Raw genomic sequence first — 115,343 nt, 5'->3', positions numbered from 1 at the left:
ACCACGACACCAGGCATCCTTTCCTTATCCTTTTTCATCAATACGCTAGTTGTCGGGAACGGTATCTCAATACCCTCTTCAGGGAAGCGCTTAAGGACTTTTCTCATGACTCTGTCAGGTATGTCCCAGTTCTCCCTGAAATTCTTGCCCCAGACCAGCAAAGTGAGATTTACGGAATATTCCCCGAGCTCGCTTATGTATGCCTTTGGTTTCGGGTCCTTCATTGCGCCGTCCATGCTTCCTGCGATCTCCTCAAGGATCCTTATCGCCTTTTCCGCGTCAGAATTATAGGATATGCCTACCCTTATGGTATATCTCAGCTTATAGTCAGGCTCGGAATAATTATTGATCCTGGACTTAGACATATCCGAGTTCGGTATCACTATGATCTTATTGTCCAGCGTCCTCAGCCTGGTGCTTCTCAGGCCTATGTCGACAACGTCCCCATATTCGCCGCTGGAGAGCTCTATCCTGTCGCCGACTTTATACGGCCTGTCCGAAAGGATCGCGAACGCTCCAAAGATGTTAGAAAGTAATTCCTGTGCTGCGAGCGCCACCGCGATACCTGCAACTCCCAGGCTTGCCAGCATAGGGGTTATCTCTATCCCCAGCTGGCTTATGGCGGTCAATATTGCGATAGAATATATGACGACGCCTATGAACCTGTTGAAGAACTGCATCACAGAGTTGTCAAGTTTCGTGTCGCCCTTCGATGAGAATTCGTTCCTGTACCATTTTATGATGGCGTTGATCAGATTCGATATGAAATATGCGGCTATGAATATCAGCACTATTATCAATATGGCGCCAATATTGTCCGATAAGGATACCGGGAGCTCTTTTATCGTCCCTATCGCGATGTATGTGCCCAGCACTATTATGGATACCTGGGCAGGGCCGTTCAATGCCTTGAGGATCTCGTCGTCCAGCGTATTGTTTGTCCTGGACACTAACTTCGGCGCTATCTCCGCGATGAAATATTTTACGACCATCGCCATGGCGACGGATAAAGTGATCACGGCTACCGCTATCAATATGTCCACGACAGAGGTGCTAAGGCCTGTCATGTTCGAGATGTCCGATTCAAGACTTTTTAAGACCTCCAGATCGCTTATTTCCCTTAAAAAACTCGAGCTAGTGGCGTTCATCTTAAGAAATTATGACCTTACCATATTTAAATTTGGTGTAGCCATTGTTTTATTTATTATAAATGATAAAAAAGGCGCTATCATGATATCGGAAACCCGGCGAATATAAATTATCGGTGACAGTCCCGTTTATTGTTAATATTTATTAAGTAAATAAACCTTATATAGTATAGTAAATAAAATAACTAAACAAATATAAAATTAATTTTGACGTATGTGGAATTTTCCGGAGGGATATAATTATGGGTATCGGCAAAGACTCTGACCCTGTCAGGAAGAAACAAAGGAATTTTCTTGTCATGCTCTACGAAATGTCAAGAGGCGATATCTGCGCTTACGTCAATAAGATCGACCTGAGAAGGTCGCTGAATTTCACTGAAGATGAAATAGAAAACATAATGTTATGTATGAAAAGCCTGGGATTTGCGAAAATAAAATCTGACGGTGACCGGGTAGGTATAACCTACAGAGGTTTAAAAAAGGCAGAAGAAATTATTTTACAATGCTGATGGTATCCAGCGTTTGAACATAAACTATCATGAAAGTATGTTTTTTAAAAATGCCAATTACCTGTTAGGAGAAGAGCGTGATGAACATTGACGACAAACCGGAAAAAGCGACATTCGGCGCAGGCTGTTTTTGGGGTGTAGAAGCCGCTTTCAGGCGGGTCAGCGGGGTAATATCCACGTCCGTCGGATATATGGGCGGAACGACAGACAACCCCACCTATAAGGATGTGTGTACGGATAAGACCGGCCATGCCGAAGTCGTAGAAGTGACCTATGATCCTTCAAAGGTGTCCTACGAAGACCTGTTGAACGTTTTCTGGGGAATACATGACCCCACGAAAGTGAACCGCCAGGGGCCGGATATCGGGACGCAGTACAGGTCAGTGATATTTTACCATAATACCGCACAGAAAGAAGCTGCCATTGCGTCAAAGGAAAGGCTTCAAAGGTCGGGCAAATATGAAGACGGGATAGCGACAGAGATAGTTCCGGCACAAACATTCTGGCGGGCTGAAGAATATCACCAGCGGTACCTGGAAAAACACGGAGGGGCTCATTGCGGGATATAGGATACTAATATAAAAAAATTTATGTTTTTCTATCCAGGAACTGGTAAATTTCAGTATACAGGCGGTCCATGTTCTCATTATAATACAGGTTCTCACTGACGTATCCCGGTGACGGCTCTGCATATACAAGATGGTATTTTTTATCATCTGCTTTAGTCCATTTTCCTTTATAATTTTTAATGCCGTTAGCGCTGTCGTATCTGGTGAAAGTGCCGTCTGTCTTGAAAACGTATTCCACTTTGTTATCGATATTTCTGTTATCTATCCACTGCCATGTACCTATGATCACATCCCCTTCATTGATCGCCGGCATTACCGTGGCTTTTACTGTGGCCGTGGCCTCCGGGGTGATCGACACTTTTTTATCCGGGGCGTCCAGACATCCGGAAAGACATATTCCGATGACTAAAGAGATCAGGATGATTGACTTGCGAGGTCTCATATAAAATGTAATCTTTATTTTAACACTATATCAATCATTTCCTGTGCTTCCGGACATAAGTTTACTTATCGGGAGAGAAAGTTTTTATCATAATATCGTAAAAATATTGTAGGGGAAAGATCCGGAAATTTATAACCACCTCAATCGTTTTGACGATATCTCATCTTTTCTCCTTTATATTATGATTTTTTAAACGATTTCGAATATTTACATATTTTACTTTATCTTTTATACTTACAGAATAACTCTTGAGTAAAAATCCGTACGGTCCAAGCCTTTCTCCAAATAGCTTTGCAAGGTTTTAACCCGTATCGTTTTTTCAGTCATGTTGAAGCTCAGCGGAGACGGCTACAGATGTCGTTGTTTTGATATCGGCCACGGCCATGCTCATCATAGCCGCTTCTTCAACCGGCCGGTTCCATGTACCTTAGGCATCTATGACAGCATATACATCATATCCGGCCCATGTCGCGGATATCGAAAGAAAAGCGGGACAGACGTCAGTTGTTTTGCATGCCATTATTATCTTTATGCCAGTTTTTTCAACCATTCTAACGATCCTGTCATCTTCCCACGCATTAATGATAGTGCGGTCGATCACTTCATTATCCGGGAACGCTCTACAAACTCTTTTATCAGAAGCCCGTTCAGTCCATTGCTTCCTCTCGTAATAAGTATGCAGGGGATCTTACGGATAAATCATACCGGGAAGAATATGGCAACGTGACGAAAAACTGTCAAATGTGACTGCAAAATAACAGGACACGACATATTTGTGACATTAAAAAATGAGCTTTATAGCTCAATGAACACGATTTCTTTTTCATCTACTCTGTTTTTATTGATGAACTTTATTTATATATCGATTATAATATAATAAAAAATTGAAATTATCCATGATGCCCGACACAGTATCTTTGCTCTGCGATCCCGACACCTATGAGCCTCTGGAATTAACCACGATCAGAGGGGCCGGGAAGGTTAAAGAAGCATTAGTTAACCCCGTTTCAGGAAAAATATTCCCGATACGTGACGGTATACCTATTTTTGTAGAAGACCATGAAATATCCGGCCTGAATAAAAAGCTCCGGCGATTTTATGATCGCTATGCCCCGTTTTACGATATTGCGATAAAACTGTACGGTTTTCTAAATAGGAAAAATTTCAATGAAGTGCGCAAAGAATATCTCAAGAACCTCGGGATAAAAGGCGGGGATAAAGTACTTGAAGTGTCAATAGGCACAGGGGCCAATATAAGATACCTGCCTGAAACCTGCCGTTTTTATGGTCTCGACCTTTCATGGGGCATGCTCATGAAGTGCAGGAGAAACATGAAAAAATGGGGACTAAGATCCGAACTTTTTCTTGGTAACGCAGAGCGGCTCCCATTCATGGACGGGTCGTTCGACTCCGTTTTTCATGTCGGCGGCATAAATTTTTTCAACGACAGGACAAAAGCGATAAGTGAAATGATACGCGTGGCAAAACCCGGGACTAAGATATTGATCGCCGACGAGTCTAAGAAAGCAATGGAGGCGGTAAGTAAGAACGTCGTATGGAGCTCTATCTTCAAAGACCTCGGGCAGCTTGAAGAACGGGCAGAGGTACCTGTGGATCTTGTACCGGGAGAAATGCAGGATGTAAAAGTCGAGTATATGATGGACGGTAATTTTTACTGCTTATATTTCAGGAAGCCCGGTTAAATTCTCTGCAGCCGGAAGGCTTTTCCATGTGCCTGTATATCTTACCCATCAAGCTCCGGGGGATATAACATTTTTTTATGACAAATTCGGGTATTGGAAATTAAACCTATTATTAAAACAGGTATCATTCATAAAGTCATAATCATAAAATCCTGATTATGGGCACTGGTGAAGAGATATATTACGCAAAGACGATCGATGAGATCTTCACCGAATTAAAGACAGGGCATTCGGGTCTTTCGCAGGAAGAAGCTGAAAAAAGGCTCGAGACCTATGGTAAGAACTCGATCGAAAAAGGCCCTGAGTTCAGCATTTTTAAGATCATTGTCCACCAGTTCATGGACCCTCTTATATATGTTTTGATCATCGCGGCAGTGATAACCACTCTGCTTGGAGATCTGCTGGATACGGCAATAATACTGGCAGTCGTCTTCATAAACGCTATCATAGGCGTTTTCCAGGAGTTCAAGGCTGAAAAGGCGATAAGCGCCCTGAAGTCCCTGGCGGCTCCAAAAGCTTCGGTCGTCAGGGATAACATCGTCGAAGAGATCGATAGCGAAAACATCGTACCGGGAGACATAGTGCTTCTGGCCTCGGGCACAAAAGTGCCGGCCGACATGAGGCTGTTCGAGGTGATCCGCCTGGAAGCGGACGAATCCGCTTTGACGGGCGAATCCGAACCTGTTAGAAAAAGTACTGCCCCTATAGCCGATAAGAACGCGCCCGCAGGAGAGATCATAAATTCCGCGTTCATGGGTACGATCGTGTTATCCGGGAGAGGAAAAGGTGTCGTGATCGCGACCGGCCTGAAGACACAACTTGGGCAGATATCCTACCAGGTCGCAAGCGTAAAGCCCGCGGAGGCTCCTATCAAGGCCCGGCTTGAACGCATGAGCCAGAAGATCGGCCTGGCTATCGTGGGCGTATCTGTGATCGCGATAATCATAGGCATGCTGTCCGGAAAATCGTTCGCTGAAATGCTTCTTACCGGCATAGCCCTGGCAGTAAGCGCGATCCCGGAAGGCCTGCCCATAGTGGTCACTATCACAATGGCAATAGGCGTAAACAGAATGGCCGAAAGGAATGCCATAATAAGAAAACTTCCGGCCGTCGAGACGCTCGGCAGCACTACTGTCATAGCTTCCGATAAGACCGGTACGATGACAAAAAATGAGATGACCGTCGTAAAAATATTTTCCGGAGGCCGGTTCTATGACGTAAAAGGTACCGGATTCTCTCCGGACGGCGAGATAGTGCCCGAGAATGCTGCAGCCGGAGGTGTGGAAAACGCCGCATTGGAAATGTGCCTGAGAGCAGGCCTTCTTTCCAACGAATCGCGTCTGGAGTTCGATGAAGAGCAAGAGATGTATAAGCCCAGGGGAGACCCGACAGAGGTCAGCCTTATCGTCTCTGCTATGAAATTTGGGTTGCGGGAAGGTGTCGAGCTGATCGATTATACCTGCGTTGACGAGATACCCTTCGAATCAGAGCGAATGTATATGGCAAGCCTGTTCCGTAACAAAAACGTGGACTATAACATCGCGTTCATCAAAGGCGCGCCGGACCGGATAATAAAAATGTGCGACAGCGCATTAAACCCGGACGGCAGGCAAGCCCCTCTGGATATGAAAAAGCTTGAAGACATCAACGATGAAATGGCAAGAGGGGGACTGAGGATTCTTGCGATGGCATATAAGCGGTTTCCGGAAAAGGTCATCGATATAGAGCCTCATATGATCGAAGAAGGCGCTGTTTTCCTTGGCATGCAGGGCATGTATGACCCGCCCCGAGAAGAGGTCTACACCGCTATAGAACAGGCAAAGTCCTCGGGCATACGCGTCATAATGGTCACAGGCGACCACAAGGTCACCGCAGTTTCTATCGCAAAAAAACTAAATATCGCGGAGGAAGGCAAGGCAGAAGCGTTTACGGGCCAGGAACTGGAATCCATATCCGATGAGGACCTCTATTCAAAGCTGGATAAAGTATCGGTATATTCGCGCGTATCACCTATACACAAGCTAAGGATCGTACAGCAGCTTATAAAAAAGGGGGAGATCGTAGCAGTCACAGGGGACGGCGTTAACGACACTCCCGCTTTAAAAGCTGCACATATCGGCATAGCCATGGGAAGGAGCGGCACCGACGCGGCAAAAGAGTCAGCAGAGATGGTCATAACGGATGATAATTTCGCGAGCATCTTTTCGGCCGTTAAAGAGGGGAGGGTCGTATTCTCCAATATAAGAAAGGTCATTCTTTTCCTGCTGTCGAGCGGCCTGGGGGAGGTTATCCTTATACTTTCGACGCTTGTCATGAGGCTTCCTTTACCGCTTATCCCGGGTCAGATCATATGGATGAACCTGGTGACTAACGGCATTCAGGACGTGGCCATGGCCTTCGAGCCTGCGGAGAAAGGAATAGAGTATCAAAAGCCAAGGCCTCAGAAAGAGCCTATAATCTCCCGGCTGATGATGGAGAGGCTTATTGTGATAGGCATCGTGCTAGGGCTGGGGACTCTGGCCGCATTTGTCTGGCAGCTTAATTCGGGGGCCAGTATCGACAAAGCCCGGACAGTGGCTCTGACAACGATGGTGTTCTATCAATTATTCAACGTGTTCAACTCCCGCTCAGAAATGATCTCGGCGTTCAGGATGGACCCGTTTTCAAACAAATTCTTGTTTTTTAGCGTGGTCGCTTCCCTGATAGCACAGGTAGCGATAATATACTGGGAGCCGATGCAGTTCATCTTCAGGACAACGGCTTTAGAGCTAAATGATTGGCTGGTGATCATACCTGTAGCGTTTACGGTCATCATAGTGGTCGAGATAGAAAAAGCGCTCAGGCAATATTTATCGCCAAGATAATAATCGAGAGATACGGTATTCATGGATACCTCCCGGGTCTTAGTTGTGTCCTGATAATTTATAGTTTAATTATATCTTCTATTTCACCACTAAGGCAACGAGGGAACACGGTTTATCACCATGAAATCTTTGATGTGGGGGTTCTTGCTCGGGTTTTAAGGATGGAGAAACTTATTGTTCCTCCCCGATCATTGGAATGAAGTTTTTTAGGTTATTCCTTCCGGATGGCAGGCGGACACATAACCTCACAAAAACATGGAAACACTAAAATTTTTATATTATTTTTTAAGGTCTCAAAAGCACCAAAAACTTACTCACGAAACCACTAAAGCTCTAGTATCACCGTCAACGCACTAAGGTCTCAAACGCTCGACTCAACGCACTAAATTCCCAAATCCACTAACGCTAAAACAAGACACGAACCTTCCCAAAACCACCAAAGTTTAATAACGCGGTTGACGTATGGATCGACTGAAGCATACCGGATATGAGGATCAATCAGGTACAACACAAACCGGGGTTTAAAATTTCGTGGTTTGGGGAGATTCGTGTCTTGTTTTAGCGTTAGTGACTTAGTGCGCTTCGAGCGTTGAGTCGAGCGTTTGAGACGTTGGTGCGTTGACGGTGATACTAGAGCCTTTGTGATTTGGTGAGCGAACCTTTAGAGCTTTAGTGCCCTTAAAATCTGAAAAATTTTTGTGGTTCCGTGTTTTTGTGAGGTTATGTGTCCGCCTGCCATCCGAAAGGAACAACACAAAAAACAACATCCCAAAAAAGCCGAATAACTAAATGTATTACTTGATCGCCTTTGTGTCTTATGTGGTTATGCTTGTGTTCCTTTGTTGCCTTTATGGTGGAGTTGATCAAAGATGAAATGACCTATTTATTTAAGAAGCTGCGGGACAGAGCACCCGAGGTTCTAATATGTTCTATGCGCGAGCAATACAAAACCCTTAAGCTTTTCGGAAGAGCTTTTCAGGACCATATATAACAGTCACTACGACCGCCGCGATACTTGCCGTATGGAACGATATGACCATTAACGGTCTCATAAGTAAACTGTTATGGTAAAGCTTATTAATCAAAGAATGCTAATAAAAATCTTTTATAATATCATTTCTTCGGAGAATTGAAGGCGTGTATACATGTCTGAAAAAATTGATAAACGTATCATAATCATTATCACCGGTCTGGCTTCCTTTATAACGCCGTTTTTATCGTCGTCCGTCAACGTCGCGCTCCCTGTCATGGGCTCCGAGTTCAGCGCGGATGCGATACTTCTCGGCTGGGTTGTGACCTCATATCTTTTATCCGCCGCCATATTCATAGTCCCGTTCGGGAAGATAGCCGACATGTACGGCAGGCGGATAGTATTCATCAGCGGCCTTGCCATTATCGCTATTTCGACGCTGCTGGCCGCATTATCCTATTCGGCGCTGATGCTGATAGCCTGCAGGATATTGCAGGGGATAGGAAGCGCTATGATATTCGGCACGTCAGTCGCCATACTGACGGCGTCCTTCCCTCTCAAGGAAAGGGGTAAGGTGCTTGGCATTAACGTGGGCATAGTGTATTCCGGCTTATCACTGGGCCCGTTCTTAGGCGGCATCATAACCCAGTATGCCGGATGGAGGTATATCTTCATCCTGAACGTCCTCATATGTATGGTCTCTCTGCTTCTGGCACTTCGCAGGCTGAAGGAAGACTGGCATGCTGAACGGTCCGGCAGGTTTGATACGGCAGGCTGTGTGCTTTATGGTGTTATGCTGTTCGCTTTGATGTATGGCTTATCAGTGCTTCCTGACATATCCGGCGCATACTGGCTTCTGGCAGGGCTTGTGGGCATGATCATCTTCGCCTGGTGGGAACTCAGGAACAGTAACCCCGTGCTGAACATACGCATATTCCGGAACAATATCACGTTCACGTTCTCAAACATGGCAGCCCTGATAAACTATAGCGCGACGTTCGCGATAAGCTTCTTACTGAGCCTGTATCTGCAGTATATTCAGGGCTTAAGCCCTCAGATAGCGGGACTTGTCCTTATTTCTTCTCCCGTGGTACAGGCTATACTCTCTCCTGCCGCAGGCAAGCTTTCGGACAGGATCGAGCCCAGGATAGTTGCTTCGACGGGAATGGGGATAACGGCCGCAGGGCTGTTCCTGTTCATGTTCCTTAACGAGAGCACTCCTCTTGTGTTCATTGTGGCGATATTGATGCTTATGGGCCTTGGCTTCGCCCTGTTCTCGTCGCCTAACATGAACGCGATAATGAGTTCGGTCGATAAGCGTGACTATGGCGTGGCATCGGGCATGGTGAGCACGATGAGGCTGACAGGGCAGATGATGAGCCTCGGGATAGCGATGCTGACGATGTCGGTCTTTATCGGAAGGGTGCAGATAACGCCGGACATGCACGGCCAGCTAATGTCCAGCATAACCGCGTCGTTCTCGATATTTGCGGTCCTTTGTGTGGCAGGCCTGATAGCGTCGCTGATGAGGGGAAAATTAAGACCGGAACAACCTCCTGTGATATTACAGAGGACTTAGTCCTCTTTCCTGTAATTTTTTAATATACGCCTGATCATTTTTAATCAAGTCTATCGCAAAGGTACACAAAGGTCCACTATTCTTCACCACAAGCGCTCGAGGGGCTCGAAGGTCCATTAAAATTTTTTATTGTATGATATAACCTTCTAAATGTATCCGGTTAACTTTATCTTTGTATTGCTGGTAGGCGGCGGAAACGAAGAGCCCGGATGGAGGGGTTTTGCTCTTCCAGGGATTCAGGAAAAATATGGCCCGCTTATATCCAGTCTTATCTTGGGGCCGATCTGGCTGTTATGGCGCGTCCCGTTATTCTTCTCGCCATATACGTCACAAAGTGTGATCCCCTTTGAATGGTACGTCCCGAACATAATCGGTATCGCGATAATAACGACCTGGTTATATAACGGCACCAGCAGGAGCGTTCTCCTCGCCTCTATGCTGCATGCCGGGTTAAACGCACTGGCGGCATTTTATCCATGCATGATCAATATAGGGCCGTTCCCTGCGTATGCATTCCTGACCATGGGTGCCTGGATAATAGTAACCTTTATATTCCTGATGGATAGGGCTGCATTAACGGGTCTGGTAAAAACCGAAATTAAAATGACGGGGTAATCATAAGACCTTAAGATTGGGAACGTCCCGATCTCTTTTGTATTTTTTTTGTAAAACGGTTTTATTCATTAATTATCTTCTTTTATTGTTGTTTCGCGCTGAATGGATGAAAATAAATGTATGGCCCGATAAAAGTTAAAAATACGGTTAATAAAGCTAAATTATTGGTTTTTATGGAAGCAGAAAGATTTAAAAGATTGAGTATATTACTGTATACCTTCGTTAAGAGGGGGTTGCAGATAATAATAAGGGACTATCTCCGTGTAATAAGCCGATTCAATCTTAATGTTAAGCTCTTGTTATTCCGTACGTTCCTGGTAAGCCTTTATACGGGTATTTACGGTATAATATTCAACCTGTACATACTCGAACTGGGATATCCGGTGACCTTTTTAGGCTTAGTCTTAGCGCTGCATACTTTTGCGCTGTCAACGGCTTCCATACCGGCAGGTATACTTTGTGACCGGATGGATAGAAAGACGCTAATGGTGGTCTCAGGGCTACTGCTTGTCATAGCCACGCTGCCGATGTACCTTACAACATCGCCTTACGTAATGATATTTTCGCCTATCGCTACGGGAATATTCATATCGGTGGCGGCTGTTTGCGTCACTCCCATGCTTGCAGAAAACTCGAGCAAGGAGAATATCGTCCACGTATACAGCATTAATGCGACGCTGGGGTGGGTGGCATCAATAGCAGGATGTGCCGTGGGAGGGTTCGTTCCGGGATTATGGAGGCAACTCTCAATTACGGGTAACATATATCAGATGACGCTTATAGCCTCCGTGCTTTTACTGGCCATCGGCTGGCTACTGATGCTGGTGCTGAGAAACAATAATGCCGAAAGAATAACCAGTGATGAGCCGTTTTCACTAAAGAACATCCGCATTTCGCGGGACGTATCCAGATTTGTCATCACCTGCATAACATTCGGCATCGGCTCGGGCATGATAGTCCCGTACTTTAACATATACTTCCTGAACGTCCTAAAAGTGGGCGTGTTCGAGATAGGCCTCGCATCAGCCTTTGCAGGCGGGTTCATGATGTTCGGCCTGATAATAAATCCCTATCTTGCATCCCGGATAGGAAAAGTCAGGTCCGCGGTAGTAACAAAAGTGATCTCAGTGCCGTTTTTGATCCTGATGGCTATCACCACTAATTTTGTGGTAGCTTCCTGCTCATACATTTTCTATATGTTCTTCATCAACATGGCAGGGCCGGCGACGACCAGTTTCCAGATGGAACAGATACATCCCAGGGAGCATGGCCTGGCCCTTGGATTGATGTCTACGGGCACTTACCTCGCAATATCCGCAAGCACTTATATTAGCGGTATTCTAATTGAGAACGGTAATTATCTGCTTACGTTCCTCGGTACTTGCGGCGGGTATATACTGACGGCCATACTCTTATTCCACTACTTCAGGGACCGTGAAAAAGAGCATGTAGGCTCGTTAGGGTTCAACACTTTAAAAAGTAGATACAATATTTTTTAAGACATTAATATTTAACATATTTTTATCCAACATATTTTTATTATATTAATGCTTATTATTCAATAATAAGCATGAGGCCTGCATATGTTCAGATTGGTATACAATGGCCATTCCATCGAGGTTATTATACACCCCGAGCAACAGGTTTTTTATGACGGCAGAGAGGTCTCCAGGAAAAACAGGATGCTAAGAACATCTCATCATGAATTTAACGTTACCGAGAACGGTAAAGATGCCAGATATTCCGTTATTATTAAATCCTTTATCGGCGGGACCACCTTTTGCGGCATAGGCGGGGGATACAAGGTGATCAGGGATGGAGAGGCCATCTTTAACTGTGACGCAACTACGTTTTCCATGATATATAACGGCCATCGTATCGAAGCTTTAGACAGTATGCCTCTTCCCGTATGGTTTAAAACCATACGTATCGATGGTGAAAAGGTCATTAGAAAACTTCAGAAACCGATCGGTACTATGACTTTTGACATTTTTGTCCCGGAAAATAGCAATGAGGTCAATTATGAGATAAGGATCACCCACAAGGCGGGCATTACGATGGCACATTATACGCTTCATAAGAACGGGAAATTGATATTGACCAGCGATACGGGTTTCGAGCCGCCAGAGATCATATATTGATCAGGCTTTTTTATATAAGGCGACAAAAAAGATTGCGCAAGTTAACCACAAAGGGCTCGAAGTACACTAATTTGTTAACCACGAAGCGCACGAAGGCGAATAAGGACCACTATCATTCACCACGAAGCGCACGAAGGCGAACAAGGTACACCAGTTTCCACTACGAAGGGCGCGAAGGGCTCGAGGGTTCACAAAGGACTTCTTTTTAAATGTTATCATATTTTAAAAAAAATTTGTGGATCCTTGAGCCCTTTGAGCGCTTCGCGGTGAAAAATGGTGTACATTCGTTGCCTTTGTGTTAAGTTTGATCAATTATCAATTGACGTATACATTAAATAACTCCCCCGACAGAGAATGGATGACACTATAGATCTATCTTATAGAGGCAGGAAGAATAAAACCCTGTGATAAAAGTCATAACATACGCAAAAACATTTGTCGAAGTGTATAAAAAAGTATGGCATCTTAAATATTTTAGGCTTATACCTGATCAAATATCTCTGGCATCTTTCCAGACATAACACTCAATAGCTTTGATCGATTTACCTGAATAGAAAATCATTTAGATGATAAGGATAAAGTCATAATGTTCAATTAAACCTTCATCGGGATATTCAGGGTGTTCATGCATGTTTAAGATACTCGGAAAAAACGTGGACAGGATAATCAGGATCGACGGAGTGGTGCCGATATATGATAACGGCGATCTGATCGGATATCGGGATGTCGCCTACAGCTATCTTATATATGACAAAAAAGAAAATTTTGACGAAATAAAGCTTACCGACGGCGAACAGTATGAAAACATGAGATGGGATTACCGCGGGGATAACGGCAACAGCTTTTTCGGAAAAGATAAAGTAAAGGATATGCTCGTTGACATTCAGGATAAGATCGCTGCAGGGTATCGAATGGAGATAAACCAGTCCTGACTACTTGTTCCTCGATCCACTGCCTTTAAAATATTCTCTTGTCTCTGACACGACCACTCCGCTCAGTCCTATTAGCCCGATAAGGTTCGGGATCGCCATCATCCCGTTGAAAGTGTCCGATATTTCCCATACAAGCTCCACTTTTGTTATAGCTCCAAAAAGGACGGCGCATAGAAATAGCACTTTATAGAGATACTTCATCCTGCTGCCGAAAAGATAATCGAAACATTGCTCCCCGTAATACGACCATCCCAGGATGGTCGAATATCCCAGTAATATCGCAGAAATCGTAACTATTGCCACCCCGAATATGCCAATGCTTTCCGAAAACGCTGCGATGGTAAGGGTAGTGCTCGTATAGACCCCGTCGTCCCAAAGGCCGCTGTTCAGGATGACAAAACCCGTGATCGAGCAGAACACCAGTGTATCTATAAAAACTTCCGTTATGGCTATCAGCCCCTGGTCCACCGGGGTTTTCGAACGTGCGGCCGCGTAAGCTATCGGCGCGCTCCCCAGTCCCGCCTCGTTCGAAAATACACCGCGGGCCATGCCGTATCTCACAGCCTCGGATACCGCATATCCGATAACACCCCCCGATAATGCATAAGGTGTGAATGCATACTTGATCACCATAAAAAACGTATCCGGTATCCTGTGATAGTTCATTAAAAGCACGATAAGCCCACCTGTCACATAAAAAAAGGCAAGGAAGGGTATGATGACCGATGTCACCTTCCCTATCTTCTTGATACCTCCAAAAATGACCAGTGCAGTCACCAGGACCAGCGCAAGACCTATGGTAAAGCTCAGCGTCAATATTTCGCCTATGACCGGGAGATGGATAGAGCCTTCGTGTTGAACGAGGGACGTTACGGCGAGCATTATCGAGTTAGCCTGGGCCATGCTGCCTATTCCGAAAGAGGCTATCATGCCGAACAGCGCGAATATCCCTGCCAGCCATTTTACACCGAGGCCTTTGTCTATGTAATACATCGGCCCGCCCGACATGCTGCCGTCAGGGTTTTTCGTCCTGAACTTTAACGCAAGCACGGCTTCCGAATATTTCGTCACCATGCCCACTACTGCCGTGATCCACATCCAGAACAGCGCTCCGGGCCCGCCTGCAACTATAGCGGTCGCCACGCCCGCAAGGTTCCCCGTGCCCAGCGTTGCGGACAAAGCCGTGCTCAGCGCCTGGAACGCAGGTATGTCTCCTTCAAGTTTAGTCTTTTGAGTAAAGAATGAATTTACCAGAGTTGAGAACGCAAGGGGCAATCTCCTGAATTGCAGGCCCCTTAAAAGTATCGTGAAAAATATGCCGGTGCCAACAAGCAATAATAGCATCGGGATGCCCCAAACGATGCTGTTTATCGCAGTGATGACGTCCCCGAGCAATTCAAGAGTTCCCATATAATTCCTCGATACTCTATAATGTATTTAAAATATAATTTTATAAAAGATATTGTTTAAAATGAAAAATTTTAAACTTTCATTCTCATGACAATAAGGTCATAATATTCGGGGCATCCGGAAACTTTTATCCATATGGTGGATATAACATTACCATTTACTTTCCACTTGCGCATAGGATATCAGCACTGCCTCTATGCACATGTTAAACGTATCATATTGTGATAGGATGGGGGTATCATACCTGATAAACATTAGGAAATACGGGAACTCGCCCTTTACAGTAGCTGTCGTTCACGGAGGCCCGGGAGCTCCGGGAGAATTGGCGCCGGTGGCAAAGGAGCTATCCCTTATCACCGGCACGCTGGAACCGTTGCAAACATCCGCGTCCATAGCCGGACAAATTCAAGAATTACATGATGTCTTGAAGGAGCACGGGGATCTTCCTCTGACCTTGATCGGTCATTCATGGGGAGCGTGGCTGAGTCTTATGTTCGCTGCCCGTTATCCTATTTTTGTAAAAAAACTAATACTCATAGGAAGCGGCCCTTTTGAAGAAAGATACGCATCTAAGATCATGGAAACACGGCTAAACCGCATGAATGAAGAAGAAAGGTCAGAAGTCCGTGCCTTGACTGAGGCGTTGAACGATCCGTGCACAGGAAGCAAGGCCGCTGCATTATCCCGACTTGGAAAGTTAATGTCAAAAAGCGATTCTTTTGAGACTCTACCGGATAATGGCGAGGAAATATTGTGCCAGGACGAGATCTTTCAGAGTGTGTGGAATGAGGCTAAAAAAATAAGACAAAGCGGTGACCTTTTAAAAATTGCAGAAAAACTCAGGTGTCCAGTAATAGCGATACACGGCGACTATGACCCGCATCCCTATGAGGGAGTTGAAAAGCCATTGAGCCGGATATTAAATGATTTTAGATTCATCCTGTTAAAGAACTGCGGGCATGAACCATGGAAAGAACGCGCTGCAAAAGACCGGTTTTATCTGCTCCTGAATGAAGAGCTGATTTAAAAGGCATTATCCAGTATGAATTCAGTAGAAATAAAATATTGCCGACGATATTTAAAAGAGAGAAATATCCGGGTATAATTATCTTACAAAATCCCGGGATCTATCTCATAGTAAGCTTGATCGGCTCTTTCGAGGGATGCTCGAAATGACTGAAAAAATCCTTAACGTCCTCAAGTTTACCTTCTATTTCGATAGAGCCGTTTTTGGCCGATTCTTCCAGTGTAGCCTCTCCCAGCAAGATCCTGATAAGCGTATCTTTCGTCGCGATGATCGTCGCACTCGTCTTTGCCGGTAGTTCGGAATGGAACTGGCATACGCCTCTTCTTATCTCCAGGCCGTACCTATCGCCTGTGTCCGCAAGGCTAATACCCAGAATTTTATGGACATTCATGGTCTCTTCGGCCTTTAACTTCATAGTAAGCCCTTCCAGCATCCCCCGGGCAGGAAGAGATTTTATGATATCAGTCGAGCCGAAGCCATGTTTTTGGCTTATATCCAGTTCTCCTTCGAGCTCTAATGCGGCCGTAAGGGCCCAGTTACGCCAGTTTATGCTTGTTTGTAAGTATCCCCAGTGGCGGAGGGCTTCAGCTTTTAGTTTTCGGGCTTCCATATCGTTATAGTTCATTCGGATCACCCATGTCAGTATATCCATCGCCCATCCATACCGCTTCTCCATTATGGCCTTCTGTGCTGTCTCGATAATGTTATCCCTGCCGCCCATGATCTCAACGTACCTGACAGCCCTTTCAACATGCTCTGGCTTTGCCAGGTATGTCATATCGCCGTCGAAGAAGCCCAGATAACCATTATATATCTGACGTACAGAGTGATCCACGGTACCGTAGAACTCTCCGAGCCACGGATGCCCTGCAAGATATTTCGGCAACTTTACGACCTCTACAAGCTCGTCAGGCGTCAGCCCTTTATTCATGAACCTCACAGTCTGGTCGTGGACGAACTGTATGGCGTCGCGATATGCAGTAAGTATGCCCCTGATGTTTTTATTTCCTGAGACAGGCCTGCCATGCGAAGGCACCATATGCTTTGCCGGGAACTCCCGAAGCTTATCGATGCTCTTGAACCATTTGACCGGGTCCCTGAACCTTGAGCCTCGTATCGAATAGATGTTAGGGAACGTCTCCCCCTGGATGATCTCAGCAGTATGCAGCACAGCCATGTCCGGGAACCATACCGCTATCTCATCGCTTGCTTCGCCCGGCACATGGAAAAGATGCATTCTTATGCCTGCAACCTCAACGTCTAGCGTATCGCGAAACGTTTTTGTCGGCCGTATGAAGGTAAGGCTCCCTTCACGCCATTCCGGCCCTATGCCAGCCTCGACGGCTCCGCCGGGACCTTTTTCCAGAAATGTGCCCATGCTATAAAATGCACGCACTGACATGACCGGCGCAAGGTCAATGTCTTTCGTTAAATTTTCCAAAAGCGATTCATGGGCGTATATCTCCGTTTTACCTTCCCTTGCATCGTTCTCGGATATGAATGCCTTCACTCCGAATATGTGATCGGGATGGTGATGAGTGTATATTATCGCTTTTATGGGCTTATCCGTAATCTTACGGAATTCCTCAAGAACCTCTCTGCCTGATTTCTCGTTTTCCATCGTGTCTATTATTATTACGCCGTCATCCCCCACGATCATCGCCGCGTTTGCCAGTCCATATCCATACGCCAGATAGACATTATCGCGTACTCTGTAGATCTTTTTCTGCATTATTTTACTGTGTTCTGCAAGCTGGGGGTTTACAGTGGTCTCTTCCTCTTCTCTCGATACGGTTTCCGACCATGATCCTCCTTCATAGACCCCAAGCCCGAATAAAGTTAAAAGACCAGATGAAAGATAGGGCATAGTTGATCTCAAGCTATTTTTTCGCATCCCCGCCACCTCTTAGTATCAAATTAAGATTATTTATATTATTGATTCTCTAAAAAAATTAGATCGGTTTGTTTATATCCCTATCTTCAGTTTTATACGGTACTGAATGCCGCTTATTTTATACTAAAATTTGAAAATATGGGTTATTGGCATATTTTATATCCCACTCCCTAAAATCGGTCGGAGGATTTTATTATATGATAATTCTATCATATAAGTTATTTATTCCCTGTTATAACTACTTGTAATTGCCCATTGTCTGACTAAGAAAATCGTTGTATAGAAAGCTAATAATGTTCAGTTTTAGAGTATGTTGTTCAAGAAAAATATTATTATTTTAATTTTATATATATAATATTGTGATATTATGGCAGAGAATGTTGAAGATATAATAAGGTTTCACTGGGGCAATCTATGGTGGGACACGCTGCTCCGCGGTTTCGTGGCGATAGTGTTCGGCCTGCTGTTGCTCTTCTTGCCCGGACTATCAATTTCGATCTTTGTAATGCTTTTCGGTGCTTTCGCTTTCTTCGATGGGATACTGTTAGTTCTTCAGTCAATATCGTCAAGGACTGCAGACCCCAACTGGTGGGTAAGGATCTTACAGGGAATTATCGGCATACTCGCAGGTATAGCCGTGTTCGTATACCCGGGTATATCGGCGCTGGTATTGCTATACTTCATAGCGTTTTACCTGGTATTCACCGGCATCCTTCAGATAGTCGCCGCCATAGGCCTTCGTAAAGTCATCAAGGGTGAACTCCTGCTGATAGCCAGCGGCATTCTGGCTATAATCGTTGGCGCAATATTGATAGCGAGGCCAGGCGCAGGCGCTCTGGCACTTGCTCAGACCATAGGTATATTCGCTATCGCATACGGCATCCTGGAGTGCATTCTTGCATTCAGGCTAAGGTCAGCGGTGTCTAAACCCGAAGTAGCTTAAGTCGGCGATCTGCCGAACGGGCATATTGTAAACTCGTATAATAAAGATAGCCCGCGATCAGGGGATCCCGGGCGATCTACTTTTTATTAAGAGAGCGCGAAATGGTATCTTCATATCGTTACTGCGCCATCCGACGATCTATCATGTTAAAAGAGAAATTGCATGAACTATGGGGAAACCTTGGGCTAAACCTTATACTTAGATGCATACTTGCCATGATCTTCGGAACACTTGTATTCCTCTACCCTGACATATCCCCTAAGGTCTTCTTCATGATATTCGGTACTTTTGCCCTTATGGACGGATTGATACTTATTATGCATTCCCTGTCAGTCAGGGCGATTGATATGGTATGGCCGGCAAGGCTTATCAGGGGTCTGCTTGGCATAATTACGGCTTTTACAGTGTTTATCAGGCCTGATCTTCTAATGCCATTACTGATATACATTATATCCGCATATGCGATCTTTAGCGGGCTCTTACAAATATACACCGGCATACGTATCAGAGAGTCAATCCGGTGGGGATCTTTCATTATATTGAGCGGGATCCTGGTCGTATCTATCGGTATAATAATCGTCATTGAGCCTGTGTCCGGATTCTTTAATACGGAACATTTGATAGGCCTGTTTGCCATCGCATACGGGATCATGCTGGGCGTGAACGGGCTCAACTGGGAAATACTGATCAGTAAAGAGCTATTTCAAAAAGGGAAATGATATATCATCCCGATAACTGGATCTTCTTTTCGCTTATTATCTCACCGTTTTTAATCTCATACTTATATATGCATTTAGTGTTGATACAGTGAATTTCAGAGACCTGGGCGCTCTTTTTATTCTTTTTGTTTATAAAGGGCTTATCTTTTTTCATTATATCATCCATTATCATTTAATAGGAAATTACTTTCCTAATTATCATATTTATAATTATCTATTGTTTGGTAATTGGTTAAAAAATAAGTTTTTAATATACAAAACTTGCCGATAAATTTATCAAGTCGATATTACTTTAAAGGTCTAAAATATGGCTATGATAGGATACCGGGGTTTTCTCCTGAGTATCCAGCCGGCTGTCAGTGATGATCATGATAATGATGATAGAGCAGTTTATATTCGAGTTCTTCGCGGCTATCGGTACCATCGCTTTCGCTGTATCGGGCGCATTTAAAGGCATACGCCACAGGCTTGATGTACTTGGCGTGCTGGTGCTGGCCTTCGTGACAGCGATCGGCGGAGGGCTTGTCCGTGACGCTCTATTACACCGTACTCCGGCCGTATTCATCGATATCTGGCCAGCGCTGTTCGCTCTGGTCGGATGCCTGCTTGCGCTGCTCTCAAACATGTTATCAAAAGAGCGCATCTTATCATGGACCAATCCCGAAAGCAGGACTTTCCTGATACTTGACGCCATAGGACTGGCCGCCTTCACGGTGACCGGCGCGAAGCTGGGGGCAGTCTCGGGGCTTAACATATTCGGCATAATCCTGCTCGCCGCGATCACCGGCGTAGGCGGAGGTGTCATCAGGGATATGCTTGTAGGGGAGATCCCTCTGGTATTGAACGCGGATTTCTATGCGACTGCGACATTGATAGGCGGTTTTGTATTCGGGGTCCTTTACATGTATAATTTTGCGACTCCGTGGCCATCCATTTTGTCGTTCATTGTGACTTTGTCGCTTCGCCTGCTCGCTATATGGCGCGGCTGGAAATTACCTGTGCTGTAGGTTTTAGAAAAATGACATAAAAGTGATGTTAGCCAAAGTTCGGCTAATGTTAACCTATCTTTTTAACTGCCCAAAAAAGCGATCATATCGATTTTACCGATTTGTTGATGATATTAAAGGAATTTACATTTATTTTTGCTATTTTTTAAGATGAAATTATCATAGTATTAACTCAAAAGTAAAAATAATGGACAAAGGTTTCCTGGACCTATCCGAACTTGGCAGCTTTACCGCTTCTGCCGTAGAGAATGATACTGTATCTTTTGTAGCCACTTACGAAGATGGCCAGGTCTTTACATGTAATCAGGCATTCTGCAGGCTGACAGGCTATTCGAAAAACGAGATCAGTAGAATGAGGTGGCCCTATGATTTTACGCCGCCCGAGATCAGCACCGACATGTATCGTCTCGTCGACGCTGTGGCATGTGATGCAGCCCCATACAAGTTTGAAAAAGAGACCGTCAGAAAAGACGGATCCAGGGTGCCTGTAGATATTTTCATACACAAGTTTTGCGACGTCCTTGGAAAGCCAAAGTACTTTTATGCATTTATCACTGATATAAGCGAGCATAAAAAACTGGAGAATGAGCTAAAAGAGAGCGAAGCAAAATACCGTGAGCTCGTCCAGAGCGCGAACAGCGTTATACTTCGAATGGATGTAGCCGGTAATGTTACATTCTTTAATAAATATGCTATAAAATTCTTCGGCTACACCGGGGAGGAGATACTGGGTAAAAATGTTATAGGGACGATCGTGCCCGAGACAGAATCATCCGGCAGGGACCTGAGCGCGCTTATACGGGACATCGGCATTCACCCCGAGCTTTATGTGAATAATGAAAACGAGAATATGCGTAAAGATGGAAAACGCGTCTGGGTATCATGGACAAATAAGGCCATAAGGGACGCGGCCGGTAACATAATCGAAATACTATGCATCGGCAATGATATAACCGGCAGAAAAGAAGCGGAGAATGAGCTTATAAAGGCGCGTAATGAGCTGGAGAAAAGGGTGGCGGACAGGACTTCCGAGCTGACCAGATTGAACGAAGCCCTTACAAACGAGATCAAGGATCGCACGGTAGCTGAACAGGCGTTGATAGATAGCGAACAGAGATTTCGGGCGACGTTCGAACAGGCCGCCGTCGGTATAGCGCATGTATCCACTGATGGGGATTTTTTGCGCGTAAATGAAAAGTTTTGTGAAATTTGCGGATATACCCATGATGAGTTCGTCGGCCTCAAGTTCCATGACATCACCTATCGTGATGACCTTAAAAAAGACCTTGAATCAATAGATCGCTTACTTGCGGGAGATATACAGACCTATACAATGGAAAAAAGATACATTAAAAAAGACGGCAATATCATCTGGATAGACCTTACCGTATCTCTTGTAAGGGATGCTGAAGGAAACCCAAAATATTTTATTTCTGTCATAGAGGACATCACGGAGCGTAAACATGTCGAGGAAGAGGTCCGTAAGTCACAGGAAATGCTGCGTCTGGTCATGGATAACATACCGCAGGCGATCTTCTGGAAAGATATAAACTCCGTATATCTGGGATGTAACGCGATCTTTGCAAAATTTGCCGGCTTAGAAGATCCTGAAGATATTGTCGGAAAGACTGATTATGACCTTGCCTGGAAAAAAGATGAGGCGGACTCCTATCGTAAATTCGACCGGCTTGTGATGGATCATGACACTCCTGTATATCATATAATCGAGCCTCAGCTACAGGCCGACGGCAAGGAAGCCTGGCTTGATACAAATAAGATACCGATGCATGACACAAATAGAAATGTGGTCGGCATCCTCGGGACATATGAGGACATCACGGAACGTAAAAAAGCCGATGAAGAACTTAAAAAGGCTAAGAGCGACGCCGAGATGTACGTGGACATGCTTAGCCATGACATAGGGAACATGAACCAGGCGATTTTGGGCTACCTTGAACTGGCGCTGGATGTTATTGACCCGAAGGGCGATGACCGGAAACTGCTTACAAAGCCCATCGAGATAATCTCATACAATACCAGGCTTATAGAGAACGTAAAAAAGCTGAGCCGTATCAGAGAATGCGACCTCCAGGCCTCTGAAATGGACATTGGCGAGATATTGTCCGAAATAAAGGAAAAGTACGCCGGTTTTCCCGGCAGGGACATCACGATAAATTACGCTCCCGTAAAAGGATTTAAGATCATAGCATGTGAAATGCTCAGGGATATGTTCGACAATATCATAGAGAACGCTATCAGGCATTCGACGGGGCCGCTCACGATCAACATCTGGCTCAAAAAAATATCGATAGACGGTAAAAAGTATTATAAGGTCGCGATCGAGGATACGGGCCCCGGTATCTCAGAAGAATTAAAGGGAAAAATATTTTCTTATATGGGTAAAGAGATGATCAAAGGCGGCCGAAGGGGACTGGGTCTCCATATAGTAAAGACCCTTGCGGATGTCTTTAAAGGCAAACTATGGGTCGAGGACAGGGTGCCGGGAGACTATACAAAAGGTGCCAGGTTCGTGGTGATACTGCCGGCGACCTATGAAATGTAGAATATCCGCCGAAAAATCCTTACAAAAAACTAAATATTTTCAAGCATCAATCCAAACAATAATGTTCCGCAAAGATGTTTTTTACAAATTATTTAATCTTATCACGCTCATCTCAATAATATTAATAAGCGGCTGCATCGGGAATAATAGATCACCTTTGCCGGCTTCCGGTGACGGCTCGCCGACATTATCCCCGTCTGGCTCAAGGTCTTTTTATATGGGCATGACGCCATTTCCGTACGATAACACTATCGATGCCCGGATAGAGACATACCGGTTCATAAAAGAGCATAGCGACCTTGCCATACACCACTTTGACAGCGGCGTGCCATGGCCGGAAGCGTTCAATAACACTCCTTACAGGCCGAACGTTGAAAACGACCTTAATTACCGTGTGAGCCAGATCAAGAAAGGCCAGCAGGTCTACGTGGCCGTTACGCCCATCATAATAATGCGCGACGGCCTCACCGGATACAGAGGCGATAGCGACAACATGGAAAGGCAGGGAAAATGGAAAGATAAAGGCTTCACAGATGCCGATGTCATACAGGCATATACGAATTATTGCAAATATATGATAAACAAATTCGAGCCCGATCATTTCGCATATGCGATCGAGGCCAACATACTTGCCGATAAAGATCCTGCGGAGTTCGAAAAGTTCCCGGTCATGGCCGAACAGGTCTACAGTTCACTTAAAAGCGAATACCCTGACCTTCCTGTATTCCTGACGCTTCACGTCGATACTTACGCCCTTAATAAGAATGAGCAAACTGAAGCTATTAAAAAATTACTTCCTTATACGGATTACATAGCAGTGAGCACGTATCCATATACGTATAAGGCAAACCCGGCGGACATACCTCGCGACTGGTTCTCGCAGATGCATGACCTCGCCCCTGAAAAGCCGTTCGCTATAGCTGAAACAGGATATGCGGCCGAGGATCTGATACTGGACCAGTATGGCGCGACCATAAATGGAAGCGAGGAATGGCAGGCGGAATATGTAAACTTCATGCTTACAGGCGCCAGCGATCTTGACGCGAAGTTCGTCGTATGGTTCGTCTCAGGCGACTATGACCGCCTGTGGGATAAAATGGAAAAAATGGGCGTCGACGAACTGTTCAAGCTATGGAAAGATAACGGCCTGATGGACGGCGACAGGAAGCCGAGGAAATCTCTGGACGCGTGGGATAAATGGCTTACTGGAAAGCCATGATGCCCTTTACAGCATAGATCCGTTTCTTATCTGAAAACCGATCATGCGTGATATTCGCCAGCGTTGCTTTATCCATTCTGGCTGATCTTTTTTCTCAAGCCGCTCTTTAGCTTTCTCCGGCAGGTTCTCAAATATACTGTTCATTCTTTTTTATCGCCTTTCTCTCCGGCGATCTCCTCAAGCGAGCGCCCTGTTTTTGCCGAATCAGGTTCCGTGCTTACCGGATCACGCCGCGGATCCGCCATATCATCTTTCATCTTTTTAAGAAGCCAGCTCTCTTTACCGCCCAGGTTTGTGCGTATAATGACATAGCCGCCTTTCAATTTTTTACCGTCCAGCCATACCTCTATCTTTCCCTTATTTATGGAATCTTCCATCGAGATCTCATTATTTTCTTTGTCATGCCTTAAATTACGATACGTTCCGGTATCCCACACCATGACGGTGCCGGCGCCGTAATGGCCTTCAGGTATCACTCCTTCAAACCCGGCATACTCTAAAGGATGGTCTTCGGTAGGCATTGCCAGCCGTTTAACATCCGGGTCTGTCGACGGCCCTTTCGGGACTGCCCAGGACTTAAGGACGCCATTGACCTCAAGTCGAAAATCGTAGTGCAGGTTGCTGGCGTCATGCTTCTGGATCACGAATATGTGTCCTTTCGATGTTTTATTATCGTCGCCCTCAGGTTCAGGCGTAGCAGAGAGATCCCGCTTTTTGCGGTATCTTTCAAGGGATTCTTTAGCAGGCATCATGACCACATTAATTCATATGGTAATTTATGTTAAATAATATTTATATGAGCCATTTTATTGTTGGTATGTATAAGAAAAATAGAAAATTTATCCGGATAGGTCCGGCTTTAAAATCTTTATAGGCAGTTACCTGGCTATCTTCGTTATGCTTATTGTCCTCGACCTTAAGGATCCCAGGATAAGCGGCGCCAGCACTGCCAGGCCCAGCATACCGCATAAAACAAAACCTGCGGTCAGTGATATGAACTGGGATATTAACCCGATGGCCAGCGGGCCTGCCATATCTCCTATCTCTTTATAAGACCCGAGATTACCCATCGCAAGACCCATTTCTCCCTCATATGCCGCTTTAGCTACTGCGACCGCGCCAAGCGTCCATATGACTCCTATTGCTGCCGCATCCAGGATCGATACAATTACTGTTAGCCATCCCGAAGTAAATGGTATGATCATCAAAAATAGCGCCTCTGCAGCCAGGCCTGCCAGTATGGTCCTTGAAAAACCCAGTCTTTTTGAGATTACTCCTGAAAGGGGCTGTATCGTCAGGAACGCTAAGGCAACGGCGGCCATTACGGATCCTGCCATCAGCGGATCGAAACCCGAAACATTCAGGTATACCGGTAAAAACCCGAATAGTATGGCCATTAGCATCATATTTACCATGGTGACAAGATACCACGGCAAGAACCTGGAATCCTTGAACGACCCGATAAAGCGCATAATATCATCGTCGTCATCGTCATCGAACTTTTTGTTCCCCGAGTCTCTTTTGATAAATAACCCCACGAACATGACCGCGATCCCTACAAAGAAACATGCCACGAATAAATATGAAAAATCCGAATAGAGCACAATGGCGCCGCCTACCACCGGGCTGATAACGTATCCCAGGCCTTTTATTGCATTGTATATGCCCATAGGTCCTTCAAGGTCATTCTTGAAATATTCTGCCACAAGAGCCATTGAAGCTACGGAAAACGCGGCAGCACCGATACCCTGCAATAATCTTACCAGTATAAGCAACGCCGGGTCCAGTACAATGTACAAAAGGGACGATAAAGAGAACACCAGAAGGCCGGCGATCATCGTCACTTTCATGCCTTTTTTATCGGCCACGAACCCGAACACCGGTTTCGCTATGACCTCCGCAAGATCATATATCGCGATGAGCACGCCGATCCCGAAAAATCCCGTACCTGCCATTTTTGCATATGAGGGGAGGTTGACTGCTATTATATGGGCGCCAAAAGACGTCACGAAACCTGCAAGGCTCAATATCAGGAGATAGACCATAAGCCTTGATCTCGGGATATTCAAGAACATTTTACCGGCGTCAGACATTGTCCAGCCCTTCAGCCCTGTATACTTCCTGCTCAAAGGCCTCCAGGTCTTTCCGGCAGCGTTCAAGTTCTTTATCAGCATCGTCCGCCTTAAGGCCCTTAAAGAAATCACGTGAGCGGATCTTTCTAAGCCAGCCTGTCAGCTTTTGCAGGTCTTCCTCATTTTCGTCAAGCTCGGCGAATGTGAACTTTTTCTGTCGAGTCTCCTTCTCAAGCTCTGAACGAAGATCTCGACAGCGGCTTATTAATTCGATATATTCCTCGTCGATATTATTCCGGAACATATCTGTTATGGATCGGTTTTCATCATCTTCCGCGGATGTGACAATAAAGACAAAGGCATTGCCGCCTTCCGACCTTATGAACGATGCAGTATCTTTCGCGAACTGCCCGTTCTTTGGCGAGTCCGGCAGGGCCCATGCCCCGTTCTGAAGGCTTACCGCGCCTTTCGCGCGCATGCGGCGCCATACGCCGACTCTCAAGCTCGAGAGAGATGACGGCGTTTGTGAGAGAAGTAATAACCATTTGTTGCCCGACATATTTTCTATGTAACAGTTGTTACAAACTATATTTAACACTTATCACAAAAAAGGATTTTAAATAATTATAAATATATTCACTTAGTTCCAAATATATATTTTATTCATAAATAAATTAAATTATGATTAAATTTTATTATGTATTATTTAAGGGGGGTTTGCTATATATCCCGGTAAGAGTCCATCAAAAAGATCCCCGGAGGATAAGATAAGATCTTTAAAAAATGATCATAACGATCTTAGCAATGGTCTTGATTTTTTAATATTCGTGCTAAAGGACACATCACAGCCATTTGCAGCTGCGTACACAGACGGTCTTTTATTCGATTGCAACAGTGCATTTTGTGAATTGATCGGTTATGATAATCAAGAATTGAAAAAAATAAACTTATGTAAAGATCTGACACCAGTGGAGTGGCAGGATATAGAAGCAAAGATCATAGAAAAAAACCTCTGTGATAAGAAACCTGTAAAATATGAAAAGGAATATTTTAAAAAAGATGGCACCCGTATCCCTGTAGAGTTAAACTTTCATACAATATTTGACGGATCCGGCGATCCGTTATATCATTATGCATTTTTTACCGATCTTACGGCATACAAAAATACAGTTAAGGCATTAAGAGATGGAGAAGAATTGTTCCGCATTTTAGCCGAAACATCATCGACCGGGATATGCCTGCATCAGGATGGCAAATTATTATATGTAAATCCCGCTGCTGAAAAGATATGCGGGTACAAGAAAGAAGACCTTGACAATATGTCTTTTTATGACATCATTTCTCCTGAATATGGTAAGATCTTGAGCGATCGCCGCAGTGATAAACTGGCCGGGAAAGATGTGTCTTCAGGATATGAAATTAAATTTGTCACCCGGGACGGAAAAGAGAAATGGGCATTTATAAAGATAGGTGATATAGAATTTAAAGGTAAACCAGCGACCATAGTGACTGGACTGGATATTACACAGCATAAAAAAATGGAAGATGATTTAAGTCGCAGCGAAGAACGATACCGGCTTCTGGCCGAGAACGCTGAGGATTTTATTTTTATCATTGACAGGAGACTGTATGTAAAATATTTGAACCGTTCCGCGGCGGCCGCGCTGGGTATGGGCCAGGAAGAAGCCATAGATAAACCTCTGAAAAGCTTGTTTCCCGGCCAGACATTTCAACATATGAAAAAAGGGTTGTGTACGGTCTTCGGAACTGGCAGGCCGTATAAATCGGAGCATGTGCATGATTTCTATACGAGGGAATACTGGCTTCATGTAAAACTTGCCCCTATCTTCGATAAACATGGCAACGTGACATGCGTTATGGGTATTTCCAGGGACATCACGGATATTAAAAAGACGGAAGAAGAATTACGCAAGAGCGAGGCGAACTTGCTTAAAGCCCAGAAAATAGCCCGCATAGGAAGCTGGGAGTGGGATTTAAGAAATAACCGGTTCACATGGTCGGATGAAATGTATAATATATCAGGTATCAGGCCCGGTACCGAGATATCTTATGAAATGATAATGAGTCTTCTCAATCCTGAATATGTGATGTATGTCAAAAACTCTATCGATGATTTTCTCATGAACGGAAAACTAACGACAATAGAGGGTAGTATGATGCACCCTGACGGTACTGAAAGGATGATCTATAATGAATGCGAGCCCGTTTATGATGATAATGGCCATCCTGTCAGACTGATAGGAATATCGCAGGATATCACTGAAAGGAAAAAGGCCGAAAAAGCATTGGTAGATGCCAAAATGCAGGCAGAGCTATATGTCGATCTGATGAGCCACGATATCAGCAATATGAACCAGATCTCCATGGGATTTCTTGAGCTCGCCCTGAACATCATGGAACTGGAATGCAATATCGGGGAAGATGATCGCGTGTTACTGGAAAAATCCTTAGAGGCTATGAAAAACAGCACGAAGATCATCGATAACGTTAAAAAGATACAGAGGGAGAAAAACGGGGAATATGAGCCCGAAGTTATCGACCTTTGTAATATCGTGGAAAAAACGATTTCCCAATACTCGAATATACCGGAAAGGGACATCAACATAAAATATTCTTCGGATAATGGCTCATGTGTCCTTGCTAATGAGCTGCTTGCCGACGTCTTTAGCAATATTATCGGAAATTCTATAAAACATTCGACCGGTCCAATAAATATTTCCGTAAAAACTTCTCTCGTGACGGAACATAATAAAAAATACTGTATGGTCATAATAGAGGATGACGGGCCCGGTATTCATGATGAATTAAAGGACAGGCTCTTCACGAGACTAAAAAAGGAAAAAGGCAGAGTAAGCGGCAGAGGTATGGGATTGTTCCTGGTAAAGACGCTGGTCGATGACTTTAAGGGAAAAATATTTGTCGAGGATAGAGTACCCGGTGACCATAAAAAAGGCAGCAGGTTTATTGTTATGATACCGGCTGTAGATCCATGAATCTTATCATGGCTTATCACTCTTCGACAAAAAGCACTTTTTAACAGAGTAAACCTATGATGACTATACAGATTGAAATTCGTGAATTAGCGTTATGATAAAACCAATAATGGCCTTATAGTACCGGCGGGGGATAACTTAGGGATAGGGATATGTTAGCCAGTAAGGATTGGGCAGGATAATATCTCGTCCTGCATATCGCCCGGTGAAGGCATAAAGATAATATTCGGCTTCACTATTAAAAAGATATAGAGAGCAATTATTCTAGAATTTAAAATCATTGATATTTCATCGATACTTTTATGAATAAGACCACTGAATAAAAATAAGTTTTATCAGTATATTATTTTATATTTCTCCTTATCCTAAAAAATTTTATATTATTGGTGTTTATGATAATTGAGTCGCTATAAGATGAGGTCTTATCTAACTGATAATGACTATGAGAACAAGACGAAAGAACAACTCCTCATAGAAATATACGGGCTTCTTGATACCCTGGAAGAACTGAAAAGGATCGTAGATGAACTGACCTCAGAGTTTCACAAGGGAAATTATTCACTTAATGACCTGTTAGTGGACCATGAGGGGACCGTCGAAAGCCTGCGTCAGGCAAACCGGGCGCTGGAAGCTTTATCAAAGTGTGATGCGGCATTAGTTCATGCCACAGAAGAACGCGCTCTTTTAGATGAAATTTGCCGGATCATAGTTGAAGTCGGGGGATATCGGCTGGCATGGATCGGGCTTATCGAGGATGGCGGTAATGTGCGGCCTGCGGCACGTGCAGGATATGATGATGGTTATCTGGATAACGTCCGGGTCACAATTAATGACACCGACAGGGGAAGGGGACCTTTTGGCACGTCCATCAGGACCAAAGAGCCGTGTATATCAAGAAATATCCTGACAGACCCTAAATTTTTACCGTGGCGTGCGGAGGCTATTAAAAGAGGATATGCCTCAGCTATAAGCCTCCCCATGATAGAGAACGGTGAGCCTTTAGGGGCTCTGGCGATATATTCGGAAAGGCCTGACGCTTTCGACACAAAAGAGCTGGAACTATTAAAAGAGCTTGCAGATAATCTGACCTACGGGATAATATCCTTAAGGGCAAGAATATTGCATAAGCAGGCTAAAGAAAAGCTTCGCAAAGCATACGATGAGCTTGAAAATAAAGTCCGCGAACGGACTGCCGAGCTACTGGATACCAATGAAAAGCTAAAGACCGAGATCGCCAGTAAGATCATGGCCGAAGAAACCCTGGGTTTCGAGAGAGCCCAGTTATTGTCGATATTCGATAGTATTGACGAAGTGATATATGTTTCAGACCCGGAGACCTATGAGATACTGTACTCAAATAAGGCTATGAAAGAACAATTCGGGAAAGAGCTTACAGGCGGCATATGCTACAGGGAGATACAGGGCAGGGATTCACCTTGCGAATTTTGCAGCAATGAGATAATACTTCAAAATAAGGGTGAGCCATACCAGTGGGAATTTCATAATTCAATCGTGAACAAAGATTATCTTATAGTCGACCGGATGATCAAGTGGCCGGACGGCCGCAGTGTCAGATTCGAGATGGCTAAGGATATCACTGACCGTAAACGCACTGAAGAAGAGCTGCTTAAGGCAAAGTTCGATGCCGAGCTTTATGTGGACCTTATGGGGCACGATATCAACAACATGAACCAGATCTCTATGGGATATCTTGAGCTGGCTCAGGATATTTTGGACCTTGAAGGCAAACTCGAAACCGATAATTCATTACTGATAGACAAGCCGCTGGAAATGCTAAGGAATAGTTCCGAACTTATCGATAACATTAGAAAAGTACAGAATGAAAGGGCAGGGGTATACAAGCCTGAGGTCATAGACCTTGACCGGATACTCAAGGGTGTACAGGCTCAGTATTCAGGTATGTCAGACAGGAATATCTATGTCAGTTATCGCCCCTGCGACCGATGTTATGTTAAAGCTAACGAGCTGCTCAGGGATGTTTTCTCGAACATAGCAGGAAATGCCATTAAACATTCTAAGGGTGATCTTGAGATCCATATTGTCCAAAAGATCGTTAATGAGGATGGTAAGGATTATTGTATGGTCACTATTGAGGATAACGGCCCCGGTATAAACGATGAACTAAAAAAGAAGCTGTTCGAACGCTTATCCCAGTCCAGGAGAAGCGTCTCAGGCAAAGGATTCGGCCTGTACCTGATCAATATGCTGGTGGATGATTTTGGGGGAAGGTTCTGGGTGGAGGACCGGGTCCACGGCGATCATAGCAAAGGCTGTAAATTTGTCGTGATGTTGCCGGCTCTGGGTGAATAGATATTTATTCTCTTATTCGTTTTTGTTATCCCGATATTAGCCGGGGCCGTCTTTTATCAAGCTCAGGCCGGGATGGTATGATCACAGCAGACAGGCTGCAGAAAATGAATGAAAATTTTTCTTTAATATCTTATATCAATAATAATTTTATACTACATGCGATTATACTGTATACAGTTATGGGGATGGTTTAGTGGATAGAAGATCTACTGAAAGCTTACAGGGTAAAGGGGGATCCGCAGATAAAGGATCACTTATAAAGAACGGACTGGTCGTAATACTTGTCATAGTCGTACTCGTCATGTGCGCAGGCGTTTATGTACTGTATGATGAGACCGGTAAGAAAAATGCCGACTTGAAGCAAAAGCAGGATGATTATGACGCTCTTAACGCGGCGTATCTGGACATTGAGTCAAAATATACTTCGCTTACGGCCAGCTATTCCGAATTGAACGAGAGTCATATAAAGATAACTAATGACTATGAAGACCTTTTATCGGAATACGGCACGCTGCAAAACAAGACTTCCGTAGTTGACAATAAAGTGAACGCTTTCCTTGAAAACGGAGTTTTAATAACTTACACCTACTCGATCTCAGCGAGCTCAACCAACAACTCTTCTGTAAAGACCTTGACCGTGACAGCATTTAACATCGGCAAAGAAACCGCTGGCAGCGTGGAGGTCTTGTGCAAGGTTGACGATAGCGGTGCCATGGACACTCATAGAAGGACATTCCAGAACGTAGGGTCTATGGATAAAGTGACGGCGCAGTGGATGTTCGATAATTCGGTAAAGATACTGGAAGTGTGGGCAGGGCCTGAAGTGGTATTTTAGGCCTTTACCTTTTTTAGGAAAAATCCATTCGGGTTAAACCGGATAGCATGGTCCCGGGTATGATTTATAATCCTTAAGCCGAATTTGACCTATGAATATAACTAGTGGATAGTGAAATTGATGACCGGTGAACGATACGAGCGCGGGAAAGAGATACTTGACAGGATCAACCCTGAAGGTATAGGCAGGATCATAAACGAACTGAAAGATATCGCACCTGACATGGCAGACTTCGTCATAGAATTTCCCTATGGTGACATTTATAGCCGCCCGGGACTGGACCTTAAGACAAGAGAGCTCGTTACGATCTCTGCCCTTGTAGCTTTGGGTGCTATACCTCAATTAAGATCGCATATAACCGGCGCTTTGAATGCCGGATGCGCCAGGCAGGAGATCGTGGAAGTGATAATCCAGATGGCTGTGTATGCAGGTTTCCCGGCGGCGCTGAACGCGATGTATGCGGCAAAAGACGTGTTCAAAGAAATTGATGAAAAGGAAAAGAAAAAATAAGCTATTATATTTTTTATTGATCGGAAAAATATCAAAATTTAATTCCCGCATTATGCATCGAACTATGAAAAAGTCAATAAACTTTGTCATAAATACCTATCCCAGGAACTATCATGGAACGCCGGTTGTATTATGGGTCGCCGTATATGGCTGAGTGGCAGGCAGAGGTAAAAGAGATTATCGAAAAGGATGAAAAATTTCTTATCATCCTGTCAGAAACCGCCTTCTATCCGGGGGGCGGCGGACAGCCAGCGGACAGCGGGAACATCGACGGCATAGCGGTCGAAGAAGTCTATGAAAAAGACGGCGAGATATATCATGTTTTAAACAGGAAGCCGCAAAACCGGATCGTTAAATGCGCCATAGACATTGTGCGAAGGCGGGACCTGACTCAGCAGCATACGGGCCAGCATATACTATCATCGGTCTTTGATCTTTACGGCGGGGAGACTTCAAGTTTCCATCTGGGGGATGATGAGGTTTCCATTGATATCTCTCTGTCCGACATTTCCGGAGAACTCTTAAAAACGATAGAGGACAAGGCGAATGGATACATTTACCGGGACCTGATCGTAAAAGCCCATTTCGTATCTCCCGAGGGAGCCAGTGATTTCCCTCTTCGCAAGGCTCCTCCCAGGGATGATGTCATCAGGATAGTGGAGATAGACAACATTGATTTCTCTCCCTGCTGCGGCACACATGTTACAAGGACCGGGGAAGTGGGTATCATAAAAGTCCTGAAGGCTGAAAAGATGCGGAACCAGACCCGTATCTATTTTAAATGCGGAATGAGGGCGCTCCGGGACTACCAGGATAAACATGCGATAGTGTCGGCACTGTCCAGGCTATATCGCACGTCAGAGGGCGAGATACCGGCGAGGAGCGAGTCTATGATGGCACAGCTAAAAAGCCTGCAGAAGGAGCTTTCTGATCTAAAGGAAAAAACGCTTGCCCTGGAAGCAAAGGGGATCGCCGGTTTAGCGAGATCAAAAGTCATCCGTATGGATCTCGAGGATAAAAAAGCCGACGAGATCAGCCTTCTTGCAAAATATATACTTCAGAACGGCGATTTTATACTTGTGCTATCATCCATCCCTGATAAAAGGCTGCTATTCGCTCATAGCGGAGCATTCGTAATTAATTGCGGTAAGGTATTCAAGGATCATCTCGCCGAATTTAAGGGAAAGGGCGGCGGTAGCGATAAATGGGCTAACGCAGGATTCAATGATGTAAACGATATGAAAAATTTCGCAGAATTTTTAAATGGCCTTGCATCCAGTCTTAGTATACATGATGACAAAAAAGACATAGCAAGTTAACTACAAAGGGATAAAAGGTCCACTATTTTTCACCACGAAGTACACAAGGGTAATTAAGGTTCACTAGCTTAACCACGAAATCTTTGATGAGCGGGGTCTTGCTCAGGTTTTAAGAATGAAAATGTGTCTTACTCAATGGTCTTTGAGATAATGTTTTTATGGCTATGCCTGTCGGATGGCAGGTAGGCACGTAACCTCACAGAAACACAGAACCACAAAAATTTTTTATATGATTTTTTAAGGGCACAAAAACCCTAAGAGTTTACTCACTAAACCACAAAGGGCTCCAGTATCACCGTCAACGCACTAACACCTCTAACGCCCGGCTCAACGCACTAACCTCTCAGAGTCACCAACTCTAAAACAAGGCCCGAACATTCTCCAAATCACTAAAGTTTAATATCCCGGTCTGTGTTCTCCTGACCTATGGCAGGGATATCGATCGTGTAAGCGTCAACCGTGCAGTTAAAATTTAGTGTTTTTGGGAATGTTCGTGTCTTGTTTTAGAGTTGGTGACTTAGAGCACTTCGAGCGTTGAGCCGGGCGTTAGAGGTGTTAGTGCGTTGACGGTGATACTGGAGCCCTTTGTGGTTTAGTGAGTGAACTTTAGAGATTTCGCGATCTTAAATTCTAAAAAAATTTTGTGGTTCTGTGTTTCTGTGAGGTTACGTGCCTACCTGCCATCCGACAGGCACAACGGCAGAACATCAATCCCGTAATGAATTGTTATATGCACGTCTTTACAATGACATCTAAAAGTTTTTCATGGGAGTACACAAGGGTAACTAGGGTCCACAATTTTTTTAAGTATATATTAAACTTCTAAAAATCCTTCGTGTTCCTTTGTTGCCCTTGTGTACTTCGTGGTGAAAAACTGTGGTCTATATTATTCTTTGTAGTATGTAAGATCACCAATAGACTAATAATTCTCCGATAAAAATGATCGCGCGCGATAAACTTTAATCGCTATATAAAAAAATAAAGGCAGGTTTGTCACCCGCCAATGATTTGATGTCCGGCTTATTCTCCGATCCACGCTTTTACTTTATCCTGGTTAGCGTCGACCCACTTCTTTGCCGCGTCTTCCTCAGACGTGCCTTCCTCTATGTCCAGCATGACGGACTCCATGTCTGCGGTAGTCCAGTAGAACTGTTCAAGAATGGCGTAAACTCCCGGCTTATCGTCCTTAAGTCCCTTACGTGCAAGGGTTCCGACGAATTCCTCGCCGCCATAGATCCCCTCGGGGTCTTCAAGGTATTTAAGGTCAAATCGGGCGAACTTCCAGTGCGGCGTCCAGCCGGTCACAACGATCCACTCATTGTTCTTGTACGCCTTACTAAGCTCGGCGGCCATGCCTGCGCTGCTGCTGGGCATTATCTGGTAGTCAAGGCCGTATTCGCCTATAGCCTCTTCTGTTTTAGACATGATGCCCGCGCCGGGCTCTATACCTGTTATCTTGCCATTGAACTTGTCTTTGACATCGTTCATTTCAGCGATCGAGTCGATCGTAACATAGGATGGAACCACAAGGCCTACCTTGGCCCCGTCAAGATTGTGCCTGACGAGGTCGATGTCTTTGCCGTATTTTTCCCAGTAATTAGCCTGGGTGGACGGCAGCCATGCAGAGACAGTACAGTCGACGTCGCCGTTCGCAACGGCCTGGTACAGCGGACCTGCATCCACTGCCTTAAGCTCCACCTCATAGCCAGCCTGTTCATAGACCTGTTTAAGGACATTTGTGCTGGCTATCTCTGAATCCCACAGAACGTATCCAATAGTAACTTTACCTTTTGTTGTTTGCTCCTCGGCGCCCTGGCCTACGCATCCCGCTAACAGGACCGCCATAACGCAAACGATCGCAAACAATACTATGTAACTTTTAGCTTTATTTAACACACTTTTCACATCCAATATTGCTCTTTTAAAGCCGCTATTGGGCGGAAAAGGGCCGAATTTCGACCCCTTATTTTTTCGGCCTTGATTCAAGGCCGGGAAATTTTTCATGACTTGACCAGATTTTGTGTTATCCGGTCAAGTATGATAGCGATGATGACGATGGCCAGCCCTGCTTCAAAGCCGCCACCGATGTCTACTCTCTGTATGCCGATAAGTACGTTCAGCCCAAGGCCTCCCGCACCTATCATGGAGGCAATTACAGTCATTGAAAGCGCAAGCATGATACACTGGTTGACGCCCGCCATTATCGTCGGCAGCGCCACTGGAAGCTGTACTTTTATCAGCTTCTGGTTTGACGTAGCGCCGAACGAGTCCGATACTTCGATCAGTTCATTCGGTATCTGGCGAATGCCCAAGCTTGTGAGGCGGATCGCGGGCGGCATCGCGAATATCACGGTCGCGATCATGCCGGGCACGTTACCGAGGCCGAAGAATATGACCGCGGGGATAAGATAGACGAATGACGGCATGGTCTGCATTAAATCAAGCACCGGCCGAATTATCCTGTCCACTATATCGTTCCGTGCGGCAAGGATGCCGAGAGGTATACCTATCAGGAGGGTGAGGATCGCCGACGATATGACGAGGGCAAGCGTTTCCATTGCCTCAGGCCATAATTGCAGGTTCCACACGAGTAAAAGGCCTAACGCCGTAAGTATGACTATCTTAATGTCTTTTTTTGTGACGAACCATACGATCGCAGCAATGATGAGGATCAACACGGGGGCCGGTATCAAAAGAAGGATATCCTGGAATCCGCTTACAAAAAAATCCAGCCCGGCACTGATACCGTCAAGGAGCCATCCTAAGTTCGTATCGATCCAGTCCACAAGTATCTCAATGAATTCTCCTATAGGAATCTTCGGGACCATCATAAGGCATCCACCTCCATGCGGGCAAGAGCTGCCAGCACGGAACCTCTTACAATGATGCCCTTGATCTTTCCGGACGAATCGACCACTCCTATCGGGTATTTTGAATCCGCGATCTTAGGGATGATCTCAGATACGGGCGTATCCGGCGTGACAACCGGCGCATCCTTGATGAGTATGTCCTGAATAGGCCTGTTATCCTCTTTTGCCCGCATCGCATCGTCGACCACAATGAGGCCTTTATGCTGTCGCGTCTTTGCTACGACGAATACGCTGGATATGCCGTACTCTTTCATCAGGCGCAGGGCGTTAGTGGGCCCGGAGTCAAGCGCCAGCAAAGGTTCCGGCCTTTTCATGACGTCCTTTGCGGTCAGCACTTTAGCCATGTCGACACTCTCTACGAATTTTTCGACGAATTTTGTGCTCGGCTTTGTAAGTATCTCTTCTGCCGTTCCGACCTGGACTATGCACCCGTCCTTCATCAGTGCTATCCGGTTCCCGAGCTTTAACGCCTCGTCCAGATCGTGGCTGACGAAAATGATGGTCTTGTTCACCCTTTCCTGAAGCTCGATCAGCTCATCCTGCATATTTCGCCTGATAAGCGGGTCGAGAGCGCTGAACGCCTCGTCCATCAAAAGGATATCGACGTCGCTTGCGAGCGCCCTTGCAAGGCCGACACGCTGCTGCATCCCGCCGCTAAGCTCCGAAGGTTTGCTCATCTCGTAACCCTGGAGCCCGACAAGCTTGATGGCCTCCGTTGCTTTCTGGCGGCGCTCGCTGACAGGCATGCCCTGTATCTCAAGGCCGAAAGCGACGTTGTCGAGGACTGTGCGGTGGGGCAGGAGCGCGAAACTCTGGAATATCATGCCGAGCTTCTTTCTCCGCAGTTCTCTCAGCTTCTCTTCATTCATATCCAGGACATTTTGCCCGTCTATGAACAATTTGCCTGCCGTAGGCTCAATGAGACGGTTTATGCAGCGAAGAAGCGTGGACTTTCCGCATCCGGATAATCCCATAAGTACGAATATTTCTCCCTCATATACTTCGAAGGAGACGTTATTGACCGCGACGTTCTGTCCGGTTTTTTCAAAAATTTCCTTTTTTTTATTGCCTTTTTTAAGCAATTCAAGTGCCTTCTGAGGTTTTTGCCCGAAAATTTTTGATAGATCCTCTACTTTGACCTTTACTTTTCTCTCTTCTACCCCTGAATTTTCCATAAAAAACCTCGCTAATTATAATTATTATATTTATTTTTAACTCATTTTTTCTACCCTTTTAAAGTTAAAAACCTATATTTCTGTCATTTTTGTTAAAAATAAGGTCTTTTCATTCTTATTTATATCTTTTGGTTATTTTTTCATTCTCCGCTCATGCTAATTAACGGTTAAATATGTCCGTTTTCCTAAAATGGCTGTTATTTTACTCTTTTTAGTAGTAATAGGGCTACATAAGTTTGATATGTTATGGAAGTATCAGTCTATATTTAGAAAATATATCTATAAATTTGGTAAATTTTTTAAAATAAATTGATATAAAAAATAATACATAAGTAAATATTAATTAAAAATAATTTCTTATGCGTTAATAAAATATTTATATGTAATTATGTTTATCTGTTTAGCCAGTTTTAGGGCCGATGATCTCCTGCACTCTTCCGACCTGCCCGTTCTGTAACCTTACTTTAATACCGTGCGGATGATGGGATGAGTTCGTCAGTATCTCTTTTACTATGCCTCTTGTTCTTTTACCCGTGCGCTGGTCTTCCTTCAACACTATGTCGACTTCGAGGCCTATTTTGACATCCTTTCTATACTGGCCATTCATTGAGATCACTTGTTCCGGGTTTCAATCATGTCGCTTTATAGAAATACTAATCGAAAAGATATGATCCAAACTTGAAATAAACATATTATCCATTATTAACTCCAGTATCATTGCCTGTTATAAGGGAATTTGGCTTATATAATAATAAATTATATTATATATAAATGTATAATTATTGATCAGGAAGTATGCGCGATAGTTCCGGACTATTAAAATGGATACATGAAAGTGTCACAATTGAAGCTATTACGGCCGTATTACTTGCACTGGCCACAGTTTCTTCAGCATGGTGTGTCTATGAAGCGAACAAATGGAATGGTATACAGGCCTTTGAGTTCGGCTCTGCCAATACGATACGCACCGAATCCATACGCAATACTACCGCTGCCAATACTAATGTGATCATAGACGTCACACTATTTTTGCAATGGGTGGATGCCGTAAGCAGTAATGATACGTTAAGGGCGGATTTTTTAAAGTCCAGGTTCAGAGATGAATTCCGCCCGGCTTTTGAGGCATGGCTTGCTCTGGCAGGCACGGGCGTAGAAGATAATATACCTCCGAAATCGCCTTTTTCGCTGCCTGAATATGAGGTAAGGGAAGGGCTGGAGAGTATCAGGCTCAGCGAAGCGGCCAGCGCTGCTTTTGACAGGGGAAGAAAAGCGAATGAGATCGCGGATAGTTATATCCTTGACACTGTGTTTTTTGCCCTGGTATTGTTCCTGGGGAGTACGTCTACAAAATGGAAATCGGAGCGGATCAGGTTATCCATGCTTTCGCTAGCGTTCATCATATTTTTCATCGCATTACTATACATGATAAGCCTTCCCACGAGTATCGGTTTTTACTGGTTCCCGAATGTGGGTTAGCTGTATATTATGCGAACAGGCCAATGTCTAAGAAAAAAATTTAGGACATCCCTAAAAATTTTTTGATCTTATCGATAATTGACGGTTTTGGCCGCAAGCAAAATGCCAGGCTCCCTTTAGCAATATGGAACTCTTTACATACGTCGCAGTACCCGTGTCTCTCACATTGTGTCTTAGGGCATGGACAATCCAACTTTTTTTCCATAAACAGAGTTAAGATAAAGTATTAAATAAATGTTACCATTTCCACAAAACCATCAAAAAATATCAGATATCTACAGGCGAAAATCATTATTATAATAAGTAACTTCATAGAACTAATATTAAGAACAATATGCTGTAACTGATATATAAAAATATTATGTTCTTATTCGGATGGGGATATCCATAAAGATAATTACCAAAATACCTAAAACAGATAACAGAAAACATTCCTGTCTGATCAATGATCAATGGGTGTTGTTAAAAGAGCCAAAGAACGTATTAACGGCTATCATGGCATCAATTCCATTTATGGCGATAAACGCCTTGATCACGATATCTATAATAAAAACGTTCACGACGATACCTTTTTTAGATACCGGACTTATATTAAATAACCTATCGATCACTATCAACCTGATAGACATTTTAGGTATTTTATTAATATTGATAATACACGAATTCACTCACCTGATCTTTATCCCGGATTTTTATCGGTCAGATAAGACCTACGCAGGCATTACCTATGCCGGCGGGTACGTTTATACGGAAGAAGTGTTGACAAGAAAGAGATATCTTATCATCTCTATCGCGCCTTTCTTTATACTATCCATAATACTTCCCATAATACTGGGTATAACCGGAACTTTGAGCCCGCTAATGATATTCCTCATATTATTGAACTCTATAGGGTCTTCTGTAGATATTTTAAGCATGGTCCTGGTATTTTTACAGGTGCCGGCCGGTTCGCATCTGGTATGTTCGGGTAATAATACATACTGGAAAAGTAATTCGTAAAGTTCCGTATTTTAAGGATCGATTAAAACCCGGCGTTAATGCCGGGTCAAAAATTTTTATGCTTTTAAGTATTTTTCCGTTACCATATCGTATGTCTCGTCCAATACGGCCGCTGTAACATTGTTCCTGAGTATCGATATGACTGCCTTATGCGGTGTTATGGCATCCGTTACCGTGTTCCCGGTCCTGTCGCCATAGCCTCCATACGAGCAATTGAACTCAACGATGACATCGTATCCGCACGGGACAGTGGCCTGCACGCCGTTGACGTTCAACGTATCGATCATGCCGTCAAACTTGAAGGTCTCGTCATCCGTCACAAATTTTTTTGCGATATCTTCAGCACCGCTTATTGTGTATACCGGTATCGAATCCCACGGGTTCCCCGAGGGCTTAGGGGTCGGTGTCGCCACCGGTGTTGTCTTTACGTCATCTCCGAACATTATCAGCATGCCTGCACCGGCTGCTATCAAGATAATTGCGACCGCACTGATCGCAGCTAAAAATTTATCCATGTATATCACTTCTTAGTAAATTTCGGGGACTTACATAATAGTGTAAATATGATAAAGATTGCTTTAACTACGAACCGTTTTGAAGATATTATTTTAAATATGTGAACATGGAACGAATGTTTCCTGCAGTCCCCTATCTAAAAATTGTATGAATTAAAAATTTAATTATTTTTATCAAATTTAATACATATAATTATGCGGTCATTGATCAGTGACGAATTTAAAATATGGCTACATGCTCCTAATTTTAAATATTTGACAACTGATCTTTCCACCCGGAAAAAACTATATAATTTGCCTGTTTCTATTACTTATTAAAAATATATACATATAACTGACATATATTGACGAGTTATATATAAAAATAATAGTGAAGCTCTTAAGCATGCATCCTTAGAATTGATGAGGCCGTTCATAAGAGGAATGATACTAATGAGTGAAAGCAATAACCTTATCATAAGCACGAAAGGTCTTACCAAATCCTATGACGGTAAACCTGTGCTAAACTCGCTAGACCTCAAAGTCCCCAAAAACTCCATCTTCGGTTTCCTGGGTCCGAACGGCGCAGGAAAAACGACGACCATCAAGCTCATACTGGGACTGATACAACCGACGGGCGGCAGTTGTGAGGTCTTTGGCATGGACGCTTTTAATAACAGTGTAGACATCAGGCACAGGACAGGCTATCTTGCACAGGACCCGCGCTATTATGAGCATATGACCGCCCGTGAAACACTGAGGTTCACGGCAAGGTTCTTTTTTAAAGGCCCAAAGAAAGAGGTCGAGTCGCGCATAGAGGAGACACTTGAAATGGCCGGGCTTGACGATAAAGCCGACAGGCCTATAAAAGGATTTTCAGGCGGAGAGCGTCAGCGCCTGGGGATCGCCCAGGCACAGATAAACAATCCCGACCTGCTGATACTGGACGAGCCTGCTGCGTCCCTTGACCCGATGGGCAGGAGGGACGTCCTGGGACTGATGAAAAAGATGCAGAGCGAGACGACCATATTCTATTCGACGCACATACTGGACGACGTGCAAAGGGTCAGCGACATGGTCGCTATACTGAATAAAGGAAACCTTGTCGCGCAGGCCCCGATAGAAGAGCTTCTCGGCAGTAAGGAAAACGCGGTGTATAACCTTGTCATAAAAGGCGACGCTACGAACGTGAGCTCCCTGCTCCTGCAGCAGCCGTGGGTATCTTCGGTCAACGCCGTCTCGCCTAACGGCTATACGACCTTAACTGTGAGCGTTTCGGACGACTCAAAGGCGGAAAGGAATATTTTAAAGGTGGCGATGGCCGACGAGAACATAGTGATCGTCGAGTACGGGCGCAAGAAGTACGAGCTTGAGGATGTCTTTATGAAGATGGTGGAGGGTTGATACGATGTCTGCTAATTCGTCTTTGGTCAGGGAGACAAATAAAGGCTGGACAACCGGCCTGTCTAACATGCTGAGTAAAGAGAACGGGGAATGGTGGAACCTCAAATCTATCCTGATGCAGCTGATCATATGGACTTTCATCGTTAACGGTATCGTGGCTATGATACTGTTCATCGTGCCGAACATGGCAGCATCGGAAGGCTCGGCTGACGCGCAGAACACTCCTGGCACATCGACTCCCGAGGAACTTGCCCACGAAGGCATGATGGTTTTCTTCAACCTGTCCGCGATGGCTATCTCGATCGGCGCTATCATCATCTCTCACGAATCGATATTAAAGGAGCGAGAAACAGGGACGGCCGCATGGGTCTTATCGAAGCCAGTATCCCGTAAAGCGTTCGTCATCTCAAAGTTTTTCGCTAACGGTATCGGCGTATTATTGATAATTGTCTTGATCCAGGGTGCGATCTCTTACGGACTGTGCTCCATCGTGCAGGGAACTCCGATAGATCTGGTGCCTTACTTTGCAGCGGTGTGCGTGCTCGGCCTTATATGTCTTTTCTATACGACGCTGAGCATAGCGATGGGCGTATTCTCGAACTCCAAGGCCGCAGTGATCGGCATTCCCATGCTTATCCTGTTCATGGGCAGCATGCTGTCACAGTTTATCCAGCCTCTCCAGTATATTGTTCCGCATACGCTAGTCCCTGTATCCGCAGGTCTGGCCACGGGCGCCGGAATGCAGCAGATCATGGTTGTGCCTATCCTCGCGACGGCGGCCTGGATAGCTGTGTTTATCGGTATAACGTTATGGAAGTTCGAAAGGATAGACCTGTAGTTTGTTACTGGAATTAGGGCAGAGATAAATATACATATAGATCCCTGCCCATCATTTTAATAATCATTCCTTCCTAATTCTCTGTGATGTTTTCATGTTGTACCTTTCGGATGGCAGGTAAGCACTAATTTCACAGAAAAACAAAGACACAAAAAATACATCTTAAATATTGAAGAACAATCATCCAAAAAATTTTAATTTTAAATCAATCATCGAATATGAATAGCTCATCTATCGTAGTTTTCAACGCTTTGGCGACGTCATGGGCTAGTTTTAGAGAAGGGTTATAATCACCCTTCTCCAGGAACAGTATGGTCTCCCTTCTTACGCCTACTATTTTCGCAAGGTCTTCCTGTGTCAGGTCATATCTTGCCCTGAGCTCTTTTATCCTTGTCCTCATGGCCGATCAGCTTTACTGCCGTAGTACCAGCGCAGGATAGCAAAAGTCCCGATAGTCACCAGTAATGAAATGATGAGCGCCCATCCGGTTTCCAGGATCGGAAGACCCAGTTCAAGGACCTCGGTGGCGAAAACGTAGTACAGGAGCGCTAGCATGAAATATATCGAGATAAAGAAGGTCATCAATGCCGCTTTTCCTTCTATCCTTACAGTCCTTTCGTCCTTTACCGCAAAACCTGCCTTTTTCTCTTTGTTTATCTTCCACACATACCATACTAAAAAAATGAACACAACGACTATCAGTATCGCAGGTATCGCGAGTATAATTATATCATACATATTTTACACCCTCTATGTTATCTATTGTTAACTTAATGTTATATATTTATAACTAATTGTTATGTATACTTAATATATGTATATAAGCTTTTCTTACAAACTACAAACAGGAACATATCGAGGCATTTTTAAAAATACGATCGATATAATCTATTTATAGGTCCTGGATACATTCTCTGATATTGTGAAGGCAGAATTGCTCGATAAACTGGGACTTTCACTCGGCTCACTTACCGGGAAGGTAGCCGTGATCACCGGGGCAGGCGGAGGCATAGGAAAAGAACTTGCCATCGGACTGTCCATGCTGGGTGCAAGCGTAGTGATCGCAGAGATAGGCGATTCAGGCGCGGAAGCGGAAAAGCGGATCATTTCCATGGGCGGAAAAGCGCTTTTTGTGAAGACGGACGTCTCGGATGAAAAAAGCGTGAACGAGCTAAAGGAAAAGTCGCTTAGAGCTTTCGGCAAGGCTGACATAGTGGTCAACAACGCGGTAACCGTCACTACCGGGTCGGTGATGGAACAGCCGGTAAGCGCATGGGACCGTGTCATGGCAGTAAATCTAAAAGGCCCTCTGCTTATGATAAAAGCATTTTTACCTGCGATGATAGAGCGAAAGGACGGCGTGATAGTCAACATGCTATCCAGCGAAGGAATGGCATATCTCGCCCCGTACTCGGCATCCAAGGCAGCTCTTATGTCTTTGACTTCATCACTTGTATCGGAACTGGGTGACGGGACCGGGGTGTCTGTCTTTAACTTTGCCCCTGGAATGGTCGACACACCGGCCATTCATAAATTTGTGCCGGAGGTAGCCCCCCGCATGGGCCTCACGTTTGAACAGTTCACTCATCTCGGAGTAAATCCCGGATATGAAGGCTTAATGCCGGCGGAGGACTGCGCCGCAGGCCTTGCGTACGCGATAGTGCACGCGAAAGAATATCACGGACAGACAGCCGATCCATTCAAGCCTCTTATGCAGACGGGAATGCTTGAGAATGCACCAGGCAACAAGCAGGCTACAGCAGTGACTGCATGCGTTACGGCTAAAACGACTGCCTCTGAACGGGCCAAAGAGCTTAGAAATGTTATAATGACCGTGAACAGGGAGTTCGAGGAACTGGACCTGTTCAAAAGGACCTGGGCTAAGAATGATTTTAACAGGAAAGCGGGGATGGGTATAAACGATTGGCTTAAAGTCAGCGCAGACCTCGTGAATGACCTGAATGAGCTTTCATGTCCTGACGGTGCCGATAAAGCGGCATCGATCAAGGGTAAATTCCCATATGTCATAAGTAAGCTGGAAAAGCTTGCCGATTACTTTAAGGGTTCTATCGAAAATGCGAAGGGATGGTTCAAAGACCCGAAACAAAGGGATATCGCCGTGGAAGCCCTGGAGAGACGTGAAAATGCCGTGAAGTCTTTGATATCCTCGCTTAAAGAGCTTTAAGTAAAGCCTGTGTGATACGTTTTCGTGGCGAGGGCATCACTTCTTGTTTTTCTGTTTTTTACCGTCCTTTAGCATCTCAATAGATCTCATACTCCATTCGATCTCGGTCCTGTAGGACATGACACCCAGGGTGGTTATCAGGAGCATGTTAATTTCATTCGGATCTTTTTTCGGGGTTCCTCTCAGTTCCTTTTCGGCTTTTTCCAGCACATCGATATCAATTTTTCTTTTTGATATGAAGCCTTCCAATTTTTTTATCAGTTCTTCTTTTGAGATCTCGCTGCCAAAAAATATCTTGAGAAGTATCTCATATTGTTTCTCTTCAGACCTGCGCAGCCACTTTCGCAGTTCTTCCCTGCCATCATCTGTTATGTTATAGACCTTACTGCTCGGCCCTTTATCAGCCGTCTCCATTTTCATGGTGGCCAGGCCTTCCTGCTCGAGATGCCGGAGCGTCGGATATATCTGGCCATAACTGATGTCCCAGAAATAGCTGATGGATAGTTCCACCCATTTTTTAATGGCATATCCCGATTTGGGGCCCTGGCTTAGCAAGCCCAGGATAATATATCTGGCCATGTTGTCTTTAGGCATTCATACCTCCAGTAAACTTACAGTCGTTTCTCACAGCCGTTCAAAGGTTTAAACTCACTGTCCAGGTAGCGGCGATATTTCCTTGTAAAGCTTAATTCCATGATCTTCCTGATGCCCGGGACAAATTCCAGCGCAAGAATTAGCTTATCGGCAGGATAGAGCAGTACTGTCCACCCAAGCATGAAAAGGAACACATCATACATTATTCCCGGCAGCCAATCCGGCTTCAGATAATAATGTCCGGCAAGAGGCCCCGCTATCCAGTATGCCATAAGCAATGCCGGGATACCCAGCCACATTATGGCCAGCCTCATTATCGAAGTCTGAATGGCTTTGACAGGGCATATGTTGATACAGCGCTGGCATCCCTGACAGTCCCAGTTCCACGAGGGCTTTTTATTGATCAAAGTGATAGTCTTCGATGGACAGGCTTTTTCGCATTTCCCGCAGGAAATGCATTTACTGTCGGCCACGAACATCTTGCCAAGGCCTCTCCTTCCCATCAGGCCATATAAAAATCCGAAAGGATATGATAACAACGCTACTATCAAACCGGGGCTTTTCACATCCCTATCCCCGGCCACGATCCTGTCAGCGAACATTTTCACTTTTTCATCCGATGATGCCTTGATCGCTAATTCCTCGGCCTCATCAGGAGGAGGTATGAACTGCGTTATACTATGTGGATATCCTACGCCGCCGGTGAGCAGCACGTCATATCCCTTTCTCGATATGATCGAGCGCGCGTGATCATAAGAAGAGCCCGGATCTCCCTGGTCGCCGGGGAACCTGTGGTCCTGGAATATTTTACCATACACTGACAGTACCGCTGCCTTCGACCCGTTTCCCGGTGGCAGCCTGTGTAAATACTTTATCATAACGTCCGGGACGTCCGCCGCGTATACCGGGAATGCGAATACGTGTAAATCATATTTGTTTTCAGGAGGCATGGTGCCGCATTCGACACGGTTGACGGCGACCGTATAACCCGAATCCTCCAGCTTTTTCCGGATCAGGCTCACTGTATGGTACGTGTTGCCAGTGCCCGAAAAGTAATGGATCATCGCTGATGGCATTAGGATCACCAACATATATCTTTTTGATATATATCAATAAGCTATACATCTATAAATAGGCAGATGTTTTTCCACTAAATGTAAATAAACCAAATAATTATTTTTTAAATTAGTATAATAGAAAGCTTTATATGTACTTGTATAATAAATAAAAATTACAGCACTGCAAGTGCTGTTAAAGTAGGGGATATTTAAATGATTGGGGAAAGTGTATTAGCGCAAGCTACAGGTATATGCAACCGTTTCTTAGGAAGAGACTATGAGAAGGCTTATATCAGACAGGTAGAGCAGGAATTCAGGGATAATGCAGACGAAGTGCTGAAAAAGCTTGATCTGTCTTACCTTCAGGTAACGCAATAACTGAGCATAAATTTTTTTTAAAAACCAGATTTTTTTATCAGTATTAATAAATTTCGTCATTAAACTGCAATAATGGCCGGTTAATTTATTATTCTACAATTTATATCCGGGACGATTCTTTACAAATCTCGATAAAATGACTGAACTTTCCCTGTACAGCAATTTTTAGGGTGTTTACGACTTTTAAGATTTTCCTCAGATGTATTAAAACGGTTATTGGATCATGACAGAAATATTTTATACACCTATATGAATTAAAATATATTTATGGTGTCAATATCATGGGAATGATAGGTTATCAAGAGATCGTCCTGGTATTTTTATCATTGATCTTATTCATTGCATTTTTCTATGTGCTTTATAAAGTATTCCAGTTCATTGATATTTTCTTAAAAGAGCGCAGGAAAATTTCTAAATAACGGTCTTACACAATAAATTAATACGATTAAAAAAAGATTGGATCCGGCATCTTCCGGTAATTTTTTATGGTATATTTATGCCTTAACATTATTAAACGGCATCACTACCATGTCAACCTGAAGTTCGTACGCGGATGTGATCTCGCTCACTATGTGCCATTTATTTTCAAAAAATTTTAATGTCACATTACTTCCTTCGGGATATTCCTTCAGTATGTGCGGTATCTGCCTGCAATCAATAGGCACTCTTATGATGCGGTTATCTACTTTGACTAGCGCGATTGCCGCCGTCGATAATGGATTCCATCTGCGAAAGCCGACCAAAATGCCGGTAGCTGATTCATGTAAATATTGATTACTCACTATATACCCCCCAATTAAGCGCTAAGCACGCTATTGTTTATTATGTACAAATGAAATAATCCATATTTTAGTATTTAATACTTTTGTGAAATTACTCAAAAATATTTACAAATTTGAAAGTATGTGCCAATAATACCTTACAAACTGAAAATATTATCATTTTAATAATAATATTTGCCCGGATTTTTCTTAAAGGAACGTCTATATTTTCATTTTTTAATCATTTTTTTTAACGCGCCGCATACAGATCCATATCAACTCATTTTTTATAGTAAAAGATAGACTCTAATTTTAATGGATGAATTTTTCGACATTGTAAACGATAACGATGAAGTGATCGGTCGCGCTACGCGAAAAGAGGTCCATTCGAAAGGTCATGTCCATAGAAGCGTTCTCTTCTATATATTCGATAAAGAGAACAGGGTTTTCGTAAACCAAAGAACTATGAACAAAGAGTTCTATCCCGGCTACTGGAGTATCGTCTTCGGAGGGCACGTCCATGCCGGAGAAACATACGAGGATGCCGTCATCAGGGAAGTTGAAGAAGAAGCCGGCATAGTCGAAAGACCGATCTTTATCACCAGTTTTAAAAAGAGATTCGATGAAAATGATAAGGAAAATGTCAACGTATATGCTTTTATGACCTGCAGAGAGCTGATCATCGATCCCGGAGAGATCAGACAGGGCATTTTTATGACGATGAAAGAATTAGGTGAAAAACTGGGGAAGGAAAAGTTTCTTCCTGAAACTCCCGGACTCTATGATATCCTTAAAAAATATATGATAAAATAAGAATTTTTTAAAAATGTATTTTGTAGATTTGGATGCATATCTTAAATTATTGTTGTACTATCGCTTTTCCTACATGGTCCATATGCTCTATCCTTTCTTTTAAGGTCGGATGCGAGCTTCCCGCTACAAAATAAAAGACCAGCAACAATAGGCTAAACAGTATTACAGGTATCCCCGGACGGCCCTGCGACCTGTCTATATTCTTATAATAGGATATCAAAGCTCTTTTAAATGCTTCGGGTCTTTTTATTTTTAAAACGGCGTCTCTGTCGCATCTTATTTCCGAATTGCGCGATACCCACATAAAAAACCTGACACTTAAGATAAAAACCAGCATACCGGCAATAATGAGCGATATGATGAAAATGTCCCCGAACAGTAACAATGAGGATAATATTAACAATGATAGTTCAAAAATGAATAACGGGAATATCAAAAATACGAAGATCAATGTGTATAAAACTTCATCCCTGTTATAAACATGGCTCAGTTCATGAGCAAGTACGCTATCTCTCTCCTCATAGTCCAGGCTCTCCAAAAATGATAATGACCTTTCGGATATTTTTATCGAATCCCCCATAAGGGACTGTCCCTTTATGAGATTTAATTTTTTAAAAAACACGGGATACTTGAAACTGATCTTATCAATGCCATAATAGCCCATGACCCTGCTTATCGAATCGTAGACCTCGGGGTACTTATTTTTATCTAACCCTTTGATCGTAAACTGATGTGGCATATATCTCTATTATTAAACGGCCATATATCAATTTTATTAAGATAAAGTCCTGACAAAAATATGCTGAGAAGAAGTCAGTATTTTCCCTAACGTCATAACTAATGCTAACTTATACGATTAACTTTAAAGCCTGACCTGTAAATAGTATAATTATATGACAAGGTATGCGATACCTATAACATCTCCCGAAGGTCTTTCATCGCCGGTCAAGGAACATTTTGCAAAGAGCGAATATTTCGTTATCCTGGAAGCGGAGGAAGATAAGATAGTTTCTGTCGACGTTCTTCATAATGTTCCTTCAGAGGAAGGCGAAAAGAAAGCTGCCGATTTCCTGGCAGATAATGGCGTTAATGTCGTGCTGGCAGGAAGCATAGGGCCATGTATGAAAAGCATACTGCATGACCGGGGAGTCAAAGTGTTCATGGGGGCCGAGGGTACGGCAGAAGATGCCTTTAAAGATCATATGGCGGGAAAACTGATGGAAGTGCAGAAGACCGGGTTTTAATATCCTGGCCGTATAAGATGACTTTCATAAATACTAATATCTCATCCCGTTTGTATTGTTATCCTCTAACGTCTTTTGATAATTTTATTATCTAAACTTAACACTAATTATTTTGAATGATCTATTCTAGCCACTCTTCTTTTTAAATTTAAAAATTTTAGCTATCAGTATAATGATAATATAAAAAATCATCCCATATGTCATATAATTCAATATTCCCGTAGCTCCTTTGATCAGATTGTCCAGGTAAGTCGGAGGTGCATCCGTCATCACAGGTATGACATCTTCCCCGTAGCCTGCTAAAAAATTCGTGAACATGGCTAAAGTTGTTACGATAAGCACGATCAACCAGCCGTTCTTTGGTTTGATAAAATAGTCCGCAATAGGATAAAGCGCGACCACAGCCATAGGATATATCAGGAAAAATGCGCTAATGTTTATGAGCGGGAGCATTGGCCCCGGATATTCCTGGGCTGCTTCCCATAATAACCATATAGCGATCAATACGAATGGAATACTATATGTTACATACTTATTTTTTATGAAATGTAGAAGAAATGCGTATGCTCCTGCCGCCAATCCGATAATAAAAGATATGATGAGGAAAAATGGCCATAACTGTAGATTTCTAATGATTATCTCTATTTGATCCACCTGACACACCTTTAAGATAAATTGTTTAATATCTGACGTATTATATATGAATTATGTCAGGATCAGCTAACTAAAAAATGATAATATGAAAAGTTTTCCGAAGAAAGTTTATAAATATTCTTGTAATTTTTTAAAGATTTTCAGAATGCATACTAATATTTTAATTTTATTCGAACATTACTGGATCTATTACATTTTTCTATGTAATCATTCTTAGTAACATTACATTTATATCGTTATATCATAATATTACTATCCAATCTTTTCCAAAGGGAGGTATAATATGAAACTAAACGGAAAATCAATACTTTTATTGATCACAATGGTCGCGTTCATAGTCGCTATTTCCGGCTGCACTCAGCCGACGGCAACTCCGGCCGCGACACCGACGCCAGAGCCCGGGCCGGTCGTATTAACGGTCAAGGGGAACGTAGACAACCAGCTTGACCTGACGATGGCCGACCTCAACGCATACGGGACCAAGACCATATCCGTCGAAGGCAAAGATGGTGTTATGATGACATACACCGGCGTATCCTACAGTAAACTTCTGGAAGACGCAAAGCTTAAGGGCGGTGCAGCCAGCGCAACAATGATCGGCGCTGACGGTTACTCAAAGTCGCTCCCGATAGCTAACATCACCGCATCCCAGGACGCCATCATCGCTATCGAGGAAGACAAGACATTGAAAGCGGTCATCCCAGGCGAGTCAAAGGGCGCATGGGTTGGCGGCCTCGTAACGATCGAGATCGAATAAAACAGGTAAAGATGGCTACCAGGCCATCTTTTCAATCTTTTTGATCTTTTCAAATAATATAACAAGAACCTGTAGCGCATGCCTTGCACAGGCCGTTCTCGAGCTTTTTATCAGGGATCATTTCGCCGCACTTTATGCAAAAAGCCGGTTTCCAGTCTTGATCCTTCGGGGGGATCGGCGCATTGACATATTCCCATAACAGGATGGATCTGCCTGCCTTTAGAATATCCTCAAGTAAAGCAGGAAGGTCATTTTTACTGTCCGGCTCATTATAATACCATGTCATTAAGGCGGGATATCCTTCGGTTTTTTCGTGCGCTACAAAGGCTCGCACGCATTTCGCAATGCCTGTACCATCGTCTTTTCCTATCGCCAGCGAAAGTCGGCCTGTATCGAATAATAAAAATTTACTGCTGCCCGGAGTACAGCCCGTTATGATGCCGATGGAATCCGAAAGGCACTTGCTTGTTTCAGCTATGGCGAATAGCTTTTCATCGGGGCCGGTGTCGAGCTTTTCCAGCGCAAGGTCTATCATATAAGCTCCCAGGATGACACCGGGGGCGGGAAATCCATGATATTGTACCGCCTTATCTATGAATTGTCCTGCGCGGCCGCTGACAGCATATTTTTCCTTCAGGTCCGAAAAGACTTTTTTCATTTCGCTTTCCCAGGGGGTATCCAATATATCACGACCTCAATATACTCTTATCGTCTTTATCATCCCGACCCAGTATTCCTGGCTTAAGCCATTGGCAATGATCTTGAGCTGCCCGCCAGTGTCCACCATAATGACATCATCGCTCATCGCCTTTGAAAGATCGAATGTGTTATAGTAACTGTCCCAGGCGACGATATCCACTTTTGTGGCTTCGGGTTTCACTCCCGCATCCTCAAGTATGAATTTTAACGGCAGCCCTGTATAGTTCGTTAGTTTATGCGGGTTGCATATGACCTGTGATTCCATTACGACAAAGTGTTCTTTATGATCGTAGAAATTATATTCCTTTTCATTATTTACACTGCCCGTAACGGTAAATTTCATCATTTTATCATCTACGGGAGTCGCTGCAGGGTCCTGTACTGATGGATCCGGCGTTTGCTGCGGCGGCATAAATACTACAGAGCCGACCATGATGATCATCGACAGGCCGACAAGGATAGCCGCGGCTTTGGTAGCCGTGATGCGTATCCCTTCCTTCTTGTTCTTCTCCTTTCTCAGGATCCCCGCATCTTCCAGGCTGTCGACGACGCCCAGGCTTAATATGCCGGCAAATACTGCTCCGGATATGAATGCCATGAAGGTGGCCAGCGCAAAGAGAGACATGTCCTGGAACGGCGATATGAGCTGGAAAGTCACTACGTTGGATGCAGTGCCGATGCCACCCGCCATAATATATGCTAGTTTCCTGTACTTCCTGAAAGGCCAGAAACCCAGCTCGGCGAACAGGCCCTCAAGCAATGACAGGACAACGACGAATATGCCGAGCCGGCTGCCCATAAGGAACTCTACGCATCCCTTTAGCAATCCTGCCATAACACCGCTGCCTTTCTTATTAGTGATGCCGAGCACGAGCACTATCCATATCAAATGGACGCCGCTTAGAGATTCGCCTACCGGGAACCATACTTTCATGATGTTAAAGATCTCGGCGATTATGTAGCCCATATATACAGAAAAACCGCCTCCAAGGGCGCCCAGTATTGTGATGGTCGCAAGATCTTTTGTTGAAAAGTAATATTTGCTTAAGCTTTCAGCCATAATTTACCGAAATTAAATTAAATTAACAAATGTAAATAAAGTTACCGATTCTATTTAATATTTTATAGTTTAATTATCCTCTTAATTAATATTAAATATACTGAAATACGTTAAGAGCTCTATTCGATAAAAATAATTCAATATTCTCCTGATATTTTTCAAAGTTCGAATAAAATAAGTGTTTCTTGTCTTTTACGTTTTATCATTAAATGATCTAATTTTTATTTTACTGATAATGATCTTTAAAGACTTATCAGATCAGGCTTACTTTCACTTATCCGGTCATAAAATCCGTTCTTAGATAAGCTATTTAATAATAAACACTAATATCATTATTTTGGTTATATTATGATCAACGATAAAAAAGATTATACCGGGCAGGAGGTTGTCCAAACTTCTTCCGATGTCCAGAAAAAGGAGAATGTCAAAGTCGTTGTGACAAAGGACGGGCCTTATCTTGTTACGGGTGGTCTGCCACTGGCAAAGGAGATCATTGTAACTGACGATCACGGCGTCCCCCTTGAATGGAGCAAAGGTGAAGAGTTCCCTGTACAGGAAACCTACGCACTTTGCCGCTGCGGCCAGTCAAAGAACAAGCCGTACTGCGACGGTACTCATACCGAGACCGGCTTTAACGGCACAGAATCGGCCAGCGGTAAAAAATATCTTGAGCTGGCTAATAAGATACCGGGGCCTGGCGTTGATCTAACCGACGCTCCAGAGCTTTGCGCCATGGCACGCTTCTGTCACAGGGCAGGAGGCATCTGGGACCTTGTCAAGTTCACAGATGACCCTGAAATAAGGGAACTTGCGATAAAGATAGCCGGTAATTGCCCTTCCGGAAGGCTCGTGATGTGGGATAAAACGACAGGGAAGCCTATCGAGCCTAAATTCGTGCCATCCGTCAGCCTTGTAGAGGGCCCGAAAGAGGAAGCTCTTGGACCTATATGGCTAAAAGGCGGAATACCGTTCGAATCTTCTGAGGGTTTCAAGTATGAGACCAGGAACCGTGTTACTTTATGCCGCTGCGGAAGGTCGGGGAACAAGCCATACTGTGACGGCACGCATACGCATAAGGATTATGTGAAGGAGATCAAGGATCTTATACATAAGATATTTTAGAAGAGGCCTTGACTAATAAGCTTAATATTAAAAACGAGCTTTTTTCTTTATTTTGTGATTGATCGCGTCTTTATGGAATTAGATATAGGTCACATATTCGTTACATTTGTATTCTGTCTCCTTTTCACCACGAAATCTTTGATGAGCGGGGTCTTGCTCAGGTTTTAAGAATGAAAGAACGTGTCGTACTTACCCGGTCTTTGAGATGAAGTTTTTTTAGGTAGTTCCTGTCGGATGGCAGGTAGACACATAACCTCACAGAAACACAGAAACACAAAATTTTTTTATGATTTTTTAAGGGCTCAAAGACCCCAAAATCTTACTCACTAAATCACGAAGGGCTCTAGTATCACCGTCAACGCACTAACATCCCTAACGCTCGGCTCAACGCACTAACCTCTCTAATTCACCAACGCTAAAACAAGGCCCGAACATTCTCCAATAACACTAAAATTTAATATCCCGGTTTGTGTACCCCCATGATCCATCAAGAATTATATCGATCGTGAAACGTCAACCGTGCAGTTAAACTTTCGTGCCCTTGGAGAATTGTTCGGGCCTTGTTTTAGCGTTGGTGATTTCGTGTTTTTGAGCGTTGAGCCGGGCGTTAGAGGTGTTTGTGCATTGACGGTGATGCTAGAGCCTTAGAGGTTTGGTGAGTGAACCTTTGGGTTTTTGTGCCCTTAAAAAATCATTTAAAAAATTTTTGTGTTTCTGTGTTTCTGTGAGGTTATGTGTCTACCTGCTATCCGACAGGCACAATGCCAGAACATCGATCTCAGAACTGATGTTATATGCCCATTTTTACAGAGACCATCAAAAGTTTTTCATGGGAGCGCACAAAGGCGAGTCAGGTACATTAAGGATTTCTTTTGAAGATGATCATACTTTTAAAAAATCCCTAAATACGCTCAAAAATAAAAAATCAATATATTAATGTTTAAGTTCTTTAAAAGTATAAGCTCTGATGAACACAAAAAAGAACATCATATCTTAACCGGCTTTCTATCAGGCGAACAAGCCCAGTCGATGAACCTTTTTCCGGGAAAATCGTACATCCCCGAAACTATGATATGCCCGTCTCCCAATTGTTTATGGACCAGGACCGCTTTATCGTCTTCAGAGGCCATTATTTTCTCGCCGTCAAATTCCTTCAGGTATCCGTCACATCCCTGCACCCCCTGCTCAAATATCATAGCTGCGGGGCTGTCCACATTTATGGTCTTAACGCTCTGTTTTTTAGGGTCGGAACAATATTTGACGTTCACCGGAAGCCAGTCATAGGTATATTCTTCCATGAGCGCTCCGTATGAAAACACTATTCCACCATTCCTTACAAAATTGTCGATCCTGTCTTTGTTACGTTCAAGTGTGGATCGGAGAAAAGAGTAAAAATTCGGACGAGGGAACCCTGCCGGAACGATCAGTAGTTTTACCGGAGGGCAGAACTGAGACCCGAAAGCATTGGGAACGATAGGCTGGCTGTTATAGCCATAACTGCGCAATACCGGGCCGAACATATCTCCTTTTTCCAGTAAGACCAGCACATCTGTCATAAATATATTTGATTTTTGTATACCTATAATAATTTAACTGGTAAAAAGGCAAGCATTTATCATATATTCCAAAAGCAGCCCATCATCACAGGCTGAACTTGACAGCATGATCCAGCAGGGATTGATTCTATGCATGGCAAGCGCCTGTTATCTTTTTGACATCCGGGTAGAATGAGTACAGGATATTGTCATGGTAATAAAAAATAATGAAAAAAAATTTTAAGCCGGCTTAACTGCTGGCTTCCGGAGGTAATTGTATACTGCTGTGAACCCGGCCATTAAAAGCGGCACTATGTATTTCTTAATATCGCTATCCAAAAATCCTCTGGCTATCCCTGTCTTGTCAATGATGTCCATTATCGAGGATATGCCCGGCTCTTTACCGCCTGCCATCATGGAACCCACGTCGTTTTGGAAATAGCTCTTTACCAGGAAGCTAAGGAAATCCTGCTTATCGCTGAATACGCCGTTGCTGATGAGCTTATTCAGCCCTGCCAGCGAATCGCCTGCAAGCGGCAATTCGAGGTTCCTGGCGATATTAGTGATATCGGATATCGAAGGCTCGCGGTAAGCCGAGACTGACTCTTTGACTCTCTTCATCGTTTCTTCAGCTCTCTCCGTCTCTTCCGACCAGGGCTTTACACGCTCCTTTACTCTCTCTTTTTCATATGCTGCTTCAGGAGCTTCATAACCCTTTCTTCCGGCACGGGTCAAGAAGTACAGCGCGATCAATCCCAGTCCAAGAGCACCAAGCAACCATGGAAGCCATCCCATCTCTATCCCGGTGGACCTTGCGACCTGCGGCATAGCGAAGCCCGGCGGGGTCATCACGTTGCTTATCGGGTATATCATGCCGTTCTTGCTTTCAATGCCCGGTCCCATTAATTTTGTTCCGTCGACAGTGACCATCCCGTCCTGCCTGCCTATGGGCAATGTCTTTCCGTCGACAGTCTTGATCTCTGTCATTTTTGAGAGGTCCGCGTAAGTCAATTTACCCGGGACGACATGGTACTTCAGCAGTTCGCCAAGTTTTGTTTTATCGTTTACCAGGGCGCTGATCGATTCTTTCGGGAACTTGTCGAACGCGGCATTGTTCGGCGCGAACAATGTGTAGGATTCCATTCCGCTCAATACTTTATCCAGGCCTGCAGCTCTTATGGCTGTAGCCAGGGTGGAGAATTCTTTATTGGCCGCCAGATTTTCGAGCATAGTATTCTGCACCGACGTCTGGGCAATAACCGGTAAAGCAAACCCAAATATCAGTGTCAATAATATGAGTATTGCCAGTATCTTTCTAATATCTGCCATTTATCATTCACCATTTTTATAAAAAGTACAGTAATTTATTATTTTTAACATCAAATAATCATTAAAAAAAATTGAAAGTCCGGGTTTAAAATAATTTTATAGCAAGGCCAATAGTAAGCTTTTATCAGTGTTCAGTACCCGTAGAGATGGCCGATGTAACTCTTTTATGATGTCGAGAAAAGTGTTTTTGCGTATCTTGTATGCGGCGGTCATTTTCCAATAGTAATTAATAGGTCTATTCGACCTTATTGTACGTTCTAAAATTGGTGGTATGTAACCTTAAATCATTTTTTGGCAGTCTATACTGGTAATATTGCTGTGAAAATGGGCCTTTCCAGAATCCGATCATGGATGTCTGTATGTTCATTATGATTCAATCTATCTATTTATTGATTCTGATCATATCCACTTATCCGGGCCAAAGTATTATTATTAAATTATCCAAATATTTTATTGGGTGGGTATTATGAAGGTCTGCATACCGAAGTATAATGATATGATATCAGAAAACTTCGACAAGGCATCGGAGTTCGTTCTTTTCTATATCCGGGACAACCAGATAGCGGGCAAGCTGACATTTAAGGATGAAAGTGAAGAATGCAGGCCTGCGACCGACGTCGTTCGAGAGCGAGGCGTAACGCATCTCATTACTTACGACATAGATGATGACTCGCTGAACACTTTACTGGGAAACGGTATGATGGTCTACAAGGGTGTTGAAGGCGACGTTGACCTGGCGCTAGAAAAATTACTTAACGGTAAGCTAATATGCGAATGGCCGATCAGGTAAAACACATAATATGTTATAAATTATCTAATGAGGATAATGTCACAATTATTATGTAAATTCTACATTACGGCCTTAATGTACATGTATGAATCATAAAATAATAGACACATTCAATGTTTACCTACAATCCGATATAATACTTTATTAATTATCCCGAGAAGATTTGTTTTTTAGCAAAATTTATCGACACTTAAAAAAGTCTGGTATCCAGGATACATACAGGTTAACCATCGTAGAAACGTCATGCGTCTCTACGACGGCAGCATGCATCATTATCCACTTTACTTTTTATCCTTGTCCCTGATCTCCACCCTGCGGATCTTGCCGCTGATGGTCTTGGGAAGCGCCGGGACGAACTCCACGATCCTGGGATACTTATACGGCGCAGTGACCTTTTTCACATGGTCCTGAAGCTCCTTTCTGAGGGCATCGCCGGGCTCATAGCCTTTTCTAAGAACGACCGTGGCCTTGACTACCTGTCCTCTGATCTCGTCAGGCACTGCTGTGATAGCGCACTCTATGACCGCAGGGTGCTGTATAAGGGCGCTCTCGACCTCGAACGGGCCGATCCTGTAGCCGGAGCTCTTTATGACGTCGTCAGACCTGCCCACGAACCACAGGTAGCCGTCCTCATCCATCCAGGCCATGTCGCCAGTATGGTAATATCCGTTATTCCAGACAGACGACGTTTTCTTTTCATCGCGATAGTACCCGTCAAATAACCCCACAGGTATCCCTTTGACGGTATTGATGACTATCTCGCCCTCTTCGCCTACCTCGCAGGGTTTTCCGTCTAAGTTGATAAGCTCGATATTGTATCCGGGCGAAGGTTTGCCCATCGAGCCGGGCTTGGGATCTATCCATGGATATGTGGCAACTGCTACGGTCATTTCTGTCTGCCCGAACCCTTCCATGAGCTTTAGCCCTGTGTATTTCAGGAACTTATTATATACTTCGGGGTTAAGGGGCTCGCCTGCCACGACACAGTATTTCAGGTTAGAGAAATCGAATTTGGTCATATCCTCGTTGATCATGAACCTGTATATCGTCGGCGGGGCACAGAATGTCGTGACCTTGTACTGCTCGAGCTTCTTTAACAGCTTTTGAGGATTGAAGACCTCGTAATCGTAAACGAAGACCGCCGTGCCTGCTATCCACTGGCCGTATATTTTACCCCATACCGCTTTCGCCCATCCGGTGTCAGCTACCGTGAAGTGGAGCCCGTCGTCGATGACGTTCTGCCAGTATTTTGCCGTAAGCATGTGGCCTAGAGGGTAAACGAAGTTGTGTATCACCATCTTTGGCAGGCTTGTAGTGCCTGAAGTAAAGTAAAGCAGGGATACATCCTCGTTTTTCACTGCCTCGTTCCCGGACGGCCGCACAAAATCGTCACCGGCCTTTTCGATCTCGCTGTCAAAGTCTATCCAGCCGTCATGTTTTCCGTTAACGACTGCCTTTATTTTAAGAATATCGGCGCAGTCTTTTTGCGCCTCGTCCACTGACTTGATGAGCGACTTATCGTCGGCGGCCACGACCATTTTAATATCAGCCAGCTCGATCCTGTACACCAGGTCTTTTTTGGTGAGCATGTGTGTCGCCGGAATGGTGATAGCGCCGATCTTATGAAGGCCGAGGATACAATACCAGAACTCGTACCTTCCCTTAAGGGCTACCATTACTCCGTCGCCTTTCTTTATTCCCAGGTTTTTAAAGAAGTTAGCCGCCCTGTCGCTCATGAGTTTCATATCTGCGAAGGTAATGATCTTCTCGGCATCATTATCGTCGCACCATATCAGGGCGATCTTGTCCGGAGTCTCCTGTGCGATAACGTCTACCACGTCAAAGGCGAAGTTGAAGTTTTCCGGGACCTTTACGCGGTAATTTTCTATGAAATCTTTATATGATTCAAATTCCGTTTTGTATAAGAACCTGTCAAGTAGTGACATATTTTACTCCATTTATCAGCTTTATAACCTCTTTTCTCTCAATACCCTGTTTTATCCCATGATTATGGCCAAAAAGCGAGCCGGCTTGTTCCCGAGGGCTACCATTGCATGTTCGCAGCCCGAATCGAAATAGATGGAATCGCCTTCCTCAAGGATGAACTCGTTATCTTTGATGATCAGCTTGAGGCTGCCTTCCAGAATGTAGTTGAATTCCTGGCCGGGATGCGAGTTGGTCTGGATCCCGGAGGTTTCGGGCTTCGGCTCCACCGTCACGATGAAGGGCTCGGCTTTTTTGTTGATGAAATTGGAGGCCAGGTTCTGGTATTTGTACTGCTTCCTCCTTTCGACGCTAACTCCCTGTCCCTTTCTGGTCACGGTGAAATAGTGCATCCTCGGCGCTTCGCCCGTAAGAAGAATGCTCATCTCCACGCCGAGCTTGTGGGAGATCTCGTATAAGATGCTGGCCGGAATGTCTTCCTCGCCCTTTTCGTATCTCAGGTATTTCTCCGGGCTTATCCTGAGGTAGGACGACATGTCCTCTAAGCTGATGTTAAGAATATCCCTGAGCTCTCTCACCCTTTCTGCCACTTCTTTGATCTTTTCCTGCATGTGATCTATCCTCTTGAACAAATCTATTATCTTTATTTCGTATCAGTATGGACCTTTATGATTATTAAAGTCAGTGTTAAGGCTTTGTTCGGTTATTTTTTATCTGGTTTATTTAGAGGTGTAAACGATGTAAATACTCTTTGGTATATCGGAAATTGTGTATATCCTTCATTAATTTAAGACTTCTGGTATAATCGTTATAAATGCAATAGAATCAATTATCATGATTATGCTTTAACCATCCGGTCGCTTATGGCCTCATTTACCGATGAATAATATTTTATTTCTGAAAATATCGCTGATTATGCGCTTATATGGTAAGATATTCTGACTATTATTATACGTCACAATTTTGCTCAAAGGTAAAATCTATTTAATCGATCGTTCTTTAAAAATATGGGGACATAATAATGACTCATATATCGATCAAGATTATAGGAGAGAATTTGGCCAGGGCAGGCAGGCTTACTGTCAGGCCATTATGTATCTATGGCTCGGAAACGGTGCCGGAGGGTGGTATCCCTACGACCGAAGCGGATAGGTGCGTAGCTAAAGCGATGCTTATGGCCGCAGTGAACGATGATATGCCTCCGCTGTATATTGGCAAAGAGACGTTAAAGGGAAGCTGTTTCGGAGGCTCCGCATGGCTTGGTTTTATGAAGTCCCCGCCGTTTATCAGGTATTTTGTATCGACCGGTTCCAGCCAGTTTCGGGACGGTGCGGCTGAATACCTTAAGGCATCGCCTGATATCTTCGATAAAACAAGGGAGAACGTCGGCACTATAACGCCGCCCGGTAAGTATCTTGTTATCCAGGCTTGCGAAGATATTGAAGATAACATCGATGTAAGGTCTTTCCTGTGTTTCGGTAATGGAGAGCAGATAAGAAACATGAGCAGCCTGATCCATTTTAACAGTACAGACCCGTTCTTCTCTGTGCTTGAGCCGTGGGGTCCTTCCTGTGCGACTTTCGCCACGTACCCTGCAGGACTGGCGGAGAAGGCGCCGAAGGATGCGGCATTCATCGGGCCAGTTGACCCGACAGGGAATTGCTGGTTGCCGGAAAATTTTATGGCTATCGGTATTCCTGTAAAGATCGCTACAGGGTTGGTTGAGGATATTGATAAGTCGTTCATAGGTAAAAGGCCGCAGGTGGCTTATCCGGAAGACAGGGAAAAGATAAAAAAATCGTAAACAGGATAATCCCGATGCACATTTGTCATAAATATTAATACTTAAACGTTTTTTTGAAAAATTTTTAATTGATAATGTTATCGCTATGTGCGAGTTTTAAATATGCTATATATGCCAGTCCTCCGATAATGGATAATATCATCCCTATGATAATGATACCTAATAATCCGTCTTTGTAGATGTTTAGTTGCCATAATATCTCGTCATTAATGGACCAATACGCGCCGAAGTATTCAGGGTTTTTAGTAAATATTGTTATGATTCTTATCGCGACGTCACCAGTGTGAAGTGTAATGGCCGATACCACCCCTGCTATTGCAGAGATGATGACGCTATCTTTTATATTGGCGCTTTTATGCAGAATATTCCTGACTGTCATTGCGCCTGTTATTGGTATTATCAGTGCGATCAACATGCCCCATATTGCCCAGGCCATGAACTCCCACATATCCTCCGATGCGGGTACTGGTACAAGTTTACCGTCTGCGGTATATTGAATATCTGATCTTTTCTGTTCGGAGAGTATATCAGAGAATGATGCTGCAGCAAGAATAAGTAACAGGCCCAATAGGATGATGATCCCGCCGAAAATCCCCCATTTCACTGCTCTTAGGTAATCAGACATATTAAGACCATTTAATACTAGACTAATAACCATAAATGTTTATTTATAAAAATTTTATCTCATGAATTTAAAATAAAGATTTGAAATGAACATACTGTTATCATCCGGTAAAATTTTACATTTAACTAAGATTTTTATTATTTTAGGAATTATTATGCTCTACGATCCAGAGATCGTATCTATTAAAAATTGCATTTACAAATAGTATTCAATTATTTTTATCTCTTTCATTTCATCGGGCAAAAGGGTAGGTAGCCAGATAGCGTATGTAGGTATGTTTAGCCCATAATGTACTGGTATATTTTTCTGGCTATGTATCATTTGAACAGCAATCTATAAATATAACGTAACATTATTAGTCATAAAAAGAACGTTTTGTTTTTAACATAAAATAGAACGTTATATCTCAAACATGTATGGATACGATAACTATGGATAACGCAGAACTACAATCCGGAACACCGAATATCAGATCTTCTAACGGTGAGAAGCAACTGGAGTATATCTCTCTTCTTAAAGATAAGCTAAAATTCAGGATCTTGATGCTGCTGCTTACCCATGGAGAATTGAATATCACAGAGATAAGTAATACTTTACATAAGAGCAAGTCGACGATCTCAAGGCATCTGGCCGAAATGGAAGGCGTCATCGTCGACTGTAAAGAAGCCTTCAAAGATCAAGAGATCGCAGGACGTATAACTCCAAAGTACTACAGGATATCGGAAGAGTTCAAAAAGAAGGTGACCGCTGTCGAGGCCAATTACGCGGCGGGCACTGAAGGGCAAATGAAGTTTTACCATGACCTGATAGAATTGCTTCGTACTGGCGTGGATATATCTAAAGAAAATTTTGACATGATCCATGATATGACCGACTATCTGGAATCGCAAATGGACGATCCAGAAAAAGCCAGACAGGTTTTCGATTCATATGTTTTCGGCCAGGATTTTTACATGGAGATATGCTATTTGAATGAAGCCCAGTACCGGCAATTCCTGGAATTTTTATCAGAGCTGAGACAAAAAGCTGCCAGCCTTAGAGAGGTCTCTCCCGATGAGAAGAAGCCTTATGTTTTTATCGGAAGCCTTGTCAATTACGGTAAAATGCTGGAACTTCAGGGCCGGATGAATGAGAGAAAGATGGGGAAAAAGTGAATTATTTAAAGGTGATATGATGGTGTTTCAAAATGAAGGCCTTGATAGTTCATTAGGCCAGAAAAACGTGAATGTCGGGAGTCCGGCAAAAAACGTATTACGTAATCGCAATTTTCTATTATTATGGCTTGGCCAGTGTACATCGCTGATAGGCGACCAGTTCACGATGATCGCTCTTCCATGGCTTGTGCTTCTCGTGACCGGCGATCCGCTTGCGCTCGGGCTGGTCCTCGCGTTCGAAGGGGTGCCAAGGGCCGTTTTCATGCTCTTCGGCGGCGCTGTTACCGATAGGTTCTCACAGCGTACCGTAATGCTCATCTCCGACATTCTCCGTTTCCTGCTCGTCGCAATGCTTGCCGCTATGGTGTTGACGGGCAGCATCCAGATGTGGATGCTATATGCTATATCGCTGGCATTCGGTATCGTATCGGGCTTTTTCCTTCCTGCTTCCGGATCCATGGTGCCGCGTATCGTGAAAAGCGAAGAGCTGATGGTCGGTAACTCCATCATACAGGGCACCGCCCAGATAAGCGTTTTCATTGGGCCCCTTCTTGCCGGAGGATTAATAGCTTTATTCGCGAATAGTTCTATGGCACTGGGCGGCAATTCCGCGGCAATGGTGGGTGTCGGGGCCGCTTTCGCTTTCGACGCGCTCACATACCTGATCTCGATCGTATCGCTATGGCTTATGAAGGTAAGCGTACCGCAGGCTTCTGCGACAGGCATGACCGAGATCCTGTCATCGATCAGGGAAGGCATAAACTTCGTTATCGGTACTCCGAAAATACTCTATATGTTCCTCATACTGTCTGCGGTAAATTTCTTGTTCGTCGGCCCCTTCCTAGTGGGAATACCGACTATCGCGAACAGCAGGCTAATAGAGGGCGCGGCTGCTTTCGGGATAATCATGTCCGCCCATGGCCTTGGTAACCTGATAGGCTTGATCGGATCAGGAGTAATAAAGATCAAGCCGCAAAATATCGGGCTCATCGCTTCAGGCGTCATCTGCGTGTTCGGCATAGGCCTTGCCATCACAGGTTTTATGACCTCTACCTGGGTTTGCTCCGGCATAGTGTTCGTACTCGGGATGTTCAACGGTTATCTCGGCATAGTCATCATAACGATGCTGCAGAAAAATACGCCTCCAGATATGATGGGGAGGCTGATGAGCCTGACGATCTTCGCATCGACCGGGCTTGTGCCGATATCTCAGGCATTATCGGGCGTTCTGATAAAGATTAGCCTAGAAGGTTTATTTGTCACGTGCGGCGTACTGATATTCCTGACCGGGGTAATTGCGGCTCTATCTAAAGAAGTGAAGAATTTCGGGCTGGAGCTTCAGTAGTTTTGGTGGGGTTTGTCCTGGTTTTTGTTGTTTTTTGTTGTTTTCATAAAAACACCATCAAACAACACCACTTGCTACAACCAACCACAAAAACAAAAAATTTTGGATGAGCGGGGTCTTACTCAGGTTTTAAGAATAAAAAACGTGTCTTACTCAATGATATCTGATATGAAGCTTTTGTGGCTATGCCTGTCGGATGGCAGGTAGGCACGTAACCTCACAGAAACACGGAAACACAAATTTTTTTATATGATTTTTAAGGGCACAAAAACGCTAAAAATTTACTCACCAAACCACGAATACGCAAGTATCACCGTCAACGCACAAACACCTCTAACGCCCGGCTCAACGCACTAACCTCTCCAAGTCACTAACGCTAAAACAAAGCCCGAACATTCCCCAAACCACTAAAGTATAATATCCCGGTCTGTGTTCACCTGACCTATAACAGATATCATAGTCGTTTAAGCGTCAACCGTGCAGTTAAACTTTAGTGTTTTGGAGAATATTCGTGCCTTGTTTTAGCGTTGGTGACTTAGAGCACTTCGAGCGTTGAGCCGGGCGTTAGAGGTGTTAGAGCGTTGACGGTGATACTGGAGCCTTAGAGGTTTAGTGAGTGAACTTTAGCGTTTTTTGTGACCTTAAAAAATCATATAAAAAATTTTTGTGGTTCTGTGTTTCTGTGAAATTACGTGCCTACCTGCCATCCGACAGGCACAACGGCAGAACACCGATCCCATAATGATTATTACATGCACGTCTTTACAATGACCATCAAAAAGTTATTCATGGGAACACCCACTAAAAACCAACCAGTACATACACACACCGAAACTACTGAGCCTCAATGATCTTTTTTCTTTTGATGTATGTTCCTTTGGATTTAGTTACCTATCCTGTTCAAGGCTGCTTTACCGGCATCAACACGTGACCTGACAATAGTGCCACTCTCCAGTATAGGAATAGATAGTCAGGATAAAAAAGAAAACTCGGGGGCTTTTCAGACCCCCTTTTTATATTACTTTCTCATGAACAGGAAGTACACAGCTCCCAGTCCGGCAACTGCCAGCGCTATCAGTAACGACAGCATCGTCAGATCGACAGGTCCGGCCTGCTCTGTCGCTGTAGGTTCAGGCGAGGGCGTAGCCGTTACTGAAGATACAGGGGACGGTGTAGCTGTCGGGACAGGCGACACCGTTACCGACGGCTCTGGTGTCGGCGTAGCTGTAGGTCCTGTTGTACCCTGGACTAAGCTCATGCTTATACTGACCGGCGGGAAGAAAATGAATTGTTCTCCTGTCGCTGTATTCCCCGCATTATCGGCTGACCTGTAATAGACATACATCTGTTTGCCTAATGCGATCTTGAAAGGTCCCGTATAGTTATTCCAGTTGATGCCGTCCATGCTGTACTCAGTCTTGTTCACGCCGGACAATATGTCTGTCGATGTCAGGGTGACCTGAACGTCAGAGTCGAACCATCCCTTATCGGATAGATGGCCTTCAAGGCTGCACGATATTACGGGCTCCGTCATATCAATGTTTATACTGGCCGTCGTACTGTTTGTGTTGCCCGATCTGCTGGTTACGGTTCCAGTTACCTTTTGATCGGCCCCTTCACCCGTGAGCGTAGTATTTCCGATCATGGTATCAATGCCGGAAGGTCCGTTTGTAGCGGTGAAGTTGACGGTGACGCTTGTGTTGAACCAGCCATTCGTATTTGGATCGGCAGGTGTCGTGAATGCAGTTATCGTCGGGATGACCTTGTCAATGTAGATCGCATCAGTCGTAACGTTCGCCGTACGGCCTGCGCCGTCAGTGACCGTGCATGTTATCGGGTTTGAGGATGATGTCAATACCAGTTCACTCCCCGGAATAATTGATTGGACGCCCGATATGCCTACGACCGGCGTAAACTCGATCAGCACGTCATGATTGTACCATCCGTATGCGTTAGGGGTAGAGTTCGCAGCCCAGAAAACAGACGGCAATACCGTATCAACTTTCACAGTAGTGTTAATAGTACTCTCAACATTCCCTGAATTATCCACACTCCAATAGCTTAGAGTATGTGTCCCGTCAGGGATGGATATAGTTAATGAACTGCCATTATACCTCTGTACGGCTCCCGAATCCACCTGATAGAAAATACTGGCTACATCCGAATACAATATTCCGTCCATACCTGGATGGTCAGACGCGGTCAGGGTAAGCGGACCAATATACCAGCCATTATCGCCGTCAGGAGCTGAGACAGAGGTCACCGGCGCACGCTTATCGACATTGACCACTTTATTTTGATGGACTTCTACATTCCCTGCTTTATCAGCGCTCCAGTATTCAAGAGTGTGAGCGCCATCCTGCAAATTTAATATTACTGAACTGCCAGTGATCTCTATAGGGGAACCTGAGTCGAGCCGGTAAGTTAAATTCAATACACCGGACACAGTATCATTTGCAGAGAGAGTCAGAGGCCCTGTATACCAGCCATTGTTGCCGTCCGGAGCGGAAACGGATGTCACAGGAGCACTAAGGTCTGCTTTTATCGCTACGCTTTTCTCGCTTTCAACATTTCCGGCCATGTCAGTGCTCCAGTAATATAACGTATGAGAACCGTCAGGTACATTAACAGTAGCCGAACTGGCAGAAACGTTCATTACCGGCCCGGAATCGATCCTGTAGGAGATATTCGCGATCCCCGATACATTATCTGATGCCGTTAGTATGACGGGGCCGGTATACCAGCCATTGTTGCCGTCCGAAGCGGACACTGAAGTTGTGGGGGCGATATTGTCTATTTTTATCGTAGAGATGTTTTTATATTCAGTATTACCGGCAATATCATTACTCCAGTAGCCCAGAGTATGAATTCCTGTTCCTTTTATATCCACCGTGACTCTGTTACCGTTTACGGTCTGAGCGGGCGCAGAGTCCAGATAGTAGCTTATATTCGTGACCCATGAACCGCCTCCGTCATCGGCAGTAAGCGTTGCGGAAACATCGCTGGTATACCATCCGTTATTGCCAGTAGTCCCCGAAAATAATGCAGTAGTCCTCGGTTCATTCAGATCTTGTTTAAAGGCAGCGGTATGCGTGCCTTCCCTGTTACCTGCTATATCCACACTATAGTATTTCAGCGTATGGCTACCGTCCGGCACATCAATACGGATAGTAGGACCGGTCCAATTCCAGCTACCTGAATCGATCATGTAATAAAGCCTGTATATACCGGATAAGTTATCAGAAGCTTTTAACCTCGGCTGGATAATATACCAGCTATCATTTCCCGTGGGCGGATCTAAAGAGGTTACCGGGTCCTGGGTATCCTTCTTTATGGTTTCACCGTGTGAGTATTCTACATTTCCGACCTTGTCCGTACCCCAATATTCCAGGCTGTAGATGCCGTCAGGCACATTCAAAATGGCCGTGCTACCATTAACTACTACCACAGGCCCATTATCGATCCGGTAAGAGATATTTGCCACACCGCATCCGCTATTATCATCTGCATAAATGTATATCTGGTCCACGAACCAGCCATTATAACCAATAGGTTTATAAACATCCGTTACGGGAGCAGTGTTATCAACCTTTATCGTTGCGCTTTTTCGGGACTCCTCATTACCCGCCATATCGGTACTCCAGTATTCCAGCGTATAAGTACCATCTTTCGGGTAATTTACAGGACCGGAACTGCCCGAGATCGTACGAGTAATTCCTGAATCGATCCTGTATGAGATATTATAGACTCCGGATAAATTGTCCGTTGCGTTCAGGATTATTTCTCCTTTGTACCACCCGTAGGCCGTAGGCGGCGAAATACTGGTAGACGGGTCCGTTCTGTCGGATCTTACATTAACGCTGTGGTGGGTTTCCTCATGTCCGGCCAGATCGATACTCCAGTATTCCAGCGTATGATAACCGTCAGTCATACTGACGGTAGCGTCATCACCAGCGACTACTGTCGCAGTCCCGGAATCGACACGATAAGTAATATTTGCAACACCTGTGTCATCAAACGCATGAAGGATTATGTAACCATGATACCAGCCGCGAATATCATCATTTACGATATAGGTACTTGGAGATTGATAATCTATCATAGCCAATGCCTGTGTGCTGAATATGATACAACTGAAAAATAATATGGTTAATACTAAAGTATATCTTTTAATATTTATTGCCCCCCATTTTTACTCTAATATTTAATGAGGTCATTCGGAATTTTATTTACCAGAATATCTATTGACCTATTTTAAAGTTTTAAATATCTTATAATATTTAAATTTTTATGATTATGAACTACATAAATATCATTATAAAAAATATTTTTATTTGTTAATTTTACATAAAATCTATTTTTATTATAATGATGTCTGAGTATTACTTTTGATAATATAAATTATAAATTTGCGTATTAACTAAGTGATGATCTGGTATTATTAAATTACTTTATCTTCACGTTATTTTTTGTTTACATTTCCTGTTAATGATGCCGATGATATGGTAAATATTGTTCCATGCAAAACAGTAGTATTTTCCAGTTCCATATACTGCTTTGTACCTGTTTTACTTATCTTGCGATCAATATTAAGACAGTATATTGTTTGCGAATTTTTTACCTAAAACTTAAATATGAAAAAAAGGCGGAGAAGTTGCTCCACTTTTTAATTTTTAAGTTATGACGTATCTTATAATCCGGCTAAACTGCAGAGGCCGTAGGCATTGCATCAAGCCTTGACCCGTGGTATCGTACTTTGACAAAGGTCAGACTTGATGTGTTCTCGTCAAGAATGTTTTCCATCTCTAACAATATGTAGCCGTTCTCCATTGTCCGGATACCCAGTATATCAGAGCCGAACGTGTGTTTTTTACCGTCTATCACAGCTTCTAACGATACGTCATTCAAATCGGCCGTCATGCCCGGCTTAAGAACTACGATGACCAATAAGCCTGTATTGTAACACTTCATACGGTCCATGTCATGTTCTACTAAAAAGTAAGATCTTATGAGTATGAACGGGGTTTCGCCTTTACCAGGCCAGTCTACGGAGTAGGTACCCAGGGGGTAATCTGCCTGGAATATTCTGGGCTCGTTTGATCCCTGGATAATGCCTGATGGTTCAACTGTCGGCTGTGGTGTCGGCGTTGTTGTCGGCGAGGGTGTCTCTGTCGGTTCCGGCGTTGCTGTGGGTGTAGCTGTGGGTGTAGCTGTCGGCGTTGCTGTCGGTGTCGCGGTGCATCCGCTGACCGATACTAAAGCTCCTATCAATATCAGTATAAGTAAATATTTTAATGATGTTTTCAAGATATCAAACCACAATATTTTAAGTATTCATCATCTGTTTTGGTATTTTAAAGGGTGATGTAATAGGTTTTTATTATAAGTTAAAAGTAAATATATAAGTTTCTATTAGTCGATAAATGCATAATTGTAACCTGTACTGTATCTCAACATTAAAATATGTGCTTCGGTTTTTTCGGAAGATGTTTTTTTGGTTGTGCCTGTCGGATGGCAGGTAGGCACGTAACCTCACAGAAACGCAGAAACACAAATTTTTTTATATGATTTTTTAAGGTCACGAAATCTCAAATGTTCACTCACAAAAACCACAAATGCTCCAGTATCACCGTCAACGCACTAAAGTCTCAAATGCACGGCTTAATGCTCGAAGTGCTCTAAGTCACTAACGCTAAAACAAAGCCCGAACATTCTCTAATAACACTAAAGTTCAATATCCCAGTTTGTGTATCCCTGATCCCTTACCAGGTATATTGATCGTGTAAGCGTCGACCGTGCAGTTAAAATTTAGTGTTTTTGGGAATGCTCGGGCTTTGTTTTAGCGTTGGTGACTTGGAGAGGTTAGTGCGTTGAGCCGGGCGTTAGAGGTGTTTGTGCGTTGACGGTGATACTTGAGTATTCGTGGTTTGGTGAGTAGATTTTGGTGCTTTTTGTGTCCTTAAAAAATCGTATAAAAATTTTTGTGGTTCTGTGTTTCTGTGAAATTACGTGCCTACCTGCCATCCGTCAGGCACAACCATAAAAATATCATCTCAATATTGGAGAAAGATAAAAAAAATTTTTAGCCGGATATTTGTACTGTCTATACTGTATTAAATAATAAAAAAGTAAAATTGGGACATTGTTCCTTCAAAGCTATTTTAATGAAGCCTGGAAACAATGTCAGCATATGCTTTAAAAGCCTTTTCGCGGTTCTTGTCCTTCCAAGAATCATATATCAGGCCGTTATTCCTGTTTTCGTCCATCTCCGGCCCGTTATCGTTGGCCATTTTTTTCATGTTTTTATCAGAGATCTTACTGTTCCATTCCTTCATGTTCATGGTCTTAGGCTCGTATAGCCTTACTCTATACCTGTCTGCTGTGATGTCTATTATCGTGATCAGGTATAGCCCTCCCCATTCGGGATGGTCATTCACTCCCACCAGGAATTCCAGTAAGTTGCGTTCGTGGAACGGGGCGCTAAGCGTCATTATGCCGGGACAGTCTGTCCAGATGTTCTTCCCCCGGCTATCAATAACATTTGTATCCTGCATGTATTCTCTCGGGCCGTGTGTATAATATCCACCGGAGCTCATACTGTAATTGCCTGTCCGCTCCATGGTGGCCGGGTCTATCTTTGCGTCCCATACTCGCCAGAGCCTGAAAACACGATATTTCGAGCTTACGTCCTTGCCTTTCTTTAAGACCTTAATGCGGTTATTCCCGTGCACTGCCAGAGTTATTGGAGATATTTCATCCGGGTCTACTGCCAGAGTAGTGATACCTGAAACGCTCTTAAACGACTTTAATGATCCGTGCGTAGCCTTCATATCCTTCTTTTCTGCGGTATATTTTAGCTCATAGATCTTTTCTTCTACCGGGGTAAGTTCCCATTCGATGCGGGCTTTTATCTGCGTTGCCGACCCGAAAGGTATGTGGGGTAAATGTGCCGGCCCTTCAAAGCTTCCTTTGATGGTCGCTCCCGGCCCTGGAAGTTTCCTGTATTCGTTTTTTCCTGCGTTAAATAAGTCCGGCTCTTCGACATAGATGATCTTTTGTTCCTTCTCGTCCTTTCCTATTTCCGCATTCGGCGCCGAGTGCTCGGTAATGATGCCTACCTGCGGAGCGTATAGGGTATACGTATCATCATCTATATCTACGGAAAGGCTTGCAGAATATTTTTCTTTTTCAACAGTGCTTCCATTAAAGGATATTTTGAAAGGGTGCTTTGGAAAATCTGCGGGGCCTTCGCCTTTGCCTCCGCTCTCCAGCGCTTTCCCCAGTACTATAAATATGTCCGCAAGGGATGTATAGTCGGGACCTGTGATCACATCGTTAACGCTGCCGGTGATGTTCTCGAGATTGCCTTTCCATACGAACATCGAGTCCGAGCCTTCGCACAGACCGCCTTCGAGCTTTACCGAAGCCTTATATGATTCGTCTATGGAAATGTCGTATTGTGATGTATAATCGCATAGCTGCTGATTTACGCTAATGCTGATAGTTCCTTCCCAGCCAGTTATCCTGAGCCATTTTTCAATGTCCTTATCGTCGGGCATATATTTCACCATTTTGTAAAAAAGATTATTTTTTATGTTTTAAACGTGTAAAGTACTTATTTAACGAATTATTATCTAGGTTGTATTCAACTAAGCGTTCAAGAATGAATTTTTCCGATTTATCTTCAAGTGACGGTAGTGATTTATAAAAACCGCTTATATTCCTCTTTAGTGATTCTATCGATGACTCATCAATAACATATATAGGATCTAGTAGTTCTGTGTTCTTATCTATAAATGTCGCAGGATGAATAAAAAGAGGAATAAAATTGCTTCCCTCGTAGTTTACTTTAAACCATGAGATACTATTATGCATCTGTCCAACTTCGTTCTTTGACACAAAATCTCTTCCATCTACTTCATTTTTACATTCAATAACCCAATAATGATTAAGATCTAATTGCCAAAGATTATCTGGTCCGCAACCTGATTCTTTATCTGGTCTTTGAGACTCAAAACCTAATAGCCTACCCACTTGTTTGATACCTTCTTCAAAGTTATCACTATTATTACTAAAACTAACTTGGTCAAGAATGTTTCCAACATTAATTATTAACGAAATAATTGTATCATGTTCTTTAATGAACTCTTTAATATTGACGGCCCTTGGCCTACCCTTAGATATTTTCGAATATTTTACACCGGATGGTGGTCTAAAAAGATTATTATTTTTCTCAAAAGCTCTTAATTGGGCATCCATAGCTCTCGTTTTATCTGATTCATATAAATATATGGATTTTAACTGTAAATACCAGCCTTTATCGTCGTAGTTATCCGAATTGTCGTGAAGATTTTGTACAATATCAACCGCAATTCTAATTTTACCATTCAAATAATGTAATTCTGCATCTCTTTCGCTTAAAGCGTTATTTAGATATTCATTACTTTCAGACTCTTTTATGTTAATCTGGCTCATTTGTTGTTTATAATATTCTTTTAAACTTGGGTCTCTATTCAGTGATTGAAGTACAATCTCTTGTATTTTTAAAAGTGTGCCGCCCTCTGCTTTAATTATGGATATTAATTGTTCTCCAATTTCTATTTGTTTTTGAGCTTCATTTGACAAATATTTTATTTTATTTTTTTCGGAAAAGAATTCAGTAATATCGTTTCCTATTACTATGAGTATACACCAATCATTTGGACCACGAATTGCTCTACCCATCCCTTGTTCAATTCTTTGAGCGAGCAGACGTTTTGTAAATTTAGATTTTGGTCGTATGTATTGTGTATATCTATCGATTAATGCATCATAAGATGGTAGAGAATCCAATACTAAAACTCTGCACTTAGAATCCGCCAAATCTATGCCATCATATGCATTTAGCAAAACTAACACATACTTTGCAACTTTCTTTTTAACATCTTCATTTAAAATATTAACATTCGATGTTAAATACTTCGCAATTGTTGTTTTTGCTCCCTTTTCCTCCCATTTCATAGCTTTTATACCGGATGGTACGATTGCTACGGTTCCAAAATGTCCATTAGCTCTTGTTAAATTAGATACCCATCTAATCAATGTTTCTTTATCTAAATCAGCATTTATTCTTGTGGGTAATAGCACTAATCTTTCCCCACTATAAGTCAATTTATTATCTGTTAATGGATTTTTTACGCTATCCGGATCAATTCCTAAATCCTTAACTAAAAATGCATCCTCTGTAAGCGTAGCCGACATAAAAAATCTTTTATTTGCATTTTTAAAAGCAGGAATTTTTGCAATAGGTATAAGGCGTGGAGAAATTTCGATATCATTGCCAGAAATTACACAGGTACAATCTCTTATACAATCTTTAATTAAATCCCATGTAAAAAATAAATTTTTATGCTCCTCATTACCATCATCTTTATAGGCGTCTTTATAGGTACTTAAAAGTTCAACAACTGATTTTATATTATCTGACCATATCCAATGCGGAACGGCCATGAAGCTATCTGTTTTACCCTTTTTAATATCTGCATATTTACCTGGCGATTGAGTAAAAAGTGCTGACTCGAAAAGTCCCATTAAACCAGAATAAACCTTATTTATACGATTAATCTCTGGATTATTATATTTTTTAATATGAATCGTATATGATTGTCTAATCATCTCAAGACATTTATGCGCATCATCAATAACAATAGCCCCAATCTCAATTTCTTCTCTGCCAGATCCGCTAACTCCAAATATGGTTTTACCATTTATCATTTTACTACAAGTTGTGACTAAAATTGCTTCCGAATTTTTAAAATCGATGGGCAGTCTGTTATCAGCGCCAATTTCGGTAGTTTTTATACCAAAAGTTTCTGCTTGTGCTAATGTTTGATCAACAAGATATGTCGTAGGACATAAATAAACAGCAGGTCCTTTTTTTTGGTTTAGAAGTGATTGCAATATTATTAGACCAATAAGGGTTTTTCCATATCCTGTGGGTAATTTAACGATGATATCTCTTTTATCTTGATATTTGCTGACCCATTCTTCCAATATTTGCTGCTGTGCAGGCCTTAGTCCATCTACCGTGCTTGCTTTATCTAATTTTTCGAAAATTTTTATTGGTTCAGTTTCAGGTGCAATTACTTCTTTGCCTAATAACTTTCTAAAATCAACCACAAAAACACACCCATTTTAACAATACATAAAGTTTACTAATATATTGTATATACTTATTTAACAAGCTCTTATTAATATGTTATTGCTGTATGCCTGAACTAAATCTATTTTCGTTTTATACTACAAGGTGCGTTTCCCCGTTAGTTGTTTAACTTCTATTATAAAAAAATTAAAACATGTTTTTTCGAATATATCAAGAAAATAATATCTTATAAAGACTAGAAGTTATATTAAAAAGATCAACATTTGCTGACTTCATACAAGAACAATGTGATATATTATAAATTAGGTAGTAAATTTTTAATAATTGACTTTGCTGTAGCTTATGAGTATGATTTTGGAATTAATGGTAAAGAATTAATAACGCCTAACGAAACAGTATATGATTCAGTTCGAAAAATCAAAAAACTAAATTATGGTAGATTCACTTTAAAGTTAACTAGTAGGCAAAAATATGACAATATATAGAGAAAACCATCAAATTCGATTTAAACTCGACTATTTTTATAAAATATCATTATTATATATATTTTAGTTTAAAATAACTTTATTAGAGTTCATACTTTTATTTTGGTAAGATTAGACTTAAATACAACCTAATGAAATTTAGAATTTAGCTGATAAAATGAAAACAGATCTACTACTTAATAATATTTGTAAAACAATGGTAGGTAAATTAAAAGACCAAACAATACATGACTATCAAACTATTGTTGAACAAATATCACATGGTAAATATACACTTTTTAGGAAAAATACAATTGATATAATTACAATAGTATTAATAGCAGCTGCAAAAAACCAAGAACAATTTTATGTGTTAAGCTATTGGGCTAAAACTAATAATATAACGTCAACGTCAACACTGTCAAGAAGAAAAAACTTACTCAATAACATGGGTATCATTGAAGAAGAAAAGCTAAAAACACCAATGGGAAGACCTAAAATACAACTTAAACTAAATTATAAAAGGTTTGAGGAATACTATGGTAGAATACTCGAGAATTCATATTGTCATTAAAGCTATATCGCATTAAAAGATATCGCAACTATTCTCAAAGATATATCCAGGACAAGTATCACAAATATCTTTACACTTCTTTTTCTCATCAATTTTAATGTAACGAATTAGTACTTTACGCATCTTTTACAAAATACGATTTATTATTGACTTTTGAAGTTATAGCTGGCATATATAATCTCTGTAGATCAGGTTCATCATTCAAGTAAACGATATTCGTATTTTAAAAAACGTAAATTTATAATAATTATGCTTATATGTTCATATTAAATATAATTATATCATATACTTATTAAGTGAAAGTATGGGTAGAATACCATTTGATATACCTGATGACTTGGAAATCAGACTTGATGCTGTGGCGACTAAACTCTATGGCCACAAAAAAGGTAAAAAGAAAAAAGCAGTTAAAGTCGATTATCTGAGATGTGCAATAAAGTTGAAAAAGAGCTACATTTGAAATTGTAGTTTAAATTTAAGTGAATTTTTGGAGGTAAAAGTATGGACATAATAGAAGCATACTTGGAAGAGTTAAAATTATTCAGAAGTCCAAAAACTGTCAAGAATTATAGATCGCATCTTACGAATTTTCATCGTTATGTAGGAAAGCCATTAGATCACGTATCTCGTGATGAGATAATTAACTATTTAGATTATTTATTGAATGAAAAGAAATACAAAAGTTATCTGTGAATACGTTTTAGACATGCATTAACACATTTTATCATCATCTTCTAGATATGGGCCAAATCAATGAATCCCCTTATGAGAAAATTAACACTTTCACCTACAGAACGAAACCAGCTCATGGAAAGAGTAATAAAAGAAATAATGAATGAAAAAATTACATAAAATTTTTAACCTAGCCTGAATTTGACAGTCGAATTTGTTCCGTCCAACATATTCCAAACAATTTTCAAATTATACAAACGTAGAAAATTTATTATTAAGGTAGTTGATCTGCATTATCAATAATTTTATAATCAACATTTAGTGCATTCTTAAAATGTTTCTCTGCACATCTTGTCTTATACTTCTCAATTCTACGAGGATTTTTATCCCAATCTTGGCTTTTCGTTTCTCTTACCAAATATAATAATGGTTTATTTACAATATTTTGATTTTCCCTGTTTTCTTCCATTATTATTGCCCAATCGGGATTATAGTTACCCACTGGTGTTGATACTAGGAACCAACTTGGTAATTTGACAAACATTTTTACATCTTTTCTTTCATCTAACTTTTTAATGAATTCTTTCTCTACATTCGAATCATATTTCACATAAGTATATATAGAACGTTCAGATGGAATAAATGTATTATCTGGAAACCTAATAATTTCTTCAAACTGTTGCATTTCATACCATTTGCCATTTTTTTCGTATTTTATACCATTAACTAATTGCTCTGCGATACTGTTTTTAATTAGTCTAGCAGTAATTAGAGCAAATTCTTGCGGGTTTTTAATTGCTTCATGTTTTTTTATTGTGCATTTTATTATTTCTAATATAGTGTTTCTCGTTAAACATATAGGCGGAGATGAATTTCTTAATAAATGAATAATTACACTAACGATGTCAGGCAGGTATTGTCCTGGAGTTATTTCCATTAATTTTTCTGCTCCTATCTGATAAGATTTCATTACATCCTTATTTTTTTCATCTTCTACTTTAAGTGATGCTTTGACGGTTATGATACGAGGTGGTTTTATTTCGATTTTATCAAGGTCTTCAACTACTTCTCTTATCAGGCTGTCTGTATCGATGTCGACTGAATATTGAGTTTTATATTTAATTCTATCCCAAAGCTCAATAAATTCTGGGCATAAAATAAATTGATTCCGTAGTCTCGATTGTACAGATTTATAAGCGTTACCGGGTTTATCTGGTATACCATCCGTACCATATTCGACTTCATATTCTTTTTGTAGAGCTTCTGCGTATCTATCATAACTCTCGTTAGCAATTACTGTAAGTACATTTATGGTTTCATCGTGTACTCTTTGTCCTGATTGATCCACTGCGAGTCGTATACCTCGTCCAATCTCTTGACGTTTTTTTATTTCGGATGAAGTTTGATTGAGGGTGCATATTTGGAAAATATTAGGGTTGTCCCATCCTTCTCTTAATGCGGAATGAGAAAAGATAAAAGAAACTGGTTCGTTAAACGATAAAATTCTCTCCTTATCCTTCATTATAAGATTATAAGCTTCTTCATCTTTCTTTGAAATACCTGAGGTACTATCTTCATATATTATTGTACCATCTTTTTTGCGAGTTTGTGCAAAGTAGGCAGCCTGAACTTCTTCAGGATTTACCTGTAGCCAATCCTCATATTTTAGTTTTATTTGATTAAAAGATTCATTAAAAAGTCTGCGGATTATGCCTTCATGAGAAATATAGTTATTTACCTGATCAATGAAGAACAAAGATAACACTTTAATATTATTCTTTTTTAGCCATACTTGTTTCTTAAAATGTTCTTCAATTGTAGTGCTTATCTGAGCTTTAAATATTGCATTTTTATCCAAACCTTCTGTCTCGCCTATTGAAAGTTCTACACCATTACTAAATATTATAGCCTTTCTACCAGGATTTATCTCATCTACTATATAATTTTCATATTCTTGCCTCAGTGTCTTACTCAATAAGGAGTCGCCGGGTTTAACTTTTATAATTGCTTCATGAACACTACCATTTTTTTTCAATTTATGTACTAATAAACTCGCAGTTATTGTATTCTTATTAGTATCCATATTCATTATTTTTATAAATGGTTTATTATATCCATCCTTCTCTATCACAGATGCAACTTCAATTTTTTTTACAAGATTCTTCTTATAAGCATCATAAGGGGTCAATCTATATATGACGTTATACGGATTTCTATGTGTTGCACTATAACGAAGAGCAAAGAGTGGGAATAAGGCAGATAATGCAGCAATACTCTTTTCACTTTCCATATTTTGCGGCTCATCCAGAATTAGAATGGGCCTAGTTGCTTGGATCATATGTATCGGGGTATCGCCTTGGAGTCGATCGGTTGACTGCTTGATAATATTGATATCTTTGTTAAATGCCGCAATCGTCATTACCATAATTTCAATACTATCGGACTGTGCAAATTGCCTCACCCTTGTTAAACTCGCAGAATCATATGTATAAAACCGATATGGGATATTACTATATAATTCTTGGAAATGTTTTTTCGTAATTTTTAAAGTTTTAATGACACCTTCACGTATCGCAACACTTGGTACAACAACTATGAACTTACGCATACCATATTGCTTATAGAGTTCAAATATAGTTCGTAAATATACGTATGTTTTACCCGTTCCGGTTTCCATCTCCACTGAAAAATTAGGAAAACTGCATAATATAGTTCCATTTGCAGTATTTATTTCTGCCTCAATTTTATCCAGTGAATCATCTATTTTAATCCCGTTACCACTCTGAACATTTTTTAAGTTCTCCAGGATATCGGCATCACTTATATCTAGTCTATTTGCTATAGAGGATATTCCAAATATTAACTCAAGTTCAACTTTTGGTTGACCAATAAATAAATCACATATAGAGTTTACAGCTTGAAGCTGATATTCTTGATTTGCATCAAACCTGAATTCCATTATACCCACTCAGATTAATTTAAGTCTACATTGTAAAGCCAAGTTAGCTGAAGCCGTGTCATTAAGAGCAATACTTCTGCAAATAAACAAATCATTTGCCTCAAGATTTAATAATTTAATAATATTGAAGTCAATGTTTTCTTCTAAACAGATATAGAAATATTGATTCTTTTCTACATCCTTTACCTTCCATACAAGTGCATTAACTCCCGTTATTTTTTCTATCTTTAAATTAAGGTCATATCCTTCCTTTAAAGCGACCTCATAAATAACATCTTCATTTCTACTGCCATCTATTATTGGATCATTAAACAATTCCATTTGTTTTATATATTTTTCAGCGTTCACATCATTTGATAAAGGTTGCCATTGCCTGAAGTTTGATTTAGATAGCTTAAATACTTTAAAACCTCTATCTTCATTTTTATTGAACGATTCTAAACTTGTCTGAGCATCCGATTCATTTAATTTTTTAATAACGCACATTAAACGTTCTTTACTTATTTCAGATATGGTCGGGAATTTATTGTTATTAGTGGGTTCAGGAAGTTGTACCATAATAAAACGTCTATTTCCCCCGTCATTTTGATTTAATTCTAAAACTGCATGTGCAGTCGTACAGGATCCCGCAAAAAAATCCATAACCAGGTTATTTTCATCTTTTACGGTTGCTATCTCAAGTATTCTCTTAATTAATCTAACAGGCTTTGGAGTATCGAATATTATATCTACATCAGGCATTAAACTCTTCAATTCCTGTTTTGCTTCCTGATTATCGCCACAATCATCTCTTCTCCACCATGTAGTAGGTACTATACCCTGCCGTACTTCAGATAAAAATCGTTTTATTCGCGGTACATTATCTCCTTTTTCACCAAACCAAATACGATTATCAGCTACCAATTCTTGGAATCGTTCTTTTGACACTCGCCAACAATAACCTTTTGGTGGATATACTATTCTACCAGATGGGGTTGTAATAGGATAATCATATGATTCAGAGTATGTCTTTACATCAAGACCTCCTGATGCCCAGTCTCCCCTTGGATCATTATCTGGATTTTTATATAATGCATCTTGTTTTGCTGTTCTCGGTAAAAGTTGCATATCCCAACCATTCGGATCATTCTTAGTCTCTTTAGCTTTTCGAGCATACACTAAGATATAATCATGAGTATCAGACAAGTACGTAGCATCATTTTGAGGACTTGCTTTCTTCTGCCACACAATACTGGCTATAAAGTTTTCTTCCCCATATATCTCGTTCATTATCATTCTCAAGTTATGTACCTCATGGTCATCTATGCTAACAAAGATAACACCATCTTCCGTTAACAATTGCCGGGCCAAAAATAATCGAGGATACATCATTGAAAGCCATGAAGAATGATAGCGACCATTTTTTTCTGGTTTACTTGTAAGTGCATTACCCATTGAATCTTTTTGTCCAGTATAAACTAAGTAAGAACCTAAAGGGTCCTTATAATTATCTTCATAAATAAAATCCGAACCAGTATTGTAGGGAGGATCAATATAAATAACCTTAACCATGCCAAAATACGATTTATATAAAAGTTTTAATACTTCAAGGTTATCTCCCTCAATAAAAATATTATTAGTCTTATTAAAATCTACGGATTCGCTCTCACATACCTTCAAAGTATTGATACTTGGAGTCTGCATAAGGCTAGTTGACTCATTCTTACCCGCCCAGGTAAAATAATATCTTTCCCTATTAGAATTAACGAATTCCCCTAACATTGTTTTTAACTTTTCGAAATCAATCTTCCCCTCAGAAAAAACTTCAGGGAATATGGACTTTAACGCCCTAATTTTTTCACAATCAATCTTATTTGATGAAACGTTAATTTTCTCGACTTTTATATTATCAACATGAGCTCCAACCATTTTATAGCCTACCTACGCATTAATTATACTTTTATAGATAAGGGTATTCCCTAATTTAATACTATTGATAATGTTTATTTCATAAATATTTAGTAGATTACCTCATATACATTGAAAGTAATTTATTAAATCAATATCTTCCGAAGATAATACTACAGCGTATCATCTATGAATCTATATTGAGTGTAGGAGTGTCTTCATTTATATTATCTTCAATCCATTTTTTAAGTTCATTACTAGAATTTAATATATTAGAGTTCGGCGGACCATTTTTATACTTTAGGCCCCTTTTACTCATACTAGAAATTACTGCAACCCCACATTTCCCTTCAGATCCGGAGACATCGCTGAATGTAACTAAAAATAGGGGGATATTAATTCTACTGGAAAAATATACCAATGGAAGCCAAGTCATATAGTCCCCCGGTCTTCTAAAAGTCCCCCTGAAAAAGTTATTTGGATCATAACTGGTTATAGCGAAAGATCTAGAATGACGTATTTCAATAATTGCAGATATGTTGCCTTCTTCATCAATAATTGCTCCATCAATGTTCCCTCCCCAGGCAACGCCTTTAGACTCTAGAACATTATCAAAAATTGTTTTATTTTGTAATGGTCTTGCTTCGAAAGTAGCCTTATACTGCTCTGTCCTCTTGCGTGAACTCCACCATTTAACAAACCCTTCGGAATCTAACGTTTCTTTTTTACTCAGTATTATAGACGTAGATTCCGATAAACTCTCAACTACTTCAAAAATATGAAATACATCGTTAGCATATACAATCACATATAATGGCCCTTCAAGAGCAGTCATTAAATAGTATTTATTTTCCAATTCACTAGGTTTAAAAAATGTATCAATATCGTCTAAAACCTCGGAATCATCAAGTTGTAGTGCTTCTATACCCGTAAGTGGAATATCAAACCGTCTAGTGATTAATTCCGATTCCATTGCTTGCTGATTACCACCAATTATTAACCCGCCAAGATCGCAAAAATTTATTTTTTCTTGTAGTTCAATCCATATAGTCGCACGATTTGCTTCAGTACTTCTTAATCTCATAAAAATATATAACGAATAAATAACATTATAAATATTTCATAGGTAATTAAAAAAAGTATATAGAGATATTATTAGGAATAACTATCTAATTAGAGGATGTGGCGTAATTAGATAAAAGTATTTGGGGCTTCTTGCCATAGGCGTTTTTATGTCCAATAAAAACGTTGTTATGGGCTTGCAGAAGCCCTATTCTTGTCTGGATTGCAGGTGTAAAATACATTCTGATGTTATTATTGCTGTGTTGGAAGCGGTTGATTGGGCTTCTTCAAGTTTCTTGAGAAGTGTAACTCTCGTGGCAGGCGTCCTGTTCATAGCAAGGTGGCTATGCTCAGGGCTTTATTATACCGGGATTTGATAAAGATCGGGAGTATTAGACAACTGGTAAAAGTCCTGGGGAGTGATAAAAATATTGTAAAAATTTTTGGTCTTAACAGTTTGCCTGACTATAGCCCTTTTAGCAAATTCAAAAAACTACTAAGCAAACACATTGACCGGATCACGACTCCTTTAAACAATATGGCCAGGCTTCCCAATCCAGATTCAGGATTCTTACCAACTCCCGAATATTATTTATCCTCGAGATTTCTTTGTAGACTAGAGCCTTGATCAACACCAATTTATTATGAAAACAAGGCCTTCCCCTTCGCTGCGTTCTTCTAAAAATCTGAACAAGGACAATCAACCGCTTCCAACAAACGAAGAGACACGTCAGAAACTATTTTAATATGACAATCAAAACACGAATAGGGTATCTGCAAAGCTAGACAAAGGTTTTTATTGGTCATAAAAACGACTAGACAAGATACCCCCAAATATTTTTCACCAAATTACGCAACACCCTCTTTATTATAGAAAACGATAAATGTGTAAATAAATTAATATAAAGGTATTGATAAGTTACTAATGGGTGGGTAATCGCTTATATAAAATTATTATGGATTTTAAAATAAATCCTACTTATATAATTTAAGCGTAAGCAATGTCAGAAATAAAAAATAAAGACAAAAAAATTGATCAATATTGGTATGAGAAAGAGATTAACTACGGACTGTTATCTGAACGCTGGAAAAGTAACGGTAAGAAACAACTAATATCTCGTCTTGAAACTTTCTCAATAGAAGAGTTAAAATCCATACATCAAATTTTAAATCTGGATCCACCAAAAATAATTGATGAAAAACATTATATAGAATCTATTATTGAATCAGAAAATGCATTAAAAGTATCATTATTATTTCTGTTCTTTGATAAATATGAAAAAAGTATCTTAGATTATTGTAATAGAATCTCAGAAATAGATAAGTCGCAAAATCTATTTATAAATCTGTTAATTTTATTCTTAAAACCTTCAAAAGACTACCTTCTTAACATATTTATCTATCATAATTGGAATGCAGCTTCGACTGGTACGATATATAAATGCAATGCGGGTCTACCTGGAGACATAACACAAAAGTTTTCAGAAGAAGCCTTTGCCTTTGCAAAAAAATTATCATCAAAAAATTGGTACATGGGTAAAAAGAAGATTCGGTTTATTGGTTCAACAGATTCAATATTTATTTTTGATAAACAAGTCGGAGATAGAGTATTTCAAACAACTTCGGGGCACAAGCGAATAAAACCTTCAAGATATCTACTTATAAAAGTACACCAACAGTATTTCGAAATACGCGAAGTAAGATCTAGAAGTGTTAAAATTTTGGAGAGCATCAAAAAAATAATCGAAACACAGTTTTCATTGGAACTTATCGATGAATCATTAACACCCACAAAAGGAAATTTAGAAACTTTTATAAATCGATTAAGGAATACGGACAAAAGTGATGAGTTTGAAATAATATCTTTAAAAGCAAAACACTCAAAACTTGATAAAGGTGTCCCTGTCGAAATCGATAATTTCGTAGGTGGAAGTGACATTTCAAAGGCAATAACCGAATTAGTCGATAGAGATATTATTATATTAAATAACCTATCAGACATTGATCAATTTACTGTAAGTTATTCAAAAACAAAAAGTAATGGAAAACGAAAAACTATAAAAATTCTTGAGAATGTGGATGGTACTGTAACATTAAAATTAAATAACAAAGAATTGAAAGACGATGAGCGTCAAGATTTTTCAACATTATTTACGCAAAGATTTGGAATTGGGTTAAATATCCCTCTTGATCCCACTCACTTAATGGCTACCCAAAAACACGTATTTGATTTTTTACTATCAGAAGAACATATAGATAATCCTAGAAAATTTCAAATGGATGCTATCCAAAAACTTATGGAACTTGGTATAATAACTACAAATAACGAGTATCAATTAAAATGCACTAATTGTGGGCATAAGATGTATTCTCATCAAGAAATAAATTATTGTCGAGACTGCGATTCACGGACATATGTATTAAAAGAAGTTGTCCAACTCAAAGTTTCAGAAAGAGGAACACGTAAATTTTTACAGAATATTTTTGCGAAAAGTACTAAAGTTATAGGATGGAATGATAGAGTATTTACTATAAAGAAAACTGATTTTAAAGTTAATGAAATATTACTTAATAACAAACCAGTTTTTGTTCATTTAAACTCAACCCGAGTTAATAAAAATATTCTTGAATATTTAGTAAAATCAGGATTACCTATTCTTTTTGTGAATATTTCTCATATCGTTAATACTTCCGATATGGAAGAGCAACTCTTTGAACAAATAAGTCTAAGCGATATTGTAATAAATGAAGATTTATGTTTAAATGGAATAGAGGATCGTCTTGAACGTTTACAGGCTTATTCATTAGATAAAATTTTTAGAGCTGCGCGCGTATCATATAATTCGCTTAATAAAAAAATATCACAACCTGATAAATATCAACCAAAAGAGTTTGAAACTGATGTATTTAATATATTAAAACAAATTTTCCCAAGTGCTTATAAAGCTGGAGGGAAATTCGTTCCGGAAGGCTTTGTTGGTATAGAGTACGAAACTGATAAAAAATATAAGCGAGTATTTGAGTGGGATTGTAAGCTTGCTCAGAAAGATACTTATAATCTCGACCAAAGCGAAATTGATAAGGCTTGGAGATATATCCGTGCAACACTTAATTCTGAGGAATTAAAAAATTTCAACAAACAACTGAACAATTATATTATTATTTCTAATTCTATAGACCCTAAAGTATTCCAAAATTTTGCAGCTGCATTAAATCGAAAAAAATTATGGCACGGAAAAAGAAACGTAGTGCTATTCCATACTGATGCTTTAATTGAATTACACAAACAATATAGTCAACACCAAACAGATTTAATGTATAAGCCTAACTTGTTCTATGAGGAATTTTTCAAGCTACTTGATAAAATAGACAAAGAGTCAATATACTCAGATATTGATAAAACAAAAATATCCGAGTTATTCAACATAATTAGAAGCAAACCCTTTGAAAACCGTGTGTTAGATGCCGCAAAGGTTGAAGCACATCTAATAAAAGACGTAGATTAGTTCATGATTTAAATAATTATTGTATCAGTCAGAATATATACAAAATAAACTGTTTTATATTAAACGATTAATCTATATAATAAAATAAATAGGGTATAGGGAAATTATAGCGAATAAATAATATTAACCTCTAGATATGTAGTAAATTATATATTAATCATCTGGGGTTAGATATTTATAAATTTAGTTTTATGTATCATCCCGAAAAATGAAGTAAATCGATTAATCGACTATATGGTTTATAAAAGAAAGAGCTACGGAGAGATTTTAACTCAGGATTTGCTGATTACAATTTTTTGTTTGTTAAAAAGAAATAGCATTATCAGAGTTAGTTTTTAAGTTTAGATAGGAAGTCCTCAACATCCTTAATAAATTTCAATGTCCCTCTTTCTATTTGCTTTGTTAACGTATCCAGATCACTAAAATCCGGGTTTTCAACTAAAACATACTCTATAATAGAATCAACGCCTTTTGTCGTCGATGGAATGCTGTATTTATTCCAATCACTTTCTTTAAACAGTTTCCAGTATTTCGTTTGAACCTGTTTATTATATCCTGCTAACCAGACTTCAAATCTACATGTGTCATGAATAAAAACTATCGCAACTTTCAATTTTCGATTTTTTAATGATTCCGGGAAGAAGGAAAAATACGTCATATCCATATATCCCTGATAAATACTCCCCGATACGATATGATCAGGATATTTATTTTCAAAATATGTCCTCAATCCCAGAATATATTCCATCAATCCTCTATATGCCTCTTTGATATCTCCTTTCTCCATCTGTTTTTTATATTCATCCATATATTCATGGAATGGTCTAGCTTTCTTAATTTCCGGCATGATTTCAAACTCTAAATATTAATATTTCAGTCGCTCTTTTAACAATTGCTATAACAAATTCATACCGGCTGAGCTTGCTTAAAACATAACTGTTTATATGATAGCTGCTCGTAGAACTTTATAAAATCCTATAGTTAGCATAAGAGGCCAAATATAGATGGTTTTGTTTGTCAGTACCTGGAAATAAGCACATAAGACAAATAGGGACCTATTTTATTTCACAGGAAAACTTTTTATCAAAAAGTTTTCCGCTAGCCTTTCAAAAACTTTTTACGGTAGCGACTCCTTCGGAGTCGCAAAATTGGATAATTAAATAAAGAGAGCCCCCGGCGAGATTTGAACTCGCGGCCTGCTGATTACAAGTCAGCCGCTCTGCCAGGCTGAGCCACAGAGGCATATGTCAACAAACAACGAAGCGCCATATTTCAGACGCACCCGATATAATGTCAAAACTCCATTATAAAGGTTACTGTTGAACACCGCGCAAACTACTCTTAAAGCTAGACAAAAAGCGGTGAACCTATATACCATACAAAAACATTAGTAAACACGACAAAGGCTCGCCTTTAATAGCATCATTTATTAAATAAATCAAATACAAAATAAAAGTGTTGAAACAATGTTCGATATAGAAGAGATCATATCAGTCATAAAAGACCGCCAAGCAACCTCGGCAGGACTTCAATTCCCCGAAGGCCTGAAAAGAAAAGGCCCCGAGATCGCAAAAGAAATAGAAAAAAGGACCGGCATAACCGTCATCATTTCCGGAGACCCCTGCTACGGAGCCTGCGATATAGACGAAGACCTGCTCGAAATGGTAGACGTAATGTTCCACTTCGGCCACTCCCGGCTGCTGGACGACGACCGCGTCGTATACATAGAATACTACCACGAAGTAGACGTGAACAACGCAGTAGAAGCGGCATTACCATTACTGGGCCATAAAGTCGGCGTAGTGACCACAGTCCAGCACATCCACATGATGGACAGGATCATAGAGCTGCTAAAAAAGGCAGGCAAGGAGCCAGTGATACAAAAAGGCGACACACGCATCGCCTATCCCGGCCAGGTCCTGGGATGCAACTTCACGTCCGCCCCAAAGGACGTAGACACCATACTATTCATCGGCACCGGCAACTTCCACCCCATGGGGATCAGGCTATCTGCAAAGGTCCCGGTCGTGGCGGCAGACCCGTTCACAGGCGAGGCCCGTATCGTAGACGTAGAGAAGATAATGCGCCAGAGATACGCGGTAATAGCAAAGGCCATGGACGCAAAGAAATGGGGCATCATAATAGGCATGAAATCCGGGCAAAAAAGGCTTGAGCTGGCACAGCAGCTTAAAGGGCTCGCAGAGGACGCAGTCCTTATATCGATACGAGAGATATCCGCGGACCGGCTTTTATCGTTCAAAGTGGATGCATATGTATCGACTGTCTGCCCAAGAGTAGCCATCGACGACGCGGGCCGTTTTCCCGTTCCCGTGCTCACTCCCGTAGAGTTTGAGATACTTAAGGGACTAAGAAAGTGGGAAGACCTTGTGTTCGACGAAATAAAGGACTGACAAACATTTTTTATATTATTACCTATAAGTGTAACCAAAAGATGATGGCATGATAGGGACATTAAAAGGCGACAGGGTAGCCCTCGGCAAAGAATCCATAGACGAGTTATATAACACCCTCTACTATGGAAGACTAAAGGAGAACGAGTTAGAATTAGCTTTAGTCGAGGCAGCCTATCTTCTGGACAGGGATAAGATCTCCGTCGAGCATGAAGGCAAAAAGCTGAGCTTTAGAGACTTCTTTATCATCGCCTCGCAGGCACAGGAATATTTTGAGCTGAAATATATCGTATACAGGGATCTCCGCGAAAGAGGCTATTACGTACAGCCGAGCGTCACGGACTTCCGCATATACCCGAGAGGCGGAAAGCCAAACGTGAGCCCGTCAAAATATTTCATGCACGTGGTAACAGAAAGAAAGCCGATGCCGATGCAGCAGCTCGTATCTAATTTACAGGCTGCAGTGAATGTCCGCAAGGAAATGATCCTCGCCATAGTGGACGAGGAAAGCGACATAACGTACTACGGCGTCAAGTTCAACAACCTGAAAGGCGGCATGGGAGAGCTAAAAGTGCCGTCAGTCCCGGGAGCGGCAACGTTTCTCGAGGACCGTGTCGTCATATGGGACACGGAGCTTTCAAAGTTCCTTCACAATAACGGCTTCCACGGAAACATGCTGGACGATAAAAGGCTTCAGCTATCGCTTGTCGAGTCGGCATACCTTTTATCGACCGGCAGGCTCGAAGTCCTGGACTCTGCCACAGGAAAGCCCCTTGAGATAGGGGATTTCATAGAGAAGGCATCCAGGATAGAAGAGTTGTTCGAGGGTAAGCTTAAGGTATATACTGACCTAAGAAACAGAGGTCTTGTGGTCAAGACAGGCTTCAAGTTCGGAAGCAACTTTAGAGTCTATGAAAAGGTTGAGTCGGCGGAAAAGATACCCCACTCAAAATTCCTCGTCGATTCGGTCGGGGCGGGCCATGTTTTCCAGCTCCAGGACATGTCGAGGTCTATAAGACTGGCTAACAGCGTAAGGAAAGAGATGGTATTCGCGTTCGAAAAGAACGGCGAGATACAGTATTTCAGTCTCGGACGTATAAAATTATAGGAAGATAGCGATGAACGAAGAATTCAAGGTCACGCCGTGGGACGTCACAGGAAAAGTTGACTATAAGAAGCTGATAGAGGATTTCGGCACCGAGCCGATAGACGACGAGCTTCTTGCGAGATGGGAGCGACTGACGGGCAGCATACCCATGATGATGCAGAGGAAGATATTCTTCTCGCACCGCGACCTGAAATGGCTGCTTGACAGGTATGAGGCCGGGGAAAAGTTTGTGCTTTATACGGGCAGAGGCCCTTCGGGACATACGCATTTAGGCCACCTGATGCCCTGGATGTTCACGAAATACCTGCAGGACGCCTTTGACGCGCCGCTATATTTCCAGATGACCGACGACGAGAAGTTCATGTTCAAGCAGGATTTGTCGCTCAAGGAAGCGAAGTCTTTCACTTATGAGAACACGCTTGACATCATCGCGTTAGGGTTTGACCCGAAGAAGACTAAGATATTCTCGGACGTAGAGTACATCAAGACTCTCTATCCTATAGCCATAGAGGTGGCCAAGAGAGTGACCTTCTCGACGACAAAAGCAGTTTTCGGCTTTGACAACAGCACCAACATAGGTCTTATCTATTTCACTTCAATGCAGTCCGCTCCGGCATTCCTGCCGTCGATAGAGGCGGGCAAGAACATACCGGTACTGATACCGCATGCAATTGACCAGGACCCGCATTTCCGCATTACCAGGGACGTAGCGCCGAAGATAGGGTACTACAAGCCCGCTTCGATACACTGCACGTTCCTGCCGAGCCTCGCAGGGTCGGACAAGATGTCAGCGTCAAAGCCCGAGACGACGATATATACTGTCGACGAGCCAAAGGTCATTAGAAAGAAGATCATGAGCGCGTTCACCGGAGGCCGCGTCTCCATACAGGAACAAAAGGAGAAAGGCGGAGAGCCGGGCGTCTGCGCAATATTCCAGTATTACTATTACCTGTTCGAGCATGACCCGCAAAAACTGAGCGAGCGCGAGCAAAAATGCATGCGCGGAGAGATCATGTGCGGCGAATGCAAGCAGGACCTCGCTGACCGCGTTGTAAAGTTCCTGGAGAAGCACCAGGAAAAGCGCGAGCAGGCGAGAGATAAGATCCACGACTTCGTCGTAAGCGACTACAGCGCGGCCTATGATAAGCTAAAGAGGCCGCAGGATAAGAAAGAGGTAGCAAAGCTAAAAAAGACGATGAAGCAATATTATAGTGTTAAAGAGGGAGAGAGCATCCACATCAAGAACATCAAAGAGCTGGATGAGAATCGCTAATCATAGAAGGGATCAGGGTTATGGATCTGTCTTATAACGAGAAAATCGTCCTGAAGGCCATCGGCGAGAAAGAGATCAACGCCGTCGAACTGGCCGATATGACGGGCCTGAAGGTTGAGACCGTCGTCCATGCGGCTTCAATTCTTGCAGAAAAAGGCCTGGCGGACTTGAAGGAAGAAGTAAAGTCATGGTTTGAGCTTACCTGGGAAGGAAAGAAATATGCAGTGGAAGGATTGCCCGAGCGCGTCATCCATGATAAGCTGCCGGCAGAGGGCATGTCGCTTAACGATGTTAAAAAAGAGTTCCCGCCGCAGTTAGTCAACATCGCCATAGGCTGGCTCAGGCAAAAGTCCTGGGCTAAGTTCGAAAAGAAGGACGGCGACACCATACTCATACCGCTGGACGCACCGCAGTCAAAGGACGAGAAGCTGCTTGAATGCTTAAGCCATGAGAAGTTTGACGGCGACCTGTCCGAATACAAGAAAGAGCTCAAGGACCTCCTGAAGCGTAACCTTATCGAGGAGAAAGAGAAAAAGGAACGGATCATCGTCATCACGTCAGAAGGCTTGAAGCTCAAAGAGGCCGGCATCGAGATCACAGAGGAGATAGGCCAGCTTACGCCGGAGATGATAATGACCGGCGCATACGCGGGTAAATCCTTCAGGAAGTTCGACGTGGACAAGCCCGTACAGATGGAGTACGGCGGCAGGAAACATATCCTCAGGATGGGGATGGACAAGGTCAAGCGCACACTCATAGAGATGGGCTTCAAGGAAATGGAAGGGCCCATGGTCGACGCCGAGTTCTACGTGAACGATCTCCTGTTCATGCCGCAGGACCACCCTGCGAGGACACACTGGGACCAGTTCAACCTGAAGTTCCCCCAGTACATCAATTATCTGCCTGAAGACCTGATAAAGAAAGTTGCGCAGATACACCTGGACGGAGGCGACACAGGATCTCTAGGCTGGAACTACCAGTGGGACGAGATGATCGCTAAGAAACTTGTGCTGAGAGGGCACACGACATCCGTGACAGCCAGATACCTTGCGAAATACAAAACGCCTCCGCAGAAGTTCTTCTCCGTCGAAAAAGTGTTCAGGAACGACACTATTGACGCCACTCACCTGCTAGAGTTCTTCCAGATAGAAGGCTGGATAATGGACCACAATCTTAACATTAAAGAGCTGATGGGCACTTTCAAGGAATTCTACGCCCGCATGGGCATAACGGTGCTCAAGTTCAAGCCGACCTACAACCCGTACACCGAGCCGAGCCTTGAGATATACGGCAGGCATCCCCGCACTAACAGGTGGATAGAGGTAGGTAACTCCGGAATGTTCCGTGAAGAGATGCTCGCCCCCTACGGAATAGACTGCGACGTGGTCGCGTGGGGACTTGCGCTTGAACGGCTTATGATGATATTGTACGGCTATGAAGATATAAGGGACCTGCACGGTCCTCTTTGCGATATTAACTTCCTCAGGAGCGTGCCTGTGATATGGCGACAGTGACATTTAATTTCCCGGACCTTGTTAAGCTTGTAGGCAAGGATGACCTAACTCTGGACAAAGTCCGCGAGGACCTTTTTGAGCTCGGGCTTGAGACAGAGGCCATCGAAGGCGACGAAGTGACATTCGAGGTCACCAGCGACCGCGCCGACCTTTTAAGCGAGGAAGGCATCGCCATGATGCTCCGCGCGTTCTACGGCTTACAGACCGGCATGATAATGCCCGAGATACACAGTTCCGACTATACGCTAGTTGTCAACAGGGAAGTCGAAGATATAAGGCCGTACATAACCGGCGCCATAGTCAGAGGCGTTCATTTCACCGACGAGTCGATCAAGTCGATAATGCACCTGCAGGAGAAGCTTCACGGCACTTTCGGCAGGAGAAGAAAGAAAGGCGCTATCGGTGTACACGACCTGTCAAAGATCAAGGGTAAGACCATCCATTACCGCGGAGTCCCGAAGGATTCGGTAAAATTCGTGCCCCTTCAAAGCAACGAATTAATGACACCCGCAGAGGTCATGCAAAGGCATGACAAAGGTAAGGATTACGGATATGTCCTTGAGGGCAAAGAGATGGTGCCGCTCATATACGACGATGACGGAGTCTTCTCGTTCCCGCCCATCATTAACTCGAAGCGGACCGAGGTCTCCATTGACACGACAGAGCTCCTGATAGAGCTTACCGGCGAAGACATGAGGACTATCGACTACATGCTCAACATAGCGCTTTATTCATTATCCCTGAGAGGAGCTAAGATCTACAGCGTTACTGTCAAGTACCCGGATAAGGACCTCCCGAGGCCGGATTTCGGCGTACGCGAGATGCGCATGGATGTAGAATACATAAACCGCATCCTCGGTCTCGGCCTGATGTCCAACAAGATAAGCGAACTTCTGTTGCGGATGGGCTTCGGCATAAAGGAGGTCAAGGATGACTACCTGGTCGTCCAGATACCGCCATACAGGGCCGATATATTGCACAAGCGCGATATTGTGGACGATGTCGGCAGGGTTTACGGTTACAACAATATTACACCGTCATACCCCAACACGCCGTCCATAGGAAAGCTCACTGAGAGGAATAAGCTAGGCGACGCGGTAAGAGAGGTAATGATCGGGCTAGGATGCCAGGACACTCTCAATTTCATCCTCATAGGAAAAGACGAGATCACCACAAAGATGGGCCAGACGAATACCAATAATATCGTCGAGATCTCGAATCCCTATGCCGAACAGTACAACGTCGTGAGGACATGGCTTACGCCGTCGCTCATGATAGTCCTGTCGAATAACCTGCACCGCGAATACCCGCAGAACATCTTCGAGGTCGGAGCCGTCGCTCATATCGATGACACTACTGATACTGGTGTGTTTGAAGAGGATCATGTCGCATGCGCGTTATGTTACTCGAAAGCAGGGTTTAACGAGGTAAAGGCAAAGCTTCAGGCTTTATGCTTCAACTTCGGGCTTGCCGATAAGCTCAGCACGCCGCCTGCTAGCGATCCGACGTTCATTGATGGCAGATGCGCGGAGATCGTTATCGGTGATAAAAGGGCAGGCATTATCGGGGAAGTACGCCCGGAGGTCTTGAAGAACTGGGGTATTGAGATGCCGGTAGCAGTGTTCGAAATGGAAGTATCCGCCCTTAAAAATTAAGGGTGGCTGTTCTATTTTTTTTGCAAGGCATTATTGTATACTTGCTGATTTTCAATAATGATAGATACTATTTTTTCACCACAAAGGACACAAGGGTAATCAAGGTACACTAGCTTAACCACAAAGGACACAAGGGTAATCAAGGTACACTAGCTTAACCACAAAGGACACAAGGGTAATCAAGGTACACTAGCTTAACCACAAAGGACACAAGGGTAATCAAGGTACACTAGCTTAACCACAAAGGACACAAGGGTAATCAAGGTACACTAGCTTAACCACAAAGGACACAAGGGTAATCAAGGTACACTAGCTTAACCACAAAGGACACAAGGGTAACCAAGGAACACAAAAATTTTTAGAAAGACTTATTGGAGTTAATATAACTTTAAGATCATACCTCCAAGTTATAATTATAATATTAAAAAAGGGAAAAATTGCGACATCATATTTGAATTAACTATTTTAAAAAATTTTTGTGTTCCCTGGTTGCCTTTGTGTCCTTTGTGGTGAGATACCGTGTGTCTTAGTAACCTTCGTGTACTTTGTGGTGAGAGCTAGTGGACCTTTGTTGCCCTTGTGTACTTTGTGGTGAGATACCGTGTGCCTTAGTAACCTTCGTGTACTTTGTGGTGAGAGCTAGTGGACCTTTGTGTCCTTTGTGGTTGTTGCATTTTGTATTTTAAAATCTTTTAAATAATAACTATGCAAGAAAAGGTTATTACGACAACAAAAAAAGTTATAATCGAAGAATAAAAATTTTTACAAAATAACTTCAAATCATTTGCTTTTCTACGGCGTCCCTTTGTCTCTACGCTCGTATCTTTGCTGGATATTATAAATATTCATGACCCTTGAGAAGCTGTTGACTTCCTCCGGGTTCAGGTCATCCCTTATCCTAACAAGCCTCGGGAACCTCAGAGCATACCCGCTTGAATACACCGGGCTCTTCTGGATCTCCTCGAACTTCACTTCAACGATGATCTCCGGACTGACATCGATGATCCTTTCATGCTCACCGATCTTAAGGGGCTTCAGTCTTTCAGTGATATCCTCAAGCTGCTCGTCCGAGAAACCGCTGGCGACCTTCCCGAACACAACATACTGCTCGCTCTCCTCGTCAAAGGCCGCGACCTCGAAAGACGTAAGCCATCCGGCTTTACGGCCATGGCCCCATTCTGCCGAGACTATCGCGAGGTCAAGAGTATCCAGTGCAGACTTGATCTTGACCATCTTTTTACCCCTCATTCCGGGAGTATAAGTAGCTTCAAGGTCTTTCGCCATCAGTCCTTCGTTACCGCCCTGGACAGCCTCGTTAAATAATATCCTGGCCTTTTCCGGGTCGCTCGTGATCATCGCAAGGGCTACGCTGCATTCGCTATTTAGCGGCTCGATAATATTTTCAAGCGCTATTCTGCGTTTTTTAAACGGCTCATCGATCATGCTTTTACCGTTAACGTAAAGCACGTCAAAAGGCCTCAGGTAGAGCGGGTATTTTTTCTGCGTCTCCTCGACCTTATAGATACGCCTCAGCCTTGTAAGAATATTCTGGAATGGTATGGGGCGTCCGCTGGAAGCGTCGATGGCAATACACTCGCTGTCAAGTATCGCCGAATCAGCTTTCACGCTCCTGTTCACGTAGGTCACTATTTCCGGAAGGGCCTCCGTCAGGTCTTCCAGCCTTCTGGAATAAAGCTTTACCTTATCTCCCTGTTTATGTATCTGAAGGCGTGCGCCGTCATACTTGGTCTCGAAGTCCGCGATCCCGCCCATGGCTTCCATGGCTTCCTCGATGCTCGCAACGTTCTGGGCAAGCATCGGCCTTACCGGCCTCATGGGTTTGATGCTGATACTCTCAAGGCCTTCCTTTCCTTCGGTTTTCGCTATCCTTGCGCTCTCGCCAAGGTCGCTAGTCAGCATGCTCGCCCTTCTCACAAGGCTTGCGTCGACGTTAAAAGCTTTAGCTATGGCTTCTTCCATCACGCCTTCTTTAGCGCCGGACAAAACATATTCGATAGTAAGGCTGACAATATAGTGTGCCTCCTTCGGGTCAGCCCTGCGAAGTATGCCCATTAGTGTTTTCTGTTTCTTAGTGGCCGAGCCGGTCCCGGACATTTCGGAGAGCGAGACAAAAGTATCATAAAGCTCCCTGACCGTGATGTCCTCGGGTGCAAAAAATGTCTGCTGCGCTTTTTTCTGGAACATCTCTTCCGCTGTTATACCAAGATGTCCTGTATGTTTATAGCTCTCGATGACCTTTGGTTCGCTGTTATAGGATACGGATGAAATGATCTTTACCATCGACTGGCTGGCTATCCCGATCTTTCTTTCGTCCCACGTGGGAAATATCTTACCTGTACAAAAATTTACTATAATTGGCAGGTCATCCGCGGGCACGTCCTTTATGAAATCGGCCAGTATTGCCGTTTTTTCAAGCCTGCTGGATGTTTTTTTAAGCCTCTCGAAAACTTCAACTAACTCTTTAAATAACATCGGGATCACTTTAAGCTGTGACAGTTTATACAGCGTATTGAATCTTATAATTTTTTAAACGGATCTGTCAAAAAGTTTAAAAAATTTACATTTATATTATATAGTAAATATTAAAAATAGTTTTTGTGCATATCACTGGGTTGTTTCAATGAGCTGGGACCCTTTGATATTGATAAATCCGTAATGTTTTTGCGCAAGAAGGGCTCTTCCCATGACAAAGCTTTTAACACAGCATTCGCTGGCGTCGCTGTCAAACCATGCGCATCTTTCCTTGATACAATCCTTGGATAGGTCCTTTGTCATAGGACACTTTGTAGAAATCACTATACTTAACCCCCCTTTAGTTGCCGGTCAATTTATTGCAAATTAACCAACTAATAATTAATTCAATTTATACTATTTATATGTGTGTAAAACTTCAGATGTGAAATATAATTGGCGAAACGCTTAAGTAAAGGTCTTATAAAAGGGTTTTTCTTCGTTATTTGAGAAAATATTTTAGTGTTTTTGTGTTTCTGTGACATTAGTATCTACTGCCATCCGAAAGGAACAACACAAAAAACATCATCCACATAAACGTAAAAAAGTCAAAAATATTTACTAATCCCTTTATGAAAAAGTCATGCTCTAAAAGGCTTATATATACCAAGCCCTATAACTAAAATGATACGAATGGACGCCAGCAAATCCCAAAAAATAGCCGGCAGGCGCTTCCAAAACGGTAATTATCTGCTATCGATGAAAAAGTACCCTGCCGCAAGAAAAGAGTTCAGTGTCGCACTCAAGATCTATGAGAGGCTTGGATCATACAAAGAGATGTCAGAGACTTTGAACAATATCGGCATCACGTTCATCAAGGACGGGAAGGCTGCCGATGCAAAGGAAAATTTTGAGAGTTCGTATCTGATAAAGAAGGAGCACCCCAACGGCTCAAAGGAGTCGCTTTTTAACACCATCTATAATCTGCTGGGCGTAGGCAGCGTGATGGACGTAGACGATTACGAAAAATATTTTATCGAGTTCAGGTCCCTCGGCGAGGAGCTCGGCGGTGAATTTATGGACATCGTCGTAAAAGAGCAGCCCGTCTACGACCGCATAGTTGAGGCACGCGTAAAAGAGCTACAAATAAAACAGGAAGAGGAGCTGGCGCGGACTTCGGCTGCCGGCGCGCTTGAGCATCTTATCAGATCAGGACTTCCATGTATGGTGAGAGTAAGGTTCCTGCTTCACGGCTTTGCCATTGACATCAATGAGCCGTTCATGTTCAAGGAGCACGGGAAACATGTCCGGATAATAAGCATAAAGCCTATAGAGCAAAATATCGACGACAGCCTCGTAGAGCCCGTATCCATGGGCGAGATGGAATTCGAGGCAGGCTACGATACAGTGAGAAGATCCATCGAAGCTGCTTCGTCGGAGGGCGACCGTATCCTGGAAGTATGTCCTGCAGGCGTCGAGGAAGAGGCCTTTGACCATGTTAAGAAGTTCATGAAGGCCATAGCCATAGTACGGGAAGATCTGAGCTTATCCATCAGTAAAAAGTATTTCGCGGTAAGATCGCTTGAGGTCATTAACGCTTTCGGCGATCCGGTCGAAGCGTATCATGTCGTGTCGACAAAGCCTGTGGTCCCCCTGACATTGACGACAGAGGATGCCATGCTCGTCAATATGTTATTGTCCTCGGGTGAAGACGTCTTATACAAATCTTTACTTCTGAACGCTAAACGCCTGCTTGACGAGGAACATTATGATCTATGCGTCCTTGATTCTATCCTCGGGATGGAGTCTTTCCTGGACGTTCTCTTTAAGCGAACGTTCCCGGAAAGCGATTTGAATGAATATAATTCCATATCCGGGGTGACGCTGTACGACCGTTTAAAGCTGCTGAAAAAGCTTATCAGCGGCGTGCATGACAGCGAGGGGAAAATGGAGCTGTACCTTGGCGATATCGGAAGGGACCTTGACGATATCCTGAAATATTATGATAATATCCTTAAAAACGGAAGCGACGACATTCGGGCTTATGAGGCCGGAAAGTCGCTAAAGACTGTTAACAGGGTGATATACAATCTAAAATCGTTATACGGCATATGAGCCGTATTACCTTAAGGTTATTTTTTGCATTGCCCTGACGACGCCGGTACAAAACCGCTCGACGCAAGTCTGGGACGGCTCGTCGTGAGAATTCATGCTTCCCTCGATAGCGTTCCTTACTTTATCGCAATTATACTCGGACGGCGCGAAATGCGACATCGATAAGCCGATTGCACAGGTCAGGAACGATGCGGTATAAATGCAGTCGATTAAGCTAATCTCTATCATTGATGGTTACTCCGTGGTCAGGAAATTCTTCTTTTTCAATATTTTGCGAAAATTCCGAATATTTATGAGATACCGGGCTTCTCGCGCCAGCTTTTGCTTATTTATCTATTATTACCCACAACATATTGATTATATATAGATTAGCTTACATTTTTGAAATTATTTGGTTGAAATTTCAATATTTTGAGCGGGCACTTTAGTTTTCGCATTAATCGTAGAATAATGTTTTATCCCTGACTTTTTAAAAAAATAATACATCGATTTTTTCGAAACGGTCAAGCGGCAGTGGAGATGGATATTAATGAGCAGGCTGACTAAAAATGATGACGTTTGCATATCATGCCACAGGTGCGAGGCAATATGTGCATGGGTCCATGATATCGTTTTCAATCCTCGAAGAGGCAGGGTCATAGTCGACCTTGACTATCCGGACGAGCACAACATACGCATATGCATACAATGCGGAAGATGTGCGGATGCATGCCCTATGGAAGCCATCTATGAGGATTATACCATAGTTACGACAGGAGAGCGCGGTATCTTCATACTGGACGAGGATAAATGCACTGGGTGCGGTAAATGTATAGAGGCCTGTCCGACAGAGGTGCTTCAATACTACCCGGACCGTAAGATGCCAAGAAAGTGCGATTTTTGCCAGGGCCAGCCAATGTGCGTTAAATATTGCCCGACGAACGCGATCGGCTGGGTTCTGGGGTGATTAATATGCCCGGAGGCTATGCCGGAAAAATATTGAGGGTAGAACTTTCAACGTTAACCTGTTCCGACGAGGCGCCGGAAGAGAGCGTATTGAAAGATTTCATCGGCGGTGAAGGGCTCGGAATAAAATATCTTTATGATGAAGTCCCTGCTTACACGGATCCTCTGGGGCCGGACAACTTATTGATCTTCATGACCGGTCCTCTTACAGGCACTCTGGCCCCGACATCGGGAAGGCATTGCGTCGTTACAAAATCGCCTCTCACCCATTGCGAGACGACGGCCCATGCCGGAGGGTACTGGGGTACAGAATTAAAGCTCGCCGGCTATGACGGGATAATAGTAAAAGGAAAAAGTCCCCGTCCCGTCTATCTTTTCATCAACGACGGCAAGCCCGGATTCTACGAGGCCGATGAGCTATGGGGAAAGACTACTTTTGACACTGATAGGCTGATAAAAGAGCAGTTGAACGATAAAAAGATATGTGTCACAAGCATCGGCCCGGCAGGAGAGAACCTTGTGAAGATCGCGAGCATCATGAACGACTACCAGCGCTCTGCAAGCAGAGGCGGCACCGGGGCGGTGATGGGCTCGAAGAATCTTAAGGCTATAGCGGTAAAAGGATCAAAGGATCTTTTTGCAGCAGATCCTGCAAAGAGTTTCGCATCGATGAACGAGCTTCTCGATGCCTGCCGTGATCATGTCATCACCGGCGACGTCTTCCCAAAATATGGTGTCGACGGCATTATCGGCTTAATGAATGAAAAAGGGGTATTACCGACAAAGAACCATAGTTCCGGGTTTTTTAAGGGCGCGGAGAACATGACCGGGCAAAAGATGGCCGAAACAATTCTAAAAGGTACACGAGGGTGTTTCTGCTGTCCGATACATTGCACTCGAGTCATAGACATCCCGTACGGACCTTATCATGGGACGAAAGGAAAGGGCCCTGACTATGATACTACCGTCGCGTTCGGCTCACAATGCGGAAACGACAACCTGGAAGCGATATCAAGAGCGAACATGTGGTGCGATATGTTCGGGCTGGACACTGTCTCCACCGGCGCTGTTATCGCGTGGGCTATGGAACTTTATGAGCGCGGCATTATCAATAAAGAGGATACTCACGGCATAGGATTGAACTGGGGAGACCATGAGGCCATGGTAGCTATGATCCCCAAGATAGCCACAAGGATGGAGCTTGGGGCCTATCTTGCCGACGGTGTCGAGGAGGCTGCAAAAAAGATAGGGCGCGGCTCCGAGAAATATGCCTTAAGTGTAAAAAAGCTAGACCTGCCCGGGATCGAAGTACGCGGAAGTAAAGCAATGGCACTGGGATATGCAGTCGATAATCGCGGAGGGGATAATCTTCGGCCTTTTGCAGCCGCGTCAGAATGCCTGGGCTTCAGGTCAAAGGAACTGGGAATGCCGGAAGAGTTTGACCAGCTATCGGAGGCAAATAAGGTGGAGTGGCTTATACCGGCCCAGAACTATTCCGTTGCTGTGAATTCGCTCGTCTGCTGCATGTTCACAATAATCTGTTATACTATCGAGCCAGGTCAGTATGCAAAATATCTGTCAGCTGTCACCGGATTTGATATCGACGGGAAAAAATTGCTCGAGACAGGGGATCGTATATGGAACCTTCAGCGTGCGTTCAACGTCCGCGAAGGTATCGGAAGAAAAGATGACCGTCTTCCTAAAAGACTTACGTCCACGCCAGTGCCTTACGGGCCGACAAAAGGGAGCGTCGTCCATCTCGAAGGAATGCTCGATGAATATTACGAGGCAAGAGGATGGAATAAGAATACAGGCTGGCCGACCCGTGTCAAGCTCCTGTCGCTCGGGCTTGAGAATGCGGCAAGGGACCTTTACCCGACTGGAAAAGAGCCCGGGGCAGAGGTAGCGGCCTGATACATTATATGATTGTACCGTGACCGTTATCTTCGCGGAAAGGTTCTTTATAATCATATTTATAATAAATAAGCAACAATAATAATCGAGGATGTTTATGAAGAAATCCGGTAAGATCTCTCAGCATAAAGTCAAGGTATATACGCAGCCGACTTGCCCTGAATGTAACAGCTTGAAGGACTATCTTGACAGGAATAACATTCCTTATGAGGACATTGATGTCGTTAAAAATAAGGAAGCTCTGGATGAGATGGCAAAAAAATATGGCATCCGGATAACTCCGCTTGTGGTCATCGGGGATCAGGTGATGATCGGGTTCAACGTGCCCAAGCTTAACAAGCTTCTATCGAGCGTGTCCATAGAAGTCTGAAAAATTTTTTATCTTCCCGGGGCAATAGTCTATATGGTATAATATGGAAATGCTTGACCTTATAATCGTAGGCGCGGGACCTTCGGGTATGACCGCCGCTATTTATGCAAAAAGAAAAGGCTTGAACGTAAAGGTGATCAGCGACTCTGTCGGCGGACAGATGTCCAAGACCGATAGCGTTGAGAACTATCCCGGGTATAAATCACTGACCGGCCCTGAGCTTACCTCTAAAATGAGGGAGCAGATGGAAAGCCTGGGCATTTCTGCGGACCTGAAAAGAGTGTCAAATATAGTGCCGTCCGATGGTAAGTTCGCCGTAAAGACCGAAGACGGGGGCATATTCGAGTCCCTTGCCGTCATTATCGCCTCCGGGTCTCACTGGAGAGAGATGGGCGTTCCCGGCGAGGAGGAGTTCAAGAATAAAGGCGTAAGCTATTGCACCACCTGCGACGCCCCGTTATTTGCCGGAGCCGATGTAGCGGTCGTAGGGGGCGGGAACTCTGCAGGCGAAGCAGTCCTGGACCTGAGTAACATAGCCAGTAAAGTGTATATGGTCGTCAGGAGCACGATTAAGGCCGACAAAATGATCGTCGATAAAATAATGGCCAGCGACAATGTGACCGTTTTTAAAGGATATACCGTGGAAAGGATACTGGGAAGCGATCTTGTGGAGAAGATCAACATCAGGTCAAGAGATACCGGCAATGTAGAGACTATCGATGTGAGCGGAGTGTTCGTAGAGATAGGGCTTCTTCCAAATACCGGGTTCATAAAGGGGCTTGTTGAGTTTAATGAGCGCGGAGAGATCGTTATCGACGAATTTTGCAACACGAGCATAAAGGGCATATTCGCATGTGGCGACGTTACTGACGTACCTCAAAAACAGATAGTGGTAGCCGCAGGCGAAGGGGCTAAAGCAGCAATGGCCGCGTACTCCTATATAACGACCTTGAAATAAGTTCAATATTAAAAACCTTTTTAACACAAAGTCGACTAGTGTCTAAAAAATGTTTTTCGTTTTTTAAACTAACGAACTATATGGCTACCAGAACTTGCCCTTATAGTTATCCGTTATCGGACATCCCAGGCATCTATCGCAGGCAAAGTACTGGCATGAGGCGCAGTCTATGCCGCATGGCGATGAATCCGATTTTTCATAATGCATCTTGACCGGCATTACCATGTCCGTAACAGGCGCTATCACAATGCCCAGTTCCACGTTCATGACAGAAGGGTCGCTTCTGATATGCCTGTCGACAATGGCCTCTATAGTGGATATGTTTTCAGCTATCAGAAACAGGCACAGGTTCGATTGTCCCGATACGATGAATCCGTTAAGGAAATATGGGCATTCCTTGAACATGTTTATAATATCGATCGAATTCTTGGTCGTTATATCGACCTTTGCCAGGCTTAGCCCGACCTTCTTAAAATTCATGCCGATGACCGTGGACAGTATGCCGGATTGTTTTAGCTTGCTGACTCTCGCCCCCACTGATGGCTGGGAAAGTCCGACTTTTTCCGCTATATCTATCTGGGAGATATCCGGGTCATTCTTGAACAGTGCGATTATCTTTCTGTCCTTATCATCGAGGTCAATATCGGTCATTTATGATCACGAACTTTAATTTAAGAGTGCGGAGGTGAGGCGTTTAATGAGTGATATATGGTAAAGCTGGCATTTCTCACGCCAGAAGCTAACTCTAAATCGATTTCATCCTTTAAGAATAACATTATAGTTTTTGTACTTATTTATTATTATCGTTTAGCTTTTTAATTTATATAGATGATAATGTCAATGGATAAATAATTTTATAATTTATAGGGCAGAGGCTTTAAGTTAAAATAATATTATCACCGTCATGGTCTATACTGGGTTTATCATTGATGGATCCGGGCTTTAACGTTTATATCTTAAGGTTATCTATATTATCAGGAATCAAAAATGATATATATGTTGAAGTTATTTTAGACTACGTTCTATTATTACAACATGGGGCCATAGGGTAGACTGGTCCATCCTTCAAGACTGGGGGTCTTGAGACCCCGATTCAAATTCGGGTGGCCCCATTAAAATTTTTTTAAATGAATCTTCCAGGTTTCTTATTAGCATTTCTATTCTGGATGATGTGTATTCCATATGTTTGATCTTTCAATTATGTGATATCCTTTTTGAATGGATAAAAACATACCAGTTTTATAATTCCTGGTTATTATTTTTGTGTCTTTATAATTTCATTCGCTTAACGCTAACTATATAAATTATAACCTGGACAATATTTGCCTACAAAAATCGTATCTCTCGATTTCTGCCATAATTATGTCAAATAATAGTAAATAACATATTTTTCATTTATCGGGATATAAAAGTGAATAAAAATCAAAAAAATATCTAAACATATTATAAAATAATACCTTCCAAGCAAAAATTTTATATGTTATTTCATAGTTTTAGGTAAATTATTTACAGTACAGGGATAAGGCAGTAAATCACTGTCATGCTATGGCATGGCAAGTAAGCTATTACCCTGTATGGTTGAAATTTGAGGTGATTGTTATCGCACGAGAAATGTGGGGTACAAAACTGGGCTTTATCCTGGCCGCAGTAGGTTCGGCGATAGGCCTGGGCAATATATGGAGATTCCCATATATGACGTATAGTAACGGTGGAGGGGCATTCTTGATCCCTTATTTCACCGCATTGATACTGGTCGGTATCACAGTAATGATGCTGGAATTAGTTCTCGGTCATTCGACCAAAGGCTCCGCCCCTCTTGCATTAAAGAGGTTAAAGGCGAAGGGTTCCGAATGGATTGGATGGCTCGGGGTCATGGCAGGCTTCGTTATCCTGACCTATTATATGATCATTATAGGGTGGGGCGCCGTTTATCTTTTAAAGATATTACTTGGCGGGTTCCCGACTGATTTCGAAGGATTCTTCTTTAATGATATATTAGAGCTTTCAGCCGGCCCCGGTGTGCTCGGAGGCTTTTCGGTCAGTGTCCTTATCGCTGTCGTAGCTGTCTGGCTGATCAACTTCATCATTGTCAATTCTGGTGTTAAGGAAGGGCTTGAAAAAACCATGAAGGTCTTCATGCCTATATTGTTCGTACTTATACTGGCTCTGGTAATAAGGGGTGTCACCCTTGTCGGTGGAATGGAGGGTATCGAGTGGTACCTGACGCCTGACTTTTCTAAACTGACAGACGTGCAGATATGGATCGACGCATGTGGGCAGGTGTTCTTCTCGCTTAGCCTTGGATTCGGTATCATGATAGCATACTCCAGCTATCTGCCGAAGAAATCCGACATAACCAGAAATGCGTTCATTATATCACTGATGGACAGCGGTTTCTCATTCCTGGCAGGATTCGCGGTTTTCGGAACGCTGGGCTATATGGCGGTGTCAAAAGGCGTACCTTTCGAAGAAGTCGTCGCACAGAGCATTGGTCTCGCGTTCATCGTATTCCCGCAGGCGCTTTCGTTAATGCCTGTCGGAGGAGAGATACTTGCGGCAGTTTTCTTCTTCTGCCTGATAATCGCAGGAATATCCTCGTCCGCATCCCTCTTAGAGTCAGTGACGTCCTCTGTCATGGATAAGTTTAACGTATCCAGGCGCAAGGCGGTTGTCGCGGTAACAATATGCGGTCTACTTTGCGGCTTGATTTATACGACAAAGGGAGGTCTCTACTGGCTGGATATAGTGGATTACTTCTTCTCGAAATATATGCTCCTCATCGTGGGCATCCTTGAAGTGCTCGTCGCGATATGGATATGTAAAGGAGACAAGCTCGTAACATATATCGACAGCAGGTCGGAGCTCAAGATCGGAAAGCTCTGGAAGTATGTCGTAGGCATAATAGCACCCTTGATCCTTCTGGTCATACTCGCTCAGTATACACTGACCTTCCTGTCAGAAGGTTATGGCGGATATGAGTGGATATACCTTTACCTTGGTCTTGGAGTCGTGGCGTTAAGCTTCATAGTATCCTTCGCGCTTCCGTTCCTTCCGTGGCCTAAGAAGGTCGAATCCTGGGATGAGTTTGTAGAGAAGGAGCAGAATGACGACGAGTCCGATATGAACGGCAAGCAGGGAAAGATTACAAAAAGTGACTCGGGCGTCGATGCCTAAGGAGGATCAAAGATGGAACTATCAGCCATTTTAATGTTCCTTTTCGGAGCAACGGTCCTGTGGGGAGGTTCTGCATACTTCCTCTACAAGACCATGACAAGTAAGGATTAGATCTTCCTTTTCCTTTTTTTCTTTTTTTTACAAACTATTATATTCGTTCAAACGGCGATTACCTGTCATATGTTTACCCTCAACGTTTTATATTATTGAGAATATACAACTAAAACTGCGATGACCGATGTGTTCAGGTTCAGGTGGGGATAGCCCGGATAGTAATGGTTCTAAAGATCTTTTGCTTAATGAGCTAAAAATGCTTCATGAGCAGTTATCGGTACTTAAGGAAGCCGATATCGAAAGAAAAAAAGCCGAAAAGGCTCTTCATGATAGAGAACAATTTCTTCAGAACGTTTTTAACTGTATCCAGGACGGTATCAGTATCCTGGATAAGGATTTGAATATCATCAGGATAAATCCTAAAATGGAAGAATTGTACTCTCATAGCATGCCTATTTTAGGCAAAAAGTGTTTTGAAGCTTATCATGGGAAAAAAGAAGCATGTGAAAACTGTCCCTGCATTAAAGCCATGAAAACAAAGACCATCCAGACACACATTGCGTCTTATATCCGACCTGACAGGACAGACGGATGGGTTGAAATTCATTCTTTTCCCCTGATCGATACCGGGGATAATGTAGTAGGCGTCGTCGAGCATATCCGCGATATTACCGATCGCAAAAAAGCTGAAGAAGAGCTGAAAAGGCTAGAATGGCTATTAAAGAAAAGCGTGGAACCTAAGATCAACAGTCAAAGATCGAACAAGTATGAGCCGCCATACGGAAATCTGCTTGAGCTTAATACCTGTCGTAAACTACTGGATTCTGTTGGCGAAGAAATATTAAGCGATATCGTAAGCGATTTTCTGGACCTTCTTGATACTTCTTCGGCAGTATATGAAAAGAACGGTGACTATGCGCAGGGAATATTTTGCTCAGGCTGGTGCAGGTTCCTGGATAAGGCTTCACGAGACCTTTGCGACACTGATATTAACACGGAGGCGCTAGAACGCGGAAAGTGGCTTTGCCATGAATCATGCTGGACAGAAAATGCAAAAGTGGCCATTGAGACGGGCAGGCCTGTGGATATTGAATGTCACGGGGGCATCAGGCTGTACGGTGTCCCGATCCGGGCGGGAAACGAGATCGTAGGCGCAATAAACATCGGTTATGGCGACCCGCCAAAAGACCCTAAAAAATTGGGTGAAATAGCTAAAAAATATAATGTTAACGCTATGGAGCTTAAGAAACTCGCCGACGAATATGAGTCGCGCCCTAAGTTCATAATTGACATCGCCAGGAACCGGCTGCAAACTTCTGCAAAACTGATCGGCGAGATATATGAGCGTAAATGCGCTGAAAAAGCGCTGGAGGAAGCCAAGGCCCAGTCAGATCTTTACGTGGATCTTATGAGCCATGATATAAACAATATGAACCAGATAGCAATGGGTTTCCTTGAACTATCCCTGGATATCATTGACCTTGAAGGAAAACTTGAACAGGATAACGGCTTTTTAATTGAAAAGCCGTTAGAGACCCTGAAGAACAGTTCAAGGCTTATAGGCAACGTTAGCAAGATAAAGCAGATCAAGACAGATATTCTATCTCTTGAGCGTGTAGACCTTGATAAAATACTGACAGAGGTTAAAGAAGACTATTTACACGTTCCGGGCAGGGACATCAATATCACTTACAAGCCCTTAAAAGGGAGTTATGTATACGCAAGTGAACTTGTAAAGGACATATTTAACAATCTCGTGGGGAACGCGATAAAACATGCCAATCCGGATAAGCCTTTGGTCATAGACATAATGCTTGAAAAGACTGATGCTGAGGGGAATGACTATTATAAGGTCATCGTAGATGATAATGGTCCGGGTATATCAGACAGGCAAAAAAACAAGATATTTTTGCGGGGAGAAAAAGGGCATGAAATGATCGGTAAGGGGCTTGGCCTGTACATTGTGAAGACCCTTGTGGAAGGTTTTAAAGGGAAAGTGTGGGTGGAGGACCGGGTCCCCGGACACCCTTCTAAAGGCAGCAGGTTTATTGTGATCCTGCCAGAGGCCGATAAAGTTTAACTAAAAAATAGGTTAAAAAAATATATAGTGGTGAAAGGATTCATTCTTTTAATTCGGATAATATAAATATTCTATCATTTTACTTAAAAGCTTGAAAAATAAAAAAGAGCGATGGGATCACCCATCTTATAGCTCATTTGCCCTGGGCTTTTTGCTTTTTAAGCAGGGCCAGCTCTTCAGCAAGCCATGGCAGGAACGTTCCTACATCCGTGACTATCCCGATGGCCTGGGCGCTGCCGCGGTCCATGAGTTTAGTGACGGTAGCCGGATTGATGTCCACGCAGATCGTTCTTACGGTCGACGGCAGGCAGTTCCCTGTCGCGATCGAATGAAGCATCGTAGACATCATAAGCACGATGTCAGCGTCCTGTATCGCCTTTCTCATCATGTCCTGCGCTTTCATGGTATCGGTGATGACGTCAGGCAACGGCCCGTCGTCCCTTATCGACCCGGCGAGGACGAACGGCACGTTGTTCTTGATACATTCATACATGATGCCGCCTGTAAGGATCCCCTGCTCTACCGCGTCCTTTATAGAGCCTGCGCGGCAGATCTCGCTGATGGCATATATGTGGTGCTTATGTCCCTCGGGAGCCAGTTCTACCGTATTGAGGTCCATCCCGAGCGATGTGCCGTAAAGGTTATACTCGATATCGTGCACTGCCAGCGCATTGCCTGCGAGCAGGACGTCCACATAGCCGTTCCTGATCAACTCTGCAAGAGCCTGCTGCCCGCCGGTATGTACTACCGCGGGACCGGCGACTATTACGATCTTTCCGCCGTCCTGTTTTACTTCCAGTATCTCCTCGGCTATCTGTTTTATCAGTGACTGTGAAGGCCTTTCAGAGGATACCTGGCTGTCCATGAACTCAAAAATGCTGTGCCCCCTCGGCCTTTCGGGCGGGATGACACGTATGCCTTTCTTACCGACCACTACTCTGTCGCCTTTCTTGATATGGCCTATTGTTGTGCATAAGGCATGATCGTCCGTGATCACTATCATGGCGTCCATTTTCTGGTTCTCTACCTTCTTCCATTCCCCGTTTATCTTAACATACGTCGGATGGTTGGTCGTAGAATAGAAACCTTTCGGTACTACCCTATCCTTGATAGCGGTCTCGGTGACTACGTCCTCGGCTTCCGGGAGCTGGGCCCCGAGCCTGTGTAGTTCGCTTATTATGTTCTCCAGGTGATCCTGGTCTCTTCCTTTTATCATAAGGCGAGCGTAGCTCGTGTCGGTCTTTTGCCTGCCGATGTCGAACTGTATTATCTCGAACTCGCCGTTCATATCCATTACTTTGTCGAAGACTTTGGGCAGCAAAAAGGAGTCGATAATATGACCCTTTAGCTCAATCTCCCTCATAGCTTCCATATAACTCACCAATCAATGTCTAGTAGGATTGTTGGCATCTCATATATAACTGCCTGTTTATTAAAAAAATATGTACTGCGACATAGTAAACCTTCGCGTTAAAATGGCTATATAAAGTATGCTTATCTTGATTCCGTGAAATAGGTGTTTACTGCGACAGGAAAATGAGTATATTGTTCTTTAATTTTTATGGTTCTTCTTAGATTTTGGGAATTTTTAATTATGCCTGTCGGATGGCAGGTAGATACTAATTTCACAGAAACACAGAACCACTAATTTTTTTTATGATTTTTTAAGGTCTCTAAAGCACCAAAAACATACTCACGAAATCTCTAATGCTCTAGTATCACCGTCAACGCTCAAACGTCCCAAACGCCCGACTCAACGTACTAAACTCTCTAATTCACTAACGCTAAAACAAGACCCGAACCTCTCCAAACCACCAAAGTTCAATAGCGCGGTTTCCGTTTAACACGACCGAACATACCGGATATAATGATGATCAATAAGGCACGACACAAACAGTGGTTTAAATTTTCGTGCTTTGGGGAGGTTCGGGCCTTGTTTTAGCGTTAGTGTCTTTGTGCACTTTGAGCGTTGAGTCGGGCGTTTGGGACGTTAGTGCGTTGACTGTGATACTAGAGCATTAGTGGTTTGGTGAGTAACTTCTTAGAGCTTTAGCGCCCTTAAAAATCCTAAAAAAATTTTAGTGGTTCTGTGTCTCTGTGAAATTAGTATCTACCTGCCATCCGAAAGAAACAATAAAACATCATCCCAAAAATCGTAGTAGAACCAAAATAATATTGTTAAACAAACCAAAAACGTATTATATCATCAATCAAAACCCCATACCGGTTAAGAGCGTACCCGGATCAAGGTACGAAAAAATGACTTTTATAACATGTGTTTGCTGTCGTGCTTCAATGTACATATCCGTACATAAGAAACTTTATATGCACACAGCGCTTAAGCATACACAACCTCAATTCCAGGTGAAAAAAGATGGGCAAGACGCTAGCAGAAAAAATATTATCGGAGAAAAGCGGGACCGAGGCTATTCCGGGCGACATAGTCACCGTGCCTGTGGATTTCGTCTTCTCTCATGACGGTACCATGCCTCTGGCAATTCAGCAGATGGAAAAAGAACTTGGCACCAGGAAGGTTTTCGACCCGTTAAAAGTGGGCGGTATTTGCGATCACGCATCTCCTTCCCCGAGCGAACAGGTCTCCAACGTCCAGATATTCATGAGAAAGTTCGCCCGCGAGAACAATATGCCGTACTTCTTCGAGAACGGCGACGGCATCTGTCACCAGATAGTCGCGGAAAAGTTCTCCGCTCCGGGTAAGATCATCATCGGTGGCGACAGCCACACATGTACCCATGGAGCATTAGCGGCATTCGGTACCGGGATGGGCTCTACGGATGTAGGCGCGATCATGGCATATGGTACTACCTGGCTACGTGTGCCCGAATCGTTCAAGTTCCAGATCGACGGCGAGTTACCCGAACATGTCACATCCAAGGACGTGTTCCTTCACATCGTAAAGGAGATCACTGCCGACGGTGCCACTTATATGTCAATGGAATTCACCGGCAGCACTGTCAAGAACATGACCGTCGACTCCAGGCTTGTCATGTCCAACATGGCGATAGAGGCAGGCGGTAAGGTAGGATTATGCTCGTCGGACGAAAAAGTAAGGCAGTTCCTGGCTAAACACGGAAGAGAGAATGAATATAAGGAACTCTCTGCCGATAAGGACGCTGTATACAAGGATGAACTTCATATCGACGCATCAAAATTAGTCCCGTACATCGCATACCCGCACAGGGTTGACAACGTTAAGCCTGTTACCGACTTCGCGGGAATGGAGCTGCAGCAGGTCTGCATAGGCTCATGTACGAACGGCAGGCTGGAAGACCTGAAGGTAGCGGCTGAGATATTAAAGGGCAAGAAGGTCCACAAGGACACCCGCTTAGTCGTATACGCTGCAAGCAGGGGCGTTATGATGGAAGCTATGAAGGCTGGCTACATCCAGACACTTATTGAGGCTGGTGCAGCCGTATGCCCGCCGGGCTGCGGATTCTGCATAGGCAGGACAGTGGCGCTAGGCGACGGCGAGAAGGTCCTTTCGACTCAGAACAGGAACTTCAAGGGACGCATGGGCAACAACAAGTCAGAGATCTACCTATCGAACGTGCCTGTCGCAGCTGTCAGCGCGATATACGGCAAGGTCACCGACCCGAGGGAGGTGCTCTAAGATGGCTTTAAAGAACATTAAGTCAAAGGTGCTCAGGATATACCCTCCCGACACCAACACTGACGAGGTCATATCTGGCAAGTATAAGTACGACGAGCTCGACCTTAAGAAGCTCGCAGTGCACGCTTTCGAGTCTATCGACCCGACATTCTACGAGGACTCGCAGAAGGTCAAGAACCCGATACTTGTGGCGGCTAACAACTTCGGCTGCGGCTCATCGAGAGAGCAGGCACCGCAGGTCATACTCGCATGCGACGTTTCCTGCATCATAGCCGATTCATACGCCAGGATATTCTACAGGAACGGGTTCAACATCGGCTTACCGCTGATCGAGTGCAAGGACATCTCGAAGAATGCGAAGCAGGGAGACGAGCTTGAGGTTGACTTCGATAAGAACGTCATCGTTAACCACACTACCGGCAAGTCATTCCCGTTCAAGCCTATCCCCGAGTTCATGCAGCAGCTACTCGAAGCGGGCGGACTGATGCCGTACTTAAAGGCAAAGAACAAGTGAGTAAAGGGGTTTACCCCTTTTATCTTTCTTTTTATAGCAAGATTATAACTCTGGCAAATTAATTACAAAAAGCTCAAAAGTCCACTAATTTTGTTAACCACGAAGCGCACGAAGGCGAACAAGGAACACTAAACTGTTAACCACGAAGCGCACGAAGGCGATTAAAGTACACAAATTTTTTTAAGTATAGGATAATCTTCTAAAAGAAGTCCTTTGTGTTCCTTGTTCGCCTTTGTGCGCTTTGTGGTTAGCAGTGTTGTGTTCCTTGTTCGCCTTTGTGCGCTTTGTGGTTAGCAGTGTTGTGTTCCTTGTTCGCCTTTGTGCGCTTTGTGGTTAGCAGTGTTGTGTTCCTTGTTCGCCTTTGTGCGTTTCATGGTAAAAAGATTAATTAAAAATCTGATTTAATTGACGAACGACTAAGTATGTACCGTTTTCAATATTTTTTGTTTTATGTCAGCCACATATTCATCTGCAAGCTTAACCGGCAGAGGTATCCTTCCGCCATCCATGAAGTGTCTGGCTATGTCCACGCTGGTAGAGAGGGATATTCTATGCCCCGGAGAAATGTAAACAGGCCTTTTACTTTTCCTGGAGTATAAAAGCTGGCAGACCTTCTCGCCATCCTGGTAGATCTCATCTTCTTCGACTTTTCCGTACATGTAACTTTTTCCTACGCCCATTGCAGGTATGTCAAGTTTTATGCCTATATATGTGGCAATGCCGCATCTTCTCGGATGGTTTGTACCGAACCCATCAACCATTAATATATCCGGTCTTATCTTCAGTTTCTTGACTGCTGCCATCATAGGCACTGCTTCCCTGTATGCAAGTAACCCTGGAATATATGGAAAATCAACTTTTAAGACATCGTAAGCCTTATCGACCAGCTCGAAGGTATTATAGTCAATAACGACAGCGCCGCTGATCACGTTATCTTCAAAATAAGCGCAGTCAACCCCTCCGATGAGTTCCATCTTATCGAAAGAGTCGACCAGAATTGCCTGCTTTGCAAGTTCTTTTTGCTCCTCGTATAGTTCCTTTACGTTCACAAACGAGGATTTATTTTAAAGCTTTAAACCTTATTCCCCGGTTATCTCGGTCTCTACTGAAGTAAAGACAGGTCCGCGGAAGTCTATCTTGTTCTTCTTACCCTGAATGTATCTAAGCGCGACAGGGTCTATAAGGACGTTGACGTCGCCGGGCGCCCTGGACATCTTTACCGAGGTCTCATAGACGCCTTCCTCTATGTTTCTGGCAGCTGCGTTGGCAATGGCATCGATATATCTTATACCGGTGCTTACGCCTTTTTCCTCTATCTCCTTGAATTTCGGGTTGCCCTTCGGTATACCGTATACGTTACCGTTCAGCACGTACACCTCGTTCAAGAATGCGCCGCCGCAGAGCTTTTTATTTTCCTCTTTCTCTGATACGGTCACCTTTAGCTTCTTTCCGTTCAGGGTGCCTGACCAGGCCTCGAACACGCACGGGCTGGCATCTGTGCCGTGGCGCTCGCAAGTAGCTATTATCGACATTGCGATGTCATGGCCCTCTCTGGTCGAAGGCTGCATCTCTATAGAGATCATATCCGCGATCTCCTTATCGCCCAGTACCCATTCTTCCTGGAACTGCGGGTACACCATGTCTCTCATGTCCTTTGCCTGGTATAATATCATGGAAAGCCTTTCTACGCCCAGGCCCAGGTTCATGACGGGGTACGGGATATTATACTGTGAAAGTGCAGTGGCGGAGTATATTCCGAAAGTCGCTATTTCCACCCAGCCGTCCTTATACTTAGTGTTGCTGCCCTTTAATGCCGGGTGGTATCCGTACACCTCTATCTGGGTGTCGGGGGTGTAATACTTACTGCGCTTATCGTCCGGCTTAAACTTAAAGTCCGAGAAACCGAACTGCTTTAACAGGCCGGCAGCGACAGCCTTGCCGTGCTCGACGTTTACGTCGGGGTCCATTATTACGCATGAAGCGGAGTGATAGGCCCTGAGACGGTCTGCGCTCTCTTCCTGCTCTCTCCTGAAAACAAGGTCTACCGAGAATAATTTTACGGGTGTTTTGCGCCTGTTCACTAAAGCCTCAAGCGAAATGAACCAGCCGGAGGTCATATGGCTTCTCAGGGTCTTCCTCGAGCATACCGGCTCGAGCTTTTTGAACTCAGGGAAGACATGGTCGATCATGACCGCTATCTTAGAGTCCTGTACGTTCAGCCCTGCTGCCAGGTCGGCGACAAGGTCGTCTCCCTCTATTTCGCCTTTCTTGTACTTGTGCAAGATGGTGCGTATGGTCTCTTTATCTTCCTCCGTCAGTTTCCTGCCGAAGATCTCCTCTATCTGCGCGAACCTTTCATCGGATATGCCTACGTTAGGCCTCGGCAGCCCTCCTATGTAGAATACGCGGTCCAGGACGGCCAGCGCTTCGTAGTTGAACTGCTTGAAA

The 115,343-nt window shown here is 43.0% G+C and carries 100 protein-coding genes and 2 tRNA genes (2 of these 102 cut by a window edge); 56 read left to right on the top strand and 46 right to left on the bottom strand.

Translation table 11 applies throughout. The features are described 5' to 3' along the window. Positions 1 to 1,148 carry the 5' portion of a mechanosensitive ion channel family protein gene (locus tag CUJ83_RS08810; RefSeq protein ID WP_230741932.1) on the bottom strand. Its footprint begins 34 nt before the window's first position, so the window shows 1,148 of its 1,182 coding nt (coding positions 1-1,148); its start codon is at positions 1,146 to 1,148; the stop codon falls past the left edge of the window. Between the two features lie 242 nt (positions 1,149 to 1,390). Between CUJ83_RS08810 and CUJ83_RS08805 the strand changes: the two genes are divergently transcribed. Both CUJ83_RS08805 and msrA read left to right on the top strand, forming a co-directional pair. Next, a complete protein-coding gene (locus CUJ83_RS08805; RefSeq protein ID WP_230741931.1) occupies positions 1,391 to 1,657 on the top strand; it encodes a hypothetical protein in 267 nt (88 codons plus the stop codon). Between the two features lie 80 nt (positions 1,658 to 1,737). Continuing rightward, complete coding sequence (gene msrA / locus CUJ83_RS08800) at positions 1,738 to 2,226, top strand: peptide-methionine (S)-S-oxide reductase MsrA (RefSeq protein ID WP_230741930.1); 489 nt, start codon at positions 1,738 to 1,740, stop codon at positions 2,224 to 2,226. A 19-nt stretch (positions 2,227 to 2,245) separates the two neighbouring features. Here the strand turns inward: msrA and CUJ83_RS08795 are convergent, their stop codons facing one another. Beyond that, positions 2,246 to 2,668 (bottom strand): hypothetical protein, encoded by a 423-nt coding sequence (locus CUJ83_RS08795; protein ID WP_230741929.1) that lies wholly within the window; start codon positions 2,666 to 2,668, stop codon positions 2,246 to 2,248. A gap of 427 nt (positions 2,669 to 3,095) precedes the next feature. Then, on the bottom strand, positions 3,096 to 3,269 hold the full coding sequence (locus CUJ83_RS08790; RefSeq protein ID WP_230741928.1) for a cysteine hydrolase family protein: 174 nt from the start codon (positions 3,267 to 3,269) through the stop codon (positions 3,096 to 3,098). Positions 3,270 to 3,564: 295 nt separating this feature from the next. Between CUJ83_RS08790 and CUJ83_RS08785 the strand changes: the two genes are divergently transcribed. The 7 genes from CUJ83_RS08785 to CUJ83_RS08755 all read left to right on the top strand — a co-directional run bounded on the left by CUJ83_RS08785 (position 3,565) and on the right by CUJ83_RS08755 (position 13,472). After that, positions 3,565 to 4,371 (top strand): methyltransferase domain-containing protein, encoded by an 807-nt coding sequence (locus CUJ83_RS08785; protein WP_230741927.1) that lies wholly within the window; start codon positions 3,565 to 3,567, stop codon positions 4,369 to 4,371. 158 nt (positions 4,372 to 4,529) lie between these two features. Next, positions 4,530 to 7,235 carry a cation-translocating P-type ATPase gene (locus CUJ83_RS08780; protein WP_230741926.1) on the top strand — a complete coding sequence of 902 codons (2,706 nt, stop codon included), beginning with the start codon at positions 4,530 to 4,532 and terminating at the stop codon, positions 7,233 to 7,235. A gap of 1,145 nt (positions 7,236 to 8,380) precedes the next feature. Next, complete coding sequence (locus CUJ83_RS08775) at positions 8,381 to 9,784, top strand: MFS transporter (RefSeq protein WP_230741925.1); 1,404 nt, start codon at positions 8,381 to 8,383, stop codon at positions 9,782 to 9,784. A 150-nt stretch (positions 9,785 to 9,934) separates the two neighbouring features. Further along, a complete protein-coding gene (locus tag CUJ83_RS08770) occupies positions 9,935 to 10,399 on the top strand; it encodes a CPBP family glutamic-type intramembrane protease (protein WP_230741924.1) in 465 nt (154 codons plus the stop codon). A gap of 233 nt (positions 10,400 to 10,632) precedes the next feature. After that, positions 10,633 to 11,898 (top strand): MFS transporter, encoded by a 1,266-nt coding sequence (locus tag CUJ83_RS08765; RefSeq protein WP_230741923.1) that lies wholly within the window; start codon positions 10,633 to 10,635, stop codon positions 11,896 to 11,898. Positions 11,899 to 11,982: 84 nt separating this feature from the next. Further along, a complete protein-coding gene (locus CUJ83_RS08760; RefSeq protein ID WP_230741922.1) occupies positions 11,983 to 12,540 on the top strand; it encodes a hypothetical protein in 558 nt (185 codons plus the stop codon). Positions 12,541 to 13,169: 629 nt separating this feature from the next. Next, positions 13,170 to 13,472, top strand: a complete 303-nt coding sequence (locus CUJ83_RS08755) for a hypothetical protein (protein ID WP_230741921.1) — start codon at positions 13,170 to 13,172, stop codon at positions 13,470 to 13,472. Here CUJ83_RS08755 and CUJ83_RS08750 read toward each other — a convergent pair whose 3' ends face one another. Further along, positions 13,473 to 14,882 (bottom strand): alanine/glycine:cation symporter family protein, encoded by a 1,410-nt coding sequence (locus CUJ83_RS08750; protein WP_230741920.1) that lies wholly within the window; start codon positions 14,880 to 14,882, stop codon positions 13,473 to 13,475. A gap of 229 nt (positions 14,883 to 15,111) precedes the next feature. Between CUJ83_RS08750 and CUJ83_RS08745 the strand changes: the two genes are divergently transcribed. Further along, entirely contained in the window at positions 15,112 to 15,909 is a 798-nt protein-coding gene (locus CUJ83_RS08745; RefSeq protein WP_230741919.1) for an alpha/beta fold hydrolase, read from the top strand. A gap of 100 nt (positions 15,910 to 16,009) precedes the next feature. On the opposite strand, the gene CUJ83_RS08740 is transcribed toward CUJ83_RS08745, so the two are convergent. Further along, the gene (locus CUJ83_RS08740; protein ID WP_230741918.1) at positions 16,010 to 17,803 is read right to left on the bottom strand and encodes an alkyl/aryl-sulfatase; all 1,794 of its coding nucleotides are present in this window, start codon (positions 17,801 to 17,803) and stop codon (positions 16,010 to 16,012) included. A 367-nt stretch (positions 17,804 to 18,170) separates the two neighbouring features. On the opposite strand from CUJ83_RS08740, the gene CUJ83_RS08735 reads away from it, so the two are divergent. Then, on the top strand, positions 18,171 to 18,746 hold the full coding sequence (locus CUJ83_RS08735) for an HdeD family acid-resistance protein (protein ID WP_230741917.1): 576 nt from the start codon (positions 18,171 to 18,173) through the stop codon (positions 18,744 to 18,746). A gap of 143 nt (positions 18,747 to 18,889) precedes the next feature. Continuing rightward, positions 18,890 to 19,465: an HdeD family acid-resistance protein gene (locus CUJ83_RS08730; protein WP_230741916.1), complete on the top strand. Its 576-nt coding sequence runs from the start codon at positions 18,890 to 18,892 to the stop codon at positions 19,463 to 19,465. A gap of 4 nt (positions 19,466 to 19,469) precedes the next feature. On the opposite strand, the gene CUJ83_RS08725 is transcribed toward CUJ83_RS08730, so the two are convergent. After that, entirely contained in the window at positions 19,470 to 19,637 is a 168-nt protein-coding gene (locus CUJ83_RS08725; RefSeq protein WP_230741915.1) for a hypothetical protein, read from the bottom strand. A 196-nt stretch (positions 19,638 to 19,833) separates the two neighbouring features. On the opposite strand from CUJ83_RS08725, the gene CUJ83_RS08720 reads away from it, so the two are divergent. The 3 genes from CUJ83_RS08720 (at position 19,834) to CUJ83_RS08710 (ending at position 24,254) form a co-directional block, all read left to right on the top strand. Further along, positions 19,834 to 20,472 carry a trimeric intracellular cation channel family protein gene (locus CUJ83_RS08720; RefSeq protein WP_230741914.1) on the top strand — a complete coding sequence of 213 codons (639 nt, stop codon included), beginning with the start codon at positions 19,834 to 19,836 and terminating at the stop codon, positions 20,470 to 20,472. A 187-nt stretch (positions 20,473 to 20,659) separates the two neighbouring features. Further along, on the top strand, positions 20,660 to 23,035 hold the full coding sequence (locus tag CUJ83_RS08715) for a PAS domain S-box protein (protein WP_230741913.1): 2,376 nt from the start codon (positions 20,660 to 20,662) through the stop codon (positions 23,033 to 23,035). A gap of 61 nt (positions 23,036 to 23,096) precedes the next feature. Beyond that, the gene (locus CUJ83_RS08710; RefSeq protein ID WP_230741912.1) at positions 23,097 to 24,254 is read left to right on the top strand and encodes a glycoside hydrolase 5 family protein; all 1,158 of its coding nucleotides are present in this window, start codon (positions 23,097 to 23,099) and stop codon (positions 24,252 to 24,254) included. A gap of 6 nt (positions 24,255 to 24,260) precedes the next feature. On the opposite strand, the gene CUJ83_RS08705 is transcribed toward CUJ83_RS08710, so the two are convergent. The 4 genes from CUJ83_RS08705 to CUJ83_RS08690 all read right to left on the bottom strand — a co-directional run bounded on the left by CUJ83_RS08705 (position 24,261) and on the right by CUJ83_RS08690 (position 26,885). Beyond that, positions 24,261 to 24,398: a hypothetical protein gene (locus CUJ83_RS08705; protein WP_230741911.1), complete on the bottom strand. Its 138-nt coding sequence runs from the start codon at positions 24,396 to 24,398 to the stop codon at positions 24,261 to 24,263. Next, positions 24,395 to 25,003 (bottom strand): DNA polymerase ligase N-terminal domain-containing protein, encoded by a 609-nt coding sequence (locus CUJ83_RS08700; protein WP_369424029.1) that lies wholly within the window; start codon positions 25,001 to 25,003, stop codon positions 24,395 to 24,397. Before CUJ83_RS08700 ends, CUJ83_RS08705 begins: the two co-directional genes overlap by 4 nt. A 129-nt stretch (positions 25,004 to 25,132) precedes the next feature. Further along, positions 25,133 to 26,428, bottom strand: coding sequence for an MFS transporter (locus CUJ83_RS08695; RefSeq protein ID WP_230741910.1), 1,296 nt, complete (start codon positions 26,426 to 26,428; stop codon positions 25,133 to 25,135). Then, entirely contained in the window at positions 26,340 to 26,885 is a 546-nt protein-coding gene (locus tag CUJ83_RS08690; RefSeq protein ID WP_230741909.1) for a Chromate resistance protein ChrB, read from the bottom strand. Before CUJ83_RS08690 ends, CUJ83_RS08695 begins: the two co-directional genes overlap by 89 nt. A gap of 268 nt (positions 26,886 to 27,153) precedes the next feature. Here CUJ83_RS08690 and CUJ83_RS08685 point away from each other — a divergent pair, with 268 nt between their 5' ends. The 5 genes from CUJ83_RS08685 (at position 27,154) to CUJ83_RS08665 (ending at position 34,335) form a co-directional block, all read left to right on the top strand. After that, entirely contained in the window at positions 27,154 to 29,340 is a 2,187-nt protein-coding gene (locus tag CUJ83_RS08685) for a PAS domain S-box protein (RefSeq protein ID WP_230741908.1), read from the top strand. A 399-nt stretch (positions 29,341 to 29,739) separates the two neighbouring features. Next, positions 29,740 to 31,671: a sensor histidine kinase gene (locus CUJ83_RS08680; protein ID WP_230741907.1), complete on the top strand. Its 1,932-nt coding sequence runs from the start codon at positions 29,740 to 29,742 to the stop codon at positions 31,669 to 31,671. Between the two features lie 193 nt (positions 31,672 to 31,864). Then, positions 31,865 to 32,506, top strand: a complete 642-nt coding sequence (locus CUJ83_RS08675; RefSeq protein WP_230741906.1) for a hypothetical protein — start codon at positions 31,865 to 31,867, stop codon at positions 32,504 to 32,506. A gap of 120 nt (positions 32,507 to 32,626) precedes the next feature. Then, complete coding sequence (locus CUJ83_RS08670) at positions 32,627 to 33,016, top strand: carboxymuconolactone decarboxylase family protein (RefSeq protein WP_230741905.1); 390 nt, start codon at positions 32,627 to 32,629, stop codon at positions 33,014 to 33,016. Between the two features lie 146 nt (positions 33,017 to 33,162). Beyond that, positions 33,163 to 34,335 (top strand): alanyl-tRNA editing protein, encoded by a 1,173-nt coding sequence (locus tag CUJ83_RS08665; RefSeq protein ID WP_230741904.1) that lies wholly within the window; start codon positions 33,163 to 33,165, stop codon positions 34,333 to 34,335. A gap of 1,020 nt (positions 34,336 to 35,355) precedes the next feature. Here CUJ83_RS08665 and CUJ83_RS08660 read toward each other — a convergent pair. From CUJ83_RS08660 to CUJ83_RS08645, 4 genes are all read right to left on the bottom strand, one after another. Further along, positions 35,356 to 36,180 (bottom strand): glycine betaine ABC transporter substrate-binding protein, encoded by an 825-nt coding sequence (locus CUJ83_RS08660; protein WP_230741903.1) that lies wholly within the window; start codon positions 36,178 to 36,180, stop codon positions 35,356 to 35,358. A gap of 155 nt (positions 36,181 to 36,335) precedes the next feature. Then, positions 36,336 to 37,166 carry an ABC transporter permease gene (locus CUJ83_RS08655; RefSeq protein ID WP_230741902.1) on the bottom strand — a complete coding sequence of 277 codons (831 nt, stop codon included), beginning with the start codon at positions 37,164 to 37,166 and terminating at the stop codon, positions 36,336 to 36,338. Further along, positions 37,163 to 38,380 carry a quaternary amine ABC transporter ATP-binding protein gene (locus tag CUJ83_RS08650; RefSeq protein WP_230741901.1) on the bottom strand — a complete coding sequence of 406 codons (1,218 nt, stop codon included), beginning with the start codon at positions 38,378 to 38,380 and terminating at the stop codon, positions 37,163 to 37,165. Before CUJ83_RS08650 ends, CUJ83_RS08655 begins: the two co-directional genes overlap by 4 nt. 400 nt (positions 38,381 to 38,780) lie before the next feature. Then, positions 38,781 to 38,987 carry a YwbE family protein gene (locus CUJ83_RS08645; RefSeq protein WP_230741900.1) on the bottom strand — a complete coding sequence of 69 codons (207 nt, stop codon included), beginning with the start codon at positions 38,985 to 38,987 and terminating at the stop codon, positions 38,781 to 38,783. Between the two features lie 188 nt (positions 38,988 to 39,175). On the opposite strand from CUJ83_RS08645, the gene CUJ83_RS08640 reads away from it, so the two are divergent. Continuing rightward, entirely contained in the window at positions 39,176 to 39,856 is a 681-nt protein-coding gene (locus CUJ83_RS08640; RefSeq protein ID WP_230741899.1) for a hypothetical protein, read from the top strand. 40 nt (positions 39,857 to 39,896) lie between these two features. Here the strand turns inward: CUJ83_RS08640 and CUJ83_RS08635 are convergent, their stop codons facing one another. Beyond that, a complete protein-coding gene (locus CUJ83_RS08635) occupies positions 39,897 to 40,061 on the bottom strand; it encodes a hypothetical protein (protein WP_230741898.1) in 165 nt (54 codons plus the stop codon). A 170-nt stretch (positions 40,062 to 40,231) separates the two neighbouring features. Here CUJ83_RS08635 and CUJ83_RS08630 point away from each other — a divergent pair, with 170 nt between their 5' ends. Beyond that, positions 40,232 to 40,855 (top strand): DUF3267 domain-containing protein, encoded by a 624-nt coding sequence (locus tag CUJ83_RS08630; protein WP_230741897.1) that lies wholly within the window; start codon positions 40,232 to 40,234, stop codon positions 40,853 to 40,855. 56 nt (positions 40,856 to 40,911) lie between these two features. Here CUJ83_RS08630 and CUJ83_RS08625 read toward each other — a convergent pair whose 3' ends face one another. After that, positions 40,912 to 41,370, bottom strand: a complete 459-nt coding sequence (locus CUJ83_RS08625) for a hypothetical protein (RefSeq protein ID WP_230741896.1) — start codon at positions 41,368 to 41,370, stop codon at positions 40,912 to 40,914. Positions 41,371 to 41,772: 402 nt separating this feature from the next. Between CUJ83_RS08625 and CUJ83_RS08620 the strand changes: the two genes are divergently transcribed. Continuing rightward, positions 41,773 to 42,753, top strand: a complete 981-nt coding sequence (locus tag CUJ83_RS08620) for an ABC transporter ATP-binding protein (protein ID WP_230741895.1) — start codon at positions 41,773 to 41,775, stop codon at positions 42,751 to 42,753. A 4-nt stretch (positions 42,754 to 42,757) separates the two neighbouring features. Next, positions 42,758 to 43,591, top strand: coding sequence for an ABC transporter permease (locus tag CUJ83_RS08615; protein ID WP_230741894.1), 834 nt, complete (start codon positions 42,758 to 42,760; stop codon positions 43,589 to 43,591). Between the two features lie 205 nt (positions 43,592 to 43,796). Here the strand turns inward: CUJ83_RS08615 and CUJ83_RS08610 are convergent, their stop codons facing one another. Further along, on the bottom strand, positions 43,797 to 43,991 hold the full coding sequence (locus CUJ83_RS08610; protein WP_230741893.1) for a helix-turn-helix transcriptional regulator: 195 nt from the start codon (positions 43,989 to 43,991) through the stop codon (positions 43,797 to 43,799). Beyond that, positions 43,988 to 44,329 carry a DUF2178 domain-containing protein gene (locus tag CUJ83_RS08605; protein WP_230741892.1) on the bottom strand — a complete coding sequence of 114 codons (342 nt, stop codon included), beginning with the start codon at positions 44,327 to 44,329 and terminating at the stop codon, positions 43,988 to 43,990. The genes CUJ83_RS08610 and CUJ83_RS08605 overlap by 4 nt, the downstream gene beginning before the upstream one ends. Positions 44,330 to 44,513: 184 nt before the next feature. Here CUJ83_RS08605 and CUJ83_RS08600 point away from each other — a divergent pair, with 184 nt between their 5' ends. Continuing rightward, the gene (locus tag CUJ83_RS08600; RefSeq protein WP_230741891.1) at positions 44,514 to 45,776 is read left to right on the top strand and encodes an SDR family NAD(P)-dependent oxidoreductase; all 1,263 of its coding nucleotides are present in this window, start codon (positions 44,514 to 44,516) and stop codon (positions 45,774 to 45,776) included. A gap of 36 nt (positions 45,777 to 45,812) precedes the next feature. Here CUJ83_RS08600 and CUJ83_RS08595 read toward each other — a convergent pair whose 3' ends face one another. Together CUJ83_RS08595 and CUJ83_RS08590 are read right to left on the bottom strand one after the other, a co-directional pair. Further along, positions 45,813 to 46,370 (bottom strand): PadR family transcriptional regulator, encoded by a 558-nt coding sequence (locus tag CUJ83_RS08595; RefSeq protein WP_230741890.1) that lies wholly within the window; start codon positions 46,368 to 46,370, stop codon positions 45,813 to 45,815. Between the two features lie 17 nt (positions 46,371 to 46,387). After that, positions 46,388 to 47,446: an EFR1 family ferrodoxin gene (locus CUJ83_RS08590; RefSeq protein ID WP_230741889.1), complete on the bottom strand. Its 1,059-nt coding sequence runs from the start codon at positions 47,444 to 47,446 to the stop codon at positions 46,388 to 46,390. A 195-nt stretch (positions 47,447 to 47,641) separates the two neighbouring features. Here CUJ83_RS08590 and CUJ83_RS08585 point away from each other — a divergent pair, with 195 nt between their 5' ends. Then, positions 47,642 to 47,806: a hypothetical protein gene (locus CUJ83_RS08585; protein ID WP_230741888.1), complete on the top strand. Its 165-nt coding sequence runs from the start codon at positions 47,642 to 47,644 to the stop codon at positions 47,804 to 47,806. 281 nt (positions 47,807 to 48,087) lie between these two features. Then, positions 48,088 to 48,225: a hypothetical protein gene (locus CUJ83_RS08580; RefSeq protein ID WP_230741887.1), complete on the top strand. Its 138-nt coding sequence runs from the start codon at positions 48,088 to 48,090 to the stop codon at positions 48,223 to 48,225. A gap of 75 nt (positions 48,226 to 48,300) precedes the next feature. Here CUJ83_RS08580 and CUJ83_RS08575 read toward each other — a convergent pair whose 3' ends face one another. After that, positions 48,301 to 48,588, bottom strand: coding sequence for a hypothetical protein (locus CUJ83_RS08575; protein WP_230741886.1), 288 nt, complete (start codon positions 48,586 to 48,588; stop codon positions 48,301 to 48,303). Positions 48,589 to 48,882: 294 nt separating this feature from the next. Here CUJ83_RS08575 and CUJ83_RS08570 point away from each other — a divergent pair, with 294 nt between their 5' ends. Then, positions 48,883 to 49,380 (top strand): NUDIX hydrolase, encoded by a 498-nt coding sequence (locus CUJ83_RS08570; protein WP_230741885.1) that lies wholly within the window; start codon positions 48,883 to 48,885, stop codon positions 49,378 to 49,380. A gap of 46 nt (positions 49,381 to 49,426) precedes the next feature. On the opposite strand, the gene CUJ83_RS08565 is transcribed toward CUJ83_RS08570, so the two are convergent. Continuing rightward, positions 49,427 to 50,119 (bottom strand): M48 family metallopeptidase, encoded by a 693-nt coding sequence (locus CUJ83_RS08565; protein WP_230741884.1) that lies wholly within the window; start codon positions 50,117 to 50,119, stop codon positions 49,427 to 49,429. A gap of 154 nt (positions 50,120 to 50,273) precedes the next feature. On the opposite strand from CUJ83_RS08565, the gene CUJ83_RS08560 reads away from it, so the two are divergent. Further along, positions 50,274 to 50,624: a NifB/NifX family molybdenum-iron cluster-binding protein gene (locus CUJ83_RS08560; protein ID WP_230741883.1), complete on the top strand. Its 351-nt coding sequence runs from the start codon at positions 50,274 to 50,276 to the stop codon at positions 50,622 to 50,624. Between the two features lie 126 nt (positions 50,625 to 50,750). On the opposite strand, the gene CUJ83_RS08555 is transcribed toward CUJ83_RS08560, so the two are convergent. After that, complete coding sequence (locus CUJ83_RS08555) at positions 50,751 to 51,128, bottom strand: hypothetical protein (RefSeq protein WP_230741882.1); 378 nt, start codon at positions 51,126 to 51,128, stop codon at positions 50,751 to 50,753. Positions 51,129 to 51,561: 433 nt separating this feature from the next. Between CUJ83_RS08555 and CUJ83_RS08550 the strand changes: the two genes are divergently transcribed. After that, complete coding sequence (locus tag CUJ83_RS08550; protein ID WP_230741881.1) at positions 51,562 to 52,035, top strand: molybdopterin-dependent oxidoreductase; 474 nt, start codon at positions 51,562 to 51,564, stop codon at positions 52,033 to 52,035. Positions 52,036 to 52,084: 49 nt separating this feature from the next. On the opposite strand, the gene CUJ83_RS08545 is transcribed toward CUJ83_RS08550, so the two are convergent. Further along, entirely contained in the window at positions 52,085 to 52,693 is a 609-nt protein-coding gene (locus tag CUJ83_RS08545) for an FmdE family protein (RefSeq protein WP_230741880.1), read from the bottom strand. Positions 52,694 to 52,729: 36 nt separating this feature from the next. Then, positions 52,730 to 53,794, bottom strand: a complete 1,065-nt coding sequence (locus CUJ83_RS08540; RefSeq protein WP_230741879.1) for an ECF transporter S component — start codon at positions 53,792 to 53,794, stop codon at positions 52,730 to 52,732. 348 nt (positions 53,795 to 54,142) lie between these two features. On the opposite strand from CUJ83_RS08540, the gene CUJ83_RS08535 reads away from it, so the two are divergent. After that, positions 54,143 to 54,916 carry a CDGSH iron-sulfur domain-containing protein gene (locus CUJ83_RS08535; RefSeq protein ID WP_230741878.1) on the top strand — a complete coding sequence of 258 codons (774 nt, stop codon included), beginning with the start codon at positions 54,143 to 54,145 and terminating at the stop codon, positions 54,914 to 54,916. 986 nt (positions 54,917 to 55,902) lie between these two features. Here CUJ83_RS08535 and CUJ83_RS08530 read toward each other — a convergent pair. Together CUJ83_RS08530 and CUJ83_RS08525 are read right to left on the bottom strand one after the other, a co-directional pair. Beyond that, positions 55,903 to 56,472, bottom strand: a complete 570-nt coding sequence (locus CUJ83_RS08530; RefSeq protein WP_230741877.1) for a hypothetical protein — start codon at positions 56,470 to 56,472, stop codon at positions 55,903 to 55,905. Between the two features lie 219 nt (positions 56,473 to 56,691). Then, positions 56,692 to 57,780, bottom strand: coding sequence for a fasciclin domain-containing protein (locus CUJ83_RS08525; RefSeq protein WP_230741876.1), 1,089 nt, complete (start codon positions 57,778 to 57,780; stop codon positions 56,692 to 56,694). 466 nt (positions 57,781 to 58,246) lie between these two features. Between CUJ83_RS08525 and CUJ83_RS08520 the strand changes: the two genes are divergently transcribed. Beyond that, the gene (locus CUJ83_RS08520) at positions 58,247 to 58,570 is read left to right on the top strand and encodes a NifB/NifX family molybdenum-iron cluster-binding protein (RefSeq protein WP_230741875.1); all 324 of its coding nucleotides are present in this window, start codon (positions 58,247 to 58,249) and stop codon (positions 58,568 to 58,570) included. 281 nt (positions 58,571 to 58,851) lie between these two features. On the opposite strand, the gene CUJ83_RS08515 is transcribed toward CUJ83_RS08520, so the two are convergent. After that, on the bottom strand, positions 58,852 to 60,516 hold the full coding sequence (locus CUJ83_RS08515) for an AMP-binding protein (protein WP_230741874.1): 1,665 nt from the start codon (positions 60,514 to 60,516) through the stop codon (positions 58,852 to 58,854). Between the two features lie 51 nt (positions 60,517 to 60,567). Beyond that, positions 60,568 to 61,125 carry a cupin domain-containing protein gene (locus CUJ83_RS08510; protein ID WP_369424027.1) on the bottom strand — a complete coding sequence of 186 codons (558 nt, stop codon included), beginning with the start codon at positions 61,123 to 61,125 and terminating at the stop codon, positions 60,568 to 60,570. Between the two features lie 410 nt (positions 61,126 to 61,535). Between CUJ83_RS08510 and CUJ83_RS08505 the strand changes: the two genes are divergently transcribed. Further along, the gene (locus CUJ83_RS08505; protein ID WP_230741872.1) at positions 61,536 to 62,318 is read left to right on the top strand and encodes a DUF169 domain-containing protein; all 783 of its coding nucleotides are present in this window, start codon (positions 61,536 to 61,538) and stop codon (positions 62,316 to 62,318) included. A gap of 64 nt (positions 62,319 to 62,382) precedes the next feature. On the opposite strand, the gene CUJ83_RS08500 is transcribed toward CUJ83_RS08505, so the two are convergent. Continuing rightward, a complete protein-coding gene (locus tag CUJ83_RS08500) occupies positions 62,383 to 62,943 on the bottom strand; it encodes a hypothetical protein (RefSeq protein ID WP_230741871.1) in 561 nt (186 codons plus the stop codon). Positions 62,944 to 63,359: 416 nt separating this feature from the next. On the opposite strand from CUJ83_RS08500, the gene CUJ83_RS08495 reads away from it, so the two are divergent. Then, the gene (locus CUJ83_RS08495) at positions 63,360 to 64,097 is read left to right on the top strand and encodes a winged helix-turn-helix domain-containing protein (RefSeq protein ID WP_230741870.1); all 738 of its coding nucleotides are present in this window, start codon (positions 63,360 to 63,362) and stop codon (positions 64,095 to 64,097) included. A 16-nt stretch (positions 64,098 to 64,113) separates the two neighbouring features. Further along, on the top strand, positions 64,114 to 65,442 hold the full coding sequence (locus CUJ83_RS08490; protein WP_230741869.1) for an MFS transporter: 1,329 nt from the start codon (positions 64,114 to 64,116) through the stop codon (positions 65,440 to 65,442). A 1,018-nt stretch (positions 65,443 to 66,460) separates the two neighbouring features. On the opposite strand, the gene CUJ83_RS08485 is transcribed toward CUJ83_RS08490, so the two are convergent. The 4 genes from CUJ83_RS08485 to CUJ83_RS15915 form a co-directional block, all read right to left on the bottom strand. Further along, entirely contained in the window at positions 66,461 to 69,544 is a 3,084-nt protein-coding gene (locus tag CUJ83_RS08485) for an OmpL47-type beta-barrel domain-containing protein (protein WP_230741868.1), read from the bottom strand. A gap of 599 nt (positions 69,545 to 70,143) precedes the next feature. Then, positions 70,144 to 70,749 (bottom strand): hypothetical protein, encoded by a 606-nt coding sequence (locus tag CUJ83_RS08480; protein ID WP_230741867.1) that lies wholly within the window; start codon positions 70,747 to 70,749, stop codon positions 70,144 to 70,146. Between the two features lie 854 nt (positions 70,750 to 71,603). Further along, positions 71,604 to 73,001, bottom strand: coding sequence for a hypothetical protein (locus CUJ83_RS08475; protein ID WP_230741866.1), 1,398 nt, complete (start codon positions 72,999 to 73,001; stop codon positions 71,604 to 71,606). Between the two features lie 25 nt (positions 73,002 to 73,026). Then, positions 73,027 to 75,600 carry a DEAD/DEAH box helicase gene (locus CUJ83_RS15915; RefSeq protein ID WP_230741865.1) on the bottom strand — a complete coding sequence of 858 codons (2,574 nt, stop codon included), beginning with the start codon at positions 75,598 to 75,600 and terminating at the stop codon, positions 73,027 to 73,029. Between the two features lie 625 nt (positions 75,601 to 76,225). Here CUJ83_RS15915 and CUJ83_RS08465 point away from each other — a divergent pair. The 3 genes from CUJ83_RS08465 to CUJ83_RS08455 all read left to right on the top strand — a co-directional run bounded on the left by CUJ83_RS08465 (position 76,226) and on the right by CUJ83_RS08455 (position 77,314). Continuing rightward, on the top strand, positions 76,226 to 76,621 hold the full coding sequence (locus CUJ83_RS08465; protein ID WP_230741864.1) for a transcriptional regulator TbsP domain-containing protein: 396 nt from the start codon (positions 76,226 to 76,228) through the stop codon (positions 76,619 to 76,621). Between the two features lie 304 nt (positions 76,622 to 76,925). Beyond that, positions 76,926 to 77,081: a hypothetical protein gene (locus CUJ83_RS08460; RefSeq protein WP_230741863.1), complete on the top strand. Its 156-nt coding sequence runs from the start codon at positions 76,926 to 76,928 to the stop codon at positions 77,079 to 77,081. Between the two features lie 41 nt (positions 77,082 to 77,122). Beyond that, positions 77,123 to 77,314, top strand: a complete 192-nt coding sequence (locus CUJ83_RS08455; RefSeq protein ID WP_230741862.1) for a phage integrase N-terminal SAM-like domain-containing protein — start codon at positions 77,123 to 77,125, stop codon at positions 77,312 to 77,314. A 253-nt stretch (positions 77,315 to 77,567) separates the two neighbouring features. Here CUJ83_RS08455 and CUJ83_RS08450 read toward each other — a convergent pair whose 3' ends face one another. From CUJ83_RS08450 to CUJ83_RS08440, 3 genes are all read right to left on the bottom strand, one after another. Beyond that, positions 77,568 to 80,252, bottom strand: a complete 2,685-nt coding sequence (locus tag CUJ83_RS08450; protein ID WP_230741861.1) for a restriction endonuclease — start codon at positions 80,250 to 80,252, stop codon at positions 77,568 to 77,570. A 9-nt stretch (positions 80,253 to 80,261) separates the two neighbouring features. After that, a complete protein-coding gene (locus CUJ83_RS08445; RefSeq protein ID WP_230741860.1) occupies positions 80,262 to 82,160 on the bottom strand; it encodes a site-specific DNA-methyltransferase in 1,899 nt (632 codons plus the stop codon). Positions 82,161 to 82,326: 166 nt separating this feature from the next. Beyond that, entirely contained in the window at positions 82,327 to 83,223 is an 897-nt protein-coding gene (locus CUJ83_RS08440; protein ID WP_230741859.1) for a hypothetical protein, read from the bottom strand. Between the two features lie 255 nt (positions 83,224 to 83,478). Between CUJ83_RS08440 and CUJ83_RS15910 the strand changes: the two genes are divergently transcribed. Further along, positions 83,479 to 83,829, top strand: coding sequence for a transposase (locus CUJ83_RS15910; protein ID WP_369423991.1), 351 nt, complete (start codon positions 83,479 to 83,481; stop codon positions 83,827 to 83,829). Positions 83,830 to 84,202: 373 nt separating this feature from the next. Then, a complete protein-coding gene (locus CUJ83_RS08435; RefSeq protein ID WP_230741858.1) occupies positions 84,203 to 86,707 on the top strand; it encodes a hypothetical protein in 2,505 nt (834 codons plus the stop codon). A gap of 328 nt (positions 86,708 to 87,035) precedes the next feature. Here CUJ83_RS08435 and CUJ83_RS08430 read toward each other — a convergent pair whose 3' ends face one another. Together CUJ83_RS08430 and CUJ83_RS08425 are read right to left on the bottom strand one after the other, a co-directional pair. Then, positions 87,036 to 87,554: a DUF7000 family protein gene (locus CUJ83_RS08430; RefSeq protein ID WP_230741857.1), complete on the bottom strand. Its 519-nt coding sequence runs from the start codon at positions 87,552 to 87,554 to the stop codon at positions 87,036 to 87,038. A gap of 321 nt (positions 87,555 to 87,875) precedes the next feature. Further along, positions 87,876 to 87,949: transfer RNA gene (locus CUJ83_RS08425), tRNA-Thr, on the bottom strand. 224 nt (positions 87,950 to 88,173) lie between these two features. On the opposite strand from CUJ83_RS08425, the gene dph2 reads away from it, so the two are divergent. From dph2 to pheT, 5 genes are read left to right on the top strand one after another with little or no spacing between them, the layout of a single operon-like run. After that, positions 88,174 to 89,118: a diphthamide biosynthesis enzyme Dph2 gene (gene dph2 / locus CUJ83_RS08420; RefSeq protein ID WP_230741856.1), complete on the top strand. Its 945-nt coding sequence runs from the start codon at positions 88,174 to 88,176 to the stop codon at positions 89,116 to 89,118. A 49-nt stretch (positions 89,119 to 89,167) separates the two neighbouring features. Continuing rightward, positions 89,168 to 90,226: a tRNA-intron lyase gene (endA, locus tag CUJ83_RS08415; RefSeq protein ID WP_230741855.1), complete on the top strand. Its 1,059-nt coding sequence runs from the start codon at positions 89,168 to 89,170 to the stop codon at positions 90,224 to 90,226. A 10-nt stretch (positions 90,227 to 90,236) separates the two neighbouring features. After that, the gene (locus tag CUJ83_RS08410) at positions 90,237 to 91,499 is read left to right on the top strand and encodes a tryptophan--tRNA ligase (protein WP_230741854.1); all 1,263 of its coding nucleotides are present in this window, start codon (positions 90,237 to 90,239) and stop codon (positions 91,497 to 91,499) included. A 20-nt stretch (positions 91,500 to 91,519) separates the two neighbouring features. Then, positions 91,520 to 93,013 (top strand): phenylalanine--tRNA ligase subunit alpha, encoded by a 1,494-nt coding sequence (gene pheS, locus CUJ83_RS08405; RefSeq protein ID WP_230741853.1) that lies wholly within the window; start codon positions 91,520 to 91,522, stop codon positions 93,011 to 93,013. Continuing rightward, complete coding sequence (gene pheT / locus CUJ83_RS08400) at positions 93,001 to 94,668, top strand: phenylalanine--tRNA ligase subunit beta (protein WP_230741852.1); 1,668 nt, start codon at positions 93,001 to 93,003, stop codon at positions 94,666 to 94,668. The genes pheS and pheT overlap by 13 nt, the downstream gene beginning before the upstream one ends. Before the next feature lie 792 nt (positions 94,669 to 95,460). Here pheT and CUJ83_RS08395 read toward each other — a convergent pair. Together CUJ83_RS08395 and CUJ83_RS08390 are read right to left on the bottom strand one after the other, a co-directional pair. Next, positions 95,461 to 97,161 carry an ATP-dependent DNA ligase gene (locus CUJ83_RS08395; RefSeq protein ID WP_230741851.1) on the bottom strand — a complete coding sequence of 567 codons (1,701 nt, stop codon included), beginning with the start codon at positions 97,159 to 97,161 and terminating at the stop codon, positions 95,461 to 95,463. A gap of 132 nt (positions 97,162 to 97,293) precedes the next feature. Then, entirely contained in the window at positions 97,294 to 97,464 is a 171-nt protein-coding gene (locus CUJ83_RS08390) for a hypothetical protein (RefSeq protein ID WP_230741850.1), read from the bottom strand. Positions 97,465 to 97,824: 360 nt separating this feature from the next. Between CUJ83_RS08390 and CUJ83_RS08385 the strand changes: the two genes are divergently transcribed. Next, a complete protein-coding gene (locus CUJ83_RS08385) occupies positions 97,825 to 99,255 on the top strand; it encodes a tetratricopeptide repeat protein (protein WP_230741849.1) in 1,431 nt (476 codons plus the stop codon). A 6-nt stretch (positions 99,256 to 99,261) separates the two neighbouring features. Here CUJ83_RS08385 and CUJ83_RS08380 read toward each other — a convergent pair whose 3' ends face one another. Then, complete coding sequence (locus tag CUJ83_RS08380) at positions 99,262 to 99,483, bottom strand: hypothetical protein (protein ID WP_230741848.1); 222 nt, start codon at positions 99,481 to 99,483, stop codon at positions 99,262 to 99,264. A gap of 301 nt (positions 99,484 to 99,784) precedes the next feature. On the opposite strand from CUJ83_RS08380, the gene CUJ83_RS08375 reads away from it, so the two are divergent. The 4 genes from CUJ83_RS08375 (at position 99,785) to CUJ83_RS08360 (ending at position 103,442) form a co-directional block, all read left to right on the top strand. Further along, a complete protein-coding gene (locus tag CUJ83_RS08375; RefSeq protein WP_230741847.1) occupies positions 99,785 to 100,201 on the top strand; it encodes a 4Fe-4S dicluster domain-containing protein in 417 nt (138 codons plus the stop codon). Positions 100,202 to 100,206: 5 nt separating this feature from the next. Next, the gene (locus CUJ83_RS08370) at positions 100,207 to 102,114 is read left to right on the top strand and encodes an aldehyde ferredoxin oxidoreductase family protein (RefSeq protein ID WP_230741846.1); all 1,908 of its coding nucleotides are present in this window, start codon (positions 100,207 to 100,209) and stop codon (positions 102,112 to 102,114) included. A 97-nt stretch (positions 102,115 to 102,211) separates the two neighbouring features. Further along, the gene (locus CUJ83_RS08365; RefSeq protein ID WP_230741845.1) at positions 102,212 to 102,484 is read left to right on the top strand and encodes a glutaredoxin family protein; all 273 of its coding nucleotides are present in this window, start codon (positions 102,212 to 102,214) and stop codon (positions 102,482 to 102,484) included. A gap of 43 nt (positions 102,485 to 102,527) precedes the next feature. Beyond that, complete coding sequence (locus CUJ83_RS08360; protein ID WP_230741844.1) at positions 102,528 to 103,442, top strand: NAD(P)/FAD-dependent oxidoreductase; 915 nt, start codon at positions 102,528 to 102,530, stop codon at positions 103,440 to 103,442. 84 nt (positions 103,443 to 103,526) lie between these two features. Here CUJ83_RS08360 and CUJ83_RS08355 read toward each other — a convergent pair whose 3' ends face one another. Further along, on the bottom strand, positions 103,527 to 104,093 hold the full coding sequence (locus CUJ83_RS08355) for an Lrp/AsnC family transcriptional regulator (RefSeq protein WP_230741843.1): 567 nt from the start codon (positions 104,091 to 104,093) through the stop codon (positions 103,527 to 103,529). Positions 104,094 to 104,479: 386 nt separating this feature from the next. On the opposite strand from CUJ83_RS08355, the gene CUJ83_RS08350 reads away from it, so the two are divergent. From CUJ83_RS08350 to CUJ83_RS08335, 4 genes are all read left to right on the top strand, one after another. Next, a tRNA-Pro gene (locus tag CUJ83_RS08350) sits at positions 104,480 to 104,554 on the top strand. A 499-nt stretch (positions 104,555 to 105,053) separates the two neighbouring features. Further along, positions 105,054 to 106,616 (top strand): sodium-dependent transporter, encoded by a 1,563-nt coding sequence (locus CUJ83_RS08345; protein ID WP_230741842.1) that lies wholly within the window; start codon positions 105,054 to 105,056, stop codon positions 106,614 to 106,616. A 12-nt stretch (positions 106,617 to 106,628) separates the two neighbouring features. Next, positions 106,629 to 106,727, top strand: a complete 99-nt coding sequence (locus tag CUJ83_RS08340; RefSeq protein ID WP_230741841.1) for a MetS family NSS transporter small subunit — start codon at positions 106,629 to 106,631, stop codon at positions 106,725 to 106,727. A 127-nt stretch (positions 106,728 to 106,854) separates the two neighbouring features. Further along, complete coding sequence (locus CUJ83_RS08335; protein WP_230741840.1) at positions 106,855 to 108,750, top strand: ATP-binding protein; 1,896 nt, start codon at positions 106,855 to 106,857, stop codon at positions 108,748 to 108,750. 133 nt (positions 108,751 to 108,883) lie between these two features. Here CUJ83_RS08335 and CUJ83_RS08330 read toward each other — a convergent pair whose 3' ends face one another. After that, positions 108,884 to 110,122, bottom strand: coding sequence for an ornithine cyclodeaminase, nickel-pincer nucleotide-dependent (locus tag CUJ83_RS08330; RefSeq protein WP_230741839.1), 1,239 nt, complete (start codon positions 110,120 to 110,122; stop codon positions 108,884 to 108,886). Positions 110,123 to 111,124: 1,002 nt separating this feature from the next. On the opposite strand from CUJ83_RS08330, the gene CUJ83_RS08325 reads away from it, so the two are divergent. Next, positions 111,125 to 112,381, top strand: a complete 1,257-nt coding sequence (locus CUJ83_RS08325; RefSeq protein ID WP_230741838.1) for a 3-isopropylmalate dehydratase large subunit — start codon at positions 111,125 to 111,127, stop codon at positions 112,379 to 112,381. A gap of 1 nt (position 112,382) precedes the next feature. Next, on the top strand, positions 112,383 to 112,895 hold the full coding sequence (locus CUJ83_RS08320) for a LeuD/DmdB family oxidoreductase small subunit (RefSeq protein WP_230741837.1): 513 nt from the start codon (positions 112,383 to 112,385) through the stop codon (positions 112,893 to 112,895). 416 nt (positions 112,896 to 113,311) lie between these two features. On the opposite strand, the gene CUJ83_RS08315 is transcribed toward CUJ83_RS08320, so the two are convergent. Then, positions 113,312 to 113,944, bottom strand: coding sequence for an endonuclease V (locus tag CUJ83_RS08315; RefSeq protein WP_230741836.1), 633 nt, complete (start codon positions 113,942 to 113,944; stop codon positions 113,312 to 113,314). A gap of 30 nt (positions 113,945 to 113,974) precedes the next feature. Then, positions 113,975 to 115,343, bottom strand: partial view of an O-phosphoserine--tRNA ligase gene (gene sepS / locus CUJ83_RS08310; protein WP_230741835.1) — the 3' portion only. Its footprint extends 233 nt past the window's final position; 1,369 of the gene's 1,602 nt are visible here — the last part of the coding sequence; its start codon lies off the right edge, out of view; the stop codon is at positions 113,975 to 113,977.

It is taken from the genome of Methanooceanicella nereidis (genome assembly GCF_021023085.1).
Classification (GTDB): Archaea; Halobacteriota; Methanocellia; order Methanocellales; family Methanocellaceae; genus Methanooceanicella; species Methanooceanicella nereidis.
Note: the sequence above shows the minus strand (reverse complement) of the source record. Positions and strands in the feature narration are given on the sequence as shown.

Bases quoted from the DNA above. Each gene is read 5' to 3' on its own strand.
- CUJ83_RS08805 (WP_230741931.1), top strand. From the start codon at position 1,391: ATGGGTATCGGCAAAGACTCTGACCCTGTCAGGAAGAAACAAAGGAAT.
- msrA (WP_230741930.1), top strand. From the start codon at position 1,738: ATGAACATTGACGACAAACCGGAAAAAGCGACATTCGGCGCAGGCTGT.
- CUJ83_RS08795 (WP_230741929.1), bottom strand. From the start codon at position 2,668: ATGAGACCTCGCAAGTCAATCATCCTGATCTCTTTAGTCATCGGAATA.
- CUJ83_RS08785 (WP_230741927.1), top strand. From the start codon at position 3,565: ATGATGCCCGACACAGTATCTTTGCTCTGCGATCCCGACACCTATGAG.
- CUJ83_RS08780 (WP_230741926.1), top strand. From the start codon at position 4,530: ATGGGCACTGGTGAAGAGATATATTACGCAAAGACGATCGATGAGATC.
- CUJ83_RS08775 (WP_230741925.1), top strand. From the start codon at position 8,381: ATGTCTGAAAAAATTGATAAACGTATCATAATCATTATCACCGGTCTG.
- CUJ83_RS08770 (WP_230741924.1), top strand. From the start codon at position 9,935: ATGTATCCGGTTAACTTTATCTTTGTATTGCTGGTAGGCGGCGGAAAC.
- CUJ83_RS08760 (WP_230741922.1), top strand. From the start codon at position 11,983: ATGTTCAGATTGGTATACAATGGCCATTCCATCGAGGTTATTATACAC.
- CUJ83_RS08755 (WP_230741921.1), top strand. From the start codon at position 13,170: ATGTTTAAGATACTCGGAAAAAACGTGGACAGGATAATCAGGATCGAC.
- CUJ83_RS08750 (WP_230741920.1), bottom strand. From the start codon at position 14,882: ATGGGAACTCTTGAATTGCTCGGGGACGTCATCACTGCGATAAACAGC.
- CUJ83_RS08745 (WP_230741919.1), top strand. From the start codon at position 15,112: ATGGGGGTATCATACCTGATAAACATTAGGAAATACGGGAACTCGCCC.
- CUJ83_RS08740 (WP_230741918.1), bottom strand. From the start codon at position 17,803: ATGCGAAAAAATAGCTTGAGATCAACTATGCCCTATCTTTCATCTGGT.
- CUJ83_RS08735 (WP_230741917.1), top strand. From the start codon at position 18,171: ATGGCAGAGAATGTTGAAGATATAATAAGGTTTCACTGGGGCAATCTA.
- CUJ83_RS08730 (WP_230741916.1), top strand. From the start codon at position 18,890: ATGTTAAAAGAGAAATTGCATGAACTATGGGGAAACCTTGGGCTAAAC.
- CUJ83_RS08725 (WP_230741915.1), bottom strand. From the start codon at position 19,637: ATGATAATGGATGATATAATGAAAAAAGATAAGCCCTTTATAAACAAA.
- CUJ83_RS08720 (WP_230741914.1), top strand. From the start codon at position 19,834: ATGATAATGATGATAGAGCAGTTTATATTCGAGTTCTTCGCGGCTATC.
- CUJ83_RS08715 (WP_230741913.1), top strand. From the start codon at position 20,660: ATGGACAAAGGTTTCCTGGACCTATCCGAACTTGGCAGCTTTACCGCT.
- CUJ83_RS08710 (WP_230741912.1), top strand. From the start codon at position 23,097: ATGTTCCGCAAAGATGTTTTTTACAAATTATTTAATCTTATCACGCTC.
- CUJ83_RS08705 (WP_230741911.1), bottom strand. From the start codon at position 24,398: ATGAACAGTATATTTGAGAACCTGCCGGAGAAAGCTAAAGAGCGGCTT.
- CUJ83_RS08700 (WP_369424029.1), bottom strand. From the start codon at position 25,003: ATGCCTGCTAAAGAATCCCTTGAAAGATACCGCAAAAAGCGGGATCTC.
- CUJ83_RS08695 (WP_230741910.1), bottom strand. From the start codon at position 26,428: ATGCTGATAAAGAACTTGAACGCTGCCGGAAAGACCTGGAGGCCTTTG.
- CUJ83_RS08690 (WP_230741909.1), bottom strand. From the start codon at position 26,885: ATGTCGGGCAACAAATGGTTATTACTTCTCTCACAAACGCCGTCATCT.
- CUJ83_RS08670 (WP_230741905.1), top strand. From the start codon at position 32,627: ATGACCGGTGAACGATACGAGCGCGGGAAAGAGATACTTGACAGGATC.
- CUJ83_RS08665 (WP_230741904.1), top strand. From the start codon at position 33,163: ATGGCTGAGTGGCAGGCAGAGGTAAAAGAGATTATCGAAAAGGATGAA.
- CUJ83_RS08660 (WP_230741903.1), bottom strand. From the start codon at position 36,180: ATGGCGGTCCTGTTAGCGGGATGCGTAGGCCAGGGCGCCGAGGAGCAA.
- CUJ83_RS08655 (WP_230741902.1), bottom strand. From the start codon at position 37,166: ATGATGGTCCCGAAGATTCCTATAGGAGAATTCATTGAGATACTTGTG.
- CUJ83_RS08650 (WP_230741901.1), bottom strand. From the start codon at position 38,380: ATGGAAAATTCAGGGGTAGAAGAGAGAAAAGTAAAGGTCAAAGTAGAG.
- CUJ83_RS08645 (WP_230741900.1), bottom strand. From the start codon at position 38,987: ATGAATGGCCAGTATAGAAAGGATGTCAAAATAGGCCTCGAAGTCGAC.
- CUJ83_RS08640 (WP_230741899.1), top strand. From the start codon at position 39,176: ATGCGCGATAGTTCCGGACTATTAAAATGGATACATGAAAGTGTCACA.
- CUJ83_RS08635 (WP_230741898.1), bottom strand. From the start codon at position 40,061: ATGGAAAAAAAGTTGGATTGTCCATGCCCTAAGACACAATGTGAGAGA.
- CUJ83_RS08630 (WP_230741897.1), top strand. From the start codon at position 40,232: ATGGGGATATCCATAAAGATAATTACCAAAATACCTAAAACAGATAAC.
- CUJ83_RS08625 (WP_230741896.1), bottom strand. From the start codon at position 41,370: ATGGATAAATTTTTAGCTGCGATCAGTGCGGTCGCAATTATCTTGATA.
- CUJ83_RS08620 (WP_230741895.1), top strand. From the start codon at position 41,773: ATGAGGCCGTTCATAAGAGGAATGATACTAATGAGTGAAAGCAATAAC.
- CUJ83_RS08615 (WP_230741894.1), top strand. From the start codon at position 42,758: ATGTCTGCTAATTCGTCTTTGGTCAGGGAGACAAATAAAGGCTGGACA.
- CUJ83_RS08610 (WP_230741893.1), bottom strand. From the start codon at position 43,991: ATGAGGACAAGGATAAAAGAGCTCAGGGCAAGATATGACCTGACACAG.
- CUJ83_RS08605 (WP_230741892.1), bottom strand. From the start codon at position 44,329: ATGTATGATATAATTATACTCGCGATACCTGCGATACTGATAGTCGTT.
- CUJ83_RS08595 (WP_230741890.1), bottom strand. From the start codon at position 46,370: ATGCCTAAAGACAACATGGCCAGATATATTATCCTGGGCTTGCTAAGC.
- CUJ83_RS08590 (WP_230741889.1), bottom strand. From the start codon at position 47,446: ATGCCATCAGCGATGATCCATTACTTTTCGGGCACTGGCAACACGTAC.
- CUJ83_RS08585 (WP_230741888.1), top strand. From the start codon at position 47,642: ATGATTGGGGAAAGTGTATTAGCGCAAGCTACAGGTATATGCAACCGT.
- CUJ83_RS08580 (WP_230741887.1), top strand. From the start codon at position 48,088: ATGGGAATGATAGGTTATCAAGAGATCGTCCTGGTATTTTTATCATTG.
- CUJ83_RS08570 (WP_230741885.1), top strand. From the start codon at position 48,883: ATGGATGAATTTTTCGACATTGTAAACGATAACGATGAAGTGATCGGT.
- CUJ83_RS08565 (WP_230741884.1), bottom strand. From the start codon at position 50,119: ATGCCACATCAGTTTACGATCAAAGGGTTAGATAAAAATAAGTACCCC.
- CUJ83_RS08560 (WP_230741883.1), top strand. From the start codon at position 50,274: ATGACAAGGTATGCGATACCTATAACATCTCCCGAAGGTCTTTCATCG.
- CUJ83_RS08550 (WP_230741881.1), top strand. From the start codon at position 51,562: ATGAAACTAAACGGAAAATCAATACTTTTATTGATCACAATGGTCGCG.
- CUJ83_RS08545 (WP_230741880.1), bottom strand. From the start codon at position 52,693: ATGAAAAAAGTCTTTTCGGACCTGAAGGAAAAATATGCTGTCAGCGGC.
- CUJ83_RS08540 (WP_230741879.1), bottom strand. From the start codon at position 53,794: ATGGCTGAAAGCTTAAGCAAATATTACTTTTCAACAAAAGATCTTGCG.
- CUJ83_RS08535 (WP_230741878.1), top strand. From the start codon at position 54,143: ATGATCAACGATAAAAAAGATTATACCGGGCAGGAGGTTGTCCAAACT.
- CUJ83_RS08530 (WP_230741877.1), bottom strand. From the start codon at position 56,472: ATGACAGATGTGCTGGTCTTACTGGAAAAAGGAGATATGTTCGGCCCG.
- CUJ83_RS08525 (WP_230741876.1), bottom strand. From the start codon at position 57,780: ATGGCAGATATTAGAAAGATACTGGCAATACTCATATTATTGACACTG.
- CUJ83_RS08520 (WP_230741875.1), top strand. From the start codon at position 58,247: ATGAAGGTCTGCATACCGAAGTATAATGATATGATATCAGAAAACTTC.
- CUJ83_RS08515 (WP_230741874.1), bottom strand. From the start codon at position 60,516: ATGTCACTACTTGACAGGTTCTTATACAAAACGGAATTTGAATCATAT.
- CUJ83_RS08510 (WP_369424027.1), bottom strand. From the start codon at position 61,125: ATGCAGGAAAAGATCAAAGAAGTGGCAGAAAGGGTGAGAGAGCTCAGG.
- CUJ83_RS08505 (WP_230741872.1), top strand. From the start codon at position 61,536: ATGACTCATATATCGATCAAGATTATAGGAGAGAATTTGGCCAGGGCA.
- CUJ83_RS08500 (WP_230741871.1), bottom strand. From the start codon at position 62,943: ATGTCTGATTACCTAAGAGCAGTGAAATGGGGGATTTTCGGCGGGATC.
- CUJ83_RS08495 (WP_230741870.1), top strand. From the start codon at position 63,360: ATGGATACGATAACTATGGATAACGCAGAACTACAATCCGGAACACCG.
- CUJ83_RS08490 (WP_230741869.1), top strand. From the start codon at position 64,114: ATGATGGTGTTTCAAAATGAAGGCCTTGATAGTTCATTAGGCCAGAAA.
- CUJ83_RS08485 (WP_230741868.1), bottom strand. From the start codon at position 69,544: ATGATAGATTATCAATCTCCAAGTACCTATATCGTAAATGATGATATT.
- CUJ83_RS08475 (WP_230741866.1), bottom strand. From the start codon at position 73,001: ATGCCCGACGATAAGGACATTGAAAAATGGCTCAGGATAACTGGCTGG.
- CUJ83_RS08465 (WP_230741864.1), top strand. From the start codon at position 76,226: ATGAAAACAGATCTACTACTTAATAATATTTGTAAAACAATGGTAGGT.
- CUJ83_RS08460 (WP_230741863.1), top strand. From the start codon at position 76,926: ATGGGTAGAATACCATTTGATATACCTGATGACTTGGAAATCAGACTT.
- CUJ83_RS08455 (WP_230741862.1), top strand. From the start codon at position 77,123: ATGGACATAATAGAAGCATACTTGGAAGAGTTAAAATTATTCAGAAGT.
- CUJ83_RS08450 (WP_230741861.1), bottom strand. From the start codon at position 80,252: ATGGAATTCAGGTTTGATGCAAATCAAGAATATCAGCTTCAAGCTGTA.
- CUJ83_RS08445 (WP_230741860.1), bottom strand. From the start codon at position 82,160: ATGGTTGGAGCTCATGTTGATAATATAAAAGTCGAGAAAATTAACGTT.
- CUJ83_RS08440 (WP_230741859.1), bottom strand. From the start codon at position 83,223: ATGAGATTAAGAAGTACTGAAGCAAATCGTGCGACTATATGGATTGAA.
- CUJ83_RS08435 (WP_230741858.1), top strand. From the start codon at position 84,203: ATGTCAGAAATAAAAAATAAAGACAAAAAAATTGATCAATATTGGTAT.
- CUJ83_RS08430 (WP_230741857.1), bottom strand. From the start codon at position 87,554: ATGCCGGAAATTAAGAAAGCTAGACCATTCCATGAATATATGGATGAA.
- dph2 (WP_230741856.1), top strand. From the start codon at position 88,174: ATGTTCGATATAGAAGAGATCATATCAGTCATAAAAGACCGCCAAGCA.
- endA (WP_230741855.1), top strand. From the start codon at position 89,168: ATGATAGGGACATTAAAAGGCGACAGGGTAGCCCTCGGCAAAGAATCC.
- CUJ83_RS08410 (WP_230741854.1), top strand. From the start codon at position 90,237: ATGAACGAAGAATTCAAGGTCACGCCGTGGGACGTCACAGGAAAAGTT.
- pheS (WP_230741853.1), top strand. From the start codon at position 91,520: ATGGATCTGTCTTATAACGAGAAAATCGTCCTGAAGGCCATCGGCGAG.
- pheT (WP_230741852.1), top strand. From the start codon at position 93,001: ATGGCGACAGTGACATTTAATTTCCCGGACCTTGTTAAGCTTGTAGGC.
- CUJ83_RS08395 (WP_230741851.1), bottom strand. From the start codon at position 97,161: ATGTTATTTAAAGAGTTAGTTGAAGTTTTCGAGAGGCTTAAAAAAACA.
- CUJ83_RS08390 (WP_230741850.1), bottom strand. From the start codon at position 97,464: ATGACAAAGGACCTATCCAAGGATTGTATCAAGGAAAGATGCGCATGG.
- CUJ83_RS08385 (WP_230741849.1), top strand. From the start codon at position 97,825: ATGATACGAATGGACGCCAGCAAATCCCAAAAAATAGCCGGCAGGCGC.
- CUJ83_RS08380 (WP_230741848.1), bottom strand. From the start codon at position 99,483: ATGATAGAGATTAGCTTAATCGACTGCATTTATACCGCATCGTTCCTG.
- CUJ83_RS08375 (WP_230741847.1), top strand. From the start codon at position 99,785: ATGAGCAGGCTGACTAAAAATGATGACGTTTGCATATCATGCCACAGG.
- CUJ83_RS08370 (WP_230741846.1), top strand. From the start codon at position 100,207: ATGCCCGGAGGCTATGCCGGAAAAATATTGAGGGTAGAACTTTCAACG.
- CUJ83_RS08365 (WP_230741845.1), top strand. From the start codon at position 102,212: ATGAAGAAATCCGGTAAGATCTCTCAGCATAAAGTCAAGGTATATACG.
- CUJ83_RS08360 (WP_230741844.1), top strand. From the start codon at position 102,528: ATGGAAATGCTTGACCTTATAATCGTAGGCGCGGGACCTTCGGGTATG.
- CUJ83_RS08355 (WP_230741843.1), bottom strand. From the start codon at position 104,093: ATGACCGATATTGACCTCGATGATAAGGACAGAAAGATAATCGCACTG.
- CUJ83_RS08345 (WP_230741842.1), top strand. From the start codon at position 105,054: ATGTGGGGTACAAAACTGGGCTTTATCCTGGCCGCAGTAGGTTCGGCG.
- CUJ83_RS08340 (WP_230741841.1), top strand. From the start codon at position 106,629: ATGGAACTATCAGCCATTTTAATGTTCCTTTTCGGAGCAACGGTCCTG.
- CUJ83_RS08335 (WP_230741840.1), top strand. From the start codon at position 106,855: ATGTGTTCAGGTTCAGGTGGGGATAGCCCGGATAGTAATGGTTCTAAA.
- CUJ83_RS08330 (WP_230741839.1), bottom strand. From the start codon at position 110,122: ATGGAAGCTATGAGGGAGATTGAGCTAAAGGGTCATATTATCGACTCC.
- CUJ83_RS08325 (WP_230741838.1), top strand. From the start codon at position 111,125: ATGGGCAAGACGCTAGCAGAAAAAATATTATCGGAGAAAAGCGGGACC.
- CUJ83_RS08320 (WP_230741837.1), top strand. From the start codon at position 112,383: ATGGCTTTAAAGAACATTAAGTCAAAGGTGCTCAGGATATACCCTCCC.